Annotated in this window: 117 protein-coding genes, 2 tRNA genes and 1 pseudogene (2 of these 120 running past the window's edge); 88 read left to right on the top strand and 32 right to left on the bottom strand. The window is 45.9% G+C overall.

Translation table 11 applies throughout. The features are described 5' to 3' along the window. The 18 genes from GKS34_RS18900 to GKS34_RS18815 all read left to right on the top strand — a co-directional run. Positions 1–318 carry the 3' portion of a hypothetical protein gene (locus tag GKS34_RS18900; protein WP_163386545.1) on the top strand. The gene continues 30 nt to the left of window position 1, outside the view, so the window shows 318 of its 348 coding nt (coding positions 31–348); its start codon lies beyond the left edge, outside the window; its stop codon occupies positions 316–318. Between the two features lie 81 nt (positions 319–399). Further along, positions 400–579: a hypothetical protein gene (locus GKS34_RS18895; RefSeq protein ID WP_163386544.1), complete on the top strand. Its 180-nt coding sequence runs from the start codon at positions 400–402 to the stop codon at positions 577–579. A gap of 1 nt (position 580) precedes the next feature. Then, a complete protein-coding gene (locus GKS34_RS18890; RefSeq protein WP_163386543.1) occupies positions 581–2,125 on the top strand; it encodes a DUF4942 domain-containing protein in 1,545 nt (514 codons plus the stop codon). A 2-nt stretch (positions 2,126–2,127) separates the two neighbouring features. Beyond that, the gene (locus tag GKS34_RS18885; protein WP_163386542.1) at positions 2,128–2,754 is read left to right on the top strand and encodes a hypothetical protein; all 627 of its coding nucleotides are present in this window, start codon (positions 2,128–2,130) and stop codon (positions 2,752–2,754) included. Next, complete coding sequence (locus GKS34_RS18880; RefSeq protein WP_163386541.1) at positions 2,755–2,892, top strand: hypothetical protein; 138 nt, start codon at positions 2,755–2,757, stop codon at positions 2,890–2,892. Then, positions 2,889–3,782, top strand: a complete 894-nt coding sequence (locus GKS34_RS18875) for a DNA adenine methylase (RefSeq protein ID WP_163386540.1) — start codon at positions 2,889–2,891, stop codon at positions 3,780–3,782. The genes GKS34_RS18880 and GKS34_RS18875 overlap by 4 nt, the downstream gene beginning before the upstream one ends. A 50-nt stretch (positions 3,783–3,832) precedes the next feature. Further along, positions 3,833–4,123: a hypothetical protein gene (locus tag GKS34_RS18870; protein ID WP_163386539.1), complete on the top strand. Its 291-nt coding sequence runs from the start codon at positions 3,833–3,835 to the stop codon at positions 4,121–4,123. An 8-nt stretch (positions 4,124–4,131) separates the two neighbouring features. Continuing rightward, on the top strand, positions 4,132–6,633 hold the full coding sequence (locus GKS34_RS18865) for a primase-helicase family protein (protein WP_163386538.1): 2,502 nt from the start codon (positions 4,132–4,134) through the stop codon (positions 6,631–6,633). A gap of 32 nt (positions 6,634–6,665) precedes the next feature. Continuing rightward, entirely contained in the window at positions 6,666–7,649 is a 984-nt protein-coding gene (thyA, locus tag GKS34_RS18860) for a thymidylate synthase (RefSeq protein ID WP_163386537.1), read from the top strand. A 120-nt stretch (positions 7,650–7,769) separates the two neighbouring features. After that, a complete protein-coding gene (locus GKS34_RS18855) occupies positions 7,770–8,093 on the top strand; it encodes a hypothetical protein (protein WP_163386536.1) in 324 nt (107 codons plus the stop codon). Between the two features lie 172 nt (positions 8,094–8,265). Continuing rightward, positions 8,266–10,209 carry a DNA cytosine methyltransferase gene (locus tag GKS34_RS18850; protein WP_163386535.1) on the top strand — a complete coding sequence of 648 codons (1,944 nt, stop codon included), beginning with the start codon at positions 8,266–8,268 and terminating at the stop codon, positions 10,207–10,209. Further along, on the top strand, positions 10,206–11,423 hold the full coding sequence (locus tag GKS34_RS18845; protein ID WP_163386534.1) for a phosphoadenosine phosphosulfate reductase domain-containing protein: 1,218 nt from the start codon (positions 10,206–10,208) through the stop codon (positions 11,421–11,423). Before GKS34_RS18850 ends, GKS34_RS18845 begins: the two co-directional genes overlap by 4 nt. A gap of 58 nt (positions 11,424–11,481) precedes the next feature. After that, a complete protein-coding gene (locus GKS34_RS18840; protein WP_163386533.1) occupies positions 11,482–11,877 on the top strand; it encodes a DnaJ-like cysteine-rich domain-containing protein in 396 nt (131 codons plus the stop codon). Positions 11,878–11,908: 31 nt separating this feature from the next. Further along, on the top strand, positions 11,909–12,325 hold the full coding sequence (locus GKS34_RS18835) for a hypothetical protein (RefSeq protein ID WP_163386532.1): 417 nt from the start codon (positions 11,909–11,911) through the stop codon (positions 12,323–12,325). Beyond that, positions 12,309–12,599, top strand: a complete 291-nt coding sequence (locus tag GKS34_RS18830; RefSeq protein ID WP_163386531.1) for a hypothetical protein — start codon at positions 12,309–12,311, stop codon at positions 12,597–12,599. The genes GKS34_RS18835 and GKS34_RS18830 overlap by 17 nt, the downstream gene beginning before the upstream one ends. 11 nt (positions 12,600–12,610) lie before the next feature. Beyond that, complete coding sequence (locus GKS34_RS18825) at positions 12,611–13,327, top strand: hypothetical protein (protein ID WP_163386530.1); 717 nt, start codon at positions 12,611–12,613, stop codon at positions 13,325–13,327. Between the two features lie 13 nt (positions 13,328–13,340). Next, the gene (locus tag GKS34_RS18820) at positions 13,341–13,601 is read left to right on the top strand and encodes a hypothetical protein (protein ID WP_163386529.1); all 261 of its coding nucleotides are present in this window, start codon (positions 13,341–13,343) and stop codon (positions 13,599–13,601) included. After that, positions 13,598–14,380, top strand: coding sequence for a DUF5131 family protein (locus GKS34_RS18815; protein ID WP_163386528.1), 783 nt, complete (start codon positions 13,598–13,600; stop codon positions 14,378–14,380). The genes GKS34_RS18820 and GKS34_RS18815 overlap by 4 nt, the downstream gene beginning before the upstream one ends. An 85-nt stretch (positions 14,381–14,465) precedes the next feature. Here GKS34_RS18815 and GKS34_RS18810 read toward each other — a convergent pair whose 3' ends face one another. The 4 genes from GKS34_RS18810 to GKS34_RS18795 form a co-directional block, all read right to left on the bottom strand. Next, on the bottom strand, positions 14,466–14,657 hold the full coding sequence (locus GKS34_RS18810; protein WP_163386527.1) for a hypothetical protein: 192 nt from the start codon (positions 14,655–14,657) through the stop codon (positions 14,466–14,468). Between the two features lie 252 nt (positions 14,658–14,909). After that, on the bottom strand, positions 14,910–15,629 hold the full coding sequence (locus GKS34_RS18805) for a hypothetical protein (RefSeq protein ID WP_163386526.1): 720 nt from the start codon (positions 15,627–15,629) through the stop codon (positions 14,910–14,912). Between the two features lie 18 nt (positions 15,630–15,647). Further along, positions 15,648–16,694, bottom strand: a complete 1,047-nt coding sequence (locus tag GKS34_RS18800) for a toll/interleukin-1 receptor domain-containing protein (protein ID WP_163386525.1) — start codon at positions 16,692–16,694, stop codon at positions 15,648–15,650. A 42-nt stretch (positions 16,695–16,736) separates the two neighbouring features. Then, positions 16,737–17,666 carry an abortive infection family protein gene (locus tag GKS34_RS18795; RefSeq protein ID WP_163386524.1) on the bottom strand — a complete coding sequence of 310 codons (930 nt, stop codon included), beginning with the start codon at positions 17,664–17,666 and terminating at the stop codon, positions 16,737–16,739. Positions 17,667–18,177: 511 nt separating this feature from the next. On the opposite strand from GKS34_RS18795, the gene GKS34_RS18790 reads away from it, so the two are divergent. The 22 genes from GKS34_RS18790 to GKS34_RS18685 all read left to right on the top strand — a co-directional run bounded on the left by GKS34_RS18790 (position 18,178) and on the right by GKS34_RS18685 (position 33,959). After that, positions 18,178–18,465, top strand: coding sequence for a hypothetical protein (locus tag GKS34_RS18790; RefSeq protein WP_163386523.1), 288 nt, complete (start codon positions 18,178–18,180; stop codon positions 18,463–18,465). Between the two features lie 61 nt (positions 18,466–18,526). After that, positions 18,527–18,958: a hypothetical protein gene (locus GKS34_RS18785; RefSeq protein ID WP_163386522.1), complete on the top strand. Its 432-nt coding sequence runs from the start codon at positions 18,527–18,529 to the stop codon at positions 18,956–18,958. Next, positions 18,958–19,368: a hypothetical protein gene (locus GKS34_RS18780; protein ID WP_163386521.1), complete on the top strand. Its 411-nt coding sequence runs from the start codon at positions 18,958–18,960 to the stop codon at positions 19,366–19,368. Before GKS34_RS18785 ends, GKS34_RS18780 begins: the two co-directional genes overlap by 1 nt. Positions 19,369–19,425: 57 nt before the next feature. Beyond that, the gene (locus GKS34_RS18775; protein WP_163386520.1) at positions 19,426–20,676 is read left to right on the top strand and encodes a head maturation protease, ClpP-related; all 1,251 of its coding nucleotides are present in this window, start codon (positions 19,426–19,428) and stop codon (positions 20,674–20,676) included. A gap of 30 nt (positions 20,677–20,706) precedes the next feature. Continuing rightward, entirely contained in the window at positions 20,707–21,786 is a 1,080-nt protein-coding gene (locus tag GKS34_RS18770) for a hypothetical protein (protein ID WP_163386519.1), read from the top strand. Between the two features lie 7 nt (positions 21,787–21,793). Continuing rightward, positions 21,794–22,156: a hypothetical protein gene (locus tag GKS34_RS18765; RefSeq protein ID WP_163386518.1), complete on the top strand. Its 363-nt coding sequence runs from the start codon at positions 21,794–21,796 to the stop codon at positions 22,154–22,156. A gap of 1 nt (position 22,157) precedes the next feature. Continuing rightward, a complete protein-coding gene (locus GKS34_RS18760) occupies positions 22,158–22,700 on the top strand; it encodes a hypothetical protein (RefSeq protein WP_163386517.1) in 543 nt (180 codons plus the stop codon). Next, a complete protein-coding gene (locus tag GKS34_RS18755; RefSeq protein WP_163386516.1) occupies positions 22,700–22,906 on the top strand; it encodes a hypothetical protein in 207 nt (68 codons plus the stop codon). The genes GKS34_RS18760 and GKS34_RS18755 overlap by 1 nt, the downstream gene beginning before the upstream one ends. Before the next feature lie 164 nt (positions 22,907–23,070). Then, entirely contained in the window at positions 23,071–23,415 is a 345-nt protein-coding gene (locus GKS34_RS18750; protein ID WP_163386515.1) for a hypothetical protein, read from the top strand. A gap of 422 nt (positions 23,416–23,837) precedes the next feature. After that, the gene (locus tag GKS34_RS18745; protein ID WP_163386514.1) at positions 23,838–24,302 is read left to right on the top strand and encodes a JAB domain-containing protein; all 465 of its coding nucleotides are present in this window, start codon (positions 23,838–23,840) and stop codon (positions 24,300–24,302) included. A gap of 464 nt (positions 24,303–24,766) precedes the next feature. Next, on the top strand, positions 24,767–25,039 hold the full coding sequence (locus GKS34_RS18740) for a hypothetical protein (protein WP_163386513.1): 273 nt from the start codon (positions 24,767–24,769) through the stop codon (positions 25,037–25,039). Positions 25,040–25,297: 258 nt separating this feature from the next. Beyond that, on the top strand, positions 25,298–25,744 hold the full coding sequence (locus GKS34_RS18735) for a DUF6943 family protein (protein ID WP_163386512.1): 447 nt from the start codon (positions 25,298–25,300) through the stop codon (positions 25,742–25,744). A gap of 60 nt (positions 25,745–25,804) precedes the next feature. After that, positions 25,805–26,977 carry a P-loop nucleotide/nucleoside kinase family protein gene (locus GKS34_RS18730; protein WP_163386511.1) on the top strand — a complete coding sequence of 391 codons (1,173 nt, stop codon included), beginning with the start codon at positions 25,805–25,807 and terminating at the stop codon, positions 26,975–26,977. After that, positions 26,974–27,564, top strand: a complete 591-nt coding sequence (locus GKS34_RS18725) for a phospholipase D-like domain-containing protein (RefSeq protein ID WP_163386510.1) — start codon at positions 26,974–26,976, stop codon at positions 27,562–27,564. The genes GKS34_RS18730 and GKS34_RS18725 overlap by 4 nt, the downstream gene beginning before the upstream one ends. Continuing rightward, positions 27,557–27,805: a hypothetical protein gene (locus tag GKS34_RS18720; protein WP_163386509.1), complete on the top strand. Its 249-nt coding sequence runs from the start codon at positions 27,557–27,559 to the stop codon at positions 27,803–27,805. The genes GKS34_RS18725 and GKS34_RS18720 overlap by 8 nt, the downstream gene beginning before the upstream one ends. Further along, a complete protein-coding gene (locus GKS34_RS18715) occupies positions 27,805–28,440 on the top strand; it encodes a hypothetical protein (protein WP_163386508.1) in 636 nt (211 codons plus the stop codon). Before GKS34_RS18720 ends, GKS34_RS18715 begins: the two co-directional genes overlap by 1 nt. Next, on the top strand, positions 28,433–30,052 hold the full coding sequence (locus GKS34_RS18710) for a hypothetical protein (RefSeq protein ID WP_163386507.1): 1,620 nt from the start codon (positions 28,433–28,435) through the stop codon (positions 30,050–30,052). The genes GKS34_RS18715 and GKS34_RS18710 overlap by 8 nt, the downstream gene beginning before the upstream one ends. A gap of 312 nt (positions 30,053–30,364) precedes the next feature. Then, entirely contained in the window at positions 30,365–30,703 is a 339-nt protein-coding gene (locus tag GKS34_RS18705; protein WP_163386506.1) for a hypothetical protein, read from the top strand. Positions 30,704–30,990: 287 nt separating this feature from the next. Continuing rightward, entirely contained in the window at positions 30,991–32,061 is a 1,071-nt protein-coding gene (locus GKS34_RS18700) for a hypothetical protein (RefSeq protein WP_163386505.1), read from the top strand. After that, entirely contained in the window at positions 32,048–33,040 is a 993-nt protein-coding gene (locus GKS34_RS18695; protein WP_163386504.1) for a DUF6712 family protein, read from the top strand. The genes GKS34_RS18700 and GKS34_RS18695 overlap by 14 nt, the downstream gene beginning before the upstream one ends. Positions 33,041–33,042: 2 nt before the next feature. Further along, complete coding sequence (locus GKS34_RS18690; RefSeq protein ID WP_163386503.1) at positions 33,043–33,513, top strand: phage holin family protein; 471 nt, start codon at positions 33,043–33,045, stop codon at positions 33,511–33,513. Next, complete coding sequence (locus GKS34_RS18685; protein ID WP_163386502.1) at positions 33,510–33,959, top strand: lysozyme; 450 nt, start codon at positions 33,510–33,512, stop codon at positions 33,957–33,959. The genes GKS34_RS18690 and GKS34_RS18685 overlap by 4 nt, the downstream gene beginning before the upstream one ends. Before the next feature lie 26 nt (positions 33,960–33,985). Here the strand turns inward: GKS34_RS18685 and GKS34_RS18680 are convergent, their stop codons facing one another. Next, a complete protein-coding gene (locus tag GKS34_RS18680; RefSeq protein WP_163386501.1) occupies positions 33,986–34,276 on the bottom strand; it encodes a hypothetical protein in 291 nt (96 codons plus the stop codon). Here GKS34_RS18680 and GKS34_RS18675 point away from each other — a divergent pair. The 19 genes from GKS34_RS18675 (at position 34,275) to GKS34_RS18585 (ending at position 58,947) form a co-directional block, all read left to right on the top strand. Further along, complete coding sequence (locus GKS34_RS18675; RefSeq protein WP_163386500.1) at positions 34,275–34,784, top strand: hypothetical protein; 510 nt, start codon at positions 34,275–34,277, stop codon at positions 34,782–34,784. The two genes, GKS34_RS18680 and GKS34_RS18675, sit on opposite strands and share 2 nt — an antisense overlap. A 49-nt stretch (positions 34,785–34,833) precedes the next feature. Next, complete coding sequence (locus GKS34_RS18670) at positions 34,834–35,685, top strand: hypothetical protein (RefSeq protein ID WP_163386499.1); 852 nt, start codon at positions 34,834–34,836, stop codon at positions 35,683–35,685. 12 nt (positions 35,686–35,697) lie between these two features. Then, positions 35,698–36,213 carry a hypothetical protein gene (locus GKS34_RS18665; protein ID WP_163386498.1) on the top strand — a complete coding sequence of 172 codons (516 nt, stop codon included), beginning with the start codon at positions 35,698–35,700 and terminating at the stop codon, positions 36,211–36,213. A gap of 181 nt (positions 36,214–36,394) precedes the next feature. Next, entirely contained in the window at positions 36,395–36,787 is a 393-nt protein-coding gene (locus tag GKS34_RS18660; protein WP_163386497.1) for a hypothetical protein, read from the top strand. 74 nt (positions 36,788–36,861) lie between these two features. Continuing rightward, positions 36,862–36,934 (top strand) — tRNA-Trp (locus tag GKS34_RS18655). Positions 36,935–37,063: 129 nt separating this feature from the next. Then, complete coding sequence (locus GKS34_RS18650; RefSeq protein WP_163386496.1) at positions 37,064–37,483, top strand: hypothetical protein; 420 nt, start codon at positions 37,064–37,066, stop codon at positions 37,481–37,483. Beyond that, complete coding sequence (locus tag GKS34_RS18645; protein WP_163386495.1) at positions 37,473–37,850, top strand: hypothetical protein; 378 nt, start codon at positions 37,473–37,475, stop codon at positions 37,848–37,850. Before GKS34_RS18650 ends, GKS34_RS18645 begins: the two co-directional genes overlap by 11 nt. Before the next feature lie 284 nt (positions 37,851–38,134). Continuing rightward, the gene (locus GKS34_RS18640) at positions 38,135–38,407 is read left to right on the top strand and encodes a hypothetical protein (protein ID WP_163386494.1); all 273 of its coding nucleotides are present in this window, start codon (positions 38,135–38,137) and stop codon (positions 38,405–38,407) included. A gap of 267 nt (positions 38,408–38,674) precedes the next feature. Then, positions 38,675–39,739 carry a type I restriction endonuclease gene (locus tag GKS34_RS18635; RefSeq protein ID WP_163386493.1) on the top strand — a complete coding sequence of 355 codons (1,065 nt, stop codon included), beginning with the start codon at positions 38,675–38,677 and terminating at the stop codon, positions 39,737–39,739. Positions 39,740–40,240: 501 nt separating this feature from the next. Next, positions 40,241–44,419: an InlB B-repeat-containing protein gene (locus tag GKS34_RS18630; RefSeq protein ID WP_163386492.1), complete on the top strand. Its 4,179-nt coding sequence runs from the start codon at positions 40,241–40,243 to the stop codon at positions 44,417–44,419. Then, the gene (locus tag GKS34_RS18625) at positions 44,397–46,451 is read left to right on the top strand and encodes a hypothetical protein (RefSeq protein ID WP_163386491.1); all 2,055 of its coding nucleotides are present in this window, start codon (positions 44,397–44,399) and stop codon (positions 46,449–46,451) included. The genes GKS34_RS18630 and GKS34_RS18625 overlap by 23 nt, the downstream gene beginning before the upstream one ends. A gap of 45 nt (positions 46,452–46,496) precedes the next feature. Next, the gene (locus GKS34_RS18620) at positions 46,497–47,192 is read left to right on the top strand and encodes a hypothetical protein (protein WP_163386490.1); all 696 of its coding nucleotides are present in this window, start codon (positions 46,497–46,499) and stop codon (positions 47,190–47,192) included. Positions 47,193–47,293: 101 nt separating this feature from the next. Then, on the top strand, positions 47,294–47,662 hold the full coding sequence (locus GKS34_RS18615; RefSeq protein WP_163386489.1) for a hypothetical protein: 369 nt from the start codon (positions 47,294–47,296) through the stop codon (positions 47,660–47,662). Further along, positions 47,659–50,070, top strand: a complete 2,412-nt coding sequence (locus GKS34_RS18610; RefSeq protein WP_163386488.1) for a hypothetical protein — start codon at positions 47,659–47,661, stop codon at positions 50,068–50,070. Before GKS34_RS18615 ends, GKS34_RS18610 begins: the two co-directional genes overlap by 4 nt. 78 nt (positions 50,071–50,148) lie before the next feature. Further along, entirely contained in the window at positions 50,149–51,180 is a 1,032-nt protein-coding gene (locus GKS34_RS18605) for a hypothetical protein (protein ID WP_163386487.1), read from the top strand. Positions 51,181–51,615: 435 nt separating this feature from the next. Continuing rightward, the gene (locus GKS34_RS18600; protein WP_163386486.1) at positions 51,616–54,768 is read left to right on the top strand and encodes a phage tail tape measure protein; all 3,153 of its coding nucleotides are present in this window, start codon (positions 51,616–51,618) and stop codon (positions 54,766–54,768) included. A 174-nt stretch (positions 54,769–54,942) separates the two neighbouring features. Next, complete coding sequence (locus GKS34_RS18595; RefSeq protein WP_163386485.1) at positions 54,943–58,143, top strand: type ISP restriction/modification enzyme; 3,201 nt, start codon at positions 54,943–54,945, stop codon at positions 58,141–58,143. Between the two features lie 75 nt (positions 58,144–58,218). Further along, positions 58,219–58,590: a hypothetical protein gene (locus GKS34_RS18590; protein ID WP_163386484.1), complete on the top strand. Its 372-nt coding sequence runs from the start codon at positions 58,219–58,221 to the stop codon at positions 58,588–58,590. Positions 58,591–58,656: 66 nt separating this feature from the next. Further along, positions 58,657–58,947 (top strand): hypothetical protein, encoded by a 291-nt coding sequence (locus GKS34_RS18585; protein WP_163386483.1) that lies wholly within the window; start codon positions 58,657–58,659, stop codon positions 58,945–58,947. Here the strand turns inward: GKS34_RS18585 and GKS34_RS18580 are convergent. Beyond that, positions 58,944–60,176 (bottom strand): site-specific integrase, encoded by a 1,233-nt coding sequence (locus tag GKS34_RS18580; protein WP_163386482.1) that lies wholly within the window; start codon positions 60,174–60,176, stop codon positions 58,944–58,946. The two genes, GKS34_RS18585 and GKS34_RS18580, sit on opposite strands and share 4 nt — an antisense overlap. 120 nt (positions 60,177–60,296) lie before the next feature. Next, a tRNA-Gln gene (locus tag GKS34_RS18575) sits at positions 60,297–60,369 on the bottom strand. 351 nt (positions 60,370–60,720) lie between these two features. Here GKS34_RS18575 and GKS34_RS18570 point away from each other — a divergent pair. Beyond that, positions 60,721–63,474 carry a TonB-dependent receptor gene (locus tag GKS34_RS18570; protein WP_163386481.1) on the top strand — a complete coding sequence of 918 codons (2,754 nt, stop codon included), beginning with the start codon at positions 60,721–60,723 and terminating at the stop codon, positions 63,472–63,474. 90 nt (positions 63,475–63,564) lie between these two features. Here the strand turns inward: GKS34_RS18570 and GKS34_RS18565 are convergent, their stop codons facing one another. Further along, the gene (locus GKS34_RS18565; protein ID WP_163386480.1) at positions 63,565–64,740 is read right to left on the bottom strand and encodes a hypothetical protein; all 1,176 of its coding nucleotides are present in this window, start codon (positions 64,738–64,740) and stop codon (positions 63,565–63,567) included. Positions 64,741–64,972: 232 nt separating this feature from the next. On the opposite strand from GKS34_RS18565, the gene GKS34_RS18560 reads away from it, so the two are divergent. The 3 genes from GKS34_RS18560 to GKS34_RS18550 all read left to right on the top strand — a co-directional run bounded on the left by GKS34_RS18560 (position 64,973) and on the right by GKS34_RS18550 (position 68,936). Then, complete coding sequence (locus GKS34_RS18560) at positions 64,973–65,542, top strand: uracil-DNA glycosylase family protein (RefSeq protein WP_163386479.1); 570 nt, start codon at positions 64,973–64,975, stop codon at positions 65,540–65,542. Positions 65,543–65,654: 112 nt separating this feature from the next. Then, positions 65,655–66,998: a Gfo/Idh/MocA family protein gene (locus GKS34_RS18555; protein WP_240459364.1), complete on the top strand. Its 1,344-nt coding sequence runs from the start codon at positions 65,655–65,657 to the stop codon at positions 66,996–66,998. Positions 66,999–67,166: 168 nt separating this feature from the next. Beyond that, on the top strand, positions 67,167–68,936 hold the full coding sequence (locus GKS34_RS18550) for a hypothetical protein (RefSeq protein WP_163386477.1): 1,770 nt from the start codon (positions 67,167–67,169) through the stop codon (positions 68,934–68,936). A 222-nt stretch (positions 68,937–69,158) separates the two neighbouring features. Here the strand turns inward: GKS34_RS18550 and GKS34_RS18545 are convergent, their stop codons facing one another. Further along, on the bottom strand, positions 69,159–70,253 hold the full coding sequence (locus GKS34_RS18545) for an alkene reductase (RefSeq protein ID WP_163386476.1): 1,095 nt from the start codon (positions 70,251–70,253) through the stop codon (positions 69,159–69,161). Between the two features lie 349 nt (positions 70,254–70,602). On the opposite strand from GKS34_RS18545, the gene GKS34_RS18540 reads away from it, so the two are divergent. Then, the gene (locus GKS34_RS18540; RefSeq protein WP_163386475.1) at positions 70,603–71,337 is read left to right on the top strand and encodes a DUF542 domain-containing protein; all 735 of its coding nucleotides are present in this window, start codon (positions 70,603–70,605) and stop codon (positions 71,335–71,337) included. Positions 71,338–71,348: 11 nt separating this feature from the next. Next, the gene (locus GKS34_RS18535; RefSeq protein WP_205602101.1) at positions 71,349–72,479 is read left to right on the top strand and encodes a DUF8744 domain-containing protein; all 1,131 of its coding nucleotides are present in this window, start codon (positions 71,349–71,351) and stop codon (positions 72,477–72,479) included. 36 nt (positions 72,480–72,515) lie between these two features. On the opposite strand, the gene GKS34_RS18530 is transcribed toward GKS34_RS18535, so the two are convergent. Further along, positions 72,516–72,752, bottom strand: coding sequence for a hypothetical protein (locus GKS34_RS18530; protein ID WP_163386474.1), 237 nt, complete (start codon positions 72,750–72,752; stop codon positions 72,516–72,518). A gap of 198 nt (positions 72,753–72,950) precedes the next feature. On the opposite strand from GKS34_RS18530, the gene GKS34_RS18525 reads away from it, so the two are divergent. The 5 genes from GKS34_RS18525 (at position 72,951) to GKS34_RS18500 (ending at position 75,380) form a co-directional block, all read left to right on the top strand. Then, positions 72,951–73,223 (top strand): hypothetical protein, encoded by a 273-nt coding sequence (locus GKS34_RS18525; protein WP_163386473.1) that lies wholly within the window; start codon positions 72,951–72,953, stop codon positions 73,221–73,223. Further along, complete coding sequence (locus GKS34_RS18520) at positions 73,220–73,363, top strand: hypothetical protein (protein ID WP_163386472.1); 144 nt, start codon at positions 73,220–73,222, stop codon at positions 73,361–73,363. The genes GKS34_RS18525 and GKS34_RS18520 overlap by 4 nt, the downstream gene beginning before the upstream one ends. Positions 73,364–73,404: 41 nt before the next feature. Continuing rightward, positions 73,405–73,842, top strand: a complete 438-nt coding sequence (locus tag GKS34_RS18515) for a TonB-dependent receptor domain-containing protein (RefSeq protein ID WP_163386471.1) — start codon at positions 73,405–73,407, stop codon at positions 73,840–73,842. Positions 73,843–74,512: 670 nt separating this feature from the next. After that, the gene (locus tag GKS34_RS18505; protein WP_163386469.1) at positions 74,513–74,956 is read left to right on the top strand and encodes an RrF2 family transcriptional regulator; all 444 of its coding nucleotides are present in this window, start codon (positions 74,513–74,515) and stop codon (positions 74,954–74,956) included. 28 nt (positions 74,957–74,984) lie between these two features. Next, entirely contained in the window at positions 74,985–75,380 is a 396-nt protein-coding gene (locus tag GKS34_RS18500; protein WP_163386468.1) for a group III truncated hemoglobin, read from the top strand. Positions 75,381–75,382: 2 nt separating this feature from the next. Here the strand turns inward: GKS34_RS18500 and GKS34_RS18495 are convergent, their stop codons facing one another. The 3 genes from GKS34_RS18495 to nirK are packed head-to-tail and all read right to left on the bottom strand — an operon-like array spanning position 75,383 to position 78,262. Then, on the bottom strand, positions 75,383–75,988 hold the full coding sequence (locus tag GKS34_RS18495; protein WP_163386467.1) for an SCO family protein: 606 nt from the start codon (positions 75,986–75,988) through the stop codon (positions 75,383–75,385). 28 nt (positions 75,989–76,016) lie between these two features. Further along, entirely contained in the window at positions 76,017–76,790 is a 774-nt protein-coding gene (locus GKS34_RS18490) for a formylglycine-generating enzyme family protein (protein ID WP_163386466.1), read from the bottom strand. Continuing rightward, positions 76,787–78,262, bottom strand: a complete 1,476-nt coding sequence (nirK, locus tag GKS34_RS18485; protein WP_163386465.1) for a copper-containing nitrite reductase — start codon at positions 78,260–78,262, stop codon at positions 76,787–76,789. Before nirK ends, GKS34_RS18490 begins: the two co-directional genes overlap by 4 nt. Positions 78,263–78,535: 273 nt before the next feature. On the opposite strand from nirK, the gene GKS34_RS18480 reads away from it, so the two are divergent. The 8 genes from GKS34_RS18480 to GKS34_RS18445 are packed head-to-tail and all read left to right on the top strand — an operon-like array spanning position 78,536 to position 86,181. Beyond that, positions 78,536–79,768, top strand: a complete 1,233-nt coding sequence (locus tag GKS34_RS18480; RefSeq protein ID WP_163386464.1) for a hypothetical protein — start codon at positions 78,536–78,538, stop codon at positions 79,766–79,768. 55 nt (positions 79,769–79,823) lie between these two features. Beyond that, a complete protein-coding gene (locus GKS34_RS18475) occupies positions 79,824–80,327 on the top strand; it encodes a c-type cytochrome (protein ID WP_163386463.1) in 504 nt (167 codons plus the stop codon). 25 nt (positions 80,328–80,352) lie between these two features. After that, entirely contained in the window at positions 80,353–82,371 is a 2,019-nt protein-coding gene (gene nosZ, locus GKS34_RS18470) for a Sec-dependent nitrous-oxide reductase (RefSeq protein WP_163386462.1), read from the top strand. Between the two features lie 58 nt (positions 82,372–82,429). Then, a complete protein-coding gene (locus tag GKS34_RS18465; protein WP_205602100.1) occupies positions 82,430–83,026 on the top strand; it encodes a hypothetical protein in 597 nt (198 codons plus the stop codon). Continuing rightward, complete coding sequence (locus GKS34_RS18460) at positions 83,023–83,460, top strand: nitrous oxide reductase accessory protein NosL (RefSeq protein WP_163386461.1); 438 nt, start codon at positions 83,023–83,025, stop codon at positions 83,458–83,460. The genes GKS34_RS18465 and GKS34_RS18460 overlap by 4 nt, the downstream gene beginning before the upstream one ends. A gap of 7 nt (positions 83,461–83,467) precedes the next feature. Beyond that, on the top strand, positions 83,468–84,715 hold the full coding sequence (nosD, locus tag GKS34_RS18455) for a nitrous oxide reductase family maturation protein NosD (RefSeq protein ID WP_163386460.1): 1,248 nt from the start codon (positions 83,468–83,470) through the stop codon (positions 84,713–84,715). Then, complete coding sequence (locus tag GKS34_RS18450; protein ID WP_163386459.1) at positions 84,702–85,421, top strand: ABC transporter ATP-binding protein; 720 nt, start codon at positions 84,702–84,704, stop codon at positions 85,419–85,421. Before nosD ends, GKS34_RS18450 begins: the two co-directional genes overlap by 14 nt. Continuing rightward, positions 85,414–86,181, top strand: coding sequence for an ABC transporter permease subunit (locus tag GKS34_RS18445; RefSeq protein WP_163386458.1), 768 nt, complete (start codon positions 85,414–85,416; stop codon positions 86,179–86,181). Before GKS34_RS18450 ends, GKS34_RS18445 begins: the two co-directional genes overlap by 8 nt. 413 nt (positions 86,182–86,594) lie before the next feature. Here GKS34_RS18445 and GKS34_RS18440 read toward each other — a convergent pair whose 3' ends face one another. The 10 genes and pseudogenes from GKS34_RS18440 to GKS34_RS18395 all read right to left on the bottom strand — a co-directional run bounded on the left by GKS34_RS18440 (position 86,595) and on the right by GKS34_RS18395 (position 94,795). After that, on the bottom strand, positions 86,595–87,449 hold the full coding sequence (locus GKS34_RS18440) for a hypothetical protein (RefSeq protein ID WP_163386457.1): 855 nt from the start codon (positions 87,447–87,449) through the stop codon (positions 86,595–86,597). A gap of 145 nt (positions 87,450–87,594) precedes the next feature. Next, a complete protein-coding gene (locus GKS34_RS18435) occupies positions 87,595–87,771 on the bottom strand; it encodes a hypothetical protein (protein WP_163386456.1) in 177 nt (58 codons plus the stop codon). A 213-nt stretch (positions 87,772–87,984) separates the two neighbouring features. Continuing rightward, positions 87,985–88,179 (bottom strand): hypothetical protein, encoded by a 195-nt coding sequence (locus GKS34_RS18425; protein WP_163386454.1) that lies wholly within the window; start codon positions 88,177–88,179, stop codon positions 87,985–87,987. A gap of 10 nt (positions 88,180–88,189) precedes the next feature. After that, positions 88,190–89,506 (bottom strand): alginate export family protein, encoded by a 1,317-nt coding sequence (locus GKS34_RS18420; protein WP_163386453.1) that lies wholly within the window; start codon positions 89,504–89,506, stop codon positions 88,190–88,192. A 120-nt stretch (positions 89,507–89,626) separates the two neighbouring features. Beyond that, a pseudogene (locus tag GKS34_RS23510) lies at positions 89,627–89,743 on the bottom strand (ammonia-forming cytochrome c nitrite reductase subunit c552); the annotation flags it as partial. A gap of 12 nt (positions 89,744–89,755) precedes the next feature. Beyond that, the gene (locus tag GKS34_RS18415) at positions 89,756–90,034 is read right to left on the bottom strand and encodes a hypothetical protein (RefSeq protein WP_240459363.1); all 279 of its coding nucleotides are present in this window, start codon (positions 90,032–90,034) and stop codon (positions 89,756–89,758) included. A 14-nt stretch (positions 90,035–90,048) separates the two neighbouring features. Continuing rightward, positions 90,049–90,678, bottom strand: coding sequence for a cytochrome c nitrite reductase small subunit (nrfH, locus tag GKS34_RS18410; RefSeq protein WP_163386452.1), 630 nt, complete (start codon positions 90,676–90,678; stop codon positions 90,049–90,051). Between the two features lie 718 nt (positions 90,679–91,396). After that, a complete protein-coding gene (locus tag GKS34_RS18405; protein WP_163386451.1) occupies positions 91,397–92,455 on the bottom strand; it encodes an ATP-grasp domain-containing protein in 1,059 nt (352 codons plus the stop codon). A 140-nt stretch (positions 92,456–92,595) separates the two neighbouring features. Continuing rightward, positions 92,596–93,804 (bottom strand): chromate efflux transporter, encoded by a 1,209-nt coding sequence (chrA, locus tag GKS34_RS18400; protein ID WP_163386576.1) that lies wholly within the window; start codon positions 93,802–93,804, stop codon positions 92,596–92,598. Positions 93,805–93,811: 7 nt separating this feature from the next. Then, positions 93,812–94,795 (bottom strand): isopenicillin N synthase family dioxygenase, encoded by a 984-nt coding sequence (locus GKS34_RS18395; protein ID WP_163386450.1) that lies wholly within the window; start codon positions 94,793–94,795, stop codon positions 93,812–93,814. A gap of 77 nt (positions 94,796–94,872) precedes the next feature. Between GKS34_RS18395 and GKS34_RS18390 the strand changes: the two genes are divergently transcribed. Next, a complete protein-coding gene (locus GKS34_RS18390; RefSeq protein WP_163386449.1) occupies positions 94,873–95,631 on the top strand; it encodes a hypothetical protein in 759 nt (252 codons plus the stop codon). Between the two features lie 10 nt (positions 95,632–95,641). Here the strand turns inward: GKS34_RS18390 and recO are convergent, their stop codons facing one another. Beyond that, a complete protein-coding gene (recO, locus tag GKS34_RS18385) occupies positions 95,642–96,379 on the bottom strand; it encodes a DNA repair protein RecO (protein ID WP_240459362.1) in 738 nt (245 codons plus the stop codon). After that, the gene (locus tag GKS34_RS18380) at positions 96,333–96,920 is read right to left on the bottom strand and encodes a thymidine kinase (RefSeq protein WP_163386448.1); all 588 of its coding nucleotides are present in this window, start codon (positions 96,918–96,920) and stop codon (positions 96,333–96,335) included. The genes recO and GKS34_RS18380 overlap by 47 nt, the downstream gene beginning before the upstream one ends. 211 nt (positions 96,921–97,131) lie before the next feature. On the opposite strand from GKS34_RS18380, the gene GKS34_RS18375 reads away from it, so the two are divergent. Further along, positions 97,132–98,187: a DUF8457 domain-containing protein gene (locus GKS34_RS18375; RefSeq protein ID WP_163386447.1), complete on the top strand. Its 1,056-nt coding sequence runs from the start codon at positions 97,132–97,134 to the stop codon at positions 98,185–98,187. 41 nt (positions 98,188–98,228) lie between these two features. Next, entirely contained in the window at positions 98,229–98,876 is a 648-nt protein-coding gene (locus GKS34_RS18370; RefSeq protein WP_240459361.1) for a 2'-5' RNA ligase family protein, read from the top strand. Between the two features lie 10 nt (positions 98,877–98,886). On the opposite strand, the gene GKS34_RS18365 is transcribed toward GKS34_RS18370, so the two are convergent. Together GKS34_RS18365 and GKS34_RS18360 are read right to left on the bottom strand one after the other, a co-directional pair. Then, on the bottom strand, positions 98,887–100,749 hold the full coding sequence (locus tag GKS34_RS18365; protein ID WP_163386446.1) for a sialidase/neuraminidase family protein: 1,863 nt from the start codon (positions 100,747–100,749) through the stop codon (positions 98,887–98,889). Between the two features lie 4 nt (positions 100,750–100,753). Beyond that, positions 100,754–101,851 (bottom strand): acyltransferase family protein, encoded by a 1,098-nt coding sequence (locus GKS34_RS18360; protein ID WP_163386445.1) that lies wholly within the window; start codon positions 101,849–101,851, stop codon positions 100,754–100,756. A 78-nt stretch (positions 101,852–101,929) separates the two neighbouring features. On the opposite strand from GKS34_RS18360, the gene GKS34_RS18355 reads away from it, so the two are divergent. Continuing rightward, entirely contained in the window at positions 101,930–104,554 is a 2,625-nt protein-coding gene (locus tag GKS34_RS18355; protein ID WP_163386444.1) for a family 20 glycosylhydrolase, read from the top strand. Between the two features lie 167 nt (positions 104,555–104,721). Here GKS34_RS18355 and GKS34_RS18350 read toward each other — a convergent pair whose 3' ends face one another. After that, complete coding sequence (locus tag GKS34_RS18350) at positions 104,722–105,750, bottom strand: two pore domain potassium channel family protein (RefSeq protein WP_163386443.1); 1,029 nt, start codon at positions 105,748–105,750, stop codon at positions 104,722–104,724. Between the two features lie 470 nt (positions 105,751–106,220). Between GKS34_RS18350 and GKS34_RS18345 the strand changes: the two genes are divergently transcribed. Both GKS34_RS18345 and GKS34_RS18340 read left to right on the top strand, forming a co-directional pair. Then, positions 106,221–107,633 (top strand): sigma-54-dependent transcriptional regulator, encoded by a 1,413-nt coding sequence (locus tag GKS34_RS18345; RefSeq protein WP_163386442.1) that lies wholly within the window; start codon positions 106,221–106,223, stop codon positions 107,631–107,633. A 249-nt stretch (positions 107,634–107,882) separates the two neighbouring features. Beyond that, entirely contained in the window at positions 107,883–108,536 is a 654-nt protein-coding gene (locus GKS34_RS18340) for a hypothetical protein (protein WP_240459360.1), read from the top strand. An 89-nt stretch (positions 108,537–108,625) separates the two neighbouring features. On the opposite strand, the gene GKS34_RS18335 is transcribed toward GKS34_RS18340, so the two are convergent. The 3 genes from GKS34_RS18335 to GKS34_RS18325 all read right to left on the bottom strand — a co-directional run bounded on the left by GKS34_RS18335 (position 108,626) and on the right by GKS34_RS18325 (position 111,169). Next, positions 108,626–109,090 carry a hypothetical protein gene (locus tag GKS34_RS18335; RefSeq protein ID WP_163386441.1) on the bottom strand — a complete coding sequence of 155 codons (465 nt, stop codon included), beginning with the start codon at positions 109,088–109,090 and terminating at the stop codon, positions 108,626–108,628. Positions 109,091–109,097: 7 nt separating this feature from the next. Next, entirely contained in the window at positions 109,098–110,246 is a 1,149-nt protein-coding gene (locus GKS34_RS18330; RefSeq protein ID WP_163386440.1) for a zinc-dependent alcohol dehydrogenase, read from the bottom strand. 260 nt (positions 110,247–110,506) lie between these two features. Next, complete coding sequence (locus GKS34_RS18325) at positions 110,507–111,169, bottom strand: MarC family protein (RefSeq protein ID WP_163386439.1); 663 nt, start codon at positions 111,167–111,169, stop codon at positions 110,507–110,509. A 305-nt stretch (positions 111,170–111,474) separates the two neighbouring features. On the opposite strand from GKS34_RS18325, the gene gntA reads away from it, so the two are divergent. Continuing rightward, on the top strand, positions 111,475–112,215 hold the full coding sequence (gene gntA, locus GKS34_RS18320) for a guanitoxin biosynthesis heme-dependent pre-guanitoxin N-hydroxylase GntA (RefSeq protein WP_163386438.1): 741 nt from the start codon (positions 111,475–111,477) through the stop codon (positions 112,213–112,215). After that, on the top strand, positions 112,212–112,799 hold the full coding sequence (locus GKS34_RS18315; RefSeq protein WP_163386437.1) for a DUF1989 domain-containing protein: 588 nt from the start codon (positions 112,212–112,214) through the stop codon (positions 112,797–112,799). Before gntA ends, GKS34_RS18315 begins: the two co-directional genes overlap by 4 nt. A gap of 103 nt (positions 112,800–112,902) precedes the next feature. Here GKS34_RS18315 and GKS34_RS18310 read toward each other — a convergent pair whose 3' ends face one another. Beyond that, positions 112,903–113,265 carry a hypothetical protein gene (locus GKS34_RS18310; RefSeq protein ID WP_163386436.1) on the bottom strand — a complete coding sequence of 121 codons (363 nt, stop codon included), beginning with the start codon at positions 113,263–113,265 and terminating at the stop codon, positions 112,903–112,905. Between the two features lie 474 nt (positions 113,266–113,739). Between GKS34_RS18310 and GKS34_RS18305 the strand changes: the two genes are divergently transcribed. Together GKS34_RS18305 and GKS34_RS18300 are read left to right on the top strand one after the other, a co-directional pair. Further along, a complete protein-coding gene (locus GKS34_RS18305) occupies positions 113,740–114,267 on the top strand; it encodes an RNA polymerase sigma factor (protein ID WP_163386435.1) in 528 nt (175 codons plus the stop codon). A 568-nt stretch (positions 114,268–114,835) separates the two neighbouring features. Continuing rightward, positions 114,836–115,343 carry the beginning of a SusC/RagA family TonB-linked outer membrane protein gene (locus GKS34_RS18300; RefSeq protein WP_163386434.1) on the top strand. The gene runs 2,711 nt beyond the window's last position, so the window shows 508 of its 3,219 coding nt (coding positions 1–508); it begins with the start codon at positions 114,836–114,838; the stop codon falls past the right edge of the window.

Genomic DNA, 115,343 nt, shown 5'->3' with positions numbered 1-115,343 from the left:
TTTATGATGGTATTATCCGCATTCACGGTGATCGTCCTCATTGCTTTTATCGTCCGGCGGATGATATCCATCCAGACCATTGAGGAACTTACCGTGGCCTTTCCGGAGACCATGCGCATGGATGACCGGAAGCAGCGCCTGCTGCAAGCCATTGCCGATAAGGAGGATCAGCTTCACAAGCAATATCCACCCGAAAAGATCCGCTCCCTCGACGGATACATCTTTAGCCAGGGCAATGAATATGAGCTAGACCTGAACCGCCTCAGGGATCTGGACCATGCAGACTTTGTACACATCCAGTACGTCATCCTAAAATAACGCACCATGGACTACAAGGCCTTCACCGCTCACTATACCGATACCTGCAGCCGCCGCTTCAGGGACTTCTACCTGCATGCCATGAACCGGCAGAAGGTGTACCACCGACTGATCGCCTACCTCCTGGAAGTAGCCGAAGCGCACCAACTGGAAATCTATAAGGTAGAGCTGATCGAGCGGGAGCAGTGGGATTACGTGCTGCACCTCAACGAAACCATAGCCATTCACTGCCCGGTAATCGCCTGGCAAAAAGAAGACTGACATGTACCGAGAAAACAAAGATTTTTACCCCACTCCCCCGGAGGTAATCAAAAAAATGCTGGCTCCCTACCATCAGGAATCTTGGCGGGAACACAACCACGTCAGGGGACACTACAAGCTTGCCGGACTGCACATCCTGGAGCCATCGGCAGGCAGCGGTAATATCCTGGACTTCCTTAAGGAGCAGGGACACGTCCGAAGCCAGCACCTCTATGCCATAGAGCAGGATCCCAACCTGGCGCATATCCTCCAGGGCAAGGGCTACAAGGTCATCGGTAATGACTTCATGCAATACGATGGCGACTACTGCTTTGACCTGATCATTGCCAATCCACCCTTTTCCTCTGGAGACCGGCACCTGCTACACATGTGGGAGATACTGCAGCGGGGCAGCATCATCTGCCTGCTCAATAGCGAGACGGTACGCAATCCCTATTCCGAAAACAGAAAGCTGCTCACTCGCCTGATCCATGACCACGGATCGGTGGAGCACATCGGTCCGGTATTTACAGATGCCGAGCGAAGGACAGAAGTAGAAACGTGCATCGTCAGGCTAATTAAGGAAGGCAAATCCAAAGTGGACTTCACCTTCCAGAACGTCACCGAAGAAGCCAAAGTGGAGTTCAGTGACAAAATGGTAGGCGATTCCGTAGCGGTAAATGATTTCACCGGCAGCCTGCTCCGCTGCTATGAAAAGACCAAAGAGGCCTTTACCGATTACATCAAAGCACGGAATGCCCTGGAGTCTTTTTCCGGCCCCATACTGCGGAGTACCGATCATATCCTGGATATGGCAGCGGCATCCTGCAAGGACGAAAGTACCGACACCGGCAGGTACAATGCCTTTATGGACACCTTCAAGTATTGCGCCTGGAAGAGCATCCTTTCCAAACTCCAGATCGAAAAGTACCTGACCAATTCCGCCCGAAAGACCTTTGAGGAATTTGCCAAATCACATGGAGCCATGGACCTCACCCGGGAAAATATCCATGCCCTCATCATGATGATCGTCCAGAACAAGGACAAAATCCTAAATGATGCCGTGATCGAGGTATTCGACATTTTTACCAAGTACCACTGTGCCAACCGCATCCACCCCGAAGGCTGGAAGACCAACGAAGCCTGGGTAGTAGGGCCAAAGGTGATACTACCCCATTATATAGAAATGGGGTTCGGCAGCCATTATTCGGTCAATCACCGCCGATGGGACGAATTCTCAGACATCGACCGGGTGATGTGCTACCTCACCGGTACCGACTTCGACAGCCTGGACAAGCTCCCCGAAGGCTGGGCCATGGAAAATGCCAAAGACAGCGAGCAGAAACACACCAATCTAAGTCTGAAAAATGCCATACGGCAGGTAGGCATAGGCGACCAGTCCTGGCACCCAAGCGCATTCTTCTGGATCCGCTGCTACAAGAAAGGCACCATCCACCTGAAGTGGAAAGACGAAGCCCTCCGGGCAAAATTCAACCAGGTAGCCTGCCAGGGCAAATTCAACCTTGGCTATTCCAGGAAAAAATCACGAACCAAAAAAACAGCCTGATCATGCTACAAGGACACGAATTCATCACCCCCATCCAATACGGCTACCTCATCCTGGCCGGTATCCTGATCCTGATGGCCTGCATAGCCGGGATCATCTACATTATCCGGGATATACAGGCCAGTGCTACCGATGCCCCGGACTACATCGCTCACTGGGAAAGATTAAAAACGGATAAGAAAACCTACTACGAGCCCCCGTTTTCGGAGTGGATAAGGTCTCAGATGGTCAAGGAAACACTAGAAGAAGTGAGTAAGGAAATAGAGCAGGAGTTAATGAGGTGTGCTGCTGAAATAACCGATGAAATGGCCCGGAATTATACCCTTACCATTCCCCAAGAAAATATTGCTGAAGGCCAATCCTATGATACTTCATCAGAAGTGGAAATCACCTATATAACACCTACTTCAAAACCACCATTCCACTGGGAGACCTTTCTGGATGATCTTATCAAAGACTGCTGTACCCCCGGGCAGATCGACAGAGCCAAAGTCCTTTCCGCCCATTTCCAAACCTGCCCCTGTGGACAGCTGGATCCGGCCATCCCCAGAAGGGAAGATGGAGAACCCGGCCAACCCGAAGATGAAGAATTGTGCATGCTGGGAGCCGAATTCTGGCAGGCACTCTGAATGGACGACTATTACCGCGCCTGGGAGATATACCAGCAGATCAAAGCCAGAGAACAACACCTTCTCAATCTCCTGCGGTACCTGATCGAAGCCGAAGGGAGTGGAATCAAAGGGAAATCTAACCCCAATCAACCATGACCAAGCTCAAAACACTCACACCCTACTACGGAGGCAAGTTCAATAAGGTGGGAAAGTTTATCTCCCAGATACTTCCCGTACACCGGCACTACTGTGAGCCCTGTGGCGGTATGGCAGGAGTGATGATGCTAAAGGAACCATCCTTTTGCGAAATCTACAATGATATCGATAACAATATCGTCACCCTATTCGAAGTAGTAAGGGATCCGGATACCTTCCACGAACTGGAACGCAGGCTGGATCTCACTCCCTACAGCAGAGAAGAATGGAGAAGATGCCAACGCACCTTTAAAACCGAATCCGACCGGATAGAAAAAGCCAGAAAAGTATATGTGCTTTTGTCAATGGGATACTTAGGTAGCCTTGGAAATAAATCTTTCAACTACGGAGGAATAAAATACGAAAGCTCGGTATCACGGACTTATTTCAATGGACTCAAATCCCTTCCCGCCATTCACCGCAGGATCAAAGACCTGATCATCGAAAATCAGGATTGCCTGGTAGTGGCCAAAAAGTGGGATAGTAACGAAACCTGCTTCTACTGGGATAATCCATACCTAAGAGAAACTCGAGTCACCTACAATGACTATTCCTTCGAGATGACAGACGAACAGCATCAGAATACCCTGGACTTTGTGACTAGCTGCAAAGGCAAAGTCATCATGTCCGGATATGCCCATAAGATGTATACCGAGGCATTGGAGGCAAACGGATTTAGCAGGATAGACTTGGCAACTTTCTCCAGAGGATCCAGATCCAATGGCAAAGGATACGAATCCAAACGCACCGAATGCCTATGGATAAATTACCAGGCAAAGGATTTCTCCAATCCACTATTCGAATCCATCCCAAATCAGCGCATCATCAAATCACTAAACCATGACCAATAACCTCACAGAAATCATCAAAACAGCAAAATATACTATAAAAGCGATCAACCATGTACACACGACGAAGTCAGGACGTATCAACGCACTCAAAAAAAGAAGGTACCAACTCACCCACGACTACAAGGCAGCCCTCAGAGACATCGATGGAGCCATCAGGGAAGCCCAATCTCAGCCAGCTCGAAAAAGACAGGATGATGCTGGAAGACGACATTCAGCGAATCCACAATAAACTTGAATACGACCGAAGCCTCAGCCAGGAGCAGATCCGGATCAAATACCGCCTGCTGGACGAGCACACAGAAGACCTTAGAAAATTAACAGCTCAAATCAAAAACGACTGATTTTTACCATGCCCACACAGGAAGTACATAGTTATTTTAGCGAACGCCTCCGGCAACTCGGAATCACAGACCAGGTCAATACCATCACCACACCTGTGTATGAGTCTATCGAGGGAGGATACAAGCGCACGGCTGAAAACAAATCCCTGAAAGCTTTTGAAGCCCATGACAAAGGGATTCAGATCAACTACTTCCTGCCCAATGGCAATCCCGTATCCTGGAAAAAAGAAGGCACCAAGTGGCCAAGAAACTTTGTGCGCATCCGCCTGGCCAAAGAAGAGACCTACGAAAAGGAAGGCAAGACTTACACGAAAAAGTACCACCAGGAGAAAGGTAGCCCTTTGGTGCCCTACCTTACCCCCGGCCTGATCCGCAAGTATGTAGACCAGGACCAGATAGAGACGCTGGTACTGGTAGAGGGGGAGTTCAAGGCCTTCAAAGGCTGGATGGTCAAGTCTGCCGACGAGCAGATGAATGGTGTGGAGTTTATAGGCCTGCCTGGTATCCATGGCTTCTATGCCGGAGATTTCAATCACAAGAAGGAGATCAACGAAATCATCCAGCAGATCATCCTTGAATGTAGGGTGAGGAATATCGTATTGCTACTGGATGCAGATACCCTTACCCTCAAGTGGCAGGAAGACAAAGACCTCAGCTACCGGGCCAGCTCCTTTGCCAATGCCGTCAAAAACTTCCGCAACAGCCTGCACCTGCTGCTGGAAGACAAAGATGTAGAGCTGAACAATGTCTACTTCATGCACCTGAAGGCCAAGCACCAGGACACAGAAAAGGGCCTCGATGACCTGCTTCAAAACATCCCCGCCAAGCACAAGGAGATCATGGACGATCTGATGAGCTTCCATTTTGCCAAGACCTACTTCGAGGGCATCCTCCTGAACGACGGACAGGCCGGTACCGTGGACAAGCACTTTGGCCTGATCAATAAGGAGACCTTCTACACACTTTACAAAGAGTACATCGGCAGCCGCCCATTCATCTTCAAAAAGATCAAGTACGAATGGACCGGAGAAGAACTTAAATACGTAAAGTCGGCCGAATCCGACCGCTTTGCCAGGATAGGCATCAACTGGATCAAGCGCGTCACCCTGCCAAACCATAAGGGCATCCCCGAAGAGCGCATAGAGAAGTGGTCCGTGACGGAGATCAAGCGGGACTATCCCAAGTACATTGCCGAGCAGATGATCAACCGGGACATCCCCCGCTATGACGGATTCTTCTCCCTGCCCTGCTGGGACCCAAAGGAATACCGCAGGGCCATCTACGGCTGCTATAATCTGATGGAGCCGCTTATCTGGGATTATAAGGCCGGCAGGGTGGATTATACGCTGGCCTTTATCAAGCACCTCTTTCAGGGCAAGGGCCGCATATGGTGGGATGAGGAAGCCAAGTGCTACCAGGAGGAAGCCATCAAGGGAGACCAGTTTACCGTAGCCATGGACTACCTCACCATCCTGCACCAGTATCCCACGCAGAAGACCTTCGTGCCCTGCCTGGTATCCCGGGAAAACGGTACCGGTAAGTCCACCTTTCTGGAATGGCTCTGCATGGTCTATAATGGCAACGGCACCGTGCTGAACAATGAGCAATTCAAAAAGAACTTCAATGCCCACTGGGCCAGCAAATTTATCATTGGCCTGGATGAGGGATTCCTCGACGTGGACAAAAAGGCAGAGCGGGAGCGGCTCAAGCAGATGGTCACGGCCAAGGAGATATTCCTCGAGCTGAAGGGCATAGACGTGAAGCCCATCCCTTACTTTGGCCACCTGATCATCTGCTCCAACGATGCCGACAATCTCATGAAAATGGAGGAGGAGGACACCCGGTGGTTTGTGGTGAAGGTGAGCAAGTCGGAAAAGAAAGACCCCGACCTGGTGGACAAGCTCAAGATCGAGATCCCAGCCTGGGTGCACTTCCTCAATCACCGGAAGATATTCCACCCCAAGGTGGACCGGCTGTGGTTTGATCCGGAGGACTTTGAGACCGAGCAACAGCGCAAGATCGTCCAGACCACCAAAGCCCGGCTGGATGCAGTCGTGGAGAATTACATCAAGGATACCTTCCTGACCTACAAGGTGCCCGAGTTGCGCATCTCCCGCCGTACCCTGCTGAAGAAGCTGAACAACCCTGATATCAGCAAGTACCGCCTGGACGAAAAGGAAGTAAAGATCTGGCTCGAAGACCGCAGGGGCATGAAATACCGCCCCACCGGCCGCTGCAAGATTCCTGAGCGCATCACAGGCTACAGCGAAGACGATGAACCCCGGATACAGTACGAAGAAGAAAACCAGCGGCACTACTGCTTCCTTCCGGAGGAGTGGCTAAGCGAAGAAGAATACCTCGAATACAAAAGCCCCTGGAATATAGATCCGGATGAAACAGAAGACAAAGACCCTCCGGCCGGAACCTTCCCAGAAGCTGAAAAGCTGGACGACAAGCAATACAAACAAGAACAACTCTGGCAGGAGAAAAAAGGCACTGCCCCATTTTAAAAAAATCTCTTTCAATCTAAAAAATAAAAACCATGTCAAAAATCGATGTAACCTATCAAGAACTCTGTTCCCTGATCCTATCTGAAGGCAAGGAATACGAAAACAAAAACCGCGGGGTAAAAAGGCTGCAAATCCCATCCTACACCCTTCGGCACAGCTTTGCCGATGGATTTCCGGCACTGTCCAATAAGAAACTGTACTGGGAAGGCGTGGTCGGCGAGCTGATCTGGTTTCTAAGAGGAGACAATGACGTCAAGTGGCTCAACGAAAACGGTATCAAAATATGGAACAAGGATGCCTATAACTGGTATGTAAAGCATCATTCCCATAATGGTCCAGACAATACAGGCCTTGTAGAAAATCCCGATGGAAGTTTTCGGATGCTTACTTTCCCAGAATTCAGCAAAATAGGTCAGGGATCTGTGGGCCAAAACTACTCCGTGCAATGGCGAAACTTCAATGGCAAAACCGATCAGATAGACGACCTGATCACCAATATGCGAAAGGACATCATGTCCTCCCGCCTCAAGGTGAATGCCTGGAACCCCTCTGAAATATTCGAAACCGCCCTGCCTCCCTGCCATTCCGAATTTCAGGTCATCGGCGTGCCGCTGGAAGATGGAACCTTTGGATTCGAACTGCATTGGAACCAGCGATCCGTGGACGTATTCCTGGGACTGCCCTTCAATATCGCTTCCTATGGACTGCTGGCAAAAATCCTCGAATACATCACCGGATACAAAGCCCTGGCCATAGAAGGCACCCTTAAGTGTGTCCACTTCTATGACAACCAGTACGAAGCGGCAAAGGAACTCCTTTCTCGCGATCCGAACCGCTTTCCCGCTCCCGAGCTGGAAATAAAGGAAAACGAATTTTCAATGTTTGTAAAATTGACTGGAAATAAAAAAGGAATAGATATCCTTTTCAATGCATGGGAAATCAAAGATTTCCAACTGAAAAACTACCAATCCTACGACAACATCAAAGTAGAGATGCTGGCACCCAAAAAACTATAATCAATCTCATTCAATCTGGTCCCTTCGGTGCCTGCGGTCCCTGAGCCTGTCGAAGGCAGCGGAGTCGAAGGCAGCGAAGGGCCATTAATCTAAATCGATCTCATTCAATCAATTTCAACCATGGAAAATCAAAAATTCGAAACCACAGCCTTAATAGAACTATTCGGCCATACCCGCATGGCAGGCACCGTATCCGAACAGACCATCGGTTCAGCCACTTTTATCCGGGTGGATGTACCCGAAACCAAAAGTAACGCCTCCTTTACCCGCTTTCTACATCCCAATTCCATCTACGCCATCAATCCGATCACCGTAGAAGTGATGCAGCACCTGGCAGACGACATGCAAGTGAAGCCTGTCAATGCCTGGGACATCCGCGAGATAGTACGGAAGGAAAAAGCCATGCTGGGAATGGGAGAGGAGGAAGAAGAAGGGTTTGATTGATTTCAGGCAAGTTACTCACCGGGCCGATAAGGTATAGGGAAAAAATGTCCCAGCTGCCCCAAGGTACTACGGCATAAACAGGAGAGAAAGGCAGAGAGGCTTTATTCCGTTCCACCTTGACCTCAATCGGCCCGCTTTCGTGCCGATTGCCCAAATCAACAAATAACACATCATGAAAAAGTCAAACTACAGTGTAAACAAAAACGGAGACCTCAACTTCCGTTCCCAATCCGGAGAGACCGTGACCCTGCAGCAGGGGACGAACGTCTTTTACATCGATCTCTTCTGCGGTGCGGGTGGCGTCAGCTGGGGAGTGACCAAGGGCGGCGGCAAAGTGATCTATTGCATCAATCACGATCCCCTGGCCATCGCCTCCCATCAGGCCAATCTCCCCAATATCCTGCATGCCACAGAAGACATCCGGAACTTCGATCTGGCAGAGCTGGTACAATTGGTCACGATCATCCGGCAGTGGAATCCGGAGGCGGTGATCTGCCTCTGGGCATCCCTGGAATGCACCCACTTTTCCAAGGCCAAGGGAGGCAACCACCGGGATGGAGACAGCCGCACCCTGGCCGAGCACCTGTACCGCTACATCGAGCAGCTGGATCCGGACTACATCGATATCGAGAATGTGGTGGAGTTTATGAGTTGGGGCCCCTTGCGGATCGCCTGCGAAAAAATGCACAAAGACCGCTGCGACCTGAAGCTAAAAAAAACCGGAGGCTACCACATGGTGCCCTACTCCCGCAAAAATGGCAAGTACTATACCCGGTGGAAACAGACTATCTGCCAAAAGTACGGCTACACCTACGACCACCGCATCCTGAACAGCGCCGACTTCGGAGCGCTTACCTCCCGGACCCGCTACTTTGGGCAGTTCAGAAAAGCCCACCTGCCCTTTACCTGGCCACAGCCTACCCATGCCAAAAATCCCGGCCAGTCCGGAATGTTTGGCGAGCTAAAGCCCTGGCGTGCCGTGAAGCCCGCCCTCGACCTGGAGGATGAAGGCAAAAGCATCTTTGGCAGGAAGAAGCCACTCTCCGAAAATACCCTCAAGCGGATCTATGCTGGCCTGGTCAAGTACGTGGGAGAGGGCAAGGAACCAGAATTTATCATGAAGTACCTGTCCAATTCGCCCAAATCCGGCCTGAGCAATCCCGTAGATCTGGACGGCGTATCTCCCACGATCACCACACAGAACAGACTGGCATTTGTGAAGGCGCAGTTTATCACCAAGCACTTTAGCGGCAAGCCTCACCAGAAATGCCATCCGCTCACCGAGCCGGCACGGACCATCACCACTTCTGCCAATCAGAGCCTGATCAGCAGTACATTCCTGACCAAGTACCACAGCACCGGAGAGAACCTGCTATCCGCAGACAGCCCCTGCAGTACCATCAGCACCAGAGATCGCCTGGCAAAGATTCAGGTCGTATGGCTGGACAAGCAATACCGCTCCGATGCCAATCACCAGTCCCTGGACCGCCCGGCCGGTACCGTGATGGCCAATGACAAGCACTGCAAGATGACGGCTTTCTTTATGAATCAGTTCAGTGGGGGAGGGCAGACCGGATCGGTAGACAAACCATCCGCAGCCATCACCACTGTACCCAAGTCCAACCTGATCCATGCCAAATGGCTGATGAATCATAGCTATGATAATACCGGATCAAGCACCGAAGCACCTGCCCCTACGATACTCGCCAGCCGGAAACACTTCTACCTGCTCAATCCCCAGTACACAAGCAAAGGCAATGACCTGGACCGGCCCTGCTTTACCCTGATCGCACGGATGGACAAGATGCCGCCCTACCTGGTAGATGCCACGGAAGGAGAGGGAGCCATCCTGATCTACGAAGATGACAGCGAGACCCTGAAAAAGATCAAGCTATTTATGGCCGCCTATGGCATCATGGATATCAAGATGCGCATGCTCAAAGTACCCGAGCTACTCCGCATCCAGGGCTTTGGTGACGGGTATCAGATGATGGGCACCCAGACCGACCAGAAGCGATTCATAGGCAACGCCGTCGAAGTCAACCTAGCCATGCATAAAGCCCAGGCCCGGCTTGCCGCCATCGAATCCCTAACCAGAAAGGAGGCCGTAGCATGAGACAGCAGCTTAATTTCTTCGAATCCCAGCGAACTACCTTCAATGAACAGCTAGAGCTGACCATCCAGTCATTAAAAGCCTATGGCGAAAAATACGACCATTGGGTAATCGCATGGAGTGGTGGAAAAGATTCTACTGCTCTGGTTACACTCGTGGTCTACTTGATTGAGAGTGGACAGATACCTGCTCCGAAGAAATTAACGGTACTGTTTGCCGATACACGAATGGAAATCCCCCCGCTCTTTTTTTCTGCCCAGGGAATAATGAAACAGCTACGGGAGCGAGGCATACGGGTAGAAACAGTCATGGCACCAATGGACGACAGGTTTTTTGTCTACATGATGGGAAGGGGAGTACCCCCTCCGTCCAATACATTCCGCTGGTGCACTCCCAAAATAAAAGTAGAGCCGATGATGGCCAGGCTTCGGGAAATGCACCAGCAAACGGGTAAAAAGTTTTTACTGCTGACAGGTGTAAGGCAGGGTGAATCCGCCAAACGGGACGGCAGGATCGCTATGTCATGCGGCAAAGATGGAGCGGAATGCGGCCAGGGATGGTATCAGGTATCTGCATCGGATGATATCTGCGACAAGCTGGCTCCTCTACTTCATTGGAGAGTCTGTTCCGTATGGGACTGGCTGAGTTTATTTGCCCCCATGGAGCGGCATGGATCATGGAAAACGGCACTCCTGGCCGATGTGTATGGAGGAGAAGAAGCAGAGGAGATCAACGCCCGGACCGGATGCATAGGCTGCCCCCTCGCTTCAAAAGACAAGGGGCTGATGGTAGTAATTAAAATTGCGGAATACAACTACCTGGCCCCTTTGATGGAATTGAAAAAACTCTACCGGGAATTAAAAAAACCAAGGTGGAGAAAGAGAAAGACCGAATGGCAATACAAGTCTGATGGCAGCCTTTCCAAAAACCAAAACAGGATGGGGCCATTGACAATGGAAGCCCGCAAAATGGCACTATATACCATCCTTAAAATACAACAGAGAGTCAACCTCCAGGCAAAAGCAGAGAATAAGCCCCGCATAGATATTATTAATATCCACGAGGTGATCCGGATAAACGAACTCATTGCCAAAAATACCTGGCCCAGAGGATGGACCGGGAAAGAAGAAAAAGGCGATTTCCCATTTATACAAAGGTTCAACGATGGGAACGTCCAATCTGACCTGTTTATCAAACCAAGCGAAATATCAATATAATTAAATATTAAACCGGTGCCTGAGCGAAGTCGAAGGGCATCATCAAACCATCGATAAAATGAAAAATGAATTCCTACTTCTAATCGACCGAATAAATTTAATCATTGCGGAAATCCGCTCTGACAAGCACTTTAAGAACGAAACCGATGAATTTAAAGAGGTAAACGCATTACTTAAAGCCCTGGAATCGGCTGTTAAAAGAGCAAAAGATCTTTTGATAGAACTATACATAAATCGACAATCCGAACCGGAAATGCAAAAATGGTTTCCGACACCAAAGGAATACCGGGGACCAATCCAAAATCAAACAACTGCCCACAGGTGCCCGGTATGTAATGGAAATGGATTGGTGCCCAATGGATTTTACCATCAGACCACAGGCGAATGGAGCACATCCAGCATAGAACCGGAAACGTGCCAGTCATGCAAGGGATCAGGTATAGTCTGGGGATAATCGATCTCAATCTCATTTAATCAATTGAACCATGAAAAACAAAATCTCCTACACCCTGCGCAAGCTCAGCGAAAAAGAGTACAAAGATGCCCCTGAAGAAGTCAGGAAAGTCTACATCCATGTGACCGAAAAGATCCCGATGGACGGTCGGGAAAAAGCCCGGATTCTGCGGTCCCATCCCGAATACTTCACCCGGAAGAAGCCCTTGACCTTCGCACAGAAAGTCAGACACATCCATAACCGACAATCAAAAATCAAACGAAATGAAAAAGCCCGGATTCTGCGGTCCCATCCCGAATACTTCACCCGGAAGAAGCCCTTGACCTTCGCACAGAAAGTCAGACACATCCATAACCGACAATCAAAAATCAAACGAAATGAAAAAGCCCGACATAAGAAACTTAGAAGAACTGAAGAAGCGGTTCGACCAGATGAAAGCCGAAAATGACCGCATCCGGATGGAATTCTTCCGGAGCATCTTCTCCCATCCGGATCTGGGATCCAAGCACTTGCTAAAAAAGATCGAAGACTTCGGCCCACCGGACATCGTGGTAATCCCAGCTTCCATGGAAGGGCGGATCTATGACAGCTTTGGGCAGTATTGCCAGGTCAGTGTGCATCCCTGGATAGGGGACAATCAGATGTTCTTCCTCTGGAAGGATAAGAACCTACCTACCATGCGTCAGCTTAGCCGTGATGCCTGGTTTTCCATCGAAAATTAACCTAAAATCCCATGAATCCAATCAAAGAAAAAACAACCAAACTCCTGGACCTATTTCGGGTAAAATATGCCTATTCTGCCTACGAGGAGAAATTTACCCAATACATCCCCCTGGAATGGCAAGAGAAGCGATGGATAGGCGCATGCAATCCCCATTCGTTTATCCTGGTAGCTGAATGTGAGGAAAACAAAATGCCTGATCCGGAAAAGAAGGTAGTAAACCTGCAGGGTATTCTTCCTCAAAGCATACTATTCGAAGCAGAAATGGACCAGAAAGAACTCATACGACAGTGGAAGTCGGTGCCAACCATCGAGACCGACCAAAAAACCCAATGCCCCAGCTGTGAAGGAGAAGGCAGGTTTGATCACTGGGGAGATACCTACGACTGCCAGCATTGCGAAGAGACCGGAGAGATCAAAACCAACCGCAAAATCAAAATAAAGGACCCTAAATATACCTTTTACATAGATGGAAAACTGCTAACAACCGATAAGATAGAAAAAATGGTAACCACTATAGATATGCTGCAGTCAGAGAAGATCAGCTACATGGTCACCAATGGGAATAAATCACTTGCTCTCTTTTGCCTGGAAGGAGAGATCATCGTAGGCCTCGCCAGGTGGCTGCCATTGGAAGATAACGATGTAGACAGCGAAAAGATCATTGACCTATCCGCGAAATGCATCAAAATGCAAGACCTGGAGACCATCGAAGTCATGCGCAATTGATTAAACCCAACTAATGATGAGGTACCTAAGTTTCGAGAAAATAATCAAGGATAAAAACTATCCGGTAGTCAGGATAACCTACCAAGAGGAAGGAGATTGGCCATGGTCCAAGCCAATCACAAAAGTAATGGACGTTACTAAATGCAGAAAATCAGGTTTTGAAAAACACTGGGTAGGTATGTCAAACGGTTCCTGCGTAGGTGTGGAAGATGACCCAATAAATGCCTTCTTCGAGAGCAATTTTGACAAGTACATCATAAATAAAACCAAATGAAAAATTCCAACATCCAATGGACAGACTACACCTGGAACATCGCCGTGGGCTGCACCAAGGTGGACGAAGACTGCAAATACTGCTACATGTACCGGGATAGCATGAAAAATACCCGCTATGATCCGAAGGTAGTACGCAAGACCAAGACCGTATTTACCAAACCCCTCCGGATCAAAGAACCGTCCCGGATCTTTGTCAGCAGCCTGACCGACGTATTCCATCCGGAGATCGATGCATTCCGGGACGAAATGTGGGAGATCATCCGCCAGTGCCCCCAGCACACCTTCCAGATCCTGACCAAGCGACCAGAGAGGATCATAGATCACTTGCCGAAAGACTGGGGCGATGGATGGGATAATGTGTGGATGGGCACATCAATTGGTAGTGAGGATTCCATTCATAGAGTTGTGCATCTATTTGATTTTGAGTCGAAATTTGTTTTTCTGTCGATTGAACCTCTTCATGGTCCTATTGATTTAAGAAAACTGAAAAAATACTATGGTTTTTGTGAGGGATATTTTCAACTATTACCAGGTATCGATTGGGTAATCATCGGCGGCGAATCCGGCAATGAAACCGGCAAGTACCGCTACCGTCCCTGCAAGCTGGAATGGATTCGAACCATCGTAGAAGAATGCCAGGAGGCAGACATCCCCGTCTTCGTGAAGCAGCTCGGCACCCACCTGGCCAAAGAACTCTCCCTCAAAGACCGCCACGGCGGCGATATCAGCGAATGGCCGGAGGATGTTCGGGTGAGGGAGTTTCCATCGCCTACCTAACACTATCTCTGCGGTGCTTGAGCGGAGTCGAAGGCAGCGAAATCGAGACATCACCACATCATCAAATCATCAAATCATCACATCATCAAACCATCAACCCATCCACCTGCACCTGTCCCCCGGGATACACTGCGGATCGGAGCAAGCCTACCAGCGTATGGTACGGCTCACATCTCCCTTTTCCCGGAAAGAGATCTGCATCGATCCCTGCCTGGTGGTGGAGATCACCTGGCTCTGGGAGCAGGGCATCCAGACCACCGGCTGCTGCTGCGGCCATGGTACCCTGGTACCCTATATAAATATGCTAGCTGAACACCACACAAGGATGCGCCAGCTAGGATACCGGTACCGGGTAAACCGGTTTGGGGTAAGGTGCTATTACCCGAGAAAATTTGATATATTGAATAAAATAACAGTGATGCACACAAAAAAATCTACATGGATTAAATTTGGCTTCTAACCTGCATTTTTTTTAAAGTAATTCATACGAAAATAATTTATAATCATAAAAATAAAATGAGTAAATAATTCACCAATTAAATGGTCGGTCATAATGGATGTTTTTCTCTTCAAGTTTCTTTTCTAACCCCATTAAGACACCCTGAAATACTTCAATACTTTTATATAAATATTCAATATCTATTAAATTAATACTGCTTCCATGTACAATTTCGTTTCTATAGATTTGAAGATCTTTCAAAAATATTATAATATCCGTTGAATATTTCAGGCCAATTAATTTTTCCATCCTATTTAGCGTTTTTTCAATTTTACCACTTACCATATATTTACAAGCTTTGCGACAAATTAATTTAATAATATCTTTAGTTGCTTCATTGTTAATTAGTAGTTCTAAATTAACTGATTCATTTATGTTAAATTCCGAATTGATTTGTTCAACCCTTTTTAATAGTTTGTGATCATAATACAGAAATAAAAAAATGCTTTCTTCAAAAATTTCTTCAATAATTGCGAATTGATAAACAATTGTACTATTAATGATTGTTGTTCCAATGTGGTGAAAGTTTGAATGTAATTTTGAGGCAAACCGTTCGATCGATTTCTCATCCCCAGATATAAATTCACTCTTATCATTGTCAAATACTTTAACTAAGTCATTTTCCTTTAAATATGAGTTTATGGAACCTTTATTTTTTATATAGGATAAAAACTCTTTTAAGTCATAAACTGAACTGAGTATTTTTCCCCACCAAAATCCAGAATTAAAGCATTCAGTTTTACTTTCCATATTAATTATTTTAAAATTTTATTTATCTTCATTGATAATACTGTTTATTTCTATTTCAAAATCTACGATCCACTTTTTAAAATATATCAAACTTTCGTAATATTGGATAAAATAGTTTATAATGTTACTTTCCTTTTTTGTTTGAGGAAGAGGTTCTTGCTTTATCAATTTTATAGCTAATTGAATATATGAATCAGATTCTTTATTTGCAATAAAATTTATTTGATCATACCAATTATCAACTTGAAATTTAGAATAGAGGAATATGTTTAATAATTCTTTTATCTTGGGAGGGATATCGATTCGATTGTATAATAGTAAGAATTTTATATTTTCTGAAAGTTCGTGAATTGTATCATGAAAGACCTCAAATATTCTTTTATTTGACACAAATACCAACATAGAAAAGTCAAATAAATGGTATATTTCATTAAATGTAAATTCATGATTACCTATATCTTCATTTCTTAAGTTTAATGTATTTTTCTCACCATACTCGATTGTCGAATAAAAAATAGAGTATTTTAAAATTTCTATTTGTCTAATTAATAAGTTTTTTATGAATCTTGAATCTTTTAATATTTCTGAATTTTTAATTTTTAATTCAAAGTTTTTAATTTCAGAAAAGAAACTATTGTTCGATGAATTGGGTTTTTCTATACCTAATATTTCAGCGATTTTCTTAAATAATTTCGAAACATCGTCTTCGTTATTAATAAGTCCACCTTGAAATGAATTAAGAGGAACTGGTAGTTTTCCAGGCGTTAATCCTGAATGACATAAAGGGATTACCGGTAGATTTCTAATCCAACCTGCTCCAGCCTCAAAATTAATCCATGGTCGTGAAATTGAAATAGGACTACATAATATAATAATCAATTTACAATTTTTCATTGACTTTTTTATGGTATCCATCCAGTCATCTCCAAGTTTTAAGCTTTCATCATGGGATGATGAAAATACATCAACTGTTTTTAAGAATCTAGTTTCTATAAAGGATTTTAAATTATTTGCAATTTCCTTTTCTTCTGAAATATGTGATATAAAAATTGTGGATTTATTCATTTCATTTAGTTATTTATATTTTAAAATATATAAATAATTTGTTTAATTTACTTTTGATAATTCTACCAAGAAAATTATATTAGTCCCTGTTAAATTGAGTGCATAACGAGTCATTTCATCATCAACCACCTTTGGGGTTTGGCCCTGGCCATGACCTCCTAACTTATTCCTCAAAGTAGGAATTCCACTTTCCAGAAGGCTCCTCAGGGAAGTAAACTGATTTTGGGTAAATGCCGGAACCAATTCATTATCAAAGCAAATTTGAATTAATTTTTTAGATGTATCGGTTTCTTTAAAATTCCATCCTTTTTCTTTACATATTATTTTTAATGTACTCTCAAATGCTTTCAAGCATTCAGCCAGGCACTCTTTATTCCTGCCATGTCTGTAGTGCTCATGAGCTGTAAGATATTCATCATTTGCACCCAGAAATTTTTTGTTCGATATTAAAGCTAATGTAGGCTTGGTTATTTCAGAATGAATGTAGGTTGAATCAATCTTAATGATTTCTCCACTCTCGAAACAATATCCAATCCCTTCTTCTTTAAATCTTTTATTTAGCTCGTCAATAGCTTCGTCAGGTCCTATTTTGGGTTTCGCATAGAACCTGTAATGATTGTAGTCACTCCGAATCTTTGTATCGAGTAATTTAAAAGACAATTCTATTACATCAAGTGCTTTTTCTGTTTCAGGAGTTGTAAGTAAAAAATTCAAAACATGTTCTTCTATGCTATTAGTTTTATCAACAGGTAGGAAAAATAATCCATATTCTCTGCAAAGAGTATCTTTTATCTCGAAATAAATATCTGATGATAGGAGGTCATTTGAACCATTAGTTGGTCCAAACGCATCTCGGATAATATGAATAATCCGAATTCTTAGTGGCTCAGATATTTTGTCATGAGACAAAGTGTCTGGAACATCTCCTCGAAGTATTTTTTGTCTTTTTGAAAACAGGTTGAATATTGGCATATATACTATTCAAAAAATTGGAAGTGAAAAACGTCTATTTCCAATTAAGATTAACTATCATTTAACGAAATATAGCCGAAAACTTTGAAAAATACAACAACTAAAAATTTAGACAATTTCCCTGTTTTCACCCATGATTTTCATGGCGAAAAAAAGGCGTTACATTGTAACATTTGTAACATTATTAATATAATTATAAAATATATAGGAATAGATACGGTATATGGCGTTTTCCCGCAAGTGGGTTTGTTACGGATGTTACACGTGTCAACGAACGTAAGGCTTAATTTTGAAAACGAAGCGTTTAATATGTTACAAAAGTAACGCCTTGTAACAGGCTTTTGTTACAGACGAAAAAAGCCTATCCACCTGAAAATCAAGGCACTTTTCCCGATTGGTAACGGATGTTACAATGTTACACGATTTTTGAAGTTTAGCGAAAAACGCTTATATTGTAGTGAAAATAGCTTTTTGATATACCCTTTTTCCTACATTAGAAAAGTACAAAAAAATGAACAGCTACTGGATCGACGAACAGCAAAAGAAAATCCTCAAACTCGACTGTGACCCCAAAAAAGAAGAAGCCCGTGTCTACTGGGTACAGGTATGCGCCACCGAAGGGGGTGGTTTTATCCACGCCAGGGGCTGTGACGTGGTGTCCGTCCAGGAAAAGGCAGAAGAAATACTCCGCCTTACCGCCGAGCCTGCCCATGAGGAAGATTACATAACAGCCCTTAAGGATTACTTCGCTGCAGACAAAAAAGTAAGGGAGCAGTTTATTAAAACCTTCAAATTGTGATTTTTTTATATAGGGGAAATCTGTCCCAAAAAGTGAAAAACGCTAGTACTAATTTATAAGTATGAAAGCTTACGAAATCCCTGTATCCCGTCCTGCCTTCAAAATGCTCAAAAGGGACTGCGGCTATACACACTTTCTCCGTGTAGACAAGCTGGTCATGAGCAAAAAAAGCACCCGCCGACGTACGGAACACTATGAAAAATACCTGAACGAGGCCGGAGAAAACCAGGTAATGATCACCCTGGTCTGTCCCTATGCCAGCCATGGCAACCTGTACACCATCGCCCGTATGATAGAGCATACCTTTAACCAGAAGTTTTTGCTATTCGTGGAAGCTGCCGTGGCGCACGAGCTCGACGCCAGCGAGGCCATCAGGAAGTTTATGGACAAATACGACCTGGCCATCGAAGAATTTGAGTGGGAAACGGCCTGGAAAAAGTGGCAGCGGTACCGGAAACGCGAAAAAGAACTTGATCTTATCCCCCTATGGTAATGGAACGAACCTCCCTGATCACCCTGATAATGGTAGCCGATGCCGATCTCAGCCCCGATATATATCTGGAAGACGATATTCCCGACAGCGTCTCTCTGGATGCCCACTTTGAAAACTGCCCCTTCCTGCCTGAGCGGGCAGAGCTGACCGAAAGCTCCGAAGAGACAGACCATGGCTACCTGATCAGCTTCCGGGTAGATACCAATACCCCCAGGGACGAGTACTTCCACAGCCGCTACTTCTTTCGCCCACTCCTTATATATATAGAGACGCTGAACGGAGAGCGGCATTACCTGGGCACTGCGGAGCATCCCTGCCGCATGGAGTACCGGCGCCAGAGCGCCCCCGGTATCAGCGACAGCAACGACAATACCCTGGTTTTTACCTGCACCCTGCCCAAAACGGCCTGATTTTGTCCCATTCCGGCCCGGTCCATCTGGCTATCCTTGTATCAAATCATACAAGATATGCCTCAGAAAGGACTCTTTTACGAAATCACCAATAAGCAAAAGGAAAGCAAGACCGTGGACATCATGGTCTATGGCACCATCCCCAGCCTGGATACAGACACCTGGAGGATGACCAACACCGCCGACCGCTTTGTGAGGGATTTCAAAGCCCTGGAAAAAGACTACGACCGCATCAATATCCACATCAACAGCCCCGGGGGATCGGTCTACCATGGCTTTCCCATCTTCAATGCCATCGCTGCCTCCAAAAAAGACATCCATACCTATAATGACGGACTGGCCGCCAGCATGGCCGGAGTTCTCCTGCTCGCAGGCAAGACGGTCCACACCGCCAAAAATGCCCTGCTGATGATCCACTGTACCAATGGCCTGGCCATCGGTCACTCTCAGGACTTCAGGGACATGGCCGACATGATGGATAAGTACAACGGCATCATCGCCCAGCACTTTGCCGATAAGTCAGGCAAGAGCCTGGAGGACATTCAGAGCAAGTACATGAACTACAAAGACCACTGGCTCACCGCTCAGGAAGCAGAGGAAGAGGGATTTGTAGACCAGATTGAAGACTACGAATCTGAGGATGCCCCACCCGAGGATATCACCGATATGGCATTCAGCCAGGTCATGGCCCAGTATACCGGGGAAAATCCCGAAAAGAAAGCCGCCGACGAGCGCGGACTTTTCCAACGCCTCACCGCCTATATGGAAAAGACCTTTAAACTGAAGGCCGATCCACCGGCTCCTCAGGATCCACCCAGCCCACCAAGCAACCAAACCGAAACAGAAGAAGATATGGATTTTAAAAATTCACTGGCACTGCTGGCAAAAGACCAGGTCAGTGCCGAAGACATCGCTGCCATACGGGCAGAGATCGAAGCATTCACCGGAGCCAATGAGAAATTCACCCCCGACGAAGTGCAGGCCCGGGTAGACGAGGCCGTGCAGCCCGTGCAGGACCAGGTCGACAGCCTGACGCAGGAAAAGACAGATCTGGAAACAGAAGTAACCAACCTGAAAATCGAAAAAGGCAACCTGGCCACCTCCGTCACTGACCTGACCGAGGAAAATAAGACCCTGAAGCTGGACATCCAGGCTTACCGCAAGTCCGGAGTGAAGGTAGACAACAGCGGCGGTGAAAATCCGGATCACATCGAGGGGGATGAGAAAGAATCTTACCTGCATTCCGAAGCAGACGCAGAGGTAAAAGCCCTGCGGGCAGAGGCGGGTATCAAAGCCAAAGCCGAGTAAAAAAGCTAAAACTAAACCACTAATACCAAAATGTCAGTAAAACCAGCAACCGATATAGAAGCCATCAAAGGCTATATCGAAAAACAGGACAGGCAGCTGATCAATCAGATGCTGAACAGCCTGGACATCGTGCGCGACCTGGACGTTCGCCGGAATGTCCGGGAGCCTCTGGCCCTAAATAAGATGACCGTGGATGCCGGTGCAAGACCGCTCAATGTGGACATCGAGACTGCCAAGAGCGGAAGGAAATGGACCAAGCGGGTACTCACTCCCCAGCGGGCCATGAAGATCATCAAAATGATCCCCGAGGAGCTTCGGGAAACATTCATGTCAGAGATGCTGGACATCAATGCCAAGGAAGTACCCTTCGCAGCCTGGGTTTGGCAGCAGGAGTTTGCCAAGATCGCTCAGGAGATCAATGACAATTTCTACTTCTCCAAATACCACGGCGAACCCGAGGAATGGGCGAGTGGCGACACCTACGCCGTAGACGACTTGGTGTACTTCAATGAGATCATCTACAAATGCGTGACCATCACCACTGCAGGTGAATCTCCTGCTTCAGCATCAGCCAAGTGGGAAGATGTCGATAACAAGGTAATCTGCGACGGCCCCGATACCATCATCAAAGACGCCATTGCCAATGACGGACTTCTGGCCGTGGGTACCGGTACCTATGACGAGACCGACGCCTATGCCTATGTCAAGGACATGTGGGGAGCCGTACCAGAAGCACACAAAAACAACAACGGACAGGGCATGATCGCAAATGTATCCTATGGAACTCACGAAGACCTGGCTGTGAATGTAAACAAGCTCTTCGGATCCGGTGCCGGTATCGGCGCCGTGGATATCGAAGAGGGTAGGCCTTTTACCCTCAAAGGTACAGGAGGAAGGCTACGCGTAATGCCCCGCACCTGGATGGGAGGGTCCCGAAGGATCATCATCACCCCTCCTGGCAACCTGATCGTGGGTATGAACCAGGTATCCGATGCCAATAAGGTAGGCAAGATGGTGGATACCCTGCACGGATTCCGAGGCATTGTAAAATGGATGATCGGAACGCAGTTCCGGGACATTGAACCACTGTATGTAAACGACCAAGACTAAGCAAACCATGGCAGAAGATAAAAACAAGGGAGCGGCAGCAGCCGCTTCCGATTCCGAAAAAGAACTGGCGACCATGAAAGAAAAGGTCGCAGCACTCGAAGCCGAAAACAAGGATCTGAAAGCAGAGATCAAAAAGAACGAATCTGAGCTGAAAGATGCTGCGGAGATCGTGGCTGATCTTAAGGAAAAGGTAAAGGCCGGAAATGCCGGCAAGGTAAGGACCATCAAGATAGATGGATCAGTGTACCAGGTAGTGGGTGGCTTCCGCAAGGGAGACAAGACCTACAAGCCTGAGGACATCGCCTCTGACGAAAAAATAGCCAAAGAACTGATCAAAAAGCAGTCTGGCCTCATCAAAAAAGTGAAGTAAGATGGATCTGTTTGATTATACCGGACAAAACTACCTGGAGGAGTCCGCGGCTCTGGAGACGGAGGTATGTATCGCGGACTATTTTGACATCGAGACCTTCCCCGCCCTGCCGGACCTGGATACAGGCACGACCAACGCAGACTACGTGGACCTGGCAGCTGCCACTTTCACCATGGCCACCGGAACGAAGTTTCATAAGTTCTCCGCCACCCTGGAAAGAAACGCCCTCAGCACCACGCTGGAAGGACCCCGGGGAGCCAAGGCCTTTATGAACATGCTCACCATCGCCAGATCCGGAGCGGACAAGGAGCTGGTAGGTTTCCTGAGAGCCAATCGTAACCGGAAGCTGGTCGTGGCCTTTAAGTTTCTGGGAGCTGCCCAGTATTGCATCCTTGGCTATATGGGCCTGCCTGCAGAGGTGGACTCCGGAGGCATAGAAGTAGGAGCGGAGATCACCGGAGAGAAAGTGACCAACTTTGTGGTCCGATCGATCTTTCATGCACCGTATTTCATCGATGAGGTGCCGCTAACTGAGGCCGTCTGATGAGCAAAGTCACCAAGATACTGGATGGTAAGTACGAAGTCCTGGGCGTGAAGCCCGGGCCTATCGGTACTTTCATGGGAATCGTGGACCTGTCAAAGATCAACGAAGCCACCGCCGAGAGGCTTGTGGCCAGGGGAAGCAGCTACCTGCGAAAGGCCAAACCATCCGGGAAGAAAAGCAAGGACAAAGAAGAAGAAATTTCATAATGTTGGATTTTTGGGTTAATTGTTAATTGACTAAGGCCCCGGCCGTGACTACCGAACGAGTCGAAGGCAGGGGCTTTTTTACAATGTCCCATGACGACTGCCCGGAAGAGGGCATATTGAAGTTCATTTATTTACGATCACACTTTAACCAAAACAAATTGCCAATGAAAAATCTCATCGCACTTTTGGCCTTTATGGTATTCCTGGCAGGAGCTACCTGGCCCATCGAACCCGACCCACCTGCTGAGAAGGTAGAAGTATCGGGTCAGGAACTCTGCAGCGAATGCAAGCTGGTAATGGAGTCGGATTACGAAGTACCTCCGGCACCGGAGATATACCAGAGTCAGGCACAGCCTGTAAATGATGTAGACCGAATCACATCATACGTAGCTCCGGAGCCAGAAGCATTCCATGTCAACCATGCCACTTATCGGGTAGATCTACACTATGATCCCGGCTCGTGCGACCTGGCTATGGAATGGACGAGTAAAGCAGATTTTTCAGTATAACCAAACCAGACAATCACAATCACCCAGAAAATCCCTGCCGAATGTGGTGGGGATTTTTTTGTATTACAAAAAACATTATATAAAATACATTTAAGTTTGTTTATATAGTATTTTTAGTTATTATTGAACTATACTTTTTGGGGCTTTCCCTTCCTTCGGTCTGGCCGGGCTATACGCGGTACACGGTACCTTGCTTCTATCCCTAAGCCAAACCCACCCTACATTAATTCCAATAGATATTAGCAAAGTTCGGTACGCTGCCGGGATACGGGTCAAGAGACTACGGCATAAATCTGCCCGCATTCCCCCGCTTTTTTATTCCGTTTCCTCTTGCCCTTATTCCCTTCAGGTGCCGGAGTGGTAGCCAAAATCAATTTTCATAAAACCTCCAGAGCCAGGAGCATAAAGTCGGCAAGGCTATCATGAAAAACTCAGCACAACTTCAGATCTTCAACACCATCGGCGAAGCTAAAGTATCCTACCGGACCACCGGGCAGCCCTACGCCAAAGTATCCAGTTCTATTGATGTGAACGGATTTTTAAAGACCATCTGGGATCAGGATACCATCGAGTATACTGAGTCCTTTTGTGTGCTTTCGATAAACCGGGCCAATAAAATAATTGCCTATAGATTTGTATCCACTGGCGGCACCGCTGCCGTGATCGTAGACCCAAAGACGATCTTTCAGTTCGGGCTTCTGACCAATGCCAATGCGCTTATCTTAGCTCACAATCATCCATCAGGAAATTTAAAGCCCTCCCATGCAGACCTGAAAATAACCAAAAAACTCGTGAGTGGCGGACAATTTATAGATATGCCGATACTGGATCACCTGATCATCACCAAAGAAGGATATTACAGCCTGGCAGATGAAGGCCAGATATAGGGGGAGTTCCCCCTTTTTTTTGTCATCCTCCCAAATGACTTCCGGGGCCTTTTGATTGTAGTCAATTTCCTGTTTTTTACTTTAGCCGGGTGTAATCGATTCCGGACATACAGGTGCTTTCTCCAGGCGCCTTTTCCGATAGCTACCGACAGGTTATTTTATTGGATTGCCCACTCTTGCAGCATCGACGTATTGCTTTCCGGTCAGTACGGTAAGAATTTCCACCAGACACTTTACCCGCTTATTTTTTCAGGTCATGGATTTTGTGACGGTTGATCAATTGTGATCTATGCAAAGATGTGGACAGCGGGCCACGGTCCATGGGAGGCTGCGCTCCCGACCAAAAACAGGGCTTTCCTGAGGAATCCTTCCCGGTTTTTGATCGGGACCCATGGCCCATGTGTCCCTGATCCATCCACTAATCTCAGGCATAATCAAATTAATAACCTAAACAAATATCAATCATGACACAATTTGAAAAAAAGTACATCGGAAAAGGATCAAAAGTAGGAAACCTCGACATCGTACGCGTGACCATCAGCAAGGAGATCGTCGAAGAGCTGCTAAAAAGCGATCTGGTCAAATACGGTGAAAATGAATACCTGATATTCGAGGTAGCATCCATGAAAAGTAAAGACAACTACGGAAGGTCGCACACTGCCTACATCAGCAAGCGCATCGAATCGAAACCCGCCCCCAAGAAGCGAAAAAAAGCAGCACAGGAAGTTGCCTCCTGATTTCAAAAGGTCCTCCGGGGCCTTTTTTTATGTTCGGACGACCTGTCTTTAAAATGTATGCGAAAGGTACCCGCATCCAGGCACAGGGGAGATTTCGGAACAGACAGTCCGATACAAGGTGATCCGCCAAAAACAGGAAAAGGAACCCGGAGAGGCTTATTGCCGGCTCCACCTTGCCCCAAGTGCCTGCCTGCGGGTGGTGCATGACTTCACATTTTAAACCTCCAGCGCCAGGAGACTAAAGTCGGCAGTGAAGTTATGATCTCATTTTCCGTAAAAACCCACAAAGAAGGAACCAGGTACAAAAAGCATCATCTATTTGCCCTATCCCGTGGCTACAATACCGGGAGACCACTAAAGGAGCCCTGCCCCAACTGCTTTGTAATACTGATGGAGTCAGAGGATGACTGTCAGAAAATGTACTTTCTACTGGATGGTCTCTGGCGAAGGCAGGTATTCCGGATGCAGCTCATCGGCTCTGTGATCCCTTACATCAGAGTGCATGAGTTTACCAAAACGATAATTGCCTTCTGGAAGCAGATTCACGAAAATGAAGACCGGGTAAAGCGGCTGATGGATGCCTTCAATTCTCTCGAAAGGCTGGAAAAGCACAATGCGGAATTTATGCGATTACTCAGCAAATACCGGGATATGGCCTATGTTAAGGTGTTTGACCTCGACAAAGTCAATCTCTTCGGCAGATAGATAATTATGCAATTGCAACCTGTCCCGGTTGCAATTGCTTTTTGCTGGCATATTCGTGATATGAAGACGATCATCATCGTAGCAGGCAATATGGGCAGCGGAAAAAGCACCTTTTGCAAGAGGCTCATTGAGAAGCTGCCTGACTATACCTATATCTGCCTGGACGACTTTCGGAAAAAGCGATTTGAAGATGTGCTCACCGAACAGCACGACCCGCTGCAGTTCGAAAGGGAAGTGGCTGCGGCCACCCAGCGGGAATTTGACAAGCACGATAAGATCCTGTACGAAACCACCGGTGCCACCCGATTTTTCAAAGACATGCATTATCGGCTCCTCGCAGATCGTCACAACGTATTTTTGGTACAAATCCGCTGTGATCCGGTAGTTTGCCTGCAAAGACATCGAGCCAGGGAGCAAAACGGCCACTTTCATGTGGTACCCCAGTACGGCCAGGGACTCACGCCCGAGGAACTCATCAACCGCTATGCCGAGAAAACCCGCTGGATCAGGCCTGACCTGACACTGGATAGTGAAACATTCTCCCCCGATCAACTGCTCAGTCGCTTCATTCGAACTTACTTTCCCCAGGATAAAGTTCAGGATATCCAGTCCCTACTCGATGACTTTCACTATCAGGAAGCCCTGGACTGGTTTAAGCGCAACGTATCCGGAAAGGCCTTTGTCAAGGAAACGCTATCCACCGGAGAAGATGACTTTAATCGGCTTAAGCTAAAGAAAGAGCTCAACGAATACCTTGCCGATCTGAAAAACACCCCCGAAGATCCGGCGCCAGTAAAGCCAACACTACCTGGAGAATCTCAGGCAAAAGAAAGGCCCTATCAGGTAGAGCAGGGGAGCACGGCAGCCAGCTCCCCGACCTACTCCGAGCCAACCCGGGAAGAATGGGCCCCGCTGTACAAAGAGGCTAATTTTCTATTTATCGAACTCGAACATGAAACCGACGAGGATAAGCGAAAAGAGATGGCCTTTCAGATCCTGGACCTGATGGACCAGGTTCAAGAGCTTTGGGATAAGGCCGATTTCGTGAAAAAATATGGGCAGTTGCCAGATTTTGACAAGTCCGGAATAGAAAACCTGAGCGAAGCACAGATGACCAAGCGCATCAATACCCTGCGTACCTATATCAGCAAGGCCAAAAAAGGCAAACTGAAAGCCGAAAAAATTCCCGAATGGGAAGCCGAAAAGAAAGAACTCGAAAATGCATTGCAATGAGCCTTTTTTCAACCAAGGATATCACCATTAGCCACTTGCCAACCGGTCCGGAAGCGACCGCAATGAGATCTGATATCGCCCCCTCCCCAAGATTGATCAGCAATCTGAAAGACCTGGCAGAAGCAGTCGGGAATATTGAAAAAAACCAGGTAATCCCCTTTGCCACCGGAGGCAAGTGGTCCATGCACCAGCTCATGGAATACCTGCTGATCCAGACAGGCCCATGTAAACTATGGTTTACCACCTGGACCATATCCGAGGAATCCATGCGGGCCATGGTGGATATGATACAGAAGGGACTGATCACCGAGCTAAATGCAGTCTTGGACTACCGGATAGAGCGCCGGAAACCAGAAGCATTTCAGCTGGCCGCCAACATCATTACCAATATCCGGCTTACCAAGTGCCATGCGAAAGTACTGGTGATCACCAATGAAGAATGGAGCATTTCCGTAATGGGATCAGCCAATTTTTCCAAAAACCCCAGGCTGGAAGCCGGAGTGATCTTTACTGATCAGCAGACGGCACAATTCAATATAGACTGGATAAGCCGGGAAATTAATCGAAAGGAGGGAGGCAATGACTGAGGAAGAACTAATCGAAGAAGCCAAAGAGCTGGGCAGACTCTTTTTCTCTGATGAGGAAATCATGGAGATTCTGGAAATAACCCAGCTATCTCCCAAGCTGGAAAGAGCCATTCGCGGCAGTCGATTGCTATCTGAAGCAAAGATCCGGAAAAGCATCGTGGACCTTGCCAATAATGGAAGCTCCGTGGCCCAGACCTATGCTGTGAAAATGATCGAATCACTCAAAAGGAAAAATTATTGATGGCAGCCAACACTGAAAACAATAACGTACTGCAAAACCGATGGCCGGAGAAAAAGACCAACCAACTTGGTATTCGGACCGACGTGGAAAAGATCGTTCTTTTCCTGCAGGGCAAGCTACCTAATGCACAACTAAGCCCTGCCCTGGAGGAAAAGCTAAACCGCATGAAAGAATGTTCCAACCTGATCCAGAAGTACGGCGGGGCCAAAAAGGTCATCTCCATGATGGAAGGGCTCTGGGATATTTCCTACTCCACCGCCAGAAGGATCTATAACGAAACTCAGGAAGCCTTTGGTGATGTCACCCACTTCAATAAGCAATACCACGTCGATACCTACATGCAATTGCTAATCACCGGAATCAACCTAGCCAGGGACAGTGGCGATGGAAAAACCTTTACAGGCCTGATGAAAGAGTACAAAAGTGCTATTCTTGAATTTATGGGCACTACCGATGCCGAAATGTACAAGCGGATCCAGATACCGGAGTTTCAGGTCGGATTCTTTCCGGAGGAACTGAATACCAAACTGCCTGCCAACTGGAAAACGAGGCTTAAAAAGCTGGTAGAAGAGAAGCGCAGAAGCGACGAAATCGAGGATGCAATTGTGTTAGAACCCACCACTGAAGATGAATGATATCAATAAGATCCATTACAACATTCCGCAACTGGAAATGTCGCTCATCCGACCACAGCTCGGCACATGCATTTGGGGCCGTGGTACTGGAAAGACAGAAGGGCCGGGATCGGAGTTCATTCTAAGGAACGTTTTAGAAATGCCGGGATCATTGGGCGGTATTGTGTCCATTACGTATGATAAGCTGCTCAATATGATCATCCCTGGACTGAAGGAAGGTTGGCTGAGAATGGGATTTAAAGAAAATGTTCACTACTGGATCCGGAAGGCACCGCCTGAGGAATTGCAAATCCCCAATTGTTACCGGCAACCAGATACCAATACTCACCTTATCAAATGGTTTAATGGATCGGCCCAGCTGCTGATATCGATAGATCGGGTCCATATTTCGAATGGTGCCTCCCTGGCTTACATTTACGCAGATGAGGTGAAGTTCTTCCCCAGAGAAAAGTTTAAAGAAGTATTGCTTACCCTCAGAGGTCAGGCCCATCTGTATGGTGAGCAGGCATGTTGCGAGAGCCTTCTGCTCACTACTGATCAGCCCACACCTGGGATGCCAGGGGACTGGATCTATGGAATAGAGGAGGAAAGTAATACGGAAGTGGCTGGCATTATTCTCGCTGTTCAGAAGGAAATTTTTAACCTGAGTCAGGAAAAAGAGAAAGCAACTAAGAAGCGAATCAAGCAGATTGAAAAGGAAATTGATGGCTACCTGGATGATATCAATACATTAAGAATTGGCCTGAATTATGTAAGTAGAGCATCTACGTCAGACAATATCCATGCCCTGGGCTTGAAGGTTATTGAAAACTTTAAAGACACACTTACCCCATTTGAATTCTCTTTATCGGTACTGAATCGGAAGCCAGATAAACCAGAGAATTCCTTTTACCATTTACTGGATGAGGAGAAGCATGGCTACTATGCGCCCAACAATGAATTCATAGACGGGCTTACCGGGAGGACCGAAAAGGATTGCAGGTTTGATGCCGACCTTGTATGGGAGATGCCCCTTGAGTTGGGCTGTGACTATAACTCTGCTATCAACTGGGTTACCATAGGTCAGGAGAAGGATGCCACCTATGACATAATCAATTCCCTTTTTGTTTTGAAACCGAAGAAGATAAAGGATTTGGTTTCTGATTTTGATAAGTACTACCGGCACAAAAAGAAGGTGAACAATACCATCATTTATAATTTTGACCATACCGCAGTAGGGGAGGACGCCAAGTCCGATATCAGTTTTGCAGACGAATGGATTACTGAACTATCTAAGAAAGGATGGAATGTGATGGAAAATTACATTGGTTATTCACCAAACCACCGATCCAGGTTTTACCTCTGGCAGCAGGTCTTGGCAGGGGACCAAAAGCTTAAACCTTTCAGGGTGAACAGGGGGAACAACATTGATCTTTTGATATCCCTTAAAGCAACAGTCACCCGGAAAGATAAGAAGGGGGACTTTCAGAAAGACAAGTCATCCGAACAAAAGAAAACCATTGCACCCCAGCACGCCACCCATGGGGGGGAGGCCTTGGATTGTTTGGTCTGGTCCAAATACAGGCCGATGATGGAGGGCAACAAATCATTCCTATTGGCAACGTCTATGTAAAACCAATCAGACCACTTTTTTTTAAAAAATTGCAATCCGTAATCACATACGGATTTTTTTTGTGCCGTGCAATTGCAAACAGCGGACAGGGTGGGTCGTCAAAAAAACCTGCGCGGGGGCGGCAGGTTTTTTGGTAAAAACCTGCAAGGAATTGAAATTCAAATTTTTATAAAAATGAAAGTGAATTTCAATCATGTTTTTTAAGCATTTTTAGAATAAGAAATAAAAAAAATCCGGTGCCTAAGATTTCAATATCAAGCCTCCTTTAACCCGTCCCAGCCCCCACACCATCCTTCCACTATCTTGACCCCCGTGGAAGCAAAACCAGCCAAAATAAGACTCAGGGATGCACTCAGGGCCATGGACCGCCTCGATCACAAAGGCAATCCCAGCCCCTTTACCATCACCTTCGTCACCGGCGACCGCAAGCGCGACACCGGCGGGAAGAAGATGACCATAGAGGGTGGCATTCTCACCAAACACGCCAAGGGCCTCCCCATGCACATGCGTAGGGTGGACGGATTCGGAGGTTCCAAATCTCCCAGGCACTATCAGAATGCCACCCGGAACGTATCCGCCCCCGATGGCAGCATCACCACCGTACACATCAGACTCATTACACGCTTTAACGGCCTCAGAATATTATGGTAAGCAACGACGACGGCAGCATCATGTACTTCGAGGAGACCGCCTCACCGGTGCTCTTCTCCTCGCCTTCCATCGGCAGAAACAGGCCCACATGGACACCCCCATCCGAAGAGGAGCTCCGGGACAGCCTCGTTATCGCAGAGTGGGGGCAGGCCAATGACTTCCCCCAGCTCGCCCGGCTTGCCAAGGAAAACAACCCCGACCTGGTCAGCGCCCTGGACTGGAAGGCCCGCGCCCTCTATGGCGGTGGGCTGAATTACACCATCCGGGACCGCTTAACCAAAAAGCCGATGGATCCGGAGAAGTACCCCTCCATGCGAAAGATGGTCTACGAAATCGACCAGTTTCGCTACCGCAATAGGCACTACCTGCTCCGGGCTTCCATCGATTTCTACGACCTCTTTAACGTCTTCCCACAGATCATTCTATCCGAAGACCGGCAGCAGGTCACCCGCATCGCTGCCATGGAGGCAGAAGATTGCCGTTATGCCAAGCGTAAAAACGGCACCATCCCATTCGTCTACATGCATCCCGATTGGAGCGAGTGGAATAGCTCTGAAAATGACGACAAACTCCGGAGGGTAGAGTGCCTGGACATTCTCAATACTTACCCCGAAGAACTCAAAGAGGCGAGGGGGGAAACGCTCAAATACATTTTCCCGCTCAGCTATCCCACAGGCAAAAACTACTACCAGCTCATCCACTGGTGGTCATTGCAGACCAGCGGCTGGCTGGATTTCGGGGCCATGATCCCGGAAACCAAAGCGGGAATTCTCAAAAACCTGGCCCTGATCCGCTACCACATCGAGATGCCTGATTACTGGATGCCGGAGCGGTACCCCAACTTTAATTCCATGAAAGCGGCCGAAAAGAAAAAGGCCATCGAAAAGGAATTCAAGGTCATCAACGATGTCCTCATGGGTGCAAAAAATGCCGGCAAGTCCGTATTCACCATGTTCAAGACCTCCATGGCTAAAGAATACGGCGGGTGGAAAATCACCGCAGTTGATGACAAGATGAAAGACGGTGCCCTGCTGGCAGATTCTTCCGAAGTGGTGATCAAGATCATGTCGGCCACCGGCATCGATCCATCCCTTTCCGGACTCATCCCCGGCAAGGGCGGATCCAACCGCTCCGGATCTGACAAGCGCGAAGCACTAAATATCTATATGAGCCTGGTCACACCACACGAAGACATCATCCTGGATCCCTTTCAATACAGCAGCTGGCACAACGGATGGAACAATGAAGACTGGGAAACGCACTGGTGGCTGGGAAGGCCCTACCTGCAGACCCTGAACCAGGTCACCCCATCCAAGCGAGACACCACCCCAAACCCTGACACCGATGCTGATCAATAATATCAACGAACTCAAACAATACCTGCCGGTATCCCTGCAGCTGGATTTTTCCGATATCCATCCAAAAGTCATCATGGTAGAGCGGGATATCATCAAAAAAAAATTCAGCAAGGAAATCTATGCTCACCTGTTCAATGAGGGACAAACCGGGAATTCCCCAGAAGCAGACCTCCTGCAGCTGCTATCCGAAGCGACCGCCCACCTGGCCCTGCTCGAATACATCAGCTTCGGACAGGTTAATCTCGATAGCTCCGGTATCCATATCCATTCCACGGACAATTCCAAAACGGCTTTCGAATGGCAGGTAGCCGAACTCAAAGACAGCCTTTCCAAACAAGGCTGGTCGGCCATCGAATCGGCCCTGGAGCTGATGGAGACACTGCCGACAGGCGACCTGAAGACGCTCTGGGAAGCGACCAACACCTACCAGGCCGCCCAGTCTTCCCTGATCAGTACCCTGAGGCAGTTTCAGCGCTTTGTGCATCTGGGTGATAGCCGGGTATTATTTCATAAGCTGCTCCCCATGCTGCATTACCAGCAGGAGGAGGTGATCAGCGAAGCAGTAGGACCGGATTTCTGGCAGAAGATCCTCAGATATTACTCCGAAGAAGACTCCGCCCAAAAGGCCCGGCTAAACACAGCCCACATCAAAGCTTCCCGTGCCCTGGCATTTGCCACAGTAGGAGAGGGATTCATGGATACCATGCTTATCCTTTCGGACAATGGTCCCCTGATCCTGGACGGACTCCAAAGCCGCATCACCACTTCCAAGGCCACCGCCCCGCAGGAACTGGTACAGCAGATTGCGGCCTCCTACGCCAAAAAAGCAGGGGGAGCCCTTACCGAGCTTCTGGAATATTGCCAGGAGCAGGCCGCCCACTTCCCGGAGTATACCCTCAGCGACAACTATATTTCAGACGAAAACCAGGAGACACACATTGCCCGAAACGACCCCGATGCAGGGCTTGTATTCTTATGATTATGCCAAATTTCAATTACATATCTGCACAGCTCACCCATGTTTACGAAGAAATACTGCACCCGAAGCTATATGCCGTCGTTACCGCTCTAGGCCTTTTTATTTGCCAGTATGTTTTCAGCCAGTGGGCATTTGCCATTGCTTTTTTCATCATCTTCATTATGGATACCTTCAGTGGCTCCTACATCTCATGGCGGCAAAAAGAGTTTTCCGGAAAAATATTCCGTGACAAGCTGATGGATAAATGCGTCGCCTATTTCACCATCATCATATCATTCAGCGTCGCCACCAAAATGCTGCTGCAGGAATCAGACATCAACCTGATCAAGTACCTCAACCTTCCTTTCTATACCCTTTTCATCACAGTAGAGCTCCGGTCCATTTTTGTAAAATGGTACCGGTTCACCAGATGGGAATGGCTGGAAAAACTACTCGATCTTATTGATCAAGTCACCAATAGAAATAAACCATGAGAACCACATCCACAGGAATCAACCTAATAAAACACTCTGAAGGCCTTCGCCTCGAAGCCTATATCTGTCCGGCCGGTATCCCCACCATCGGATACGGCAGCACCAGCTATCCGGACGGCAAGCCGGTAAAGATGGGTGATTCCATCACCGAATCCCAGGCCTCCCAGCTGCTGCAGGATACCGTCGCATCTTTCGAAAAAGGCGTTCGCAGACTTGTTACCCGCGACCTGACCCCAAACCAGTTTTCGGCGCTGGTTTCATTCGCCTTTAACCTGGGCCTGGGAGCCCTGGAGCGGTCGACGCTGCTCCGAAAGGTAAATACCAACCCCTCTGATCCATTCATACGGGAGGAGTTCCACCGATGGGTACATGCAGGAGGCAAGGTTCTCCCTGGATTGGTTACCAGACGGAAAGCCGAAGCTGACTTATATTTCACTGAATCTTAACCAAATACAGACTTAAAATGGAAAACTTACCAGAAATCGGCAGCCTCGCTGCCCTCATTCTCTCCGGTACTCAGATGCTGCTCTATTTCTTCCCGAAGATAAACGGGCAGATCGCCACCCTGATCGTCACCATCCTGTTTGCAGGCATTGCCCTGGCACTGCCCACAGGTATTGGCATCCTCGAAGTGATCCTGGCATTGCTCGGACAGGTCTTCGTCTACGACTTCGTAGTCAAGCCCACTTTCAAAAAAAGCTAAACCACTAACCAGCCCCTTTCCGGCCAGCACCCGGATCGGGGCATTCACCCCAATCCCCATGAAAACCCAATCAATCCCCCTCAATTTCCTTCAATCTATCTCAATCTTACTCCTACTCCTAAGCTCCTGCAAAGCCCCCCAGGTCAGCACCAGCATCATCACTAAAGATTCTGTCATCGTCCGGGAGATTCCCCGGATCATCGAGATCCCAGGGCAGACCATACAGTCGCCGACCATCAATATCGACAGCCTGGTCCATCTGATCCAGAGCGGCGTCAAGTCTGAAACCATCACCAATACCCTTACCTATACCGATCCCGACACACAAATGCAGGTAGGCTTGCTCATTGATCAACTGGGCAATATCTCTGCCATCTGCGAGCAACAGGAGCAAACCATCCGCCTGCTAGAAAAAGAAATCGAACGCCTCCGAACCATCGAAACCACCACCGAAATCAAAACCCAACCCACTTTCTGGGAGCAGATAAAAAATTACATCCTTATAGCCATAGTCATCTTAGGTATCATTGCCCTTATCTCCTTCCTCAGAGGCTTGGGAGTCTTCTAACCAGATCCTTCAATTAAACAGTTAACCAGTTAACCGATTAAACCAAAAGATGCACCAGGTCCACATCAATAAAACCACCTACCCACTCCCTTCCCGATGGGACGAGCTCACCGCCGATCAGGTCATCAAGACAGCTTGGCTTTCCTCTCAGCGGCTGGACCGGATCAAGCTGGCCAAGCTGCTTTTCATAGTCCTCACCCGCTCCCTTCCCTGGCACAAGCGGCTCCGGATCCAGTGGTTTTACTTCTTCCAGGCCAATACCCTCGAACGGGGCGATTTGGTATTCCTCACCCGCTCTTTTGCCGAATTCACCCAATTTACCGCCCAAAAGCTGGAAAAAATATGGGGGAAAAGTGTCCTAAAACCTACCTTCTACGGTCCGACCTCCGCCATGGCCAATTGTACCCTATGGGAGTACGTCAAAGCGGAGCAATATTTCACTCGCTACCTGAAGGACCGGGATGAGGAATGGCTCAATAAACTCATCGCTGTCCTCTACCGGCCGCGCCGCAGGGATTACGATCCCCAGGTACACGAAGACCCACGGGTGCCGCTCCTCGATACCACCATTCCTTTTCGTGCCAGGCAGATCGCCCGGCTTCCCCTGCCGGTACGGATAGCCATACTCATGTGGTTCGATGGCTGCCGCATCCAGATCATCCGGATGTTTCCGTTTATATTCAAAAAAGACGAAACCAAAAACACCGACCTCATGCAGAAGCTCGGCGCAAAAGAAAAGTCCGGCAACTGGCTCGATCTGATGACCGGCCTGTCGGCCAACATGACCCAGTTTACCGAGATTGCCAATACCAATCTTACCATCGCCCTGACAGACATCACCTTCCGCATCCGCCAGCAAAAAGAAGCCGCCAAAAAATCCACAACCAATAAACGCCGCTAAAATCAGATCCTCATGATTACGTATACCGAATACGAAGCCTACTTCCTCGACCTGGCCACCCGGTACCACCGGATCGCACACAGCGAGGAGAACAATCACTTCGCCATCATGGACATCGACGATATCCTGTCAGCGATGAACAGCAGTCTGAATTTCGATACCCCATCCATGATCCTGGAAAACCCCGAAGGAAGGCTCTCTTTCAAAAACAACGGCATGCGGGACGAAAACTTCGGAGCCTTTCTCATCCTGCAGCAGTGCCTCACCCGTGGAGACGTGCAGCAGCGGCGGGCCGCAATGGACCTTACCAAATCCGTAGGAATGGGTGTCGCTGGCAGGATGCACCTGGACAAGACCAATCGGTTCAAAGGCACCAAAACCGCCCCGCGCTTCATCGAGTTCTTCGACCTTTCCCAGGTCAAGTACTTCAAAGTCGGCCCCATATTCTCCAACTGCTACGGCTGGCGTTTCGAATTCAACATCGGCCAGGACGCCACCCTATATTATGAACCTGCCGACTGGGATTAATCAATAGCGAAAAGCACCAAAATATGGCTAATGATTTTCAAATATGGCTACGAGATCAAGGTTACACCAGAGAGCATGGCACTTGGGGAGCCTGGATGAAGGATGGAGAATTTGTAAGCGGAAAATTACTGCATAAGAAGTTGGAAGAATGGAAGCAGTTAATCAATTAACCAGTTAAACCATGCAATCAAGAATCCTCCAAATCCTCACCCGCTGGACCGAACGCACCGAGATGGTACTTGAGCGGGAGCGGAAGCGGCTGAAAGTTGGCAGGAGCGGAGAGCTGGACCGCAGCTTCAAGACCAGAGTACTCACCGTCGCTCAGGATCTGTTCGAGTCGCAGATCGATTTCCTGTTGCGTGGGCGATTTGTCGACATGGGAGCCGGAAGGGGACGCAAGATCGAGAGCCAGGCAGGCAACCGTGCCCTTCTGGAAGAAAAGAGCGGCCGCAAGCCAAAAAAATGGTACAGCCGCGCCTATTACGGCCGGCTCAACGACCTGCAGGGAGTCCTCGGCTACCAACTCATGGAATCCGCCATCCAGTCCATTAAAGGCCCGCTCGAAAGTGAATAGCGAAAAACACTTGTATTTTAAAGTGATATTCACTATGATTACATCATTCGGTGCCTGAGCGGAGTCGAAGGCACGCATGGATAGCTCAGCAGGCAGAGCAGCGGTCTCCAAAACCGCGTGCCGGAGGTTCGAATCCTTCTCCATGTGCAAAGCTAGCTTATATCCAGAAGAGGGCCTTGTGCCCTGAAAGAAGGGGCTGCCGCCCCGTAACACGTGTAGACCACCCCTCCGGAATTTTCCGGAGGGGTTTTTAGGAGCAGATCATCACATTATCAAATGTCCAAAACCCAAAAATTCCCCGTTCCCCCCGTTCAGCCAAACCCAAACGACGGCAAGTTCCTGGACAGCTACGGTAATCCCGTCCGGCACGGCACTCCCATTGTGATCGAAAGCAACTACAACTACCAGCACTTTAACAACCGCACTGCCGTGGTAGAATGGGTACAGGAAAACGGCATGTACAAATTCCGCTTCACGGACGGAGAAGACAGCGGCAGCCAACACGATTTTTACGGAATCCACAAATTTCGGGTAAAGTTTCCTCCCGAAAAGCGAAATATAGACGAAATCCTCACCAACCAAATGGAACACTTCAGGGTACAGATGGAAGCCAATATTGAATTCATCGAGAAAATCCAAGAAGAGCTATTCACCGCCGCATTTGAAGCACTAAAACAAAATACCAATGGAGAATGAAGTGAAAAAATTGCTTAAAGAATTTTCAGAATTAAGAGACAGGTCAAAACCTATATCTAGTCCAAATACAGAATCACTAATAAGGCATGAGGTAAGGTTTTCGTGCTTTGGAATGATTTGTGCAAATTTAGAAAATATCCTTGCTTCGAATTCAAAAAAAAGTCTTGCTACTGGTACGGAAGATCCGGTGAGTGACTTGATTTTGTATAAGGTTACGGGGGTATATGGAAGTTTCAAAAGTGTGAAATATATCCGTGAACGAAGCAAAAAGGAAGCTGTGAGTACATTTCTAAATATTGAGCGGGATGAAGCGGTCCATGGTGAAATTAAATGTGAGGAAGTTATTAAGGTAAATGAAATCGTCTGATCAAAAGTAACGAACCTAACATGGCAAAGCACGAAAACATGTTCACGGAACCAGAATTTGACTTTTCATCCTTGATAGTTTATATCATAGGTATAATCCTTATCGGCTGGATAATCACCTCGATGTTATGAGCTGGTCTAAAATCACCAACAACTGCCCTAAACCCTGGCAATGGTGGATGCACAAAATATTTTGTGAATGGGGATGGATCGGACGCCACCAGGACAATTACAAAACCTACTATCACCACCTCAACATGTGCTGCAAATACGGCTTCAATCTATATGGAGAACCTTTCAAAGAATAAAGAGAAACCAAACCCTTCACCTGCCACGAAGATCCGTTCAATTTCCGAAATACTGAAAGAAGCCGATGCTACAGACGAATTGACGGTATTAAGTGACTCCTGGAAAGAAATTGTGGCCAATATAGAGCACTATCCACTGGTTGAAATCCGGTTTGCAAAAGAGCACCTGGTGGGATTAGCAAAAAAAATGGCAAAAGAACACGCTGAAATGATGATGCCCTTTTTCAATTCTCTTTTTAATAACCCCTAATATTTATCTTTTTTTAGGCTATTCAGCTTGATATCAAAGTGAATGGAAATTTAAAAAATGACAAACTAAAATCATATTTTTATATCTAAGAGTAACTTATTAAGAATAAAATTGTTTTTTATATAAATATTTTATTACTGACAATTCCAGCTACATCGAACGAACAGTCTGACTTTATCTTTTATTTGATATTTTGTATTAAATTTTTAAATTCAAGGCATCAATTGTTTTAAAATCAATTTTTCTTTCATTTTATTCTTTACACTCATGGATATTCAACCCCAAATTAAGGCCCTGGCAGAAAAGGTCGCTTCACTTAAAGATCAGATTGGCACCGAAGAGGCAACAAAAAATGCATTTGTACTCCCATTTATCAACTTGCTAGGATATGATATTTTTAATCCTTTTGAAGTGGTGCCCGAGTTTACGGCTGATTTGGGCCTTAAAAAGGGAGAAAAAGTAGATTATGCCATCTTTCAGGATGGTATCCCTATTCTAATTATCGAATGCAAGCACTGGAGAGAAAAGCTTGACGTTCATGGATCTCAACTTTTCAGGTATTTCCATGTTACCAAAACCAGGTTTTCGCTTTTAACCAATGGCGTTCAATACAGATTTTTTTCTGATCTGGAGGAATCAAATAAAATGGATGAAAAGGCATTTTTCGAATTCGATATCTTAAACCTGAAAGAGAGCCAGATTGCAGAAATTGCCAAGTTCCATAAATCAAATTTTGACGTTGATAAAATAGTTGATAATGCCTCGCTGTTAAAGTATCTGAAAGGGATCCGGAATTCCATAGATCAGGAGCTTTCTGCCCCCAGTCCGGAATTTGTCAAGCATTTTGCCTCACAAAATTACAATGGAAGGATCACCGCCCAGGTTTTGGAGCAGTTTACCGATCTGGTAAAAAAAGCATTTTCTCAAATGATTTCTGAGAAGGTAAATGACCGGCTTCACAGTGCTTTAAACAAAGAAAATGAAAAATCCACCATTGATCCTTTAGACGAGGAGGAAGAATCAAAAGTAGTCACCACGGAAGAGGAGTTGGAAGGCTTTAGAATCGTTCAGGCCATCCTACGGCGAAAATTAGAAAAAGGCCGCATCATAGCACGAGATACCCAGTCTTATTTTGGTATTTTACTGGACGACAACAACCGAAAACCCCTCTGCAGGCTTAGATTCAATAGCAGCAACAAATACATTGGTGTTTTTGATAAAGACAAAAAAGAAACCAAGCATCTCATTGATACCCTGGAAGACATTTACAATTTCGAAAGCCATTTATTGGAAACGGCAGCTTTTTATGAAGAAGAAAATACCGGAAATTAACATCACATAAATACTTTTGGAATATAAAATATTACCTTTGAAACAAAAAAAATCCCCTCTGGTCACAACAGAGAGGATGCCTGTACCTTAAGCCCTCTCTCTGCTCAAGTTACTCAACCAATGGAATTTTAGAGAGTCATTAATTTCCTGCAAGGTTACTTTCTAAATGCAGCTGGGCCGATACACTTGACCTAGCTGCATTTTTTCATACAGCCAGTCAAAAATATCCATCACAAGCTTGATAAAAGAAAGTAACATTAATGCTTCCTCTATCATTACCCAAAATTAGGTTTAATAAAAATAAGGTTTTGAACAAGTTATGCACTAAAAAAGAGCATAACTCTATGTACCCCCTTTTCAACTTCTTTCAATCTCATTTCACTCAAAAAACCTAATTGCCACCAAAGGCGGTCCCCCCCATCACATCATATTATCCCCGATCCCTGAGCGGAGTCGAAGGGAGTCCCACCCACCACCAACGCCCTTGCCTAATTTCCCATCATGGCAACATGGTATGTAGCAAATAACGGGGATAATGGCAATGCAGGCACCCAGATTGCCCCCTTTCAGACTTTCACCCACGCACTATCCGTCGCCTCCCCGGGCGACTCTATCCTGCTCAAGCGGGGTGATACCTTTGTCGTCGTCAATATCGATGGCAAGGACGGAACGGCTCTGGATAAATTCCTTATCGGTGCGTATGGTTCAGGTCCAAGGCCTAAGATCACTGGATTTAAAACGCCTGGTGCCTGGGTGAATGAAGGTGGTAATATATGGAGCTATACAGATGCGGGGTTTGTGAAGGTGAATATGCTGCGGGAGGATGGAGTGACCAGGGCAAAGGGAAGGTGGCCACAGACGGGATATTATGATATTCAGAATAGGGTATCAAATACCCAGATTTCCGATAGCACCAATCTGGCATCAGCCCCAAACTTCGTTGGCGGGGAGCTGGTAGCTAAAAAAACCAAATGGATCAAGGATGTACAGGAGATTACCGCTCAGACCAGCAGCACCCTGACTACTGCGGCAGGTAGCTCTTATAGCTATGCGATCAATTACGGGTACTTTGTACAAAATCACATCAATTGCCTGACCTATGCCGGGGCCTGGTGCTACGATGACAGCACAAAAACGGTATACCTGTACAGTACGACCGATCCGGCTAGTAAAAACATTCAGATTAGCTACGATCAGTACACGCTGTACATGAATGCCAGTGATTTTTATGTATTTGAAGATATCACTTTTGAAGGCAGTTATGAGGCGGCGGCCATGGTTCGATTCTCTACTTCGGTTACCTTTAAAAATTGCAAGATACAGCACCATGGAGATGAAGGATTGCGCACTTATGTTTCCAATGCGGTAGTTTCGGAAGGGTCTACCTGGGAGGATATTAATAATAACGGTCTGAACATCCGGGATGATTCGAACCAAGCTATCATCCGTAAATCCAAAATCAAAAACATAGCGATGATTCCCGGTGCCTCCGGATCCGGAGACGGACAGGGAATGGGTATCATCATGGGAAATAACTGCGATGAGCATTTATACGAGGACAACATCTTTGATGATAACGGATATATCGGATTGTACTTCAGGGGAAGTGATACATCTGTGCTTAGGAACCTTGCCCGAAACTGCTGCCAGGTAAAGGGGGACGGAGCAGGACTGTACAGCTTTGGCAACTTTGCTAGCCCATATACCAATATACTGGTAGAGCGTAACATCTGCATCGGGAATGTAGGATCTGTGGAAGGAACGCCTTCTACAATCGGAGATTGTGCCGGTATTTACCTGGATGATAACTGTCAGAATATTACTGTAAGGGAGAACCTTTGCAAAGCGAATAGCTATGGCATCTATCTGCATAATAACCAAAACTGCGGGATTACCGATAACTATATCCTGAACAACCTGGTAGTAGGCTTGCGCTTCTCAGATGATAACGTGCAGGGAGTGGGTACTACCTTGCGTATGCGGAATATTACTGCTACCGGCAACCAAATCAAATCTGGTGTGGGAGCGCTAGCCATCGAGGCCCGGACCATCGGTGACTTTAGTGGAGATGATCCTTTCCTATACGGGAACATAAATAACCAAAACATTGACGCAGCAGAGGCTACCCCCTTTAGGATACATCTTACCAACAACTACGATAATTTTTACGATCTGGCAGGCTGGAGGTCCAATGCGCTATTTGATTTAAATAGTACCACGAACGCTATAGATGATACTGAAGTCATCTACCTTGTCAATGAAACGGAGGCAACGGCCAACTTCCCGCTCACTAAAGTTTACAAGGATTGGGACAATATAGAGAATGACACGGGCACTATCAGCCTCGACCCAAATGAGTCCGTACTTCTCTTCGAAGTCGAGGACCTGTATTTCTACACGGCAGATGTATTACCTGCGGGATATGGTACAGCAGAGGCTTCTCCCTCTCCGGTGCGGGAAGACGAGGAGGTCACCTTCACTGCCACGCCTGCATCAGGCAAGCAGTTTGTGCGCTGGACGGAGGATGGCTTTGAATTTGCCACCCAAAACCCCCTGACCTTTACCCCGCTACTGATTACCAACCGATCGGCAGACCTGGTGGCGGAGTTTGAAGACATTCCACCGCCTACCTTCACGCTTACCGTACAGGAATCTCCCGGAGCCGGAGGCAGCACGGTAGAAGTCTCTTCCGGCCCCTATGAGGAAAATGACAGCGTACAGGTCCAGGCCAGCCCGGCATCCGGCTATATCTTTTCCCATTGGGAGATCGGCGGCTCATCTGTCAGCACAGATGCGGATTATACTTTTGCCATGCCTGCAGCTGATACCACCATCACAGCGGTATTTGTCGCTGTTTTCACGGTAGCCATCAGCCAGAATATTCCCGCAGGTGGAAGTATCTCCGAAGTAACCACCGGCCCATACGAACAGGGCGACACGGTGCAGGTACAGGCCACGCCTGCCACGGGCTATCGCTTTCTCCGATGGGAGGAAGGAGGACTGCAGGTCAGTGAAAGCGAACTCTACATGTTTGCCATGCCTGAGGAAGACCGTAACCTGGTAGCGGTATTCGAACTCATTACTTACGCCCTCACCCTCACGGCTACGCCCGGCGGATCAGGCACGCTCACTGGTGCGGGCAACCAGGTGCCAGGTGCACAGGTGGCGGTATCTGCATCCCCCAATGAAGGCTATAGCTTCGCCTACTGGATGGAGGATGGCGAGGTGATCTCCACAGATCCGGACTTCACCTACACAATGCCGGAGGCGAATAGCACGCTCACCGCATTCTTTGAGTCCACGGCTCCTTCTGGTGGATTAACCCAATACCAACTCACCATCTCCACCACTCCGGAGTCGGGCGGCACGGTCACGGGTGCCAATTTCTACACGGAAGGGGATACGGTACAGGTCACGGCCACCCCATCGGATTCATTCCCCGGCAATCGCTTTCTGTACTGGAAAAAGGACGACCAGATCGTCAGCTACGACGAGGTCTATTCCTTCACCATGCCGGCAGCAAATACGCTGCTGGTGGCTCATTTTGAATTATCGGAAACATCCACCGCACAAGCCATGGACATGACCAGAGACTATATCCGCATTTCCCTCACTCCGGACATTCCCGATGAGGGTATCATCGAGATGGAGGGAACACTCGAGTTTGAACAGACTTACGGCACTGGCACCTTTACGCCCATAGCCGAATACTTGAATCCCTACCTGCACGAGCTCAGCCGGGTGGATTTTCATGTAGACCGTGCGCTATTGGGCAAGATGGTATTTCACCGCCCCAATCTGGCTTTGGGCCTGGATACCGAATCCTTGGATGGTATCGTCCACCGCTACCGGCTCCGCCATGCGCTGCTGGTAGATGGGGTGCAAGAGGGAGGCGAATCGCTCACTTCCAGCCGTCACGCCTGGCTGGCAGGCAGGCCATACACCTTTCCGGATGTCAATCCCTGGGAGGGTAAAGCCTACCTCTGGCTCACTACCCGCCCTATGGTGCGGCCTGTCTATCCGGTGGAGAAAAGCATCTTCTACGTGCTCCCACTCGAAACGGGTGAGTATACCCTCGAACAGACCATTCATTATAAAAATACCGTAAAGGAGACAGTGTCCAGGCCCCTTGGCACGCAGGAACGCTACCGCCCTTTTGTTTTTCGCTTTTTCCTGCCGGAAGACTGGGAGGATATCCTGCAGATCGAGCTGCGCCTGGCCGGGCGTATCCTGTCCGAGGAGGTCCTTACCCTGCGGCCTCAGGCCAATCCCCGATATCCGCAACAGGTATTCTACGGCAATAGCCTGGGCGGATTCGATAGTTTCTGCTTTGCTGGCAAAAAGGAGCAGTTCTCCGAAGCCAGTGCCGAAATCTTCGAATCTAACCTGCAGCCGGACCACGACCGGCAGGAGGGCACTTTGTCCGCTTACAACCAACTGGCTTTCGATAGCTTGATCCTGCGAACGGGTTATATCTCCCTGCCGGAAAAGACCGCGCTCAAAGACATGATCCTGCGCAATCATACCTACATGGTCAGCGGCAGCAGCCTGCAGCGCATTGTATTGCAACCAACAGAATCCTTTGACCAGAAGGATGGCGAATACCTGCACGCCCAGGAGTACCGCGCCCGACTGGCACATAACAACAGCAGCTACTATGGCAGAGATCCGCGTCAATGACCTTTCCATACCGGTCCCTTCCCTGATCCAGCGCATCCGGACGGGTATATTCACGCCTGACCTGCTGGGGGATTACAGTTTTCCCTTTACGGTGCGCAATACGGAACAGATCTCCCTGGCCCTGGGCCTGCCGGCAGATCCGCAGTCCGCCACGGACTTTAGCCAGCCCATCCCGGCCGGGCTGTACCTGAGAGCCAACCGCCTCTATTCCGGCCACCTGGACGTGCTGGAAGCAGATCAGGACGATATCAAATTGGTCTTCGTGCTGTCCAGCGGGTTCTTTATTCAGGACAATGCCAAACTCTCCCTCCAATCCTGCTACGATCCGGAAGATACCATCCTCCTGGATCCTCCCTATGATGAAATAGGTGGCTACCGCATCCGCTGTGCCCACGGTGATGCCCGCCTGACGGTAAATGGAAATGAACTCCTCCTAGAAAAGGACGACTATGCAGACCAGGTGGAGCAGCTGGATGCCATCGCAGACTGGCTCGAAGGACTGGGTCTGGGCCTGATCGTAACGGTACTGGTATCGGATGAGGGCCACAGCTCGGCCAGCTATATTGACTATTGGGATACCAGCACCGTCACCACGGCTGAGATGGTGCAGATGCCAAACGAAGGGGTAAACCGCTCTTACATCGCGACCCCCAAGACGGCCAAGCGGCTCCTGATGGGCGACTACAATACGCCGGACGAAGCCAACCGCATCGCCTTTCCCATGATCTACAATCCCAATCTGTACGAAGGCGCCAACCCGATCTTTGACGGGATTGTCAATCGCTACGACGATCAGGGCCGATTGGACACCTATAATCCCAGCTACTACAGCTTTTCGGATGCCTTGCAATGGCAAAATACCCTTATTCCTTTTCTGTATCTGACGGATGTGGTCAAAGCCATCTTCGCCCACCTGAATATCCGCGTATCGGGCGAATTCTTCGATGATCCGCTGATCAAAAAGCTGCTGGTGTATAACAATCGACCCATCGACTTCCTGGACGTGCGCCAGGGAGCGGTTTCCCAGCGCCGTACTCCCGGCAATGTGGATGCCGGAGACGATAATCCGGAACAGACCAGTCTGATCTATCAGAATGTCTTTGACTTCAATATCCGCCTTTCCCGCCACGTGCCGGATATGCCGGTGCTGGATTTCCTGAAAGCCATCAAAAATACCTTCTTCCTAAAGTACGATTTTAACATGCTGCAGAATGCCGTTGAGATCCGCTTTGTCCGCTCCATTATCCGCAGCCGGGAGGCACTGGATCTGACAACCAAGGTGGAGAAGCTCTTCCTGATCCGAAATGGCAAGGAATCCGGATTGCAATTTTCCTATCCTACCAAAGATGCCCTGCTCTCCCGCGCTCAGGAGCCGGTGCCTGATCCGGATCACACGGTAGATACCTACACCGAGCTAAGCGCCCTGGATGCGGAGATAGATGAATTTGCCTATGTTCGCTCCCTGTCCGCTACCTTCCGACTGGAAAAGGAGCGGGAAGACCCTGCTACCTGGCAGCTATATGCCTTTGACGTACAGGACGACCCCGACCGTCCGGAATCGGTAGACTGGCCCATCGGTGCCACGCCCATAGCGGATGCCTATTACGAAGGCTGGAAGCTCCCCAGCCTGGAGCTGACGGCCTACAGTCCCGATGCCAACCTGTTCAATACCGATACCGGCATTCGCCTCACGGCCTTTTATGGGCAGCAGGATGACGGTCAGGGGAGGAGCTATGCCTTTGCTTCTGCCAATGCCTACGATGCCACCGGTACCCTGGCAGAGACACAGTCCAACCTATTTGTGCACAGCGAAGACATGAAGCACTACTGGACCGACCTAAACAACCTCATCATCCGGTCCAAAAAATACCGGACTAACGTACTCCTCACCGAGTCCGATCGGTACACCCTAAACCGTACCCGCATCATCCGCATCGCTAATGTGCTCTACCTCACCGACCAGATAGAGTTATTAATCACCGACCAGGAACGCACCCTCGCCAAACTCGACTTGTACAAGCTAAAAACCTAACCCAATCACCACATCATCATATCATCATATTATCACATCATCACCATGAACTACCCTCGCTTAAACTCCCAACTTCGCCGCATCCTCCGGACTGTAAAGGACAGATCCCAATTCACCGAGGCATTGATGCTCCTCAAGCGATCCGAAACAGAGGCCAAGGAAGCCGAGGCTGTACAGACCGAAAAGCAGATCGATGTCAGAACCCGGGAGGTAGAGAATAAAGTTCGAAGCCTGCGGATCTGGATGTCACCATACCTCTCTTACGAGGCCTCCGGCACCAGCAAGCAGTCCATACTGAACAGCCAGGCAGGAGAGCCGCTGATCCTTCCGGATGAAATGGTGATTCAGACTTTGTTCTCCGGGGAATCCTTATTGGAGATGGCCCATGGAGCAAACGAGAATGTGACACTTTTTATCAGCCTGGGAGCCGTGGAAGTATCAATCGCCGTACCCGGTACAGCGGCAGGAGCAACCGGACAATACAAGCTCAGCTTCCAGATGCACTTCAGCCATGGAGAGGATGCCACCCGTAAGTTTTACTTCACCGGCTACTTCGAAGACAAGGATGCCAACGGAGCCGTCATACCCATTCCCATCCCTGCCGGCATCCAGGAGATCGACACCACCAGCTTCAAGGTATTCGACATCAAGTACGAAGGCGCCAGCCCCACCACCACCTGCAAAATAGTCTATCTCCAGCTCCACCGCTACTACGCCCCCCCACCATCCACCGGCACCTGATCCCCGGCTATTCCGTTGGTATCGGTCCCTGAGCGGAGCCGAAGGGAGCGAAGTCGAAGGGTGTCCCAAGATGCTCGTAATGGCACATCTATTTTGCACCCATGGATAACATAAGACCTGGCATTGCGCCTATAGATCTCATTCAAAACGAGCATTACGAAGAAGAGTGGGAGTTGACCGACGATTTCACAGGTGAGCCCTACGACATCTCCACCGCCTCTGAGATCGTGCTGGAAGTAAAGGAAAATCTGCGGCTGCATACCATTTTCCGGCTAACTCTGGGAAACGGTATCACCATCACTTCGTCCAATAAGGTGAAAATTTTTATTCATCAAAGCCTCACCCGAAAACTCAGCAGCAAGCGATACCAGTTTGACGTGTTATTCAACCTTTCCGGAGGCACCACCCCGTCCTACCTGGTAAGGGGCCAAATCAATGTTACCAACACCATTTCCAGAATACCATCATGAGCGAAATCACAGTAATCCGGATCAGCAGAATGATCGGCGGGTCAGCCGATAAAATACAGGATTTCGTAGCCAAGCAAATCAACGACCTCCCCGAATCCTCCCAGGTAAATAAGCTGATCGGAAAGGACTCCTCAGGCTCCAATATCCAGGTGCCCTATTCCGCCTTATATTCCCTGATCAAAAGTTCGCTTGACACCATCTACCGCAACATCGCCGACTCCTACACCAAGACAGAAGTAGATGGCCTGGTCGCCGCCGGTATAAAAGAGATCCAACCTGCTAGCGCAGATGACGCAATCGCCGGTATCAAATTCCCCACTGAAAGCGGTACCTACACCAACTACGGCGGTACGGTAGTAGATTTGACGGAAGGACTTACGATGATTTTTAGTGATGGGACAGGGGCTTTTACCAAAACAGTGGTACCTATAGATTTGCAAGGATACGCCACTGAAAAATCAATCGAGATTCTTGGAGTACATAACAAGAACATCGAACCTCAAAAGAACATTGTAAAACGCACTGATATTATCCGAGGGGTATATACAACAGCAGGAAATATTTCCACGTCTTCTGAAAATTGGATTTGCACAAAAAAAATTGATTGTGAGGAAAACACCCAATATACCGCCAACCCAATTGATGCAAATGGAACTAACCGTCAAATTTGTTTTTTTGATGAGGCAGGGGCTTTCTTGTCTTACATTGCAACCACAACCTCTCCATTTACCTTTACCACTCCCACTGGGGCAAAGAAAATCGGTGCTAATATTCAAAACAAAACAGGTATCGGACTGGACCCTTTAGATCCCTCAGGAAAAGGGGATACCTTTCAAATCGAACAAGGATCTACAGCTACTGAGTATTCCGACCCTGAAAACTTAAATGTACTTGCCTCCAGAGTAAAAGGAATTCCTCCTGAAGCACTTGCCAAAATAAATGAGGAGGCCAGCCGATTAGATGGAAAGATCGATTCAGAAGTACCACGAATTGATTTTCTGATGTCAGGATTTGACTCTATTATGAAATTCGATGGCACGGCAGAAGGATCCATTTCTGAAATTATTCTAAATAATCAAGGTGATTATATCGAGTTTTTTGTGCGTCTTGGAGCTGATTTTAGCGGATACCTGGACGGGCTTGGCTTAGCAGGTAAAGGCGGGATCCCTGCCAATGTTTTTGGATTTTACAATTCTGCCACCATTTGGCTTAGGCAAAGCGGCGGTGGTGATTACCTCCAATTTACCGGCCTTTCGGGCCTATTTGATTTTAATAAAATCAAGCTTGAAGTTGGCATTGGGGAATGGAATTTATATATAAACGATGTTTTGGTGGGTACTGAGACTAAGACATCAAGTCTTGAAATAAATAATATTGGGAATGGGTACGATCAAACCAATAAAGCCATTGTTGATATCAAATACATTAAAATTAACCATTCCGGAGGACTTGAGGAATACAACACCAATGCAGATTTTCAATCATCAGAAAATATTATCACATCCTACGTTAGTAAAAACCAGATAGAAACAGAGTACTCCGAGGTCTTTCTAACATACAATCCCACCGGATTTTCCGGAAATGAATTAATCCGGGTTTTTGTCAAAAGGAAGGGAAAGAACTCATACACCGGTTATGATATCAGACATTATATTGATACAGATCCCCAGGTTTATCTGGATTATTGGCGAATAGGAGAAGCCAACGAATATGAGTATGATGGTGATGTCATGACTTTGGTCCAAAATAATGCTCTGGAAGCAGGTGAAAGCGAGTTTACGTTTTTAGTATCAGGAAAAGCCGATCACACCGGAGGATTTCATGGTGATGAAATGGTTACCTCTATCGAGTTTTACATTGACGGAGTTCAGAAAACTTTCTCAAATTCATTTGAACTTCTTCCTTGTACTTCGTTCAGCTATGTGGTCAAAAGTACCCTTCACGAAACCATGGATGTAGGTACGCCTAATACACCCATAGCAGGTCATCCTGTCATAGCCAATCATGTCAAGCATACCTTATTCAGAGATAGCCGATACATTGTTAAGAATCTGTTGGAGTTTACGGAGTCATTTTCCATTATACGCTTATATACTGGTATTTCCTGTGTTGGGAAAATTCAGGCACTCAAAGGTTTTAATGACTACTACGAATCCGCAAATTTTTCAGGTAGTTCATCTCACTTCCTAAACCAGGTAAATCGAAGGGAGTTTTACGCTCAGAACGAATCCAACAACCTATCCGCATTTGTAACCAGTAAGCTGCTCCTTCCTGAGGAAGATGATTCATTATGCACGATGTTTGTCTGGGATAGAACCAATGACTCGAAATATTACCGGCACACCCCGCAGCGAACAGTACAAATAGGAGATATCTGGAAAACAGAAATGGAGGTAATATTTAGTTAAAAAAGTTCACCGAGAAAGCCCATAGCATCCACAAAAAGCACCTGTCTGATTTTTTCCCTATCTTGTCCAAAAAAAACCATGGAACTGGATAAAGGGTTAGCGGATTCTGAATGGAATCTAAGATTAAGAATAAACATCTTTTTTTGGTTAGCCATTTTATTTGCTTTGGCTGCTTTGGGTTCCGCTTTATTCCCTGGAAGAATATACGATTGGTTTCTAGATAATCCCCGAGATCATGCGAATAATTTGTCCGTAATAATGGCGTCACTCTCCGGAGTGTTCCTTGTATACGTTGCTTTTCTCGGACAGCGTTGGCAAATCCTTTTCCAACAGCAGGAGCTACGGGAAAACATGAAGGAAATGCAGAAATTAACAGCACAAAATGAAATACAAGGTAATGCGCTAAATGAGCAGATCAAAAAAATGGACCGCGACTTCGTCCACCAAAACTTCTTCCGCATCCTGGAGCAGCATTTTAAGACTAGGGATCGCGTAGAGTTTTACGATGAAATTAATTCCCCCTTTGATTCAAAAAGTATTAAAATCAGAGAAAAAAGTGAAAATGCCTTTAAAGAATTATTCTGGAAAATAAATGTATGGGTAGATAGCAAATTCGGTTGGCTTGAAGAACAAAACGAAAAAAGCGAAAATTATTTTTTAGTAGAAAATGGGTTTGCCTGGCAACCCAGAAGACCAAAATTAGGCTTGTTCGGGGACCCTACAGGTTTAAGATTCAACCTTGATCCGGAACAGGAATTAACAAAGCCGGAAATCACATTTATTATCCGTGCAGTAATGACTCAATTCCAATTTGATACTTATCTTAGATCATGTTATTATCTTTTTGACTATATGATGAAAAATAAATTTTCTCAATATTTGGTAGCTGTGGATGCTGGAATGGGTACGTATGAGCGCTCTTTTTTATTTTACCAAGTAGCTACACGATTTGAAGTAGATGGGAGGATTGATCTAAAACACTGGTTGATGGATCACCGGTTTTTAGCCAATATTGAAACCAAACACTTACTCTCACCCGAACATATAGAATTACTTTACCCCATTGGTAGTGGCCCTGAGTTTGAAAAAATATCAAATCCGCACCCTTAAACTCTCATTGCCCCCATTTTTTTTCTTTCAATCTTTTTCAATCCAGTGCATTCGGCCCCTGAGCGAAGTTGAAGGGTGCCGAAGGTCATCATCAGATCATCAGATCACCACATTATCATACCATCGATCCCTGAGCGGAGTCGAAGGGAGCGCAGCCGATGGCTGTCCCACACCCATCCCCCTAATCGCGCCATTTTCGCCTAACACCACCGCGAAAACATGGCCCGTAAAGAAGACGAATCCCGCGTACGCCTCCAGGTAGACGGCAAGCAAGCCATCAACGAACTCGGCAAACTCGAAATGGAAGCCAAGGAACTTGGCATCGACATGAAGAATGCCAAAAAAGGCACCGACGACTATGTCAATGCCAGCAAGCGCCTGAAGGAGGTCAAAGGACAGATCACCGGCCTGCGCAAAGAACTCGGCCTCTCCGGCATGACCATGACCCAGCTCAGCCGCTACCAGCGGGAGTTGCGCCGGGAGATCAGCACCACAGCCACCAAGGGCACGGCAGACTACAAGCGACTGAAGGCCGAACTCAATGACGTCAACCGCGAACTCCGGTCCCAGCGGGCGGAGCTGAATGGCACCAAAGGTTTTTGGGCAGATATGGGCCGGCAGCTAAAGCAGTTTGGCATTCTGGCCATTTCTGCACTGGGTGCCACGGCTTTCTTTACCCAGATCCAATCCATGATCGAAGGCTCCGCCCGCCTCTCCGACGCCCTGGCAGACGTACAGAAGACCACCGGCCTTACCGGTTACGAGATCGACACGCTCAATAAAAGACTGAAAGCCTTCAATACCCGAACACCCCGCGCCGAACTCCTCGGCCTGGCAGAGATCGCCGGTCGCCTGGGTATTACCGGAGTGAAGGACATCGAAGGATTTGTCCGGGCCGCAGATAAGATCAACGTGGCCCTGGGCGATGCCCTGGGTGATCCGGAGACGGTCATGCGGGAGCTGGGGAAACTCACCGAGACTTTTAATGTAAAGAATGTATACGGCATCGAGGATTCACTGCTAAAGGTCGGCTCAGCCATCAACGAGCTGGGCATGGCATCCACTGCCAATGAAGGCTACATGGTGGAATTTACCAAACGCCTGGGCGGTATCGCTCCATTGGCAGGCATCTCCATCGAGAATGTACTTGGTCTGGGTGCCACACTGGACAGCCTGGGACAGACGGCGGAAGTCTCCACCACGGCACTTTCCAAGCTCTTTATCGACATGGCCAAAAATGCCGAACAGTACGCCAAGTTTGCCCGGATGGAGGTAGCCGACTTTGTGGAGCTGATGAATACCGATGCCAACGAGGCTTTTCTCCGCATGCTGGAAGGAGTGAAGGATAATTCCGAAGGCATCACCGAACTGGCAGCCACCCTGGGCGACCTGGGTCAGGACGGCGGTAGGGTAGTAGGCGTACTCGGTACCCTGGCCAATAACGTGGAGAAGGTCCGCGAGCAACAGGAGATATCAAACGTGGCCTTTGAAAAGGGTACCTCCGTAGTGGATGAGTTCAACATCAAAAACGAAAACATGGCCGCCAACCTGGCCAAGGTCCAAAAGTGGCTGGCCGGGCTATTTGTCAATAGTACCATCATGTCAGGTATGGACCGTATGATCTCCCGCTTTGCGGATTGGATCGCCGTGCCCGTCTCCGAGACATTGGAAGCCGAGCGCATCGAGCTGATGAAGCTCCACACCCAGATCATCACCACCAACGAAGACAGTGAAAAGCGGGTAGAGCTGATCCGCGAACTCAAAAAGCAATACCCCGACTACCTCGGCCAGATCGATGCCGATACCGTTTCCAACGAACAGCTGACCATGGCCATCCGTGCGGCAAACGACCAGCTTATCAATAAGATCATCCTCCAGGAAAAAGACGAGGAGATCATGGAGCAGTCCAACGACGTGGCCCGCAAGAAAATACAGGCCATGGAGTCGGAAGACAAGATCCGTCAGCAGATGGTCAAACTCGCCGAACGCCACAACCTCACCATTCAGGAAGGCATCAGCCTGGAAGAGGCTGCCACCAAACTTGCCAATGAAGCTGGTACGAGATCCAGCGTTTGGGAACTGCTCAACCCTGGATCCAGCGAATCTCGTCAGCTCCTAGACGACCTGGCCACCTACCGGGCGCAGATGGAATCCCTCACTTCGCTCGAAGGCGAAAACAACGCCCTGCTCACCGCCCGAAATGACCTGATAGAGCGGCTTGGATTAAACATGGAAAAGGCCAGCCCAACCGTTCCCGGAACCGACCCGGAAGATCCTGCGGATGTGGATAAAGATGACCCCGATCCCACCGGTGTTCCAGGTGATCCGGAAGCCGCCAAAAAGAAGCTGGACCAGATGGCCGACCAGTGGGAATCCTACCAGCAAAAAATACGGGACCTTACCCGCCAGTACGAACTGGCCGGGATGGAAGACCAGCAGCGAGAGCTGGCGCAGGTCTGGGATCGCTATGCCATACTGGAAGAAGAACTCGTCCAGCACCTCACCAATAAGACCATCACAGAGGAAGAGTTTGTCGAAAAAGCCAAACAACTCGAAGAGCTGCGCGCCGCAGAACTGGCCAATATCCGCAGCAAGTGGAAGGAAAAGGAAAAAGAAGCCCGGGCAGCTGCCGAGCAGCAGATCACCGAAGCCACCTTGGAAGAAAAGGAGCTGGCCAAACTCAAAGTAAACCAACACTATGATGAGCTGCTTGCCCTGGCCCGTAAGTTTGGTTTGGACTCCGTAGGCATCGAAGAAGCCAGACGCCGGGAATTAAAAGACCTCCAGACCAAATACGACCAGCAGGAGGTTAACCAAAGCAGGGAAATTGCCGAAGCCAAAGTCATGATAGCCCAAAGCCTGGGGCAGGCACTGGGCGGAGTCATCGACTTTGTAGGCAATAAATCCGGTGAGCTGACGACATTCCAAAAGCTACTCGTCGGAGCCCAGATCGCAGCTGACACCGCAGCCTCCTTGGGAAGGATCGTTCCACTTGCTGCCGAAGCATCCGCCGGTACCGGACCAGCGGCCCCATTTGTATTTGCAGGCTATATTGCAGCCATGGGAGCCACCGTGCTGGGAGCCATCGGCAAAGCCAAACAGGCCCTATCCGAAAGCAACGTACCCGAGTGGAACAGTAGTTCTGGCGAAGAAAAGCGCGCCCCCCGAAGAGTCACCGCTCCCGTATCCTCCTATTATATGGGAGGCGACACAGGAAAGGGCAGCCTGGGCTACGGTGACCGCTACGGCGACTTTGCCGGATTTGTCCATAAGGACGAATATGTCGTACCTTCCTTTATTCGAAGCCACCCCTACGTAGCAGATGTGATGCCAGCTATTGAGGCCATCCGGCAGGAAAAGATTCGTGGATTCTATAGGGGCGGAGAGGCTAATAAAACCGATACCCGCCCCAGCCGATCCACCAGCACACCTGTAAGCAAAGCAGACCCCGAGATGCTATCCCTTCTAAAATCCATCGACAGCAAGCTCGATCGCATGCCCACCCGCATCAAAGCCTACCTGGTAGACAGCGAATGGCAGGAGTTCCGGGACCTCCGGGATGATCTGGAGGATCGGTATAGGAGTTGATAATTTCTAGTAATTTTTTGGAAATATTGGGCTAATGGGGCATATTGGGAATCGGGCACTTTTCTAACCCGTCCGAAACAAATCTCAGCTTATCAGACCGGAACAAACTTCCGGCAACTCCTGCCGCTGTACTGCATGACGGTAGGACTCTTTAGGCTGTAACCAACCCAATAGATGACAATAGACACCTACATTGAAAATCTGGATAAACGCTACCGCTTGGGCAATGCTACGGAGCATACTTTTCGCGGAGATCTACAACAGCTCCTCGAGAGCCTCACCCCATCCATCAGCGCAACCAACGAACCCAAACGGCAAAAATGCGGGGCGCCGGACTATATCCTTACCAAAAAAGATATACCGGTAGGCTTTATCGAAGCCAAAGACATCGGGGAAAAGGACCTCGACGGATCAAAAAAGACGGGAAACAAGGAGCAGTTTGACCGGTACAAGGCTTCGCTGAATAACCTGATCTTTACCGATTATATCCACTTCCACCTCTACCGGGAGGGGGAGTTTACCACAAAAATAGCCATCGGGGAAATCACAGACAAGGGCATACAACCCCTGCCGGAAAACTTTGCGGCCTTTGAAAACCTGATCCGGGACTTTAGTAGCCATGTGGGGCAGACGATCAAAAGCAGCAAGAAGCTGGCCGAAATGATGGCAGGAAAGGCCCGGCTGCTCTCCGATATCATCGGCAATGCGCTGACCTCTGACGAGGAAAACCAGGAAGACAGTACGCTTAAAGACCAAATGAAGGCTTTTAAGCAAATCTTGATCCACGACATTACGCCTAAAGGGTTCGCGGATGTGTATGCGCAAACCATCGCCTACGGGATGTTTGCCGCCCGGCTGCATGATCCCACGCTGGGAACCTTCAGCCGACAGGAGGCCGCGGAGCTGATCCCCAAATCGAACCCCTTCCTCCGGAAACTCTTCGGCTACATTGCCGGGCCGGATATCGACGACCGGATCAAGTGGATCGTGGATAGCTTGGCGGATATATTTCTCGCCTGCAACGTGGAAGAGATCCTAAAGAACTACGGGAAGTCTACGAAAATGGAGGACCCCATTATCCACTTCTACGAAACCTTCCTAAGCGAATACGATCCGAAGCTGAGGAAATCCCGCGGGGTATGGTATACCCCCCAGCCGGTGGTGGAATTTATCGTTAGGGCGGTAGATGATATCCTGAAGACGGAATTTGACCTGCCTGACGGGCTGGCCAATACAAGTACGACTCGGATCAAAGTCAATACCCAAACGGAGGACCGCCGATCGGCTACTGGCTACAAACAGGTGGAACAGGAAGTACACAGGGTGCAGATCTTGGATCCAGCTACCGGTACCGGTACCTTCCTAGCTGAGGTGGTAAAACATATACACAAGCAATTTGCCGGGCAAGAAGGCATCTGGAGCAATTACGCGGAGCGCCACCTGATTCCCCGACTCAATGGATTTGAGCTGCTGATGGCCAGCTATGCCATGGCACACCTGAAGCTGGACCTGCTGCTGACAGAAACTGGCTACAAGCCAACCAGTAACCAACGCCTACGCGTGTACCTGACCAATAGCCTGGAGGAACACCACCAGGACACAGGAACGCTCTTTGCCAGCTGGCTCAGTGCCGAAGCTAATGATGCGAACCATGTGAAACGGGACACGCCGGTGATGTGTGTGATTGGGAACCCGCCTTATAGTGGAGAGAGCGCAAATAAAGGAAAATGGATTATGGGGCTTATGGATGACTATAAAAAAGAACCTGGGGGAAAGATCAAGTTAAAAGAACAAAATTCAAAATTTATTAATGATGACTATGTCAAATTTATTCGCTACGGACAGCACTTTATAGAGAAAAATGGGAGCGGGCTTCTGGCATTTATTAACCCTCATGGATTTCTAGATAATCCAACTTTTAGAGGAATGCGCTGGAACCTTCTTAAAACGTATGATAAAATATTTACTATAGATTTACATGGTAATAGCAAAAAAAATGAAACTACACCGGACGGGAGCTTAGACTCCAATGTATTTGACATTATGCAGGGTGTCTCGATTAATATTTTCATTAAAAATGGTGCAAAGAAACCCAATGAATTAGGAAAGGTATTTCACTTTGATCTGTTTGGTACAAGAAATTTCAAATATGATTTCCTCAATCAGAAATCTTTAAAGAATATTGATTTCAATGCGTTGCCAAATATTGGGCCAAATTTTTTTATGGTTAAAAAAGATTTTGCCGAAATTGAAGCCTACAATCAAGGATTTTCATTAAATGAAATATATGAAATTAATTCGTTAGGCTTGTTGACAAAAAAAGATAACTTTATAACTTCGTTTGACAAGAAATTTATTGAAAAAAAATTACAAGAGTTTTTAAATAATTCAATAACTAATGAACAGCTAAGTTCTAGGTTTAATTTAAAACTTAAAGACAATGATAAATGGGATCTTGATAAAGCGAGAAAAAATCTCCAAAAAAATGGAATTTCACAAGGTAAATTTTTAAAGCAAAATTATAGATGTTTTGATGAACGGTGGATATACTATGATGGTGATTTTGTGGCTAGATTGAATACAAAAGTATTAAGCAATGTAAGTGAAGAGAGTCTCGCAATCATTTCAACCAGGCAGTTAGCCGGAAATGATTTCCACCATGTTTTTATTTCGAAAATAATTTCCGATCAATGCTTTATTTCAAATAAAACGAAAGAAGGTTGCCAAGTATTTCCTCTCTATCTTCACATTGACGGACACGGGCAACAGGCCATTGATGAATCCGGAAATAGAAAGCCTAACCTAAATATTCAAGTAGTCAGGAAAATTGAAAACCTAACCGGTTTAAGTTTCACCACAGAAAAGGAAACAACAGAAAAAACCTTTGCCCCAATTGATATTTTAGACTATGTCTATGCCGTCTTGCATTCCCCGAGTTACAGGCAGAAATACAAAGAGTTTCTTAAAATAGACTTTCCCAGAGTACCGTATCCCAAACATCCGGAGACCTTTTGGCAGCTAGTAAACCTTGGCGAAGAAATCCGGCAAATCCATCTGCTGGAAAGCCCTACTGTAAATCATTACATCACCCGATACCCAATAGATGGTAGCAATGAGGTGGTGAAGCCGCGGCTGGTCCCCGATGCGGAAGGAGATAATGGTAAGGTGTATATCAACGATACGCAGTATTTTAATGGAGTGCCTGTGCTTGCATGGAAGTTCTATATCGGTGGCTACCAACCGGCGCAGAAATGGCTCAAGGACCGGAAGGGCCGCTGCCTGGAATACGACGATATCCTGCACTACCAGAAAATAATCGTCGCCCTGACGGAAACTGATCGGCTGATGAAGGAGGTGGATAAGATTTCCATATGATTGGGTAAAAAAATAATCTCAATTATCGCTTTTACTGAATTTTGGTCATATACGTTTAAATTTTACCTAATAAACATGAGAGTTTTTACTACACCATTTTTCTTTTCAATTGTTTTTTTGCTACAAATTTCCTGTACACCAACAGAGGAAAAAATACAAGGCAACTGGATACTTCAATCTCAGGAACTACTTAATCTGAAGTCGAACACCAGAAAAAAACTTGATCCTCCAGATTTTAAGCTCCTTTCTATTATCGGCGATACCCTTTATTTAGACACGCAAAAATGCCTTTATTCATTTAAGGACGATGAGCTGGTTTTTTCTTGGGATCGAAAAATTTGCAGGTTTGAAGTTGTCGGCGAGCCGGCAAACTTCATGGCACTGATAAGTAAGACTTATGATCCGGACGGAATCACCACCATCTATTTTAAACGACACGAAGAATAGAGTACATTTTTTTCTTTGTCCGGATAATCCGATATTTACAACGCTGACCGTACTGAATTAATTGCAATGCATGTAGCCAACCCCATCGGGGTTTGCGGAGTGTGGGTGGAAGTCCCATGCATACATGCATTGCGCAGTATGGTCAGCCGTACCGTAAACCCCTTCCTTATGGAGAATTACAGCAAACTCTTATCAAAAGAAGACTTCGAGGTTATCAACGAACGCTTTGGCACCGATCTGGTCTACAATGATGCCAGGCACTATCGCGCCGGACAAGTCATCTGGAACCTATGGAAAAACCCCATGAATCCGGCAAACGTGATCGAAAAAAAGGAGGAGAAACCTAAAGAAGATTAATCTCCGGCCCCTGAGCCTGTCGAAGGGCAATCTCCTTCTACCTTGTCCGTGAAAAATGAAGAAATCCTCACCGACTCTTCTTTCTTACGCTGATCCCGGATTTTGATGTACTTCTCTGTCATCTTGGTACTGGTATGCCCCAGAAAGCTGGCCAGCACTTCCAGTTTACCGTCTTTTTCCATATACAGTGTGGCGAAGGTCTCCCTACCTACCTGGAAGCACAGATCAGCTTTGATCTTAAGGTGAGCAGCGATATCCTTTAGGATTTTGTTTTGTTTCTGCTCGCTGATCCCACAGAAAAGTGGAAACCTTCCAATCTCATCTACCTCATCGGCCACCAGATCGAGCGACTCTTTGGTTGCGGGCACCCGCACCCGGGTTCCAAACCTTCGGGTTTTGTACGGAATAAACTGGTAAAAGGCCCCATCAATCCAGTCCATATCCACCCTCCGGATATCACCATGCCGCATACCCGTACAGCAGCAGAACAGAAAGGCCCTTAATACCTGCCGCTGCGTTGGAGGGATCTCGGCACTATTATAATACACCACCAGATCCCGGAATTGCTGCAAGGTTAGCGGCTGGAACCTGCCCATCTCCGTTTTTGCCCGGTAAAAATCATAGGGATTGATAAAACTAATCCGTTCCTTTTTGGCCAGATTCAAATAAGTTTTGATATTCCGATGCTGCCCCCAGCGTGCATTCAGCGACTGGCTCCCGGTCTCCCTGCGAAGAAATCGGTCAAACTCCTCCGCCGTCTTTTCGTGAAAATCAGAAAAGGAAAAGGTCTTTCGCCAGGCTTTTAGGTGATTCAGCGTAACGGTATGGGATTTTTTCGTGCCCAGGCTTATTTCCCGGTACTTCACCCGCTCCTGGATCTTCTGCTCCATAAAAATCAAAAAGTCATCCTTATTAAGATTGCTGCTATACTCCTTTACCAGCAACGCTGCAGAAATGCTTTTTCTCCGGAGTCGGTATTCGATCAGAATTTCATTTGCCCTGGACACCGCATCCCGGATGATCAGGTTGGTATCATCACAAGCCCGGTCAGATTTTGAGCGAGGTTTACAAACCTGGTTTTTTTCGTCCCAGTATTCCGGAAACCAGTCGACCTTAAGAGGAATTTTTTTGGATTGCCTGTTAATGATCACCCGCAGATACAGGGCAGCCTTCCCGGATTTTTTAACCCAGGATTCATTGATAATTACTTTTAGCGATGATGAATGCATAGGTAAAATAATTTGGCAACAATTTGCCAACACAAGCCGCGAAAAATAATTGATGAAAGCAGGCGAGTACTCCAAGGAAGGGCCTTTAAAGACCCCTCCGTGAAGATTTGTCATTTTATGTTGGCCGACCAGGGCTCGAACCTGGACTCTTCTGGACCAAAACCAGACGTGTTGCCAGTTACACCATCGGCCAAACTGATCCCTTTTCGCTAAGGTGTCACAAATGTAGCCGAACTTTCTTTTTAATGCAAATGCCTCTCTCAGGAATTTTATTTTTTTGCTTTTAACCAGCTAATTGTCAGAAAGAAATTTTGTACCTACTCTTTTTTTCTCCCTGCCGGATATAAATGCTTTCATAAAAATACGCTTGTTTTTTTAAAATTTTCTTTTTCGAAACGACCATTTTTAATTAAATGAATAATTGACCATATACATTAATCTTGCCCGCATTGGCATAATAGAATTTTGCCGGGCAGGTATTTCTGTTCAATTTTCCATTCAATATTTCGATATCATTCCTTCTTGTTTGAAAAAAAATAGTACCATGTCCTTCAAATCACCACTTTTCATTTTTATTGTGCTGATCACAGCAACCTCATCACTTTTCGCTCAGCAAAACTATTCCGGAACCATTATAGACAGCCAAACCAAGGAGCCCCTATTTGGCGCCTATGTCTATCTAAAAAATAGCGATGGAGAAACACTGAGCTCTACCTATACGGATTTTGACGGAATATTTGAAATCAAAAAGCCCGGAAAAAACGAGTTTCTGGTGGAGGTATCCTTTATCGGGTACCAAACCCTACAACAGAAAATGACCGCTCCCCAGGGAAACGATTTGGGAACATTTGAATTGGTAAGTGACGGACAGGAGATGGAGGCGTTTGAACTTTCTGCCGATGCCCTTACCGGAGAGGTGAGGGGTGATACCGTTGCTTTCAATGCCAATGCATTCAAGACCCGGCCGCAGGCGGATGCTGATGAATTGGTACGTAAAATGCCGGGGGTGGTCATTCAAAACGGCGTGATAGAAGTACAGGGAGAAGAAGTTATGGAAGTGCTGGTCGACGGTAGACCCTTTTTTGGAGACAATCCTGCAGCCGCCCTTAAAAACCTTCCGGCCCAGGTAGTGCTGAAAATCGAATTCCTGGATCAAAAAAGTGACGAAGCCAGGCTGACCGGATTTGACGATGGGGAAACTACGAAAACCATCAATATCATCACCAAACCAGGAATGCGGGCAGGTAGATTTGGAAAGTTTTATGGGGGATACGGCACCGATAACAATTACATCGCCGGTGGCAACATGAATTTTTTCAATGAAGCACAACGCCTTTCTATTTTGGGATTGAGTAATAATATTAATCAGCAAAATTTCGGAGAGGATGACCTTGGAAACCTCAACAGCGACGACAGTCGCAGGGGAGGAAACGAACTTGCTGTAGGCGAGTTGCCGGGAATTACCAATACCAACGCAGTAGGGGTTAACTTTTCTGACGAATATCAGGACGAAAAACTGAAAGTTACCGGAAATTACCTCTTTAACGACCGCGACAATGTGCTTACCCGAAGCTCTTCGCGGGAATACATTTTGCCCAACGATAGCCTGCAGCTGTACAATGAGGATAGAAATAACCAGACTCGAACCCAAAGTCACCGCATGAGTGCGCGAGTAGATTATAACATAAACGAACGTCACGCCCTTATATTGAGACCCAGATTAGGTTTGGATTACCGGAAATCGACAACCATTCGGGATGCCTATAACCTGTTTGATGAAGCCACCCCCATTAGCAGAAACCAAAATACCACCGTATCGGAACGGCAATCCTTCAATTTTAGAAACTCCTTGAATTACCGGTATAATTTCACCAAAGAAGGGAGGACATTATCTACCTATATTTATACCAGTACCTATGATAGCGACAGCAAATCGGATCTGGTAGCGGTGAACGAAAATTTCCAAACTGCCAATGTAGATTCCCTTATCCAATTCAGGAATAACCTCTACTCTAGTTTTTATTACAGCACAGGGATAAGCTATTTTGAACCGATTAGCGAACGCTCCCGGTTGAGAGTTGGGTATCGGCTATCAAACAACGCCTCCGATACCGATCAGGAAGTGGAAATTCAGGAAGCCGAAACCGACTTTGTCCGGCTGGACAGTGCCCTGACCAACCGCTTCGAAAATCAATACATGACCCATAGAGGCAGGCTGGGATACAGTTACAAATCCGAAAAACTGTCCATCTACAGCACGGTCAGTTACGAATCTGCGAACATAGACAGCGATCGGCTTTTCCCGGGATTTGAAAATACCAAGAGGAGCTTTTCCAATATACTTCCCAGGGTAGTGGTTAATTACGATCTGGGGGAGTTCAGTAATATGCGTGTGGATTACAATACGGATACCGATGCCCCTTCCATCCGGCAATTGCAGGATGTTATCAGCAATGCCAACCCCCTGCAAATCTCCAACGGAAATCCGGATTTGAATCAGGAATACAGTCACCGACTTTTTACCCGTTTTCGAAAAATCAATCCGGAAACAAACCGATCCCTGATGTTCTTTCTGTATGGTAACATCCGGAATAACTACATAGGGAATGAAACATTTGTAGCCGCAAAAGATACCTTGATTCAAAAAGACGTGTTGCTCGTACAGGGCGGGCAATACACCCGGCCGGTAAATCTGGACAATTACTACGTATTTCGATTGTATGGAAGTTATGGATTCCCTCTGAAGTTCATGAAAAGTAACCTGAATATCAATTCTTCCTATACCGTCCGAAACAGGCCGGGAATAATCAACGGCCAGAAAAACTACAATACCAACAGTACCTTTAGTCAGGGAATCAACCTGAGCAGTAATATAAATGACAGGATTGACTTTAACCTTTCCAGCAGAGGGAGTTTTAATACCGTAAGGAGTAGTCTTCAGGAAGATCTGGAAAACAATTATTACACCCACCGGACCCGTGCTGACCTCTTTTGGAATTTTCTGGGAGGGGTTTTTGTGGGTGGCAGTGTCAATCACCAGATTTATTCGGGGCTGGGGGAAGGCTTTGATAGGAGCATCATGCTGGTAAATCTGGACCTGGGGTACCGAATCCCACCCAGCAATAAAACTGAAATCAAGCTAACGGTCTTTGACCTGATGAATCAAAATGTAAGCATCGACCGAAACGTGACAGATGTGTACGTGGAGGACGAACGCACCCAGGTATTGCGGCAATTCGTTATGCTCACCGTCACCTATAACCTAAGAAGGTTTGGCGGGTACGACATGGCGCTATAATCTACAAAGAAGCGGTTGAAAATGTGTAAACAGGCCATTGGTCGGTTCTTATCAGTGACTATCCAGGTAGGCGAACCTGGAATGATTCGCTTATTCCATTTCTGTAATTTCAACTTTGTAAATTTTAACAAAATCTTCTTCCACTTCCGAATTGAATCTGGAAAGCCACCAGAGGTATCCATCTCGCACCAAAAATTGCCGGTGGTCCAGGGATTCGGGGAGACTGAGTTTTTGAATGCCTTCTCCCTGATGATCCATCAGGAATAGGGCAGGAGGGTATTTATCCGCTATGGCTTCCCTGAAAGCACTGTAATCCTCCCGGTTATCGATCGTCAGGTACCGTTCCCGGTCGGCAAAATCATATCCGGGACTAAAAGAGCTGAGCAGGTAATCTTTATAAACTTTAAGGGTATGTGTTCTGCCAGCCGATTCATCGTAAGCAATGGATTTAGGATCCGCCCTGGTCCGTTCTATCCCCTGGCCTGCATTGTAATCGGGATAGGCAATGGGTTTTCGTTCTAACAGCCGGTGTGGTGCTTTGATATCATATACGTTGAGGTGGGGATCCGTCCCGGCAATAACCAGGAGTTTATCCTCCAAAATGGTAAAACTGGGACTCATTTCCGGAATTTCAAAGGCTTTGCCGCTGGTTCGGAAAGGGCTTTCTTCTTCCAGATGGATGATCCGCTCGGCAGACCCTTTTTCGGGATCAAATTTTACCAGCAGTTGAAATTGATCGTAGTATTCATCCTGCGTTTTGTTGTATTGACCTCGGGCAACCAAACCCTTTTGGTAAAATATTCCTTCGTGTTCCATTAATTCCGAGTCGGCTGCTGCACGCCCACCAAAGAAAGGAACATCTTCCTGAAATTTCCGGTGGCTGGCAAGCTTACCCTCGGCATCAAATTCAAAAAATCCCATGTGCGAAACAAGGGAAATGTGATCGTTGTCCTTTATACGGGCGGGACTCCATAAATATCCCCCATAACTGCCTTTATCATCGCCCTGTTTATCCAGTTTTAGCACATGGTTTCCTTCAAAATCGGTCAGTAAGATGATGCCTCTTTGCCTGTCGTGAAGCAGCACCCGCTTCCGGGCAGGATCCGCATCCATTAAATCCAGCAATCCGGCATATTCGACTCGAATGCTATCGATTATTTCCAGGGAAAAGGACGGGGTATCCTCCTTTTTTTCCTGCTGGCAAGAGAAAGCCAAAAGGGCAAAAATACAGGAAAAAAAAGGCACGGGATTTTGAAAGTATTTCATATGTTTATAATTGTCTTTAAGCGGCCATATGGAATCTCGCATGGCTTATAATCATCCCAGTGTGTGACGGGTACGTCATGCTCGGTTTCATGGTCTTATTTTTTTGAACTAATCTAATAATTAAACTTGTAAATATCAAGCTGTCAGTGAATTATTTACTCAGTAGTCCATTTTTGGTCAGGGAAAGTAGGTCGGTTGCTGTTTATGGATATATGCTTACATTTGGGCTATCATGAAAGAACTTTTGGAAACCATAAAAGGATGTACCCTCTGTGAGGCCCACCTTCCGTTGGGTCCCAACCCGGTACTGGCGGCCAGCAGGAGCAGTAGTGTACTCGTAATTGGTCAGGCCCCGGGCACCAAGGTTCATGCTACCGGCATTCCCTGGAATGATGCCAGCGGAAAGGAATTGAGACGATGGCTGGGAGTAAGCCCTGAGTTATTTTATGATCCGGCCATTTTTGGAATCGTGCCCATGGGCTTTTGTTATCCAGGAAGGGGCAAAGGGGGAGATTTGCCGCCACGACCGGAATGTGCGCCAACATGGCATCCCGCTTTGTTGGAAAAAATGCCTGGCATCAAGCTTAAACTCCTGATCGGGCAGTATGCTCAACGTTATTATCTGGGAAAAGAGCGGAAGAAAAACCTGACCGAAACGGTTCGGGATTTTCGTGACTACCTACCTGAATTTTTTCCATTGGTTCATCCTTCTCCGCGAAATAAATTGTGGCAGAAAAGAAACCCCTGGTTTGAGGAAGAAGTGGTGCCTGCCCTCCGGAATCAAATGGAGTCTATTTTGTAAAGTTTGGATGGTTAGTATTTCCTACCAATCGGCTGGGTTTTTACCAAGTATTTTTTGTTTCTATTGACAAATAGCCTTATTTTCCGAAATGAAAAATTCCAGACGTTCATTCATGAAAAAAGCAGCTTTTGTGACCGGTGCTACCTTTGGTATTCCGAATTTTATACCTGCAGCTGCTTTGGGAAGGGACGGGTTTGTACCTCCCTCAGATCGTATAAACATGGCTTTTATCGGTGCCGGAAATCAGGCAGGAAACGACGTGCAGGGGTTTTTGCCGGACAAGCGGGTACAGATTACGGCCATTTGTGATGTGAATAAAAAAAGCACGGGATACTGGAATGGCAAGGTTGCTGGTCGGGAATACATTCAGCAAGTGGTGGATGAGTATTACTCCGAAAAACAAGGGAAGTCATATCGATCTGCCGAAGGCTATACCGATTTCAGGGAAGTCTTGCAAAACAAATCCATAGATGCTGTAGAAGTGGTCACTCCGGACCATTGGCACTCCATACCAGTGATGATGGCCGCAGCTGCAGGGAAGCATATTTACTGTCAAAAACCGCTTTCCCTGACCGTGGAAGAGGGGCGGGCCATGAGTGATGCAGTGAAAAAACATGGCGTTACCTTTCAGACCGGAAGTCAGCAACGATCCAGTCATCATTTCAGAAAGGTTTGCGAGCTGGCTAGAAATGGTCGTTTGGGACAACTTCATACCGTTATTTGCGGGCTTCCGGGGGGCACTCCGGATTTTGGTAAAACAGGGCATTTAACGGAAACCGTTCCCGTACCTGCAAACTTTGATTACGACATGTGGCTGGGACCGGCACCGGAAGCTCCCTATAGCCCTTGCCGCACCCACGTCAATTACCGTTGGGTAATGGATTATTCCGGAGGTAATGTAACCGATTGGGGAGGCCATCACCCGGATATCGCCCAGTGGGGCATGGGGATGGATCACACCGGTCCGGTAAAAATTCAAAATGCCCAGGCCGTATGGTCGGATCACCCGGTTTGGAATACCGCTGTGCGATTTTATTTCGAGTGTATTTATGAAAATGGGGTAAAACTGATCGTCCAGAGTGACAAGGATTTTGGGGTGACTTTTCAAGGTTCTGAAGGATCGGCATGGGCAACTCGTGGAGACCACAAAACCAATCCTGAAGGATTGATCGACTCGGTCACAGGGCCGGGAGAAACGTCACTTTATGTTAGTGATAACCATTACCAAAATTTTATCGATTGTATTCTCTCCGGGGAAGAGACCATCGCGCCGGCAGAAGTGGGACACCGCTCGATAACCCTGGCTCATTTGGGCAATATCGCCATGATGCTGGAACAAGATCTGGATTGGGATCCGGTTCAGGAACGGTTTATTGGGAATTTTGCGGCCAATCAATTGTTGGGTAGAAATATGAGAGAACCCTGGGGATCCCTTTATCAAAGTTTACGGGTCTAGGATGGGTTACTAACATCAGATTTTTATTGGCAGGGTGTTTTTCCTGACTAAAGTCAGTTCGTCGCATGAGGATTTTTAGGTTTTTTGGTGGGTTAAGGAAGTAATTTTGCAGTTCCACTCTTTTTAATTGATAGAAAGAGAATCAGTTACCGTATCAAATTACCGTTTATGTCCATGATTCATAGCTTTCATATCCCGGTTATGGGATTGGGATTTACTGTTGACAGCCCATTAAAAGTGGCCCGTTTCGGAATATCTTCTGTGGTATCCATTATGGATGACCAATTGTTGGAGGATATGCGAAGAATTTACTCCCGCAAACTAGTAATTCCATATTTTCAAATTGAAGATAAAGAACCCGATGCCCGTGCAAAGCGGGTCAAAGCATACTTAAACTTTTTACAATCTGTTGTAAACGAGCAGGTTAAAAAAATGAAGAAAGAAGCCTTTGGTGAGGGAAACGAAATTGACACCTATTTTGAATTATTGCCGGAAGGCCATCCGTTAAATTGCCTGTATTCCCGGATGCAGCATGCCTTCGGTTCGGAAAAATTGACTTTACAGGAGGAACTGAGAAAAGAAATCGTACCGGGAAACATTGATGTGAACATCATGACGAAGGTCGATAAAATCAATTACGCAAAGGATGGACAGGCCTTACCCCGGGAATATTCCGATGCTCTGGCGGCTTTGCGAGGATTTGCACAGAGTGATGTGAACGGAGGCGTGGTATTTTCTGCAGGAATGAATCCAGCCTTGTACAGTTATGCCGTGGAGTTTTCCGATTTCTTTCCCGATCAGGATGGGATCATTAAAAAACCCATTATCCTGAAAGTTTCGGATTACCGGTCAGCCCTGATTCAAGGAAAATTCCTTGCAAAAAAGGGGCTGTGGGTATCGGAGTTTCGCATTGAATCTGGCTTGAATTGTGGAGGTCATGCCTTTGCTACCGATGGGTTTCTGGCCGGCCCCATTCTGGAATCGTTCAAGCAAAATAAGGCTGACCTTCGAAATGAACTGGTTGAAATTTGTCAACAGGCATTACAACAAAAAAACATACCCCAGCTACCGAAAAGTATCCGGCCAAAAATTACATACCAGGGTGGAATAGGGACTGCAGAAGAGAATCAAATGCTGCTGCAAACCTACGATCTGGATGGTACCGGATGGGGGAGTCCCTTTTTATTGGTTCCCGAAGCAACCAGTGTGGATAAGGAGACCTTGGATCGCTTGCTAAAAGCCAAAAAGTCGGATTTTTACCTAAGTCGTGCCTCTCCCTTGGGCGTTCCCTTCAATAATCTCCGGACCAGTAGCGGTGAGGAGCAGCGAAAAGGACGTATTGATAAGGATCGACCCGGAAGTCCCTGTTACAAAAAATTACTTGCTTCCAATACGGAATTTACCGAAAAGCCAATTTGTACCGCCTCCAGACAGTACCAGCTTTTGAAAATCAAGCAAAGGGAAGCGGGTGGAATTTCTGCTTCAGCCCTGGAGGAAATTTTGGAAAAGGACTGTCTGTGTGAGGGACTGGGTGCACCGGCCATACTTGCCAGTGGGGAAACACCCAGAAGAAACCTGAAAGCAGTCACCATTTGCCCTGGTCCTAACCTTGCCTATTTCAAAGGGGCTTTCAGCCTTAAGGAAATGGTGGATCACATTTATGGGAAGATGCAACTCAATCTGGACAGCGAGCGGCCTCATGTGTTCCTTAAGGAATTGCAGCTGTACATTCAGCATTTAAAAGCTGAAATCGAGGCGGCAGTACCTGAGAATGCGAGGAAATTTGAGAGCTATGTGGAAAAATTCCGGAAAAACCTTTCCGAGGGAATCAGCTACTATCAGGAATTGAAATCTATCTGGTCGCTAGAGAACGAAAAGATGCTGGAGAAATTAAAAGAACAGGTATCCGGATTGAAATGGGAATTGGAGCAGGTCTGAAAATTAAACACCAAGCAAAGCGATTCGCTATGTTATTCCAGGAAGATTACCGACAGAGATCCTTCCTTTGACGGGAGTCTAAGAAAGGATCTAAAGACTAAAAGAGACTATTGAAAGTCATGCTTCGAGCTAATTAAAAAACCCCAGTAAGGAAATTAATCCAGACTGGGTTTTTAAGTTTTGTATTCTTTATCTGGATCGACCACCAGGGGGATATTCCCTCTATTCTGCCATTGGTGGATAATCGGTATATCCTTTAGGGCCCTGAGTATAGAATGTGTCTTTATCCCATTCTGCCAGGGGAGCATTTTTTGCGATACGGTCGACCAGATCGGGATTGGATACATAGAGTTTGGCAAAAGCGACGGCATCGGCCAGGCCTTCTTTTAGGTATAGGTTTCCTTTTTCCCGGTCAAAACCTCCGTTGATGATCAGATTTCCCTGGTATTTGGGACGGTATCGTTTGGCGATTTGAGTTTCTGCATGAGGTAACTCCGAAACATCCGTGAACGGTTCGGAAAGATGCAGGTAAGCCAAATCATAGGAATTCAGTTTTTCTACAATATAGTCAAAGGTAGGAATGGTTTCTTCATCCAGTGTCATTCCGAAAAGTCCATGTAAGGATGGGTTTAACCTGACACCTATGCGGTTTTCAGGATGTACCTCCTTCACAGCGTCAATTATTTCAAACAAGATTCTGGCACGGTTAGTGATGCTGCCCCCGTACTCATCCGTTCGGACATTGGAGGTGCGGCTAAAGAATTGGTGCAGCAAATACCCATTCGATGAATGGATTTCTACCCCATCAAAGCCTGCTTCCAGGGCATTTTTGGCCCCGTTTTGGAAATCTGAAATGGTTTGCTTGATTTCCTCCCGGCTCATTTCTTTGGGTGTGACCGTTTCTTTAAATCCTTCGGGAGTAAACGCTTTGGATTCAGGATTAATTGGGGAGGGCGCAAGCGGCAGCTCTCCTCCGTGAAAATCCGGGTGGGAAATCCTTCCTACGTGCCACAGTTGGATGAAAATCCTACCACCTTCTTCATGTACGGCCTGGGTGACCTTTTTCCATCCCTCTATCTGTGCTGGAGTATGAATACCGGGGGTATGAATGTAGCCTACCCCTTTCTCTGAAATTTGAGATCCTTCTGTTATAATCAATCCGGCAGTTGCCCGCTGTCGGTAGTAGGTGACATGCAGATCAGTAGGTGCCTTTTCCGGATTATCGGCGCGGCTCCGGGTCATGGGTGCCATTATTACCCGATTGCGAAGTTCCATATCCGCCATGGTCCAATTTTCTAATAGGGGAGTAGTTTTCATTTTTATTGATTAGTTAGTATTTAAATTTCCTTTTAGTATAGCTGCTTTCATGCCAAAAACTTTTTGATGTTTAATTTAATGGATGCAGGCTAAAACCATGTGTATACAACATATGTAGATACATTATAAGTTCTGCTTACTTATGATATTTTTTGGCACAAGAGGAAATTGAATTTTTAAATAAATGATAATTAATTGATTATAAAGTAATTGAGTACGCTCATTAAAAAAGGATAAAAAAGTCCTTTTTTTTCGAAAAAATGTTAACTTTGAAACATTAAAGGGTTGTTTTTCCCACAATTATATTTCCTGAGAAAGCAGTCATTGTCAAATTAAATTACCTCTGAAAATGGATTTTGATTTCCGAACCTTCTCCGTGGGCGACCTGGTCGCCGCAGATTCCAGAGTAGCCGTAGTGCTTGATGCCTATGGCATCGATTATTGTTGTCATGGAAATGAACCTTTAGCGGAAGTTTGTAAAAGGTTATCCATTTCAAGTGAGGGTTTGGCCAGGCACCTGAAGATTCATTTAAGGAATCAATCTTCTCCTAAATTTTATTTTGATTTCTGGCCTATGGGGCTTTTGGCTTCCTATATCGAAAGAAAGCACCACCGTTTTATCAAAGTCCAGGTACCATTGCTTGTCCGTCTTTTTAATGAAGCCATGGAACATCCCTCCGAAAGTGCGGGCTCTCTTCCAGAGCTAAGGGAGATTTTTTGGAAGGTAGCAGAAGATCTTTTGGATCATGTAGCCAGAGAAGAGCGGATCCTCTTCCCTTATTTGCGAAAGATGGAGACAAACGATAGGGGAGAAATTCCATTTGCTGCATCCCATTTTGATACGGTACGTGAATCCATTGTCACCTTATTTCGGGAGCATCATAAAGAAGGAGCCTGTTTGCAGGATTTGCGAAGCGTCACGAACGGTTACAAGCTGTCTATCCATTCCAGTTATTGGGAACGCCTTATTTATCCTCAGTTGGAAGCTTTCGACAAGGATATGAAAACACACCTCCACCTGGAAAACAACATTTTATTTCCCAAGGCTCTTTCAGCAGCTGAGAATGTTTCTTCCTTGGTATAAATGTAACTAAGATGAAAAAAATAGCACCTGCATTCGTATTGCCGCTTGTAATAGGCGGCCTTATTACCGGACTTTTAGGAGGATGGCTGAGACTTGGTTTTGAAGGTTTTGCAGCTCAAATGCCAGCGGCGCACCACGGAGTATTGATGATAGGTGGGTTTTTGGGAACGCTTATTTCGCTGGAGCGGAGTGTGGTCATGAAAAATGCTGTTTGGTTAATGGTCCCTGTACTGAGTGGTTTGTCCATTCCCTTATTTTTGGGCGGACTGCACGGTGTGGGGGCTGTTTTTTTATTAATCTCCAGTTTGGGTCTGGTAGGTATGATGTACTTCCAAACGCTAAAAACCCCCCATATACACGCCTATTTGATAGCCTTTGGAGCGGCCTGTTGGATGTTGGGGAACTTCGTCTACCTCTACACCGGATTTGTAGCGCTGTCTGCAGGCTGGTGGATGGCATTTCTGTTTTTCACCATCGTCGGTGAAAGGCTCGAGCTTAGCCGTTATTTACCTATTCCTGCGTCCATTTACCGACTATTCTATCTGATACTCGCCTGCTATGGGCTGGGATTATTGCTTCCTTTTCATCAGTGGGGCAGGATGGTTTTGGGAATTTCAGGCATCGGAGCAGGTCTCTGGTTGTTGCATTATGACATGGCCCGGTTTGGAGTAAAAAAATCCGGGCAGTTTCGTTACATTGGCATAGGCCTTTTGGTGGGCTTTGCCTGGCTGGTATTTCACGGTCTGGTGTTAGTGTTTTTGGCAAATCATCCCTTCCATTACGACCTGTATTTGCACACCTTTTTTCTCGGGTTTGCCTTTTCCATGATTTGGGCGCATGCGCCGATAATTTTTCCGGCAGTGTTTAAGGTTCGGGTAGACTTGTTTCATCCCCTTTTGTGGTGGGGATGGGTTGTATTTCAGCTCAGTTTGGTAGGCAGAATCACGTCAGCCTGGGCAGGTTGGTCCGACTGGAGGTATCTTTTTGGCACCATAAATGGTTTTTCTATTCTTGCCATTTTTTTAAGCATGGGTTTCATTTTTTATTTCAGATGGCAAATGAAAGAACCCAAAAAGGGGACTACTTTGGTCCATGGTGCGAAAAATTTGAGTTCGGAAAAGAAAATGGTAACCTGCAAATGAATTCATTTTTTACCGTTGCTTGCAGATAATATGGCCTCACGAATCCTTACGTCTGGTATCCCATTTTTGCTGGCAGGCTTTATGATCGTGCAGGTCAATGCTTTTTCCATAATACATTAGATTTTTTTGGAATAGAGATACGATCGCCGCATTATTTTGTGTCAATTTGGACAAGTCGGAAATGAACTGCAAGGGTTCCTGTGAACTGGATAAAAGTTTGGAAAAAGCAGCGGATACGGAACAGCGGCAAACCACAGGTTTTCCTGAAATCATAAGTTTGGTGTTTGTTTTTTCTACCGTTTTTCGTTGAAAATCCCATTCAGTTCGTTAGTTGTAATTCGGTGACAAATGCTACGTTTTTGAAAAAAACCTGATCCTTACTTTAGCAACACTGACTGGCTCAATCGTTCCTGACCAACGAGCCCATTTATCAAAAGTTTCCCTTCCGGGAAATCCAAAATTTCATTTAAAATGAAACGTATATCTTTCAATTTTATCTTAGCCCTATTTTTGATGGCTCCGTTTGCAGTTTCTTTCGCACAGGAAAACAAGCCGATCCGTTTTTATGATGAGGATGACGCCTCACCGATTGTGGGGATGCACTATTGGTACGGAACCCAGCAGGGGAGCAGTGACACTACCGGTAGGGTTTTCCTTTCTTTTCAAAAAGGGGCGTCCCTTCGTCTTGACCATATACGTTACGGGACTTGGTACCTTACCAATACTGAATTTGATCGGCTTTGAGAGGAGGGAAGTGCTACCTGGAATCCGGAGTGGATGGGCTTCAGTCGGCTACTGCTGCCTGCCCCAACCGGATGGATCCACCCACTTCACTAATTGCACTGGGTCGAATGCAAAAGAACATTTTTGATGGGCCCAAATGAAGGTAAAACCCTGTTGGACAATGGATGGTAAGAGGGTGTAATTGAAAAAAGGGGGGGGTTGGAGCCTTTCCCTGCCAATAAATCAGGGAGTGCTAAGTGTGTCCGGAAGGTTGGATATGAATCAGGCCAGAGCCCTAAATCCTACCGAGGCGTTTAGACAGCAGGTTGAATCAATTTCATCCCTGCAAGCCAATCCCGGGATATCCATGGGCTGGCAAACCGACTTGAACGAGGCATGGCAACTGGGCTTATGGATGGCAAGGGTTAGCCGGAGCGGGAGTCTTACCGAACGGTACATTCATTGTTTTCCAGTGGGCCTGGATCCCTATGAATTGCTGGGAAATCCGCAGCTGAAACCAGAAACGAATAATCAACTGGATGTGAGCCTGCAGTACCGGCCCGAACATTTTTCGTTTTCTCTACGCTTGTTTGCAGCCTACCTGACAGACTATATTACCGGTAAAAAAAAAGAGAACTAGCGCCTCGATTGCCCCAAAGTCCCGGAGTAAGGCAATTTGTGAATGTGAACGAGGTACTTAAAACGGGATTTGAATGGACCTTCGAGCATCGCCTGGGTCCGAATTGGTCGCAATTGGTGATGGCGGCCTATACGTGTGGGTAGGACCTTAGCCATCAGGAACCGCTTCCTGAAATTTCTCCTCTGGATGTCCGGTATTCCTTGCAAGACAGCCATTTTGACGGCAAACTCACTTCTTTAATAAGATGGCGCCTGGCTTCGGCGCCAAAAAAGAGTTTCCGAACGCTTTGCGGAACCTTCCAGCCCTGGTTTTAATTTGCTTGACATGGAAGGAAGTTATCGGTTGTCGCCTTTACTGACAGTAAAGTCTGCTGTTCATAATTTGCTAAATCAATTCTACTATGAGCACCTAAACCGTCCTATTGGCAATCAAGGCGTTCTGCTGTTTGCGCCTGGTAGAAATTTCCGGATGATGCTGAGTGTGGATTTTTGAAAAAAGGATAATTAAGTATTTTATTAAATCAGGAATCTGATTATCTTTGTTGTTGTTATTTACCTTCCCCAACACAGGTAGTCGCTCAAAATCGGAGAACTCGTATGTAAAAACCACTAAAAAGTTTCGGATCAGTTACGGGAAGATAAATTTTGGAAAAAAAATAACTAGTAAATAAATGTTTTCGAAAGCTTGTGAATACGGGATAAGGGCAGTGATCTATATCTGGTCCCAAAATAAGAGGGGGATCAAATTGGGGGTAAAGGATATTTGCAAAGAAATAGATGCTCCGGAATATTTTACGGCTAAAATTTTGCAATCCCTGGCGAAACAAAACCTGGTTAGTTCTACTAAAGGACCTAACGGTGGGTTTTACATTAATGAGGACCAGGAAAACATGCGCTTATTGGACCTGGTAGTTGCCATTGATGGGGATAAGTTGTTTAACGGTTGCGGATTGGGATTGAAACACTGTTCTGAAAATCACCCCTGCCCCATCCATGATGAGTACAAGGCCATTCGGGAGGGACTCACCCGGCTTTTGTCTGAAAAATCATTGAAGGAGGTGGCCAGCCAGGTGGCTTCCGGAAAGGCCACGCTGAGCCGTGTGCTGAATCCCTGATGTTGTATAAAAAATAATTTTAGTGTTGATGATGGTGAAGAAGGAAATTGAAACGATTGAGGAGATCCGGGAATTAGTGGACACTTTTTACGATAAGGTAAGAAGGGACCCGTTATTAGGGCCGGTTTTTGAAAAACGGATTGGAGATAGCTGGGATGTCCATTTAGCAAAAATGTACCGGTTTTGGCAAACAGTTTTGCTTCAGGAACACACGTATCATGGAAGTCCCTTTACACCCCATGCGACCATGCCAATTGGAGAGGAGCATTTCCAGCGATGGCTGGTGTTATTTAAAAAAACACTGGAAGAAAACTTCCGAGGACAAAAGGCGGAAGAGGCCCAGTGGAGGGCTGAAAAAATGGCCGAAATGTTTCAGCTGAAAATCGCCTATTACCAAGATAACCACATTCATCCTATTGGATAAAATTATTCTGAGACCCTCAGAATATTCTCAATGATTTCCTCATTTTGCAAACCTAGGCCTTCTTTTTGATACTGGAGCACACCTTCCGTATCGAACACGCTGATGATATTCGAATGGGAGAAATCAATGGGGTCTATTTTTTTGTATTTCATGGAAAGTACATTGGCAAATTCCCGTACACCGGATTCGGTTCCCTGTAAAAAAAGCCATTGCTCCCCATCCATTCCATTGTCAGCAGCAAATTGATTTAATTTTTCAGGATGGTCATTTCTGGGGTCAATGCTGACCAGGATGTATCGGGGTTGAAGTTTTACATGGGGAGCAGCCTTGGCTTCAATCTGCCGCATGTCGGCGACCAATCTTGGGCAGGCCGTTTTACAGGCGGTGTAAATCATAACCACCACCAAAGGCTGTCCTTTCAGGTCCTGGAATGAAATTTTTTCACCGTGATGGGTATTCCAATCGGAAGGAAGGTGGTAGATAGACATGTCATGCATTCCCTCTTGTTGGTCCGATATAGCTGTCGTGCTGGTGTCCGATTGGCCACAGCTGAAAAGCAGGCAGGCAAATCCGAATAATTGGATAGCAATTTTCATTGTATGTTGCATTAGTGTTTTCGTTTTTTATCTCTTCTTATCAATTACTGTCTGGAGATAAATCGCTGGCACAGCGAAATCCCAGATTAGTCAGGGAGTAGCGAGCTTTCAGGCTGGACCGCATGGCATAGCGCATAAAGGCTGCATAATTCATCAGGTCATTGGCTCCCAGGGCACCACTTGCACAAAAAAGCCCCAAGTCTGTGTTGCCGTTATTTCGGGATTCCCCGGTGAGAATGATGCTATTAAAGTCCTGTGTCCATTCCCAAACCAATCCATGTAGGTCATGAATTCCCCAGGCATTTTGCTCTTGAAGACCTACCTCCATAAGGTAGGTTTTGGGTTTCTCATAACTGGAAAGGATGGAAAGGGTAAAAAGACTGTCCTCACGGGCATCTTTTTGAGTTGCGCTGGCCATGGCGACGTATTCCCATTCATCCACAGTAGGCAGACGCTTACCCTGGCAATCGCAATAGGCTTTTGCCGCAAACCAGGAAACCTGCACTACGGGACTGTTTTTCAGGGTTTCCGGAATTTCTAGATCGTTCTCCCACAACTGCAGGTACCGTTCATCGGCAAAAAGTCGTTTTACACCTGATTTTCGCCATTCGGGATATTCTTTGACAAAATTCAGGAAATCCGCATGTGTGACGGGTTCCGCATCAATATAAAAACCGTTCACTCCTACCAGCTCCGCGCTGCTACCATAAAGGGGGGCGTAAGCTCCCCCTTCTATGGATACCATATCCTCGTATTGTGCATGCAGGCCCATCGCCTGCATGCTGAACAAGACCAAAAGAGCTAACGCTTTCATTTTCTTCTGGATTTTACCATTTCCGGACTGATTACGGTTCCGATATTTCCCCAGCTATGATACACATAGGTCAGGACGTTTGCCACTTCCTCATTGGTAAGCTGCTGCGCTGGCATGATACTGTTGTAATTTTTTCCGTTGACGGTGATTTCGCCGGAAAGTCCGTTAAGAAGGACATCAATTGCTCGTTCCGGATCGGCATTGAGATAGTCGGCATCTGCCAAGGGAGGAAAGGCATTAGGAACGCCTTGGCCATCCGTTTGGTGACACGCAAAGCAGGCTTGCATGTACAGTTTTTTGCCGGCAGCAATCTGTTCCTCCTGGCTCAGATCTTTAGGTGCAGTTAATTCCATTTCCGATTGAGGCATGGTTTGGATCACGCTTCCTTCCGGCTGGTATATACCTTCCATGATTTCTCCCGCAAATACGGCTGGGTTTTCTTCTCCACTCACAGCCAAAATGCCTAACGCTCCTTTATTGAACGCACGGAAAATGCTGTGGTCTACCAATACAAGGTTGGAAGGAACGTCCGCGACAAATTCCAGAATGGCGGATCCTCCGGCAGGTACCAAAGTGGTTTGCACATTGGTATTGGTCTGGCTTCCGCCCTCCACGTATACCTTGTCGAAAATCTCTCCGATCACGTGAAAGGAGGAAGCCAGATTGGGTCCGCCATTGCCAAAAAATATCCGGATGCTTTCGCCCACTTTTGCAGTAATCGCATTGTCTCCCGATAACCCGTTAACACTGCCATTGAACACCACGTAATCTGGGTTTTCGTCTATCGCCTTCTGCATGCTGAAAGGTTGTAATCCGGTTTGCCCGTATTTGCCTTCGGTATAAAAATCTCCTTGCATGACATAAAATTCCTTGTCAACAGGCGGTAATCCTCCCGCTGGTTCTACCAAAATCAGACCATACATGCCATTGGCAACGTGCATACCCACAGGAGCAGTTGCACAGTGGTACACATACAATCCAGGATTGATTACTTTGAAGGAAAAGGTTTTTTCCTGTCCTGGAGCAACGAATGAGGCTTCTGCACCACCTCCTTGTCCGGTCACAGCATGCAGATCTATGTTGTGAGGCAGCTTATTGTCGGGGTGGTTTTTTATTTTGAATTCTACCAGATCACCAACCCGGGTGCGGATAAATGAACCAGGTACCGAACCGCCAAACGTCCAATACATATAGGTAACGCCGTCGGCCATTTCAGCCTCCTTTTCGATGATCTCCATCTCCATGTACAGTTTTTTAGCGGGCCGGTTTCCCACCGGAGGCGGTACCAATGGAGGCGCAGTTAAAATGGCTTCCTCTTCTCCAAATAGTTTCATTTGAGAATTGGTAGTTACACTCTCTGGGCGATAGGTTTTTTCGGAGGCTTCACTACCACAGCCTTCCAGTCCAAATATCAAAAAAAGGATAAAAGGATAAAAAACTCTTAAATTTACTTTCTCTCTTACTTTTTCCATGACGAATTGTGCTTAATCGTGTTCTAGATCCGGGGTGATGACAAGATTCCGGCTATTATGAAAGCAAAGGTAACAGCGAAATGGAATTTAATTCTGTGGAAAAATTAGCTTCAGACATGATATTCATCATAATTTGTTAAATAGGACAAAGTTATCTGAAAATTATATGTAATTTTGTTTTTCAATCGTATTTAGACAATTGGTATTGTTAACTACGAAATATTCAGAGAGCTATGTGGTGATGGAATTATTTTTCCATTTAATGACAAATCAATGAGGAAATCCTGGGTTTTGGTCGTTTTACTTAATTTTTTGATTGCTTCCGTTTTGGGTCTATTGCTTCGTGCTGCATTTGTCTGGGAAATCAGTTGGATGGATTATCGGTACATGCTTCATGGCCATTCGCATGTAGCTTTGTTGGGCTGGCTCTACCTGGGATTCTTTTTGTTAATCCACGGGCAGTTGATTCCGCAAGAAAAATCCCGGAAGACCATTTACTCCATTCTTTTTTGGATCACACAAGTTGCTGTTTTGGGTATGGCGGTGGCTTTCCCACTTCAAGGATATGCTGGATTTTCTATTTTCTTTGCCACGCTGCATATTTTTAGTAGTTATCTGATGGTTTTTCAGGTTTGGAGAGATCATGATCGGTCCAATCCCCAGGTAACGCTGTTGTTAAAGACGGCCTTGGTTTTTCTGGTGTTGTCTACCCTGGGGGTTTGGACACTGGCCGCGATCATGGCAACTGGGGGAAAGGCCGGCTTGCTGTATCAGGTGGCCATTCAATTTTACCTTCATTTTCAATTCAACGGATGGTTGCTTTTTATTTTACTGGCTTTGTTGGTAAAGAATTTATCGAAGGAATTATCCGCTAATTACTTTCAATTGCTTTTTCGCATGTTACTCTTCAGCCAGATTTTTACCTTTTCCCTGGTTATATTTTGGGCTTATCAGTCGTTTTGGGCCTATCTGGTCCATGGCATTGGGGCTGTGCTACAGTTTTTAGTGGGCGCAGCGATTATCTATTATTTTAAAAATGCTGGTAGCTCCTTGTCCAGTCAAAAAAGCAGTTGGCCTTTTGCAAAATTAGCTATAATAGTCGTTGGAATTCGGGTTTTGTTTGAGTTACTGTTGGTTTTTCCTGATTTGGCAGAGATGGCAATTGTATTGCGGCCCATTATTGTAGGATTTATCCATCTAAACATGCTGGGCTTGTTTTCAGCCTACCTGCTGTTTGTCATGTATCCGGGCGAGCAGGAAGAAAAAAGTACCACCTGGTTACCAGGCAGCATATTGTTCTTTTATCTGGGTTTTGTAGGTTCTGAATTGTACCTGTTTGTACAAGGCATTTTTTACTGGCTGGAGTGGGGAAGGCTCAGTTGGTTTTACGAGGGTCTTTTCATTACTTCCTGCTTTTTATCTATTGGAATAATTATATATATAATTGAATATAATAAAATAAACTATTTTGAAATAAAAAAAAGTATTTGTATGCACCATAAGTAATAATTTATTCTTAATATAATAGAAATAGGTTAAATCAAATTAAATCCAACTTACTATGAAACATTTCAAAAAATTAATTTACGGGGTTCCCTTACTACTGGTTTTTTCCTGTGGAGGGGGGGAGACCTCCCAAAATCAAGGTGAGGAAGCCTCTTCTCAAACCACTGAAAATGAGGAACCCGAGACCATTAAAATGGGCAAAGGGGTAGGCGAATTTACGGAGGTGGAAGTTTCGGATCCGCTTAACGATGAATGGATAGAACGTGGACAAGCCATTTACGATTTGAAATGTTCGGCTTGTCATAAGCTCACTGATCAGCGTGTGGTAGGTCCCGGGTTTCAGGGGGTAACCAATCGTAGGAAACCAGAGTGGATCATGAACATGATCACCAACGTGGATGCCATGCTGGCACAGGATCCAACCGCCCAAAAGCTGCTGGAAGAATGCATGACAAGGATGCCGAACCAAAATATCAAACCAGATGATGCCAGGAAAATCCTGGAATTTTTCCGTCACAACGATATGGAAAAGGCCGGTCAAAAAGATCAGGCGATTTAAAATTAACCCTTAAAAATAAGTTATTATGAAATTCAGATCTTTAAGAATGTGCCTACCTGTCGTGCTGCTTCTGATGCTGCATGCCTGCGGAGGTACCGATACGAATCAAATGATGGAAGGGGATGCCGCCCAACAGGCGTATGTGGCTCCCGGCGAGTACGATGAGTATTATGCTTTCATGTCCGGAGGATACAGCGGACAGATCACGGCTTATGGCCTGCCATCAGGAAGGCTTTTGAAAGAAATACCGGTATTTTCCCAATATCCCGAAAATGGATACGGGTATAGTGAAGAAACCAAGCCCATGTTCAACACATCCTATGGTTTCGTTCCCTGGGATGATTCACACCACATCGAACTTTCACAGACGGAAGGAGAATTCGACGGCCGGTGGCTCTTTGTGAATGGCAATAATACCCCAAGAATAGCACGAATTGATTTAAAGACATTTGAAACGGTCGAAATCCTGGAAATTCCTGATGTGGCCGGCTTGCATTGCGCACCGTTTATTACTGAAAACTCCGAGTATCTGGTTTCTGGTACCCGCTTTAGCGTGCCGATTCCGCAGAAGGATGTGCCGATCGATACCTACAAAGAAAATTTTAAGGGATTGATCAATTACGTGACCGTAGACCCGGAACACGGACACATGGATCTGGCCTTCCAAATAGAAATGCCAGGGTTTAACTATGACCTGGCCCGAAATGGGAAAGCCATCTCCCACGGATGGAGCTTTTTGACCACTTACAATTCGGAGCAGGAACATTCGCTGCTGGAGGTGAATGCTTCTCAAAAAGACAAAGATCTGATGGCGGTGGTTAACTGGAAAAAGGCTGAGGAATACCTGGAACAGGGAAAATTTACGGAGCGGGAAACTTCCTATTTCCATAACCTGATGGATGAGGGATCGGGGATCGTGAATTCCACGGAAAGAAGCACCACCCGAATACTGGACCCAAAAGAATGTCCGGATATGGTTTACTTTATCCCGGTGCCCAAATCCCCTCATGGCTGCGATGTAGACCCTACAGGTGAATACATTGTAGGCAACGGAAAGTTATCGGCTGATATGTCCGTCTATTCATTCAGTAAAATAATGCAAGCCATCGAGGAAGAGAATTTCGACGGGGAGTTTGATGGAATTCCCATTATCAATTACGAGGCGGCACTTCATGGAATTGTTGAAAAACCAGGTTTAGGACCTTTGCATACCGAATTTGATGGTCGAGGCAATGCGTATACTACCTTCTTTATTTCTTCTGAGGTAGTAAAATGGGATGTGGAAAGCAAAGAGATTTTAGATCGTCAACCCACCTTCTACTCTCCCGGACACCTGGTAATTCCCGGAGGAGAAACCAGAAATCCGGATGGCAAATACCTGGTAGCCATGAATAAAATCACAAAGGACAGGTATTTACCTACCGGACCCGAATTGGCTCACTCAGCGCAATTATTTGATATCAGCGGAGATAAAATGAAGTTGATCCTGGATTTTCCTACCAAGGCCGAACCGCATTACGCGCAAGCTATTGCAGCAGACAAAATCCAGCCCAACTCGGTCAAATTCTTTGATATAGAAAGTAATACCCATCCCCATGCCACTATGGGCGAGAGCAGGTCGAGGGTAGAAAGAAATGGGAATGAAGTGCATGTGTACATGACGGCTATCCGAAGTCATTTGGCTCCGGACAATATTGAAGGCATAAAGTTGGGCGATCGGGTTTATTTTCACCTGACCAATTTGGAACAGGACTGGGATGTCCCTCATGGGTTGGCCATACAAGGGGCTACCAATGCGGAGATTCTGGTCATGCCCGGACAAACGCGCACCCTGCTGTGGGAACCCAAACGGCAGGGGGTATTTGCTTTCTATTGCACAGACTTCTGTTCTGCCTTGCACCAGGAAATGTCCGGATACGTTCGGGTGTCTCCCGAAGGATCGGATGTACCGCTGAAATGGGGCCTTAACGAGGAATTGCACAACGATGAAGAAGCTGCCCTTGATTTTCAGGAAAATGCGCGGAAATTAGCTCATAACCGGTAAAACCCATCTAAAGCTACCGGAATCTCCGGTAGCTTTTTCTTTCTATTAATTCCTTATTATGGCGCTATCACCAAATTCATCCACCTCCAGGTGGTTTCAGCTTGCTGCGGTTATTGCTTTAGCAGGAGTGTTCTTGTTCCCTCTGTGGCAAATCACCCTGGAAGCAGCTCAGTTTCCGGGAGGCCTGCAAATGCATATCTGGATCAACAAGGTTTCGGGCAGCGACAAGCATATTGTGAAGAATATCAATATCCTGAACCACTACATTGGCATGCAGGCCATCCATCCTGAATCCATACCCGAACTAAAGTATTTTCCCTTTGTAGCTTATGGCATGATGGCACTGGGACTTCTTGGAATTTGGATAAACAAGGTCTGGTATTATGGATTTTGGTTTTTGCTTCTGGCAACGTTAGGTGCCCTGGGTATTTATGATTTTTACCTCTGGCTCTATGATTATGGCCACAACCTGGATCCCAAGGCACCCATTAAGGTGCCGGGCATGAGCTACATGCCACCCTTGCTTGGAGAAAAAGACCTTCTCAATTTTTATGTCAAATCCTATCCCCATTTTGGCGGCGGGGCTTTAGGTTTGGCCGTAGTTCTTGGTTTTGCTTCTTTCTGGGCGAAATGGAAATTCAATAAAATGCAATGAATAGATTTCTTCAAAGCTATTTTCTACTAGGACTTGTCCTGCTGATTCAATCCTGCAGCGTGTCACCCGAACCCATCAAATTTGGAGAAGATCACTGTGCGCATTGCAAAATGAAAATCATGGACCCGAGGTTTGGAGGTGAACTGGTCACCACCAAAGGCAGGATCTATAAGTTCGATGCAGTAGAATGCCTCGTTCCCTATCTGCAAGAGCACGCGTCTATGGAGTTTGGCTACACGTTGGCTATTGCTTATGATGAACCAAAGAAGTTGGTTGACGTCCGTGAATTGCACTTTGAAACAGACTCCTCTTATCGGAGTCCGATGGGAGGGAACCTCGCTGCCTTTCGCCAATCTCAAAATGCCATAGGAAATGAGTTGATAACCTGGGAAGAGCTGAAAGAAAAAAAGTTTTACGCACCCACGAATCCCTAAGTTGCCTATGAGCTCATGGATACCCATTATACTATCCCTGCTGACCCTGCTTCCCTCCTGGGGTAATGCAAAAACCATCGCTTTATATCCGGGGGAGGGTAGGGTTATTTCGGATGCGATTCTTCAGGCTGCTCCCTACGATACCCTGGTATTTAAAAAAGGAATTTACCAGGAAAATAGCATATTGGTAGATAAGCCCCTGGTTTTGCTTGGGGAGGAAGGGGCCATTGTCGATGGGCAAATGGGAGATGAAATTTTCGTCATTGTTTCAGACGACGTCAGCCTGGAAAACCTCACTCTGAAAAACGTAGGCGTAAGTTATTTAAAGGACCGGGCTGCCATTCGTTTAAATCGGGTTTCAAACGTAACGATCAGGAATAACCGCCTATTGAATACCTTTTTCGGGATTTACCTCCAAAAATCCAACGAATGCGTGGTGGATGGAAATACCATCACGGGGGCAGCAGAAGAGGAATCACGAGCCGGGAATGCCATTCATATCTGGCAGGGAAAACGTATCCGGGTAACTCACAATACCCTGAGTCATCACCGGGACGGTATTTATTTCGAATTTGTGGACGAAAGTTACATTGCCTTTAATCAAAGCAGGAATAACATGCGGTACGGGCTGCACTTCATGTTTTCCAACGACGATATCTACGAGAATAATGTGTTTCAAAATAATGGATCGGGAGTGGCGGTAATGTTTAGCAATCGTATAAGCATGGAAAACAATGAATTTTTGGACAACTGGGGAGGAGCCAGCTACGGATTATTGTTGAAGGAAATCTCAGATGGTACCATCCGCGGCAATCGGTTCCAGTCCAATACCGTGGGCATTTATGCCGAAGGAGCTAACCGCCTGGTTCTTTCTCAAAACCTCTTGCAAAACAATGGGAAGGCCATGGATATTAAGGGAAATTGCATGGATAACCGTATTCTGGATAATAATTTTATCGGGAATACATTTGAGGTATTGACCAATTCTAAAACGAACTTAAATCATTTTGAAGGCAATTACTGGAGCCAGTATTCCGGTTACGATCTGAACAAAGACGGGGTGGGGGATTTGCCTCACAGGCCGGTGAATCTTTTTGCCTTAATAACAGATAAGGTTCCGGCTGCGCACATGTTGCTGCACAGTTTTCTGGTCAGCAGCCTGGAGGTAGCGGAGCGCATGTTTCCACAGTTTATCCCTGAACAATTGATCGATTCTCAACCGCAAATAAGTCCCTATCCCTATGATTACGATTAACCAATTGCACAAAACTTTTGGAAGGCAGGAAGTGCTGAAAGGAATTGATCTTTATTTTTCGGCAGGGGAGGGATTGGCCCTGATTGGCCCAAACGGCTCCGGAAAAACCACTTTAATTAAGTGCTTGTTGGGGTTAAATACCGTGCAACCGGGTCTGATTCAGTTCAACGGAGAGGATATTTACCAGCAAAGCGCCTACCGGAAAAATATCGGATACATGCCTCAAATATCTCGTTTTCCAGAACAAATGAGGGTAAAGGAGCTCTTTGCATTAATGAAATCCATTCGTGCAGAGGAGTCCACCTATGATCTGGAACTTTTTGAGGCCTTTGAAATAGAGGCCCTTTATCAGAAAAAAATGGGGCTATTGTCTGGCGGAATGCGTCAAAAGGTAAGCGCAGCTTTGGCGTTTTTGTTCCATCCGGATGTGTTGATCTTAGACGAACCCACTGCCGGGCTGGACCCCGTGTCGAATGAAATACTGAAGGAAAAATTACGTAAGACCATCCATAACGAAAACAAGTTGGTTCTCATTACTTCCCATGTTCTGAATGATCTGGATGACATCGCCAGCAGGTTGGTGTATTTGATGGAGGGAAGGGTGCTCTTTGATAAGCAATTGACGGAATTGCAAGCAGAAACTTCCGAAAACAGATTGAATGCAATGATTGCGACATTTTTACGAAAACAAACGAGTCATGGGTAAAATCATCCAATTTTTGGCTACCGACCTGTTCAAAAATAAAACCATTTTTTTATACCTCCTTTTTCTTTGGGTTACGGGTTTTGGATTGATCAGTCTTCAGGGACAGGGCGAAAAGATCCTACTGGCATTATTGAATATTAGTATTTTGGTAGTTCCCATGATCTGCCTTGTCTTTTCGATTATCTATTTTTACAATATGTACGAGTTTTTGTTGCTGCTCCATGCACAACCTTTGGCAAGGAGTACCTTGCTGATCTCTTTTTATACCAGTTTATCTCTGGTATTAACTGGGGTCTATTTGTTTGGATTGGGTTTACCGCTTTATTTTTCCGGTGCAGGAGGGGAAGGGCTTCTATTGTTGCTCACCGGAAGTCTGTGGAATCTTATTTTCATCGGGTTGGCCTTGTTGATGGCGATTTGGGCCTCTGATAGAACGAAAGGCATGGGTTTTTCTTTGTTGATATGGGTCTATTTTGTGCTTCTGTTTGACGGCCTGGTATTGTTGCTGATGTATAATTTCAACGAATACCCCATTGAAAAGCTGGTCTTGTACATCAGTTTTTTGAACCCCCTGGATTTGGGCAGAATACTGGTACTGATGCAGACCGATGCCGCGGCCCTTATGGGCTACACTGGCGCCGTTTTCCAACAGGTATTTACCGAAAACTGGGGCAAGGGTTTGGTTTTAGTGCTACTTCTCCTTTGGGCACTGATTCCTTTTTCGGTTTCCATCCGTTGGTTTAACAAGAAAGATTTGTGAGGGGGATCATGCGTACTACCCACTCCATTTTATGCCGTTCTCAATTGATAAACGTTGTACCGCCCGTTGCTGGCTTTGTTTTCGAGGGGCAAGTCATGGAAAATTCGGCATTCAATAGGTCAGGCAAGAGAAAATATCTCGCCCCTCCAGGGCTTACCAAAACAATGATGCAATTACCACGATGGGCTGCACCCATCGCTAGGATATGACGCACTTTCAGTGCTAGAATTAATTGAGTCAGCAACCAGCCCCGCTCTAAAACCAGATATCTGCTCATTGAATAGTAACGAATACCAGCACTATAGAAAAACCCAAGCGCTGAAAGCGCGAAACACTGCAGCACAGGGTGTAGCCCTGTGGTAAATAGCCTCGATTCCGGCCTCCAAAGCCCTGTAGGGGCGAAATATATTCTTTCATTGACCCAGATACCTCCCAATCACCAAACCAATCAACCAAAAAGGACCGAACAGCCTGGAGCCCAGCCGAAGTTTGTTGTAAAGCAATTCACCCTTGATCATAGCAGTTGCCGGATAAACGGATTTTCCGGCTTCCCGCTGAAACAAGTCCATGTAAGAAAGGGCCTCATTGGATGCGTTCCAATCTCCCGTTTCCATTCCTTTCCGCAACCCTTCCAAATACAGCGTACCGATATTGGCCACAAAACGCGCAACTTCGGCGGTAAATCCCTGCCGGGACTCGTTTTTCGTATACCAGCTGTCGTCAGGATCCAATTTATTGGGATACAGTCGTAGAAAATCTCCCGTGAGCAGACCGTAAAACATATTGAATCGCTCATCGGTCTTCAATAATTCGTTATCGGCATCCGATCGTTCAGATGGCTTGAGCCGATTAACCGCCTCTACCTGTTCGTGTAATAGGTAACTTCCCTCATCATCAATAAAGTCCTGAAAACTGAGCCTGGAAACAGGCGCTACCTGCAAGGTTTGGAAAACCCCTGCCGATTTTTCCAGATCAATTTTTAACAGCGGCGTTCGTTGGTACAATTCCGGGTTTAATTGAACGCCCAAGACTAGTTGTTCGGGACTCAACTGGATTTCATTTTCTCCCAAGGTTACTTCCGCACTTGTTTTTCCGGTAAGTTTCCGTGTGATCTCCAGGGCCAGGGTGTTCAGCGGTTTCATCCGTCCATCCATATCCTGCACGACAAGCTTGCCATAAGCAAGTGCTTTTTCGTCGGGCACCTTCGGTATATCAGTGGAAGCGTCCTGCGCAAAACCGTCCAGTATGGGCCCCATCAGGGACACCATAGCCAGGCTTTTTTTATAATCCAGGTTTTTAAGCTTTTTATTAAGGATTTTCCAGCCGTCATCCGTTTGGAATAGGCGAATGGAGCTTCTGTTGCGGCACCAGTAGCAAGAAGCATGTCCCCCAGCGAAAGTACTTCACCTGATTTTAGCAGGTAATTTTTCTGCCAGCCCCTTGTGCCACGGCAATATCCAGGTAATCCTGATTGCCGGGGAGGAAGGATTTTCTGGCTCCAGGCACGAAATCATCCAATTGAATGGTAAGCGAAGGTAAACCCGGGAAATTTACGGTGTGCTGCTCCGGGCTAAATGAGCTGGTAAGCAAGGGAAAGGCTTTTTCAAATTTATGGTAATCGGTTACTCTAATTGCGGGTAATTTCCGGAGGAAAAAAACACGCCGGAAGCCTCACCCTCCCGGATAAGCATGGTACCCTCTGTACTGAAATACCGGGTAATTCCTGCCCCCAAAAGGATGCAGATAAAAGCCAGGTGAAACAGACCAACAGGCCATTTTTTTTGGCGATAGAGCTTGTATTTCTTAGAGTGAAAAATAAAATTTATCCCCATCCAACCCATCACCCATCCGTACTTCAAACCACCAGGCTTCGTATACCATCCCGCGTGCTACCTGGGTGCCGTGGTCATTTTCTATAAATGTGGCAATGGCCATAGAACTTGCAAAAGGAAGAAAAAGCAGGAGGGTGGTTTTGGTGGAAACCAGTAATTTGACCATATACAATAAATTAAAGCAAGATTCCGATAAATTTATTTTTCATGGTAGGTCTGACAATGAGCATGAGATAGGCCCAATTTTGACTGGCCTTCAGGCTTCCGTTATTTTGTATCCGTTCCATGGTTTCGGTGGCAAAAAACTGGCTGTATCCTCCCTGGAGTGAAATGGCATCGTTGAAAACGTAGCCCAATGATAAGTCTAGCTCTTTTCCAAGGTGGGAGTCCATCGGATCGGTATTTTGGTTGAGGGACAGGACCTCGGCCTGACTGTTAAACCAGTGCCCGTCCAGTTGCATGAAAAACCGGGGAGAAAAAGTCATCCTGCCCTTAAGGTAATAGTCTTTAAGGCCCACGTTATTTTCGTGGGTTCCGCCTACGTAGAAAAGGTCCATGTACCCGTTGTACAAGTGGTTGGTGCCATATAAAGGGGAAAAGGACCTGTTCTTTGAATGGTCTTCACTTGAAGTACCGCTCAACATTTCAAACCCTCCGGCCAGGCGGAAAATTTTCCCTTCGGCTGCGTCGAAATCAAAGGTTTGGGTCACCTGAAGGTTGATGTCAAAGGCACTTACCGGGTTTCCCCATTTTCCCAGTTGTTGGTAATAAAAACCGCTAAACAGGGTGTTGCCAACCTGGTATTTGAGGGTTGGAATACCGATGGTTTGCCGGAATTGGGTTTCAGCAAGAATGATTTCCCCCAGGTTGTTTCGTTCGATAAATTGACGCCCATCGTTCCAAAATAGAAATGAAAATTGAAAGTTATCCCAGCGGTTTTCATACCGGGCCAATTGGGCGAATTTGTATTGATTGGGCACTGTAAAAAGGTTTCCAGAAAGGTTTTGGCCGTCCTGATTGTACCCCGCACCGAGATGCAGTTTATGTTCGTTTTTTTCGTATTTGACAAGGGCAAAATCATGCGCTCTTCCCTGCAGGGCCCAATCAAGGTTACCCAGAAATCGAAAGTTATCGTAGTTCAACTCCTGCCGTCCCAGTTTTGCCTTCCAGAATTCCCCCAGAGATAATTCGGCGTATGCCTCGTGAACAGATAATAAATTGTCACTTGCTTTTACCTGAGAGGTATTTCCCCAGGTCCGGATATCTTGCAGGCTCATATAAATGGTTACGGCATCGCTTACATAGCTTGCCTGGATTCGTGCTCGTTGAGCAATGAAACCGGCTGGATTGTCCGCACTGTTGATCAGCCTGCTGTACCCGTTTCTATATTCGGCACGCTGAATGAGTTGTCCGTCGACTGTGAATTGAGCAAGTAAAGGTGAAATACTGAAATAGCAAAGCGGTAACAGGATCAAAAATAGACGATTCTTCATAGGAATAGATAACAGTTGAATGGTAATTGGGTAAAATAATAAGAAACAGGAATGGGGAAGGATTTTACCTCCCGATGACAGTCGCGGTTTCCATTCTGGATTCCCTGGCTTTTCCTTCTTTCAGCCACTCGGCATGGGGCCTTCTCCCGCCTCCATGGGAGCTCCGGTTCGCAAGGTCTCCCGAATACCTTCCACTGCGTAGGAATGGCCTCTGGGATGCGTGTAATCTTTACTGAAACCATATCCCGCTCAAAGAATTACAATTTCAGGGTTATCCTCCAACAGGTCCCTGGACCCGCTGGTATTGCAAAGGCTGCTGAAAGTAGTGTCTGCTGTTTTTTGATAAGATTGGTATTGCATGGGGTAATTCAGTCCCCAAACCGAATCGCGGGGCTCAATCCCTTCCATCTGGACGGTTGGTTGGTAAGCAAATCGCGCTTCCGTTTTCCGGTCCATTATGGTGTATCTCAACATGGCCAAAAGAAATTCTACTACAACTGTGATTCCGAAAAGTATCCAATTCTTCATGATAGATGGGGTTATTAGTTGTTCTCATTCATAATGGTTTCCAGCCATGGCGGGATAATGGAAAGGTCCTCTGGTGCATGGGCACGAATAGGTTCAATCTGGTGCCCGGTGGCAGAAAGGCTCTTAAACTTTCCATGAGATACTTCACGGTGGCATTCCCAGCAAGTCCGGTCGGTTCGATGTTCAAAATGGTCCGCTGTAAAGCCCAACATCCGGGCATCGGTCACCTGGGTTTCGTGGCATCGGATGCAATTGTTCTGGATCACTTCGATGGAAGGTCCCAACGCTTTAATGGCCTCCGGTTCCGCCCTCGCGGTGAAAATAGAGGCATGGTATAACCCATCCTTGGCTTTAAGGAAGTATTTGTTAAATACATTATTATGGGGTACATGGCAATCGTTGCAATGTGCCACTTCCCTATGGGAGCTATGGTTCCAGGTAATGTATTGCGGCGTCATGATATGGCAATTGACACAAGCCTGGGGGTCATCGGAAAGATAGGAGGCAGCGTTACTGAGGCGTAACAGATACAAACCTAAACCAAAAAAGACGGCAACCATTCCTGTAGCTGCCGGCCTCCATTTGTGTGGAGGAACCAGACTGTACTGGAAAAGAAACCGTTTTAATTTTAATCCTGGTCTCATAGTGAAAAATACGTTCGATTTCGTATGCTATTGAGCCTTTTCAGGCTAAAACTAAAACTATTGATTCAATTAATTCCAGACATATTTACAAAGTTTAAGTTAAACAATTGAGGAATAGAATCAAATTCCCCATCCGTAAAATAGAGAATCCTTTTTTACCTACTTGCTTACTATTAGCCTTCCTTTTCTTTAAAGTGCTGAAAAACAATTTTCTAGGGATCTATTACCTGTGATTTCCAATCTGTAGATACTTACCAGGCTAATCCGTTAAAAAAATTTTTATCGGTTTTTATTGGTTTCTGCTACATTTTTATTATGTTTAAAGGAATTTGAACGTTTGGAAAAGATCATTTTGATAAAATTCCAAAACATTATAGCTATTAGTCAGTTCAAAATAAACCCAACCGGAAGGATCTTTACAAGATCCTTCTTTTTTTTGGTTAAAATCCAAACCAGTTTTTTGTCTCAAAGCATAAATACTGTAAAAGCCGGTTTAAATTTTAACCCTAACATGTATTTTAATAAATTATTTGAGTTTGTAGTGATCTAATCGGTAGCTTTTACCTTTCTGTCAATAAATTGTTTCCAGAATCAGGTGTTATATTCAGGTATATAGTCGGAAAACTGCCCTTTTGAGGTCATTCCAAACTTGTAATCAGGTCCGTTACGTCAGCGAGATATTGCCAGGTTGACTCTTTATTCGACTTATTGGTAGGCATTAGCGGATCCTCCGCTTCCAGGCATTGTAGAATTCTGCGATGGGGTCGGCCAGGAAAAATTGATAATCCGTGTCTTTCCATTGAAATGGAAGGCTTTTGGTTGAAAATAGAGAGCGCTTGCCTTTCTTCACAGCGGAAATAAAGTCCATGTAGTGGATTGGATCAAAAGAAGCTGGAGGTACTTCTTCTTCCAGACTGGATAAAATATGTAGATAGGGAAAATTAACACCTGCCCGGTAAGAAGCAATCAGGCTGCCCCAATATCGGGCATTAATTTCAATAATTTTGAATTTCCCATCCTGAGTATCGTAGCGTAGGTCTACATGGGCAATGCCGGAAAATCCAAGTTCCGTTACCAGCTTGCTTACCGACTCGTAAACGCCTTCGTTTTTCAGAAACTCTAGACCCGCGGAAGCGGCAAAGCGATTGGCTCGTTTTAGAAATCCCTTTTGTATGGTGTGGGCTAAAATTTTTCCATTTCTGGCTAGCAGGCTCATATCAATATCATAGCCATCAATATATTCCTGGACAATGTAATCCCCTTCCTGTGGGTGAGTGGTCGGTTTGATCGCTAAAAAATCCTCTTCCCGGGAAATGCAGTATACATTCCTCCCTCCCCAACCTGTTTCGGGTTTGACAATGAGAGGGAGGGGAATAGCAAGACGTGACTGGTTACTTCCTTCCTGATATTCTTTTAAAAAAGCGGTTTTTGGAGATGGAATTTGCCTGGCTTCACAAAATTTAGCGAGCTCAAATTTATTGGTTGCTAATTCCAGGGTCGCAGTTGGTGAAATAGCAGCTAACCTGACTTTTCCCTTAAAAGATTCAGTATGTACCGCAAAAAAACGATACGTTTTTTCATCTATTGGCAGTACCAAATCGATGCTTTTTTCTTCGATCAGTTCATTCAGTTCCCGAATGTATTCTTTTGGGGTATTGGAGGACAAAAGCGTAAAACTTCTTTTATACCGGGAATACCGAAAAGGACTTTTGGCTTGGCGGGAACAACCATGTAGCTTCACATGCGAATAACCTTTAAGGCACCTCACAACGGCCATGGTATGCCCGCACTCGCAATCCGGTATTAAAATATTAATAATGGAAGGGTATTTCATCTACAAAAGTGGAAAAATGGGCGTTTGTCAACATTGCATTTTTAAAAATGAATTAAAGATTGAATTAAAGAAAAAAAGGGGAATTAGCCAAAGGCTTTTAGTATCCATTGGTAAGAAATGCCTGCGGCCAGTCCCATCACGATGATTAACGGGGAGGGAATCTTTGTAAATTGCAGTAGGGCATAGGTACCAATGATGGCTATGATATTAAATAGATTGTTTTCCAGGGGCTCAAACAATAAATAAGCCGCTGCGATCAACATGCCGCAACTTACTGCATTGATCCCTTCCAGGGCAGCACGTACGGGTCGGTATTTTTTAAGTCCGTCCCAGAATCGGATAACGAAAAAAATCAGAAATGTACCGGGTAAAAAGATACCTGCCGCTGCAATAAGGCCGCCAGTAACCAAACCGGTAACCCCCCATTCCCGCATTGACAGAGCTCCTATGTACGAGCTGATGCTAAAGGTGGGGCCCGGGATACTTTGGGAAATGGCATAGCCTGTGAGGAACTCTTCCGAGCTCAGGTAATTTTTGAATTCCACAAATTCGGTATAGAGATATGGAACCAATACCTGCCCCCCGCCAAATATTAGGCTGCCGTTTCGGTAAAAGTTTTCGAATAGCCTGACAGGCAACAGTCGGGTATAATGCCCCAGGACGGCCGCTGCCACGAGAACAGCTGCCCATAGTATGAAATTTCGCCAGGAGATGTTGATTTTGGATTTCTCCTCAATTACCGGCTGCTTGTTATAATTATGTGTGGTGATCAACCCACCAATGAACAGCATGATGGGAAAAATAAAGGGAGAATTGTAAAAAAAGGCCACAAAAGCAGCGATCATCATCAGGATGGCTGCTTCTACGGTGTGAATCATTTTTTTTATGGTAATCTGGGCGGCATACAAAATAAACCCGATGGCCATGGGCTGTATAAATTTGGCAAAACCTAAAGCTCCTTCCGTGTTGGCTTGCAAATAGTCTATCAGGAATGCGGTACCGATCATCAGGGTGGTGGCTGGAAATATCCATACCAACAGGGATAGGTAAGCAAGGGTAGGGCCGCCTATTCTAAACCCTATGGCAGAAATCGTTTGGGTGGATGTAGGACCTGGCAAAATCAGGCAAAGCGCATTTAATTCAATCAGGTCTTTTTCGGACAGGTAACCTCTTTTTCGAACCATTATGTCAATAACCATGGCCAGAAAGACTTGTGGTCCTCCAAATGCAGTTAAGGAAAGTACCAGCACATCCTTTAAATAAATGTAAAACCGTACTCTCCTGATGGTCATCATCCGACTACTTTTTTTTCAGTCCCAATTCTTTTAGTCTTTCTTCCAGAAACTCACCGGCCGTACAATCCTCATATGTTTTCGGATGATCACGATCTACACAGTCTTCGAGGCAGCTAAGATCCATTTCTGACCGGGGATGCATAAAAAAAGGAATGGAATACCTGCTGCTGTTCATTTTTTCCCGGGGTGGATTCACCACCCGGTGTATGGTGGATTTTAGCTTTTTGTTGGTTAACCTTTCCAACATATCGCCAACATTTACTACCAATTGTTCCGGTAAGGCAGTAATGGGGATCCATTTGCCATCCCTCCGTAATACCTCCAGTCCGTCAGCACTTGCCCCCATTAATAAGGTAATCAGGTTGATGTCACCGTGTTCGGCTGCCCTGACGGCATCTGCAGGCACTTCTTCGGGGTTGGTAATCGGGAAGTAATGAATGGATCGCAAAATAGAATTACCGTGAAGCACCTTATCGTCAAAGTATGATTCTTCCAATCCGAGACTGAGTGCGATGGCCCGCAACATGTGCTTGCCGGCCGCTTCTATTGTTTGAAACGCTTTTAATGAAATGGCTTTGAAATGAGAGACTTCATTTGGCCAGACATTGGCAGGATAATCGGCTTTTACCACATCATCCTCAGGAATCCAATCCAGCTCCTGCCCAACATGGTAAAATTCTTTCAAATCTCCGGTATTCCTACCTTTGGCGTGCTCCTTTCCTTTGCCAGTGTATCCGCGTTGAAAGCCAATTTCCGGCTTTTCATAAGCTGATTTCACCTTGTCAGGTAAAGAAAAAAAAGACTGAATGGCTTCGTATAACTCATCCTGGAGGGATTGATGCAAGCCATGGTTTTTTATGGCTACGAACCCTATGTTTTGGTAGGCATCACTCAGGTTTTTCACAAAAGAAGCTTTTTTTTCGGGACTCCCCGAAGTAAAATCAGCCAGATCCAGAGAAGGGACTTCATCAAATAATATTTCGCTCATTCATTATCAAGTTTGTTGCAAGGTAATTTTTTTTGGGGTAAAATTAAATACCTTTGTTTGCTTTTAACTCCGTTTCTATGAAGGTTTATCCCTGCATTTATGCTGCTTGTTTTTGCCTGCTTTTGTTCGTTTCTTGTGACTCTTCGGACAATAAAAATGAATCCCGGGTCCTTTCACAGTCAGAAGGCACTGCGGAGCCTCTGGCACCGGCCCCGGAATTTAAAGAAATACCGGTAGCAGGTATGCCGGATGCCATGGTAGACATTTATTCACCGACCGGAAATGAAGATTTTGAACCTGGGAAGGTGCTCTTTTCCGTTAATATCCGGAATTATCCCTTGGGCAAAGAAAGACCGTTTATCCTTTCCTTAAATGGGGCTACCCCGAAAGCCCATTCGACTCCCTCTTTTCAGATGGAATTGGACAAGGGGACATACCGAGCGGTGACTTTTTTGCTGGACGAGCAGGGTCTTGCGCTAAAAGAATACGGTAATTTCTCCGAAAGGTACTTTTCGGTAGGAGGGGCCGAACTTTCCGAGGACCACCTACAGCCATCCCTTCTACTTCACTTACCCAGGGATCAGCAGCAATTTGCCGAAGGGGAGCCAATTCTGATTGATTTCATTTATTTAGGCGGAGACCCAGAATTGGACGGGCTGGCTATTCAGGTTGAATTAGGAGATTATACGCTCCGTACCCAAAAAGTGGAAGCACTTTCCCTATCAGGGATTCCCAAAGGAAACTACGACCTTTTTATCCGCCTGCTGAATTCCGAAACCGGCCAACCAATTCCGGGTAACTATACCTCAATTTCCCGAAATATCCGAGTGGAATAAAAAAAGACAGCTATTTGACCAGTGTTCGCAGGACGGCAAGGGATTTAATGTCTCCGAACCCGTCAATGTGAATTTTATAGAATAGGATCCAGTCATCAATCAACATTCTTTTCAGATGCGCAGGAAGGGCGGGGAGGAGTGTTCCTTCGCTATCCAACAACTGGTCCAGGTAATTTATTTTTTCTTGATGTGTGTTTCCGGTTTGTTCCACTGGCAGTTGAAGGTAAAACTCCTTAGCGTCTTCCGGCTCAAATCCCAAATACCGGGAGGTACGAATCAGGAAAAGAAGAATAAAAGGACCCGGTTTGAATTCGGAGCTGTCAAGTTTTAGGATGAGTCTGAAAAGGTAATCAAAAAGGACTTCATTCTGGTAATTATCCACCACGACTTTTCCCAGGATTTCCCCCATAAACAAGCTAATACCCGAACGGTAAAAATCAAAAGGGATGCGCTGAAAAGCGTTGGCCAGTTTGACTTCCGAAATCCGGTTAAGGTTGGCGTTTTCCTTATCATACACGACCAGTTCCAGTAGGGTAAGCGGTTGGAAATGGGCCATCTTGGTTTTAGACTTCTCACTCCTGACGCCGTTCACCAAATAGGTCTTTAGACCCAAATCCCGGGTAAAAATCCGTACGATAATAGACGTTTCCCTGTATTTGATATAGTTAATGACGATACCGCTGGTCTTTCGTAGCATGGTATTAGGATTCCTTGCCCTGGTAAAAACACCTGCGGCATCGGGCTTCATAACTCTCTTTTTCTCCCAGCATGACTTTGGATTTCTCACCGGAGAGCCGGTAACTGAAAGCGGCCAAATCCCCACATTTCATGCAAATGGCATGTACCTTGGTTACGTACTCCGCGATGGCCATTAATTGAGGCATGGGTTCAAAGGGCTTCCCTTCAAAATCCATATCCAGGCCCGCCAGGATTACCCGCACTCCAGCATGGGCCAGCTGTTCGGCCACGGAGATGATTTGATTGTCGAAAAACTGAACTTCGTCGATGCCCACCACATCGCAGTTTCCCGCCAATAATAGGATATCGTTTGCAAATTGAACCGGGGTGGAACGGATGATGCTTTCGTTGTGGGACACCACATTTTCCTCATGGTACCGCTGGTCCAAGGCAGGTTTGAAAATCTCAACCTTTTGCCGGGCGATCAGGGCGCGGTTTAATCTTCGGATTAGCTCTTCAGTTTTGCCAGAAAACATGGATCCGCAGATAACTTCTACCTGCCCTTTTCGAGCAGCTTGATCGTGATTTCCTAACGAAGGTTCGATAAACATGGTAATAAAAATAGGATTAACAACAACGACTATCCAATAACAGCACCAAAGGCAGACAGAAATATAAGGGCTCCATTGGAATCCTCAAAATTAGGGGTTTTTATCTGTTTTTTTACACCCTTGCGAGTCTCTTGTTAGGCAATGCATCCTTTCTTTAAAGGATAAAATCCCTACCTTTACAGGTACTTTTAACCGAATAATGACGATTCATATGGAAAGACAACGCAGTTTAAATACGGAATACGCTGCCTGGTATTCCAGGGAATTTACCCAAAAGGTATGCAACGAATTTTTTGAATCAACTGAAACCATTAGCGGGGAGGAAATCGCTACCCTTACCCCTTGCAGGCAGCTAAACCTGATGGTGATCAAATCCCTTTTCGAAAGTTGGCAGGAGCAGATGGACCTTTTATCACGGATTCCGTTTTTTGATTTCAAGGATAAAAAAGTAATAAGTGCGTTGGAGGATTTTATGAATGCTCTTTCCAGGGCCATAAAGATCCGGCAGGAGGATTTCAAACCCCTTTTAGAGCGTTCCATGGAAAAAACACTGAAACTTTCAGTGGAACCGTTTTCCTTTATGGAAGAAGAGTTGCAGGAACAGGCTCTAAAATCAAGCCCAGACTTTAAGGGTTTACGTAAATACCTTAAGTGGCATGCTGCTTCCTGGCAACCGGCTGTTGACTTTCTGTCTGAGTCTCCGGAGAGCCCCGCATGGAGAGAAAAACTACTTCAGGGCTTTGACAGTCATTTTAGTGAAGAAGCGTCTCCGGAAAAATTACTTGCCCCGATAAGTGCTATTATGCCAATTGACATGGATCAACTGATCCTATGGGAATCGGATACTGAAGCGCATACTGCCCGGCCTTTCAATGAACCTAACGAGGATAATTTGGAAAAGGCAGTTCCGGCTGATGAAGAGGCGGGGGAAGCACCCTCCGACGAGCGATCTTTAAGTATAGATCCGGCCCTGGCTTGGGCCCGATTTGAATCGGAAGAACATGCCTACATGAAAGGCAGTATTGAGCATATCAGAGAAGGAATGGGCATCAACCAACGGATCATGTTTACCAAGCGGCTTTTTCAGGGCAATCCGGATCTTATGGACCAGGCACTGGAAGAGTTGGACCGGACAGATAGCTTTTTTGACGCGGTAAGTCTGATGAATAGCAGCTTTGTGAATACCCTAAAGTGGGATGTGCATTCGGATGAAGTACAGGAGTTGCTGCAATTGGTCTTTCGGAAATTTGATGAGGCAAGCGATTGATGGACCTGCAGGGGCATTATCACCGGTTGCATACCGAAGCAATGGACATAGTGAGGAAGGAGGGATTTTCCTTTGATCCCGAAATTTTGAACCCCTCCGATTCGAGGAGAGGATTGACGCTTTTGCTAAGACCGGGCGAGGAGCTGCTGGCTGCGTTTTCGGATTTTATCGAAGCCGTTTATCGAGTGGCTCCCGGGCAGTATTATTATCCCTCATCGGACATTCATGTGACCCTTATGCCTGTTATTTCCTGTTATTCGGGATTTCGCTTGCAGGGCTTGAAACTTCCATCCTACCTCGAACTGATTCAACAGGCCCTGCAAGGCATTCGACCTATTCCTCTGCGCTTTGCGGGAGTGTTTGCTTCTCCATCCTGTTTGATGATTAAAGGCTTTCCGGAGAACGGTGAACTTGAAAAGTGCAGAAATAACCTACGAGCTAGCTTTGCAGAGTCTACGTTGGAGCAGTCGCTGGATAAACGGTACCGCCTGATCTCCGCTCATTGTACCGTAATCCGGTTTCAAAAGCCAGTGCAGCAAACTGAAAAGGTGCTGGACCTACTGAAGAAATTCCAGAACCGGTCTTTCGGAGCGCAGCGTTTTGATCAGGTAGAATTGGTCTTCAACGATTGGTACCAGCGAAGGCAAATGGTGCAAATACTGGGGACTTTTTATTTAAAAGGAAAGTAACTACTCGAAATCAATGGGTAATGGTAACATTATCTATCAGGAAACGGGCCAAAGGTACTTTTTCGTCTGCTCCCGGCAATGGTGGAACCGGATCCTCATTGGGCGTTTTCCTTCCAGGTAGGTCGCGGTAAGGGCCCGTGCGGAACGAGAGCCTTTCGATCGATTTTACCGCTACTGTCAGGGGAATGGTATCCGCTATCTCCTTCCCATTCCAGCTGAGAGAAAAATGACCATACGGCTTTGCTGTTACCTGCAGGGAGAGTTTATGCCATTCGCCCGGTTCAACTTTTCCGATCATTTTTTTTTCATGCCCGGCCCAATAGCTGAGATTCCTTTCCTCGTCCAGCAGGATACGTACCGGGCGGTTGCCATAGCGATCGGTAATGTCCATTTCAAGCTGGCCGTTTCCTGTGGAGGCCGTCATGAATTCCCATTCCAGACGAACTTCCTGTCCTTCTTCAAACACCCGGATGGCACGGGCATAATCGTAGGGGTCTTCGTCCCCTAGCTCTAACACCATACCTTTTTCGGAAGGGGAGGAGACCACATTTACCGGTGCCCAAAGGGGGGCATAAATATTCCAATCCGGGATGACTCCAAAAGGAGGCAGCGTATCAAAATCATCCGCAACGGGTCCAGTCACGGCATGTCGGAGGGGAGTCGGTACACGGCTTACCCACATGTCTTCTTTATTCATGCTGTAGGTGAGCCACATATCTTCTCCGGGAGGATTTCCATTGCCCTCCACAATTCCCCGTACGTAGCAGGGACCAAAATCTTTCCAGCGCCCATAGAATCTTCTGGGAGGAACCTCTCCCTGCACCAGTAACATGTCATCAAAGATAATTCCGTCGTCCGAACTGATGGTAATTAATGGATACCGGTATTCGTCGATGTCAATAGGGTTATATACCAAAGCATAACGACTGTCGCTTGTTTGCTGAGCCCAAACCTTTCCTCCGGCCATGGTAAGGGAAGGGGCCTTGACGGATGGCGAGAAGGTTTCACCCCCATCACTGGAGATCGCTGTCATTGATCGCTTCCAGAAGCCAATGGTTTTACCGTCTTTCCGGGTATAGTAGGAGAAGGCAGAACCACCCCGCTCACCGGTGTAGAATCCATCTAGTCCATTATCTTCGTCCCGCCACTGTAGTGTCATTAGGATATGATCCAGAAGTTCCTCACAAGCTTCTACAAAAGCCCGATCCGTAGATTGTTGGTAAAAAGGAAAGGCCGTATTGCTTTCGTTCCATTCGGTATGACTGCTGTAGCGAATAAAATAGATCGGGCCGAAGGTTCCGTCTTCGTTAATTTCGCGTACTACCCTTCCAATACCTCCCTCTTCGAAGGGATCTTCCGAATGCCCGTAAAAAGCCAGGGTGAGCATTTTTTCCTTGCTGCTGACATAGAATCCCATTCGCTGGTGCATCATGTAGCCATCGTAGCCTTCGGGTATGCGTACTCCTTCCGGGGCGGGGTAGGGAGGAAAAAGCATCTCCGGGTCGGACCATTTCCTCCCATCCTCTGAGCGAATCAACAGCGTTTGGCCGGGAGCAATGTGTTCGTCCACTGGGTTGCTTAAATACTGCTGGTAAAAGGTGCCCTTCCAATAGGCCAGGTTGGAAGCATGACTGTAGGTCCAACTGAATCCACCTGCCAGCTCGGGTTGGGTTCGGTTTACCCGTAGCGTCTGCCTGCTTTCTACACCCACCGCATACCTGAGCCGGCCCTCATGGACGTCTGGGTCGATGCTGGTTCCTCCAATGTAACGCACTGGTTCATGAATGCTTCCTGTTTGGGCCATGGAAAGAGGCTGGTGGCTATAAAACCCAATGTATACCAGAAAACAGAGGAAAGGAAGGCAGGACTTCATACGCTTATAATTTGATAAATATTTTTCGTCGGTAAAGTAAATACGCCGGGATAAAATTGATAGCTACGAATAGAAGCGCATACAGCATGCTGGCAAACTTCAGGGAAAGCCCTATGCCTGTGAATTCATTCAGAAAATGAACGTTTAGGGATTGTCCCCCTATTTCCAGGCGATAAAATACCAGTGAAAGCACATCGGCCAGTACGTAAACGGTAATGGCATTGGCACCAAAAATAATCCCTATGCTGGTCCCTTTTTGTTTTCCTAAAATGTCTACCAGGAAATAGCAGGCTCCGAGGGCTATAAAAGCTGCACCGCCGGTCACCAACGTAAAGGAGCTGGTCCAGAGGTGTTTGTTGATGGGAAATACCTGCGCCCACAACAATCCCAGTAATACCAAGGGTAAACCTAAGGCCATTAAATAGTTTGCTTTCAGGTGTTGGTTTTTTTCGGAGAGTAGTATATGTCCCGCCAACATTCCTAAAATCCCCGTTACGATTGCCGGAAGGGTGCTGAAAAGTCCCTCAGGATCCCAGGATCCTTCCCACATTTTGCCCGGAAGCAGGATTCTGTCTATCCATGCCGCCAGATTTCTTCCGGGTTCGAGTATGACTACACCTTCGTCGGGAGTGGGGATCAGCGTCATGGCAAGCCAGTAAACCAATAGGATGCCTCCTGCCAGGAAGGCTTGCTTTTTCCAGTCGCTGTTTAAAAAAAGAAAGGCACAGGCAAGGAAGACAACGGCGATGCGCTGCAGTACTCCGGCGATGCGCATGTCGGAAAAATCAAAATTGGGGATGAGGTTTAAAAAAACGCCCACGATGAATATTTTCAAGGAGCGGATCAGTATTTTTTTGTACATTTCTGACTTGGGAAAACCACCTTGAAGCCTTTTGGTATAGGCAATGGCAACGGATACGCCGACGATAAACAAGAAAAAGGGAAAAATAAAATCAGTCATGGTAAGGCCATTCCAGGATGCATGCAACAAGGAGGGGTACACGTGGTCCCAGGTTCCGGGGTAGTTGACCAAAATCATGGCTGCTATGGTAAATCCCCTCAAGGCATCCAGGGAGATTAATCGGGTACTCGTTGGCTTCATATAATAAAATTAGGTTCGTTCAATAGTCAATTTAATACCAATCCAGGTAATAATAAGGCTACTTAAATCTGTTGAATTATGAATAAAAGCATTTCTTCCTTACTGCTCCTCAGCATAAGCATTTTTTTTATTGCCTGTCAGAAAGAAGCTTCCTGGCAGCAAACCGTGGATCAACTTCATTTGGAGTGGGAGTTGGTCAGTAATTTTACCGAGGAAGAAGGTCAATTTGACGCGCGGTTTTTAATCGAAAATAATGGAGATCAGGCCTTGGAAGATGAAGGCTGGGCGCTGTTTTTCAACATGTCTCCAAGAATGATCGTTAGCAGCTCGGAGGCGGATATCACCCATATTAACGGGGACTGGTATCAACTCACTCCTAGGGAAGGGTTTTACCTGGGCAGTGGGGAGCAACTAGAGGTGGCTTATACAGGAATAGAGGGAGTTATCAAGGAGACCGATGCTCCCATGGGGCTGTATTTTGTTTTTTATGGCGAAGACGAAGAGGAGCTGGCCACCATTCCTGTCAGCAACTGGGAAGTAAGGCCCTTTGAAAGGAAGGAACAACTGCTCAGAGGAACCGCTGATGAGGAAAGCCCTTACAGTCCGTCCAGCCAATTTGCGGCCAATGAAAAAGTGGAGTTAGTTGAGGCATCTGATCTTTTACCCATCATACCCTCGCCTTATTTTCTGGAAAAGGGAGAAGGAGTATTTGAAATTAATTCAGGAATGACCATCACCTATCAGGAGGGTCTGGAAAATGAGGCCACTTACCTGAACGAAAAACTCCAAAACCTGTCTGGAATAAACCTTGTGATTGAAGCCGGTGAGGGAGAGGAAGCAGATATTCTGCTTTCCATTGCTGATATTCAAGTGGATGGGAAGCAAAAGGAGGCCTACCAGCTGGAGGTTGGGGCAGACGGCGTTGTCATAACGGGTGGGGATGCAGCTGGAGTTTTTTATGGCGTTCAGAGCCTGCTGGCCTTACTTGGACCCGAAATTTACCTGGTTAAGGAGTTGCCCTTGGAAGTCCCCTTCGTTCGCATAGACGATGCACCCCGATTTGGCTTCAGAAGTTTGCACATGGATGTGGCCAGAAATTTTCAAACCAAGGAAACCATTAAGAAAGCACTGGACATGATGGCCCATTACAAGCTCAATCATTTCCTTTTCTATACTACTGAGGATGAAGGATGGCGATTGGAAATTCCAGGACTTCCGGAATTGACTGAAGTAGGGGGGCAGCGACAGCATGTCAAGGGAGTGGACGAGGCAGCGCTGCACCCCGGATATGGTTCTGGTCCGAAAGCCTATGCCGCTGGTGGCCATGGCAGTGGATTTTATACCCGTCAAGAATTTATTAACCTACTCGAATATGCCAGAGACCGGCACATTACCATCATCCCCGAGTTGAATTTTCCCGGGCATGCCAGGGCTGCCATTAAATCCATGGAAGCCAGGTATCTGAAATTTATGGAGGCAGGGGATGAAGCGGCAGCGGAAGAATACAGGCTGATTGATCCCGAGGACCAATCGGAATACTTGTCCGCTCAGGCTTATAAGGATAACGTAGTCAGTGTGGCGCGGGAATCCACCTATCGGTTTTATGAAAAGGTAGTGGACGAACTGGACCTTATGTACCGGGAGGCAGGCTTGGAATTAGAAAAAATGCATGCAGGTGGAGATGAAGTGCCAGAGGGTTCCTGGACCCAATCTCCCATGGCAGATTCCTTGTTGAAGGAATTGCCGGACATTAAGGATCCCAAAAACCTGCAGGCCTATTTTTTCCGGGAACTAATGAAGCGACTGGAAAAACGGGACCTGGAAGTACATGTTTGGGAAGAAATGGCCTTGATAAAGGATGAAACAGGGAATTATCGGCCCAATCCGGAATTTGTGGGGAGAAAGGTCATACCCTATATTTGGAATAACCTTTTTGATTACCCCGACATGGGTTACCAACTGGCAAACCAGGGGTACGAAGTAGTGCTTTGTAACGTATCTAATTTTTACTTTGACCTGGCCTATTCCAACGACCCTACCGAACCGGGTTTGTATTGGGCGGGGTTCGTAGATACTAAAAATGCCTGGACCTTTGCTCCCTATGATTGGTTTAAAACCACCTATACGACCAATATGGGAAGGAAATTGGACCGAAAAGTGGAATTTAAGGAGATGGTCCGAATAAATCCGGACGCAAGAGGAAATATCCTGGGTTTGGAAGCGCAGCTTTGGGGAGAGACCGTTAAAGGTGGTGAAATGGCAGAATATTACATTTTCCCTAAGCTACTGGGCTTTGCCGAGAGTGCCTGGGCTAAGGAGCGGGAATGGGAGCGGGAAGATGATCTGGAATTGATGGATCGAGCAATTGAAAAAGGCTGGAATCGGTTTTCCAACACCATTGCTCAAAGGGAATATCCCAAATTGGCCCGCTGGAACGGGGGGTATGTTTACCGAATCGCTCCTCCAGGTGTGAAGGTAGAAAACGATACCCTTCAGGCGAATGTGAATTTCCCGGGGCTAGAGCTCCGGTATACAACAGATGGCAGCGAACCTGGCGCCGCTTCCAGAAAGTACGAAATGCCGATACCATTGGAAGGTGTAGTGAAGATAAGAGCGTTTGATAAAACTGGAACGGGAAGTAGAACCGTAACCGTAAACCCCAGTAAAGGTGCCGCTTCCTCCGATAATCTCCAACCACGCTGACCTCAAAGGCAATCAGGAGGCCTCAAGTTCCGAGGACTGAGGGAGGCAGAAGACTGCAGAAACAGAACCTAAGTCGTAAAGTATTGCGAAAAGGCTGATCAAAAAGAACCATTAGGGCCCATTCTAACCGGAAATGTTCCATTCGGGACGCTCCTTTTTTCTAGTTGTCAATTTGGGGGTAAATCCTCCGCTTTGTTTATATCCTGCCAATGCCATAAGTCTTTTTCGACCAACCCTAATAGCAGGCATCTTCTCTCCTTCAGTTCATTCAATTTTTTTTGAAAGGCACTGTCGGATAGGGTCAAATCACCCCAAAACGCCGGTATTCTTGGATACTCAAACGGAGGAGGTTCGGGGGAAGAAGTTATAAAATTCCCTTTCATTTTTAATAAATAATTATCCAGTGATCGCCTTATTGGCACCCAATTGAAGTTATCGGTATTTTTATCCATTTGGTAAATTTCCCGAATGGTAAGTGCTTCATCTAGTTTGGCCAAATTTAGTGGGGCGGCATATTCCCGTTTGTCCGCGTGAAAATAGTGAAGGATAGGATAGGCCAGGTGTTGCTCGCTTAACTTTAATATCATGGTTTCAAGGGTACTGAATCGTTTGTGCAAAGCACTAAAGTCCTTTCCATTCCATCCATTTAGAATAATATCCTCCGGTGTATTGCCCAATTGATAGATGTAAGTGGCAAGTGTGCGCTGTGCAACTACAGTTTGCAGCACGGGCAAAAGATAGGAAATGACAAGACTGACAAAAAACAAACTCCCCATACCCATAATATTGGTCATAATTCGCCACCAATCTGATCCCGATTTCAAATCTCCATTTCCCAGTGAAGTTAGCGTGTAACCGACAAAATAAATTTTCCCGACTTCATTGCTGTTTACATCCGTAATCGAGTCGACAACAGACCCATCATCTGATAAAAAAATTAGACTAAAACCCAACCAGATGATAGAAATCCAGAAAAAGAACAAAGAAACCAAGATGACGCTCCCTGCATAATTCAAGATTACAGATTCCGGGTTGCTACCAGAAAACCATTTAAAAATCCTCCAGATGCCTACGGAATAAGGCTTAGACAGGATACCACCCCCACCTAAATGTATAACCGTTAGAAAAATATCTATTACGACGATTACCAGAATAGAAAACCCAAGGAAAATTAGAAACAAGCTATTAAAATCCATCTTCTTCTAATTATAAATAAATTCAATACCATTAACAATTTTCTAAATCAAGATGGATGCCCAACCTAATGCGGGGCCCTGCTCACGAATTTTTTTCTTCGTTTATTCCCTAAACATGTATCTGGTTTTACATTACAGGGGACATTTTTATTGGTTACAGTCAGGCTTAATCTGGTAATCAGTATGATAAAATGAGGTTGATAAAGTAACAGCTAACTTTATGGAACAAATGGTTTATGAGATATTTTTCCTTACTATTTTTTTGGAATAGTAAGATTCACCTGGTTTAAAAGTATCGTTTTACCGTCATTATTATATGTTTTTAAATGAAATTTATGAAATCAATAGTGGAAATATGTAACTAAACGAGATTATATTGTAACACAATGAGGCATTTCCATCACTATATTTGTAATGTATTAATTCATTTAATCGCTACTTTAAACGAAATCCTTAAATTCCTATAAGATATGAAAAAGATATTAGTTGTTGATAATCAAATTTCTAATTGTGAACTTTTAAAAAAATTACTTTCTCGGAATAATTATGAGGTTGAAACCATTTCGCAGGGAAATCTTGCTCTGAATATCATTGACAAGGGCAAGTTTGATATTATTATTAGCGAATACCGTTTGCCTGATTTAGCTGGTGCGGTCTTTTTTGAAAAAGTATTGAAAAGCCACCCCGCTATATCCATGATCTTCATGAGCCGGGATTTTAATTTGAAAAACGTAGTGGACTTAATCAAACGGGGAGCCTTCAATTACCTATCGAAGCCGCTGAACCCGGACGAATTGCTTGAAGCGGTTCGGGATTGTAGTAAGCCACACGATTCCCAGGTTCAAAAAATATCCGCTTCGGAGAAACAGGCCAAATTACCAGAAAATGGCACTTGTAATGAATTTGGCTTTGTGGTTGGTAAAAGCAAAGAAGCTCTGGAGATGATCAGTCAAATAAAAAGAGTGGGAACTACCAATTTCACCGTTATCATAGAAGGAGAAACCGGCACTGGAAAGGAGGCGGTGGCCAGGCATATTCACAAGATAAGTAATCGATCCGATAAGCCATTTGTGGCCGTCGATTGCGGAAGTCTTTCCAAAGAAATTGCAGGAAGTGAGCTTTTTGGTCATGAAAAGGGGGCCTTCACCGGAGCGATTTCCAAAAAAACGGGATTGTTTGAACTGGCCAATGGAGGGACGATTTTCCTTGATGAAATCGCTAACCTATCCCTGGAAACGCAAATGGCTTTGCTCAGAGCCCTTCAGGAAAAAGTAATAAGGAAAATCGGTGGAGTCAACGAAGTTCCCATCGATGTACGGGTTATTGCAGCTACTAACGAAGACTTGATCGTCAAGTCGGGCGCTATTTGTTTTCGTGAAGACCTATTTTTCAGGCTAAGTGAATTTATATTAAAAGTTCCGACCTTAAAGGAAAGGATTTCTGATCTTCCCTTGTTTATCGATTATTTTCTCAAACAGACAAGTGAAGAATTAGGAATAGAGAAACCACAGCTTTCAGAGGAAGTGAAGGATATATTTTATAATTATGAATGGCCCGGAAATATCAGAGAGTTAAAAAATATTATCCGGCGTTCCTGCTTGTTTATTGAAAAAGACAATTTCATCTATAAAGACGCCTTGCCACATGGGTTACTTGCTACCGCTGTCACCAGAAAATTGAATGGGAAATCGGAAATTAAAACCGAATCGCAGTCGGTAAACCGGGAATCGGTAGATCCTGATCTCAAATCGGCTGCCCGAAGGGCCGAATTAACCAGAATTATGGAAGTACTTCAAAAGGTAAATTTTAATAAAACAAAAGCGGCGGAAATATTAAATATTCACCGCAAAACGCTCTATTCCAAATTAAAGGTTCTAAGATAACCTTAAAGCTATAAATAAAATAGACCTTTATTGAGAGGTGATGATTTGTGCCCAGGAATTGGGTACAATTCTTTTTTAGGCACTTTAATTAACACTGAATAGAGACCATCTCTGAAACTGGATCAATACCCTAAATAATCAGTATCTTTTTAAATTACTCAAGGCGGAAACAACATTAATTTTCCATTTATCATTCAGCATAATAGTTGCTGTTTTAATTCCAGTAATGTTCGTTTATTAATTCTCAAAATGATGGAACTATACAGATTGATACAATCCATTAAAGAAAAATTCCGAAAGGAAATCAACGTGCTGAAAGGGGAAGAAGGAAAAGATAAGTTGTTTTCCAGTACGAATGAATTCAATACTTTGCAGGATGCCAGGGAGGCCTTTAGACGTTCGAAAGAAAAATTATTTGATGTTAACCTATGGTCCCAAATGCCCGGTATTACTAGTGAATTTAAATTGTTTGGTCCAAATGGCAGCCAGAAAACAGGAAAAAGCGTGTCCATCGTAGATTATATCCTGATCAACCTACCCGGTCCCGTACCTGAAAACTGGGTGAAAGTAATTTCTCTGGTAGATCAGGAAGAATTGGCGGAGTTTGTGGTCAGCCCCAGTGAAAAGCCACAAGAAGGCAACCTGAATGATGAAAAAGTGGCTCATTTTTTTAAGGAGGAAGCTACCAGCACCTTCCGGATTAAACGAGAGGGAAGGCTTCTATTTGCGTATGAAATCGGAAAGGAGGAGAACATCAATAATGAAGGAAAAGAAGCTTCCAACAGAGATTGGATCAATACATTGATGGCCGAAGGAGGCTGGTTGGGATTTCAAAAAATACAGTGGAAAAACCTGACCGAATATTTGGTACATCTTTCCGAAATTGAAAGGGTTCAAAAGTAATTATTTTCTATCGGGCATAAAAAAACGGCTATAAACTGGTTTAATGAGCCGGTTTTTTTATAAAATAAAAGCGTGTTATGGTATTTACCTTAATTCTTCCTTGATAGCAATTTGATGGCAACAAAGGAAACAAAAGTAAAGAGGACAGCTTTTTTTATGACGCCATTTTTATTGTATTTCCAGGAGGCCTTCATTCCTCTTTCTGATAAAATATCAGGAAAGGCTCCTTTTTTGATGTCTTCTATAATTCCTTCGATCTCATTTACCCTATCTGCAAAAATTAATGGAAGCCAATGGAGGAATGCACCTTCTCCATATTCAAAGGCAAACCTCCGAATCCTTCCACTTAATCCGGATGGTGGCACCGAATCACCGAAAACCGCAGATATGGAAGGCCTTTCCACAGAGGTTAAAACCTCAACGAATTTTGACTGCTGTTCAGGAGTTTTGCCGGTTTGATCCTTTTTTTCCAACCTCTTTTTTATGGGATAGGTAGGATCGTTTTTTGCATCCGCATCGATTCCCCATCCTTTGATATGATCTTTATTTTCCATGGTATTCCTATTTTGCAGAAGGTATTAAAACAGTTTTAATGCAATTGTCTAATTTATCTGAAAAGATGCGATAGGCATCTGCTACTTCCTCCAGGGGTAGGCGATGGGTGATTAATTCCCTGGGACTGATGATGCCATTTTGGACATGCCTGATCAATTTGGGAAGCAGGCGCTTTACAGAAGCCTGATTTGCCCTAATCGTAATGCCCTTGTTTACAATGTTGCCCACAGGTACGAAATTGCCCGTGGGCCCGTATACTCCTACTATAGAGACGATCCCTCCCTTTTTGACAGAATTGATAGCCCACTCCAAAGCGGTGGCAGAACCTGCCTGTAATAATAACTTTCTGCCTGTGATGGTGTGGAAAGCATTCCCGGCTGCTTCTGCACCTACGGCATCTATGCACACGTCTGCGCCCAAATCATCGGTTAATTTCTTTATAGCTTGCACCGGGTCTTTCATGGAGCGGAAATTATAAACCTCGCAGTTTGCGTAATTCTTCGCGAATTCCAACCTGTATTCGACATGATCGATGACGATCACCCTGCCTGCTCCGAAAAGCCAGGCACATTTGGCGGCCATGATTCCTATTGGCCCTGCCCCAAAAACCACCACCGTATCGCCTTTTTGAATACCACCCATCTCAGCGGCCTGGTAGCCAGTGGGCACCACATCGGTCAATAATACCGCATCATCCAAATCGATACCCTTAGGTACTTTGGTAGGGCCTACATCAGCATACGGGACTCTGACATATTCTGCCTGTCCGCCGTCGTAGCCCCCAGCCATATGCGAATAACCAAAAATGCCTCCGACTGCCGAGGATTGGGGATTGGCTTCCTGGCAATTGCCGTATAATTCTTGTTTACAGAATACGCACTCCCCGCAGGAGATATTAAAGGGTACAATGACCGTATCACCGATTTTGAGGTTACGAACCCCGATTCCGAGCTCTTCCACCACCCCTACGAATTCATGCCCGAAGGTAGAACCCACTCGTGTGTCCGGGACGTTGCCATTATACAAGTGCAAGTCCGAACCGCAAATGCAAGATCGGACTACCCTGACGATAGCATCCTGAGGATGCAGGATTTCAGGCATGGGCTTCTCTTCAATCCTGATCCGCTTAGGACCCCTGTAATTCATCGCTCGCATTTTTCATTATTTTAGGTTGGCAATAAAAGTTGCGTTATTGCCAGAATTGTTCCAAACCCTATTGAGCTTACTCCATACTACTCCGGCGTTCAAATCAGCGTGTCTTTTTGGAGGTCTTTTACCAACTCAAAAAGAGCCAACGGTAATCGGGAAAGGAAAAAATGATCCATTATATTTTTTTTGCAAGGGCAATGCATCTCCTGGATCAAGCCTATGCTGTTTCATCCTCTTTGTAGCCAATCCAAGCCATTTTGTTACGATTATTCCACAGCTGAATCTCCCTCCAGCCAATTAGGGAAGACATCTCCCAGGCCTTCTACCATAAACTGCATCGCTATGGCAGTGACTATAACGCCGAAAATTCGAGTAAAAGCGACAAACGCCAAATTATGTACATTTCTCTCCAGAATGGGAGAACTTATAAGAACGAGAAAAAGGAAGGCATAACTTAATACCAAAACGATCGAATTACCGACATAATCCATCAACTCTTGTGCTTGTGCGCTGAACAGTAAAACGGTGGTCAGGGCTCCCGGACCTGCCAGCATCGGAATGGTTAGGGGTACCAGCACTTTTTCAAATCGCAGCGTGGCCAATTCTGTATTGGTATCACCCTCTTCCTGATTTCCCGATAACTTGCTGGCTTGCCCTTCTACCATTGAGATACCAGTAAGCAACAATAAAAACCCTCCTGCAATTTTAAAGACTTCAATATCAATGGAAAAGAAATCCAATATAAAATTCCCAACGTTTACAAATACCAACAAGATAACAAATGCGGTTCCTACTACCATAAAGGCTATTCTCCGCCTCACCTTGGGTTGTGCATCACCAGTCAATTCATACCAAATCGGTACCAAGCCAATGGGGTTGACAATGGCTATCATGGCAAGCAGAAAATTTAACATCAAATCTGTATTCATTTTTTTTATCTGGGTTAAGCTGTAGGGAATTGAAATACACTTATCATTTATATCCTTCCGAATGAACCCTTAGCATATTTCGTACCTATTTTAAGCCAAAAAAATTTCCAATTATTAATGGAATCGAATTAGTTCTCGCATTGGTTTATCCTGGCGTGAATTTCCCATAAAAGTATCTTTTCCATGTGCTGGCACAGGAATTGTAATTTCTCATATCAAAATGTAGTCTTTGGATAATCTAATGGCAACAAGTTTTACAATTTTGAAACGATCCGGTTTAATACCATCAAAACCCAATGCATTTTATGAAAACCAACAATGCCCATCCGACTTATTGGACTCCTAAAGATATCGGCAGTTGTAAAAATGATCGCATCAAGGATATCCATAAGGATTTGAATGAAAAAATTGCTGACCCCAAATATCCCTGTGTAGGTGCAAAAGCATCTATCAACACGGACCAATACCGAATGGGTATTTATGAAGGAATGGCATCGGAAAAAACGACGCAACAGTTAAGTATCGATTTAAAAAAATATACGCGAGAAACCATTGACGCAGATAGCGATTACCTTACTTTTATAGCGTATTTTACAGATGAAATCGATTCCGAATTGGATTTTGAACAAAGGCTGTGGGATCAACTACAAAAATTACATGATTTTGAAGGTCATAAAGACAATTGGGATCCGTCGGTGAGTAGTAATCCAGAGGACGATAATTTCAGCTTTAGTTTTGGAGGGACAGCCTTTTTTATTGTAGGACTACACCCTAAGGCCAGCAGGCTTGCCCGAAGAATAAGCTATCCTGCCATGGCTTTTAATTTACACCGGCAATTTGATAAGTTGAGGGAAAATGACCAATTTGAAAATATGAAAAAGGTAATTAGAGACCGGGATTTGGCTTACCAGGGATCTATTAATCCCATGCTTGAAGACTTCGGAGAGGGACAGGAGGCCCCTCAATATAGTGGTAGAAGGGTAGAAAAAAACTGGAAATGTCCCTTTCACAATGAAAATATTCAACCTGAAAAAGAAAAGGTATGACGGAAATGATTGAAAAACAGTCCGGGGTAGCTTTTTATCTTAAAAAAGGTGCGTTTTTAAAGGTGATTGATCCTCAAGGAGAGCAAGTAAGTGATTTAGTGGCTTTTAGTGCTAATGATAAACGGGAGAAACTCTCCTCGGGCAAAACCCTGGACTTTGAAAGCACCCTATTCATCACGAAAGGACATCATCTATGGAGCAATAGAAGCCAGAAAATGATGGAAATAATCGAAGATACCAATGGGAGAAATGATTTTCTTCTGGCCCCATGCAGTCCCGAAACGTTTCATATTCTTTATGATAACCCCCACTATCATCCCAGTTGCTTCGAAAACCTGGAAAAAAATTTGAAACCATTCGGTATCGATGCTGATGATATACCTACTGCGTTCAATATTTTCATGAACGTGCAACTGGCTCCTGACGGAACCATTAGTGTAGAACCGCCTATGAGTAAGCCAGGAGATTATGTATTATTCAGAGCGACCATGGATTTAATCATTGGCCTTACAGCTTGTTCTGCTGAGCAATCTAATAATTACAGTTTCAAACCCATCGCATACGAAATTCTATCAAAACCGTAGTACTCGTTGCCCATCAGAGGAACATTACCTATCTCTGGAAATAACGAATTGCACTTCTTCCGTAGAGAAAATGATTTAAATGTGTGGTCAAATACCTACACTCCTACTTTTCAGATTTACTAGTTTCAGTTTTGAGGCTATTTTGATTCGCTAGCAAAGTTTGGTACCCCTTTGGATCATTGATTTGTATAAACTCTACTGCTTCATATAACATCACCTCCAATTCCTTGTAAAACAGATCTTCTTCTGCTATGGCTTCTTCGAGGATTTGTCTCCATTGTTCCTGCACCTGCGGATCATATGGTTTAGCTTTTAGTTTTTTTACCTGTTCATGATCTGCGATACGAGAAAGCTTATAGCTTAACCATTCATAGGTTTTTTCAAGACTTTCTTTTACATTCTCTTTTCCGGATTCCCCATTCAGGTAATGGAGGATCATGGGTAATTGTGCTGGTATGGTTTTCATTGTATTATGTAATCGGTTTAAATCCACTTAAGGACTAATCCATAAATGGAGTATTTTTCGAATAACTTTGTGATAACTAATTCAAAAAATGAACCAAAAACCTCATCTGACATAAAAAACCAGAATATTTTGTAAATTTTTTATCATCATTAAAATCGAATAAAATTTTAAAAAAACCTTAGTTTACTTTAAAATCAGAAATCCTGGGAATATTTAACACAATTTTAATAAAAGCCACTTTTTAAAACCGTCTTATCAATCATTCGATTATTTTTTTATCATGGAATTGTTAAACACTTCATTTTCAATTCTTAATGCAATCGTCATTTTCGCAAAATGAAGATTAATATACGTGATTTGCGCAGATTTTACCAATTTAAACCTTGATATTCATAAAAAAATAGGATGCACATTCACGAAGATTATGTGTTTTGTGTCTGCCAAACAGTTTATTATCATTTAAATACTTGGGATATGGAACAACCTGACAAAAAATTACTGGATGGTTTTCGGAATGGGGACCGCAAGGCCTTCGAAAAGATTTACCAATATTACAGGGTACCTGTGATTCGTTTCAGTGTTTCCATTATCAAAGATGAGCAGGAGGCGGAAAACATTTACCATGAAGTATTTATGAAAATTCTCAAGCGCAGGAGTAAAATCCGGCCGGAATTGAATTTTAATTCTTACGTGTTTACCTCGGTCAAAAACGAGATTTTCGATTACCTGAAGGCATTGAATAAAAACAATAGTTTGAAGGAAAAATTCTGGGAACGAATTTACCAGGAAGAAGACGACTGTAGCCAGGTAAAAGAGGAGCAGTTGACTAAAATGGAAAGCATCATTGAAGGTTTATCCCCAAAAAGGAGAAAAATTCTGGAAATGAATTACTTCGAAAAGAAGTCCTACAATGAAATAGCCGATATTCTAATGATTTCAAAAAACACGGTAAAAAATCAATTGGTAAAAGCCAAATTTATCCTCAGGAAGGAGATGGAATAGACGGTCCAGTACATGTAGACCAACAAATACATTTGATTTTTTTCAAATGAAAGGGGATGCTTTACGTCTCTTTACAAGTACTATTATTTTTTAGGTTTAGAAAGGATTAAAAATGGCAGCAAGATAGGAAGTCACTTTCTAGCCAGAGAAATACTTGTTTTTTTAGTAAGTAAAATACCGCTGGAAAAAAGCATCTACTTGGTAATTTTCCAAGTATTAATCCGCATTTCGACAAAACTTGAGGAAAAAGTTATGATTCCCACCGTTGGAAGTTTTTGAGGGAGCTGCTATCTATTGAGAATTAAGAAATATTTGCAAATAGTTTGGCAGATTTGATACTGATAATCTGCCCTGGCCCGACTTTTAGGATTGGGTTTTTCAGAGCAGGTGTGGTAAAAGGAAAGCCGTATGGAAAGAGCCACTACCAAACTAAATTTGTGTCAATGGGCATGCCTCCTTTGATCCTGTAATATCGTATTGTTTTTCTAAAAGAAAGTAGAAGAGCCGATATCGATCCAATAATACCTTTGATAGGTAAATGTTATTGTGTCATTTTAATCTTTATCCTATGAAAATATCCATACAATCTCTGCGGCATTTGGGAATGCTGCTGCTGGTTTTGGTCCTGCTTGGTGCCAGCCATAAAGGGTTTTCCCAAAATGGCCGGCAAGTGACGGGGGAGGTTACCGATGAAAGCGGGCAATCCATACCCGGGGTCAATGTTCTTGTCAAGGGAACCTCCGCTGGAACCATCACAGATATTGACGGGAAATTTGCAATCACACTTCCCGAAGGCAGCAACGTACTCGTGTTTTCTTTTATTGGTTTTGCTACCCAGGAAGTGGTAGTAGGAAATTCCAGCATATTAAACATCACGCTATCACCTTCGCTTTCGGATATGGAGGAAGTAGTGGTGATTGGGTATGGGGAACAATCCAGGGAAACGCTTACCACCTCCATTACGAAAGTAGATGAAAAGGTCTTGGAAAGTGTTCCTTTTCCCAATGCGGCATCTGCTCTGCAAGGTTCCGTCTCCGGAGTGAGGGTGCAAAGTACCTCCGGCCAACCCGGAGCTG

The organism is Cyclobacterium jeungdonense (assembly GCF_010994275.1).
Lineage (GTDB): Bacteria > Bacteroidota > Bacteroidia > Cytophagales > Cyclobacteriaceae > Cyclobacterium > Cyclobacterium jeungdonense.
This window is presented reverse-complemented; position numbering and strand designations above follow the sequence as displayed.

Coding starts and splice junctions, on each gene's coding strand:
- GKS34_RS18895 (WP_163386544.1), top strand. CDS start 400: ATGAACCGGCAGAAGGTGTACCACCGACTGATCGCCTACCTCCTGGAA.
- GKS34_RS18890 (WP_163386543.1), top strand. CDS start 581: ATGTACCGAGAAAACAAAGATTTTTACCCCACTCCCCCGGAGGTAATC.
- GKS34_RS18885 (WP_163386542.1), top strand. CDS start 2,128: ATGCTACAAGGACACGAATTCATCACCCCCATCCAATACGGCTACCTC.
- GKS34_RS18880 (WP_163386541.1), top strand. CDS start 2,755: ATGGACGACTATTACCGCGCCTGGGAGATATACCAGCAGATCAAAGCC.
- GKS34_RS18875 (WP_163386540.1), top strand. CDS start 2,889: ATGACCAAGCTCAAAACACTCACACCCTACTACGGAGGCAAGTTCAAT.
- GKS34_RS18870 (WP_163386539.1), top strand. CDS start 3,833: ATGTACACACGACGAAGTCAGGACGTATCAACGCACTCAAAAAAAGAA.
- GKS34_RS18865 (WP_163386538.1), top strand. CDS start 4,132: ATGCCCACACAGGAAGTACATAGTTATTTTAGCGAACGCCTCCGGCAA.
- thyA (WP_163386537.1), top strand. CDS start 6,666: ATGTCAAAAATCGATGTAACCTATCAAGAACTCTGTTCCCTGATCCTA.
- GKS34_RS18855 (WP_163386536.1), top strand. CDS start 7,770: ATGGAAAATCAAAAATTCGAAACCACAGCCTTAATAGAACTATTCGGC.
- GKS34_RS18850 (WP_163386535.1), top strand. CDS start 8,266: ATGAAAAAGTCAAACTACAGTGTAAACAAAAACGGAGACCTCAACTTC.
- GKS34_RS18845 (WP_163386534.1), top strand. CDS start 10,206: ATGAGACAGCAGCTTAATTTCTTCGAATCCCAGCGAACTACCTTCAAT.
- GKS34_RS18840 (WP_163386533.1), top strand. CDS start 11,482: ATGAAAAATGAATTCCTACTTCTAATCGACCGAATAAATTTAATCATT.
- GKS34_RS18835 (WP_163386532.1), top strand. CDS start 11,909: ATGAAAAACAAAATCTCCTACACCCTGCGCAAGCTCAGCGAAAAAGAG.
- GKS34_RS18830 (WP_163386531.1), top strand. CDS start 12,309: ATGAAAGCCGAAAATGACCGCATCCGGATGGAATTCTTCCGGAGCATC.
- GKS34_RS18825 (WP_163386530.1), top strand. CDS start 12,611: ATGAATCCAATCAAAGAAAAAACAACCAAACTCCTGGACCTATTTCGG.
- GKS34_RS18820 (WP_163386529.1), top strand. CDS start 13,341: ATGATGAGGTACCTAAGTTTCGAGAAAATAATCAAGGATAAAAACTAT.
- GKS34_RS18815 (WP_163386528.1), top strand. CDS start 13,598: ATGAAAAATTCCAACATCCAATGGACAGACTACACCTGGAACATCGCC.
- GKS34_RS18810 (WP_163386527.1), bottom strand. CDS start 14,657: ATGGCCGCAGCAGCAGCCGGTGGTCTGGATGCCCTGCTCCCAGAGCCA.
- GKS34_RS18805 (WP_163386526.1), bottom strand. CDS start 15,629: ATGGAAAGTAAAACTGAATGCTTTAATTCTGGATTTTGGTGGGGAAAA.
- GKS34_RS18800 (WP_163386525.1), bottom strand. CDS start 16,694: ATGAATAAATCCACAATTTTTATATCACATATTTCAGAAGAAAAGGAA.
- GKS34_RS18795 (WP_163386524.1), bottom strand. CDS start 17,666: ATGCCAATATTCAACCTGTTTTCAAAAAGACAAAAAATACTTCGAGGA.
- GKS34_RS18790 (WP_163386523.1), top strand. CDS start 18,178: ATGAACAGCTACTGGATCGACGAACAGCAAAAGAAAATCCTCAAACTC.
- GKS34_RS18785 (WP_163386522.1), top strand. CDS start 18,527: ATGAAAGCTTACGAAATCCCTGTATCCCGTCCTGCCTTCAAAATGCTC.
- GKS34_RS18780 (WP_163386521.1), top strand. CDS start 18,958: ATGGAACGAACCTCCCTGATCACCCTGATAATGGTAGCCGATGCCGAT.
- GKS34_RS18775 (WP_163386520.1), top strand. CDS start 19,426: ATGCCTCAGAAAGGACTCTTTTACGAAATCACCAATAAGCAAAAGGAA.
- GKS34_RS18770 (WP_163386519.1), top strand. CDS start 20,707: ATGTCAGTAAAACCAGCAACCGATATAGAAGCCATCAAAGGCTATATC.
- GKS34_RS18765 (WP_163386518.1), top strand. CDS start 21,794: ATGGCAGAAGATAAAAACAAGGGAGCGGCAGCAGCCGCTTCCGATTCC.
- GKS34_RS18760 (WP_163386517.1), top strand. CDS start 22,158: ATGGATCTGTTTGATTATACCGGACAAAACTACCTGGAGGAGTCCGCG.
- GKS34_RS18755 (WP_163386516.1), top strand. CDS start 22,700: ATGAGCAAAGTCACCAAGATACTGGATGGTAAGTACGAAGTCCTGGGC.
- GKS34_RS18750 (WP_163386515.1), top strand. CDS start 23,071: ATGAAAAATCTCATCGCACTTTTGGCCTTTATGGTATTCCTGGCAGGA.
- GKS34_RS18745 (WP_163386514.1), top strand. CDS start 23,838: ATGAAAAACTCAGCACAACTTCAGATCTTCAACACCATCGGCGAAGCT.
- GKS34_RS18740 (WP_163386513.1), top strand. CDS start 24,767: ATGACACAATTTGAAAAAAAGTACATCGGAAAAGGATCAAAAGTAGGA.
- GKS34_RS18735 (WP_163386512.1), top strand. CDS start 25,298: ATGATCTCATTTTCCGTAAAAACCCACAAAGAAGGAACCAGGTACAAA.
- GKS34_RS18730 (WP_163386511.1), top strand. CDS start 25,805: ATGAAGACGATCATCATCGTAGCAGGCAATATGGGCAGCGGAAAAAGC.
- GKS34_RS18725 (WP_163386510.1), top strand. CDS start 26,974: ATGAGCCTTTTTTCAACCAAGGATATCACCATTAGCCACTTGCCAACC.
- GKS34_RS18720 (WP_163386509.1), top strand. CDS start 27,557: ATGACTGAGGAAGAACTAATCGAAGAAGCCAAAGAGCTGGGCAGACTC.
- GKS34_RS18715 (WP_163386508.1), top strand. CDS start 27,805: ATGGCAGCCAACACTGAAAACAATAACGTACTGCAAAACCGATGGCCG.
- GKS34_RS18710 (WP_163386507.1), top strand. CDS start 28,433: ATGAATGATATCAATAAGATCCATTACAACATTCCGCAACTGGAAATG.
- GKS34_RS18700 (WP_163386505.1), top strand. CDS start 30,991: ATGGATCCGGAGAAGTACCCCTCCATGCGAAAGATGGTCTACGAAATC.
- GKS34_RS18695 (WP_163386504.1), top strand. CDS start 32,048: ATGCTGATCAATAATATCAACGAACTCAAACAATACCTGCCGGTATCC.
- GKS34_RS18690 (WP_163386503.1), top strand. CDS start 33,043: ATGCCAAATTTCAATTACATATCTGCACAGCTCACCCATGTTTACGAA.
- GKS34_RS18685 (WP_163386502.1), top strand. CDS start 33,510: ATGAGAACCACATCCACAGGAATCAACCTAATAAAACACTCTGAAGGC.
- GKS34_RS18675 (WP_163386500.1), top strand. CDS start 34,275: ATGAAAACCCAATCAATCCCCCTCAATTTCCTTCAATCTATCTCAATC.
- GKS34_RS18680 (WP_163386501.1), bottom strand. CDS start 34,276: ATGGGGATTGGGGTGAATGCCCCGATCCGGGTGCTGGCCGGAAAGGGG.
- GKS34_RS18670 (WP_163386499.1), top strand. CDS start 34,834: ATGCACCAGGTCCACATCAATAAAACCACCTACCCACTCCCTTCCCGA.
- GKS34_RS18665 (WP_163386498.1), top strand. CDS start 35,698: ATGATTACGTATACCGAATACGAAGCCTACTTCCTCGACCTGGCCACC.
- GKS34_RS18660 (WP_163386497.1), top strand. CDS start 36,395: ATGCAATCAAGAATCCTCCAAATCCTCACCCGCTGGACCGAACGCACC.
- GKS34_RS18650 (WP_163386496.1), top strand. CDS start 37,064: ATGTCCAAAACCCAAAAATTCCCCGTTCCCCCCGTTCAGCCAAACCCA.
- GKS34_RS18645 (WP_163386495.1), top strand. CDS start 37,473: ATGGAGAATGAAGTGAAAAAATTGCTTAAAGAATTTTCAGAATTAAGA.
- GKS34_RS18640 (WP_163386494.1), top strand. CDS start 38,135: ATGGAGAACCTTTCAAAGAATAAAGAGAAACCAAACCCTTCACCTGCC.
- GKS34_RS18635 (WP_163386493.1), top strand. CDS start 38,675: ATGGATATTCAACCCCAAATTAAGGCCCTGGCAGAAAAGGTCGCTTCA.
- GKS34_RS18630 (WP_163386492.1), top strand. CDS start 40,241: ATGGCAACATGGTATGTAGCAAATAACGGGGATAATGGCAATGCAGGC.
- GKS34_RS18625 (WP_163386491.1), top strand. CDS start 44,397: ATGGCAGAGATCCGCGTCAATGACCTTTCCATACCGGTCCCTTCCCTG.
- GKS34_RS18620 (WP_163386490.1), top strand. CDS start 46,497: ATGAACTACCCTCGCTTAAACTCCCAACTTCGCCGCATCCTCCGGACT.
- GKS34_RS18615 (WP_163386489.1), top strand. CDS start 47,294: ATGGATAACATAAGACCTGGCATTGCGCCTATAGATCTCATTCAAAAC.
- GKS34_RS18610 (WP_163386488.1), top strand. CDS start 47,659: ATGAGCGAAATCACAGTAATCCGGATCAGCAGAATGATCGGCGGGTCA.
- GKS34_RS18605 (WP_163386487.1), top strand. CDS start 50,149: ATGGAACTGGATAAAGGGTTAGCGGATTCTGAATGGAATCTAAGATTA.
- GKS34_RS18600 (WP_163386486.1), top strand. CDS start 51,616: ATGACCATGACCCAGCTCAGCCGCTACCAGCGGGAGTTGCGCCGGGAG.
- GKS34_RS18595 (WP_163386485.1), top strand. CDS start 54,943: ATGACAATAGACACCTACATTGAAAATCTGGATAAACGCTACCGCTTG.
- GKS34_RS18590 (WP_163386484.1), top strand. CDS start 58,219: ATGAGAGTTTTTACTACACCATTTTTCTTTTCAATTGTTTTTTTGCTA.
- GKS34_RS18585 (WP_163386483.1), top strand. CDS start 58,657: ATGCATGTAGCCAACCCCATCGGGGTTTGCGGAGTGTGGGTGGAAGTC.
- GKS34_RS18580 (WP_163386482.1), bottom strand. CDS start 60,176: ATGCATTCATCATCGCTAAAAGTAATTATCAATGAATCCTGGGTTAAA.
- GKS34_RS18570 (WP_163386481.1), top strand. CDS start 60,721: ATGTCCTTCAAATCACCACTTTTCATTTTTATTGTGCTGATCACAGCA.
- GKS34_RS18565 (WP_163386480.1), bottom strand. CDS start 64,740: ATGAAATACTTTCAAAATCCCGTGCCTTTTTTTTCCTGTATTTTTGCC.
- GKS34_RS18560 (WP_163386479.1), top strand. CDS start 64,973: ATGAAAGAACTTTTGGAAACCATAAAAGGATGTACCCTCTGTGAGGCC.
- GKS34_RS18555 (WP_240459364.1), top strand. CDS start 65,655: ATGAAAAAAGCAGCTTTTGTGACCGGTGCTACCTTTGGTATTCCGAAT.
- GKS34_RS18550 (WP_163386477.1), top strand. CDS start 67,167: ATGTCCATGATTCATAGCTTTCATATCCCGGTTATGGGATTGGGATTT.
- GKS34_RS18545 (WP_163386476.1), bottom strand. CDS start 70,253: ATGAAAACTACTCCCCTATTAGAAAATTGGACCATGGCGGATATGGAA.
- GKS34_RS18540 (WP_163386475.1), top strand. CDS start 70,603: ATGGATTTTGATTTCCGAACCTTCTCCGTGGGCGACCTGGTCGCCGCA.
- GKS34_RS18535 (WP_205602101.1), top strand. CDS start 71,349: ATGAAAAAAATAGCACCTGCATTCGTATTGCCGCTTGTAATAGGCGGC.
- GKS34_RS18530 (WP_163386474.1), bottom strand. CDS start 72,752: ATGATTTCAGGAAAACCTGTGGTTTGCCGCTGTTCCGTATCCGCTGCT.
- GKS34_RS18525 (WP_163386473.1), top strand. CDS start 72,951: ATGAAACGTATATCTTTCAATTTTATCTTAGCCCTATTTTTGATGGCT.
- GKS34_RS18505 (WP_163386469.1), top strand. CDS start 74,513: ATGTTTTCGAAAGCTTGTGAATACGGGATAAGGGCAGTGATCTATATC.
- GKS34_RS18500 (WP_163386468.1), top strand. CDS start 74,985: ATGATGGTGAAGAAGGAAATTGAAACGATTGAGGAGATCCGGGAATTA.
- GKS34_RS18495 (WP_163386467.1), bottom strand. CDS start 75,988: ATGCAACATACAATGAAAATTGCTATCCAATTATTCGGATTTGCCTGC.
- GKS34_RS18490 (WP_163386466.1), bottom strand. CDS start 76,790: ATGAAAGCGTTAGCTCTTTTGGTCTTGTTCAGCATGCAGGCGATGGGC.
- nirK (WP_163386465.1), bottom strand. CDS start 78,262: ATGGAAAAAGTAAGAGAGAAAGTAAATTTAAGAGTTTTTTATCCTTTT.
- GKS34_RS18480 (WP_163386464.1), top strand. CDS start 78,536: ATGAGGAAATCCTGGGTTTTGGTCGTTTTACTTAATTTTTTGATTGCT.
- GKS34_RS18475 (WP_163386463.1), top strand. CDS start 79,824: ATGAAACATTTCAAAAAATTAATTTACGGGGTTCCCTTACTACTGGTT.
- nosZ (WP_163386462.1), top strand. CDS start 80,353: ATGAAATTCAGATCTTTAAGAATGTGCCTACCTGTCGTGCTGCTTCTG.
- GKS34_RS18465 (WP_205602100.1), top strand. CDS start 82,430: ATGGCGCTATCACCAAATTCATCCACCTCCAGGTGGTTTCAGCTTGCT.
- GKS34_RS18460 (WP_163386461.1), top strand. CDS start 83,023: ATGAATAGATTTCTTCAAAGCTATTTTCTACTAGGACTTGTCCTGCTG.
- nosD (WP_163386460.1), top strand. CDS start 83,468: ATGAGCTCATGGATACCCATTATACTATCCCTGCTGACCCTGCTTCCC.
- GKS34_RS18450 (WP_163386459.1), top strand. CDS start 84,702: ATGATTACGATTAACCAATTGCACAAAACTTTTGGAAGGCAGGAAGTG.
- GKS34_RS18445 (WP_163386458.1), top strand. CDS start 85,414: ATGGGTAAAATCATCCAATTTTTGGCTACCGACCTGTTCAAAAATAAA.
- GKS34_RS18440 (WP_163386457.1), bottom strand. CDS start 87,449: ATGGTGTCCCTGATGGGGCCCATACTGGACGGTTTTGCGCAGGACGCT.
- GKS34_RS18425 (WP_163386454.1), bottom strand. CDS start 88,179: ATGGTCAAATTACTGGTTTCCACCAAAACCACCCTCCTGCTTTTTCTT.
- GKS34_RS18420 (WP_163386453.1), bottom strand. CDS start 89,506: ATGAAGAATCGTCTATTTTTGATCCTGTTACCGCTTTGCTATTTCAGT.
- GKS34_RS18415 (WP_240459363.1), bottom strand. CDS start 90,034: ATGAAGAATTGGATACTTTTCGGAATCACAGTTGTAGTAGAATTTCTT.
- nrfH (WP_163386452.1), bottom strand. CDS start 90,678: ATGAGACCAGGATTAAAATTAAAACGGTTTCTTTTCCAGTACAGTCTG.
- GKS34_RS18405 (WP_163386451.1), bottom strand. CDS start 92,455: ATGGCCGTTGTGAGGTGCCTTAAAGGTTATTCGCATGTGAAGCTACAT.
- chrA (WP_163386576.1), bottom strand. CDS start 93,804: ATGACCATCAGGAGAGTACGGTTTTACATTTATTTAAAGGATGTGCTG.
- GKS34_RS18395 (WP_163386450.1), bottom strand. CDS start 94,795: ATGAGCGAAATATTATTTGATGAAGTCCCTTCTCTGGATCTGGCTGAT.
- GKS34_RS18390 (WP_163386449.1), top strand. CDS start 94,873: ATGAAGGTTTATCCCTGCATTTATGCTGCTTGTTTTTGCCTGCTTTTG.
- recO (WP_240459362.1), bottom strand. CDS start 96,379: ATGAAGCCCGATGCCGCAGGTGTTTTTACCAGGGCAAGGAATCCTAAT.
- GKS34_RS18380 (WP_163386448.1), bottom strand. CDS start 96,920: ATGTTTATCGAACCTTCGTTAGGAAATCACGATCAAGCTGCTCGAAAA.
- GKS34_RS18375 (WP_163386447.1), top strand. CDS start 97,132: ATGGAAAGACAACGCAGTTTAAATACGGAATACGCTGCCTGGTATTCC.
- GKS34_RS18370 (WP_240459361.1), top strand. CDS start 98,229: ATGGACATAGTGAGGAAGGAGGGATTTTCCTTTGATCCCGAAATTTTG.
- GKS34_RS18365 (WP_163386446.1), bottom strand. CDS start 100,749: ATGAAGTCCTGCCTTCCTTTCCTCTGTTTTCTGGTATACATTGGGTTT.
- GKS34_RS18360 (WP_163386445.1), bottom strand. CDS start 101,851: ATGAAGCCAACGAGTACCCGATTAATCTCCCTGGATGCCTTGAGGGGA.
- GKS34_RS18355 (WP_163386444.1), top strand. CDS start 101,930: ATGAATAAAAGCATTTCTTCCTTACTGCTCCTCAGCATAAGCATTTTT.
- GKS34_RS18350 (WP_163386443.1), bottom strand. CDS start 105,750: ATGGATTTTAATAGCTTGTTTCTAATTTTCCTTGGGTTTTCTATTCTG.
- GKS34_RS18345 (WP_163386442.1), top strand. CDS start 106,221: ATGAAAAAGATATTAGTTGTTGATAATCAAATTTCTAATTGTGAACTT.
- GKS34_RS18340 (WP_240459360.1), top strand. CDS start 107,883: ATGATGGAACTATACAGATTGATACAATCCATTAAAGAAAAATTCCGA.
- GKS34_RS18335 (WP_163386441.1), bottom strand. CDS start 109,090: ATGGAAAATAAAGATCATATCAAAGGATGGGGAATCGATGCGGATGCA.
- GKS34_RS18330 (WP_163386440.1), bottom strand. CDS start 110,246: ATGCGAGCGATGAATTACAGGGGTCCTAAGCGGATCAGGATTGAAGAG.
- GKS34_RS18325 (WP_163386439.1), bottom strand. CDS start 111,169: ATGAATACAGATTTGATGTTAAATTTTCTGCTTGCCATGATAGCCATT.
- gntA (WP_163386438.1), top strand. CDS start 111,475: ATGAAAACCAACAATGCCCATCCGACTTATTGGACTCCTAAAGATATC.
- GKS34_RS18315 (WP_163386437.1), top strand. CDS start 112,212: ATGACGGAAATGATTGAAAAACAGTCCGGGGTAGCTTTTTATCTTAAA.
- GKS34_RS18310 (WP_163386436.1), bottom strand. CDS start 113,265: ATGAAAACCATACCAGCACAATTACCCATGATCCTCCATTACCTGAAT.
- GKS34_RS18305 (WP_163386435.1), top strand. CDS start 113,740: ATGGAACAACCTGACAAAAAATTACTGGATGGTTTTCGGAATGGGGAC.